The 113,683-nt window shown below is 35.5% G+C and carries 142 protein-coding genes, 1 pseudogene and 2 riboswitches (2 of these 145 cut by a window edge); of the genes and pseudogenes, 28 read left to right on the top strand and 115 right to left on the bottom strand.

Going from position 1 to position 113,683, the window contains the following annotated elements; translation table 11 throughout:
• Both I5435_RS06850 and rpoN read right to left on the bottom strand, forming a co-directional pair.
• Positions 1–360, bottom strand: the 5' end (the start) of a protein-coding gene (locus I5435_RS06850) for an amino acid permease (protein ID WP_024361413.1). It extends 1,056 nt beyond the left edge of the window; 360 of the gene's 1,416 nt are visible here — the first part of the coding sequence; the start codon lies at positions 358–360; the stop codon falls past the left edge of the window.
• Between the two features lie 278 nt (positions 361–638).
• On the bottom strand, positions 639–1,976 hold the full coding sequence (gene rpoN, locus I5435_RS06845) for an RNA polymerase factor sigma-54 (protein ID WP_025218956.1): 1,338 nt from the start codon (positions 1,974–1,976) through the stop codon (positions 639–641).
• A gap of 266 nt (positions 1,977–2,242) precedes the next feature.
• Here rpoN and I5435_RS06840 point away from each other — a divergent pair, with 266 nt between their 5' ends.
• From I5435_RS06840 to I5435_RS06820, 5 genes are all read left to right on the top strand, one after another.
• A complete protein-coding gene (locus tag I5435_RS06840) occupies positions 2,243–3,397 on the top strand; it encodes an acyl-CoA dehydrogenase family protein (RefSeq protein WP_024361415.1) in 1,155 nt (384 codons plus the stop codon).
• A gap of 5 nt (positions 3,398–3,402) precedes the next feature.
• Positions 3,403–4,470, top strand: coding sequence for an acyl-CoA dehydrogenase family protein (locus I5435_RS06835; protein WP_227665452.1), 1,068 nt, complete (start codon positions 3,403–3,405; stop codon positions 4,468–4,470).
• Positions 4,471–4,557: 87 nt separating this feature from the next.
• Entirely contained in the window at positions 4,558–5,364 is an 807-nt protein-coding gene (locus I5435_RS06830) for an enoyl-CoA hydratase/isomerase family protein (RefSeq protein ID WP_025218954.1), read from the top strand.
• Positions 5,365–5,384: 20 nt separating this feature from the next.
• Entirely contained in the window at positions 5,385–6,527 is a 1,143-nt protein-coding gene (locus I5435_RS06825; RefSeq protein ID WP_025218953.1) for a CaiB/BaiF CoA transferase family protein, read from the top strand.
• Positions 6,528–6,628: 101 nt separating this feature from the next.
• Positions 6,629–7,396, top strand: coding sequence for an IclR family transcriptional regulator (locus I5435_RS06820; protein ID WP_024361419.1), 768 nt, complete (start codon positions 6,629–6,631; stop codon positions 7,394–7,396).
• A 43-nt stretch (positions 7,397–7,439) separates the two neighbouring features.
• On the opposite strand, the gene I5435_RS06815 is transcribed toward I5435_RS06820, so the two are convergent.
• From I5435_RS06815 to I5435_RS06800, 4 genes are read right to left on the bottom strand one after another with little or no spacing between them, the layout of a single operon-like run.
• A complete protein-coding gene (locus I5435_RS06815) occupies positions 7,440–8,003 on the bottom strand; it encodes a 5' nucleotidase, NT5C type (protein WP_337983481.1) in 564 nt (187 codons plus the stop codon).
• Positions 8,004–8,019: 16 nt separating this feature from the next.
• Entirely contained in the window at positions 8,020–9,105 is a 1,086-nt protein-coding gene (locus I5435_RS06810; RefSeq protein WP_024361421.1) for an FAD-dependent monooxygenase, read from the bottom strand.
• Positions 9,102–10,211, bottom strand: a complete 1,110-nt coding sequence (gene ribD / locus I5435_RS06805; RefSeq protein ID WP_337983480.1) for a bifunctional diaminohydroxyphosphoribosylaminopyrimidine deaminase/5-amino-6-(5-phosphoribosylamino)uracil reductase RibD — start codon at positions 10,209–10,211, stop codon at positions 9,102–9,104. The genes I5435_RS06810 and ribD overlap by 4 nt, the downstream gene beginning before the upstream one ends.
• 15 nt (positions 10,212–10,226) lie before the next feature.
• A complete protein-coding gene (locus tag I5435_RS06800; protein ID WP_024361423.1) occupies positions 10,227–10,958 on the bottom strand; it encodes a GTP cyclohydrolase II in 732 nt (243 codons plus the stop codon).
• Between the two features lie 273 nt (positions 10,959–11,231).
• Here I5435_RS06800 and I5435_RS06795 point away from each other — a divergent pair, with 273 nt between their 5' ends.
• From I5435_RS06795 to I5435_RS06780, 4 genes are all read left to right on the top strand, one after another.
• A complete protein-coding gene (locus I5435_RS06795) occupies positions 11,232–11,867 on the top strand; it encodes a TrkA C-terminal domain-containing protein (RefSeq protein WP_069512026.1) in 636 nt (211 codons plus the stop codon).
• Between the two features lie 255 nt (positions 11,868–12,122).
• Positions 12,123–13,322: a quaternary amine ABC transporter ATP-binding protein gene (locus I5435_RS06790; RefSeq protein WP_024361425.1), complete on the top strand. Its 1,200-nt coding sequence runs from the start codon at positions 12,123–12,125 to the stop codon at positions 13,320–13,322.
• Positions 13,315–14,169, top strand: coding sequence for an ABC transporter permease (locus tag I5435_RS06785; RefSeq protein WP_024361426.1), 855 nt, complete (start codon positions 13,315–13,317; stop codon positions 14,167–14,169). The genes I5435_RS06790 and I5435_RS06785 overlap by 8 nt, the downstream gene beginning before the upstream one ends.
• Positions 14,170–14,255: 86 nt before the next feature.
• The gene (locus tag I5435_RS06780; protein ID WP_024361427.1) at positions 14,256–15,128 is read left to right on the top strand and encodes a glycine betaine ABC transporter substrate-binding protein; all 873 of its coding nucleotides are present in this window, start codon (positions 14,256–14,258) and stop codon (positions 15,126–15,128) included.
• A 138-nt stretch (positions 15,129–15,266) separates the two neighbouring features.
• Here the strand turns inward: I5435_RS06780 and I5435_RS06775 are convergent, their stop codons facing one another.
• The 6 genes from I5435_RS06775 to I5435_RS06750 form a co-directional block, all read right to left on the bottom strand.
• Positions 15,267–15,581 (bottom strand): DMT family transporter, encoded by a 315-nt coding sequence (locus I5435_RS06775; protein ID WP_024361428.1) that lies wholly within the window; start codon positions 15,579–15,581, stop codon positions 15,267–15,269.
• A complete protein-coding gene (locus I5435_RS06770) occupies positions 15,581–15,922 on the bottom strand; it encodes a DMT family transporter (RefSeq protein WP_025218951.1) in 342 nt (113 codons plus the stop codon). The genes I5435_RS06775 and I5435_RS06770 overlap by 1 nt, the downstream gene beginning before the upstream one ends.
• Positions 15,923–15,984: 62 nt before the next feature.
• Positions 15,985–16,082, bottom strand: a riboswitch (guanidine-I (ykkC/yxkD leader).
• A gap of 32 nt (positions 16,083–16,114) precedes the next feature.
• The gene (locus I5435_RS06765) at positions 16,115–17,260 is read right to left on the bottom strand and encodes a PstS family phosphate ABC transporter substrate-binding protein (RefSeq protein WP_337983479.1); all 1,146 of its coding nucleotides are present in this window, start codon (positions 17,258–17,260) and stop codon (positions 16,115–16,117) included.
• A 487-nt stretch (positions 17,261–17,747) separates the two neighbouring features.
• A complete protein-coding gene (locus I5435_RS06760) occupies positions 17,748–18,188 on the bottom strand; it encodes a cell wall hydrolase (protein WP_024361431.1) in 441 nt (146 codons plus the stop codon).
• A gap of 72 nt (positions 18,189–18,260) precedes the next feature.
• Positions 18,261–19,055 carry a GNAT family N-acetyltransferase gene (locus I5435_RS06755; RefSeq protein WP_025218949.1) on the bottom strand — a complete coding sequence of 265 codons (795 nt, stop codon included), beginning with the start codon at positions 19,053–19,055 and terminating at the stop codon, positions 18,261–18,263.
• Between the two features lie 85 nt (positions 19,056–19,140).
• Positions 19,141–20,004 (bottom strand): phosphotransferase family protein, encoded by an 864-nt coding sequence (locus I5435_RS06750; protein WP_337983478.1) that lies wholly within the window; start codon positions 20,002–20,004, stop codon positions 19,141–19,143.
• A gap of 473 nt (positions 20,005–20,477) precedes the next feature.
• Here I5435_RS06750 and I5435_RS06745 point away from each other — a divergent pair, with 473 nt between their 5' ends.
• Complete coding sequence (locus I5435_RS06745; protein ID WP_025218947.1) at positions 20,478–22,157, top strand: methyl-accepting chemotaxis protein; 1,680 nt, start codon at positions 20,478–20,480, stop codon at positions 22,155–22,157.
• A gap of 144 nt (positions 22,158–22,301) precedes the next feature.
• On the opposite strand, the gene I5435_RS06740 is transcribed toward I5435_RS06745, so the two are convergent.
• Positions 22,302–22,619: a hypothetical protein gene (locus I5435_RS06740; protein WP_108029632.1), complete on the bottom strand. Its 318-nt coding sequence runs from the start codon at positions 22,617–22,619 to the stop codon at positions 22,302–22,304.
• 363 nt (positions 22,620–22,982) lie between these two features.
• Between I5435_RS06740 and I5435_RS06735 the strand changes: the two genes are divergently transcribed.
• Positions 22,983–23,861 (top strand): DMT family transporter, encoded by an 879-nt coding sequence (locus I5435_RS06735; RefSeq protein ID WP_024361436.1) that lies wholly within the window; start codon positions 22,983–22,985, stop codon positions 23,859–23,861.
• A 65-nt stretch (positions 23,862–23,926) separates the two neighbouring features.
• Here the strand turns inward: I5435_RS06735 and I5435_RS06730 are convergent, their stop codons facing one another.
• The 7 genes from I5435_RS06730 to I5435_RS06700 all read right to left on the bottom strand — a co-directional run bounded on the left by I5435_RS06730 (position 23,927) and on the right by I5435_RS06700 (position 27,933).
• Positions 23,927–24,667: an alpha/beta hydrolase gene (locus I5435_RS06730; protein WP_337983477.1), complete on the bottom strand. Its 741-nt coding sequence runs from the start codon at positions 24,665–24,667 to the stop codon at positions 23,927–23,929.
• Positions 24,668–24,748: 81 nt separating this feature from the next.
• Positions 24,749–25,198, bottom strand: coding sequence for a hypothetical protein (locus I5435_RS06725; protein ID WP_025218943.1), 450 nt, complete (start codon positions 25,196–25,198; stop codon positions 24,749–24,751).
• A 72-nt stretch (positions 25,199–25,270) separates the two neighbouring features.
• Positions 25,271–25,720 carry a GNAT family N-acetyltransferase gene (locus I5435_RS06720; RefSeq protein WP_025218942.1) on the bottom strand — a complete coding sequence of 150 codons (450 nt, stop codon included), beginning with the start codon at positions 25,718–25,720 and terminating at the stop codon, positions 25,271–25,273.
• 206 nt (positions 25,721–25,926) lie between these two features.
• Complete coding sequence (locus tag I5435_RS06715) at positions 25,927–26,169, bottom strand: hypothetical protein (RefSeq protein WP_337983476.1); 243 nt, start codon at positions 26,167–26,169, stop codon at positions 25,927–25,929.
• Positions 26,166–26,345, bottom strand: a complete 180-nt coding sequence (locus I5435_RS06710) for a hypothetical protein (protein WP_024361441.1) — start codon at positions 26,343–26,345, stop codon at positions 26,166–26,168. The genes I5435_RS06715 and I5435_RS06710 overlap by 4 nt, the downstream gene beginning before the upstream one ends.
• Positions 26,346–26,377: 32 nt before the next feature.
• Positions 26,378–26,818: a hypothetical protein gene (locus I5435_RS06705; RefSeq protein ID WP_337983475.1), complete on the bottom strand. Its 441-nt coding sequence runs from the start codon at positions 26,816–26,818 to the stop codon at positions 26,378–26,380.
• 158 nt (positions 26,819–26,976) lie between these two features.
• The gene (locus I5435_RS06700; RefSeq protein WP_443136938.1) at positions 26,977–27,933 is read right to left on the bottom strand and encodes a DUF2268 domain-containing putative Zn-dependent protease; all 957 of its coding nucleotides are present in this window, start codon (positions 27,931–27,933) and stop codon (positions 26,977–26,979) included.
• Between the two features lie 188 nt (positions 27,934–28,121).
• On the opposite strand from I5435_RS06700, the gene I5435_RS06695 reads away from it, so the two are divergent.
• Positions 28,122–28,595 carry a YbaK/EbsC family protein gene (locus I5435_RS06695; RefSeq protein ID WP_108029629.1) on the top strand — a complete coding sequence of 158 codons (474 nt, stop codon included), beginning with the start codon at positions 28,122–28,124 and terminating at the stop codon, positions 28,593–28,595.
• A gap of 68 nt (positions 28,596–28,663) precedes the next feature.
• Here the strand turns inward: I5435_RS06695 and I5435_RS06690 are convergent, their stop codons facing one another.
• The 3 genes from I5435_RS06690 to I5435_RS06680 form a co-directional block, all read right to left on the bottom strand.
• Complete coding sequence (locus tag I5435_RS06690; protein WP_337983473.1) at positions 28,664–29,920, bottom strand: glutathionylspermidine synthase family protein; 1,257 nt, start codon at positions 29,918–29,920, stop codon at positions 28,664–28,666.
• A 24-nt stretch (positions 29,921–29,944) separates the two neighbouring features.
• A complete protein-coding gene (locus I5435_RS06685) occupies positions 29,945–30,673 on the bottom strand; it encodes a hypothetical protein (protein WP_025218938.1) in 729 nt (242 codons plus the stop codon).
• A gap of 155 nt (positions 30,674–30,828) precedes the next feature.
• Positions 30,829–31,875: a DUF418 domain-containing protein gene (locus I5435_RS06680; protein WP_337983472.1), complete on the bottom strand. Its 1,047-nt coding sequence runs from the start codon at positions 31,873–31,875 to the stop codon at positions 30,829–30,831.
• 186 nt (positions 31,876–32,061) lie between these two features.
• Between I5435_RS06680 and I5435_RS06675 the strand changes: the two genes are divergently transcribed.
• Both I5435_RS06675 and I5435_RS06670 read left to right on the top strand, forming a co-directional pair.
• Entirely contained in the window at positions 32,062–32,817 is a 756-nt protein-coding gene (locus tag I5435_RS06675) for an MBL fold metallo-hydrolase (RefSeq protein ID WP_337983471.1), read from the top strand.
• Between the two features lie 114 nt (positions 32,818–32,931).
• Positions 32,932–33,195 carry a Parvovirus coat protein VP1-like protein gene (locus tag I5435_RS06670; RefSeq protein ID WP_108029625.1) on the top strand — a complete coding sequence of 88 codons (264 nt, stop codon included), beginning with the start codon at positions 32,932–32,934 and terminating at the stop codon, positions 33,193–33,195.
• 126 nt (positions 33,196–33,321) lie between these two features.
• On the opposite strand, the gene I5435_RS06665 is transcribed toward I5435_RS06670, so the two are convergent.
• Entirely contained in the window at positions 33,322–34,185 is an 864-nt protein-coding gene (locus I5435_RS06665; RefSeq protein ID WP_258842549.1) for an AraC family transcriptional regulator, read from the bottom strand.
• A gap of 387 nt (positions 34,186–34,572) precedes the next feature.
• Here I5435_RS06665 and I5435_RS06660 point away from each other — a divergent pair, with 387 nt between their 5' ends.
• Positions 34,573–35,643 carry a branched-chain amino acid aminotransferase gene (locus I5435_RS06660; RefSeq protein ID WP_024361450.1) on the top strand — a complete coding sequence of 357 codons (1,071 nt, stop codon included), beginning with the start codon at positions 34,573–34,575 and terminating at the stop codon, positions 35,641–35,643.
• Between the two features lie 135 nt (positions 35,644–35,778).
• Here I5435_RS06660 and I5435_RS06655 read toward each other — a convergent pair whose 3' ends face one another.
• The 8 genes from I5435_RS06655 to I5435_RS06620 form a co-directional block, all read right to left on the bottom strand.
• Positions 35,779–36,135 carry a hypothetical protein gene (locus I5435_RS06655; protein WP_025218934.1) on the bottom strand — a complete coding sequence of 119 codons (357 nt, stop codon included), beginning with the start codon at positions 36,133–36,135 and terminating at the stop codon, positions 35,779–35,781.
• Positions 36,136–36,229: 94 nt separating this feature from the next.
• Positions 36,230–36,619, bottom strand: coding sequence for a tautomerase family protein (locus I5435_RS06650; protein ID WP_337983470.1), 390 nt, complete (start codon positions 36,617–36,619; stop codon positions 36,230–36,232).
• Between the two features lie 74 nt (positions 36,620–36,693).
• Positions 36,694–38,130 (bottom strand): phytoene desaturase family protein, encoded by a 1,437-nt coding sequence (locus tag I5435_RS06645; RefSeq protein WP_337983469.1) that lies wholly within the window; start codon positions 38,128–38,130, stop codon positions 36,694–36,696.
• The gene (locus I5435_RS06640) at positions 38,127–39,122 is read right to left on the bottom strand and encodes a glycosyltransferase family 2 protein (protein WP_258842552.1); all 996 of its coding nucleotides are present in this window, start codon (positions 39,120–39,122) and stop codon (positions 38,127–38,129) included. The genes I5435_RS06645 and I5435_RS06640 overlap by 4 nt, the downstream gene beginning before the upstream one ends.
• Before the next feature lie 114 nt (positions 39,123–39,236).
• On the bottom strand, positions 39,237–39,887 hold the full coding sequence (locus I5435_RS06635) for a lysophospholipid acyltransferase family protein (RefSeq protein WP_024361455.1): 651 nt from the start codon (positions 39,885–39,887) through the stop codon (positions 39,237–39,239).
• Positions 39,880–40,626 carry a carotenoid biosynthesis protein gene (locus I5435_RS06630; RefSeq protein ID WP_108029619.1) on the bottom strand — a complete coding sequence of 249 codons (747 nt, stop codon included), beginning with the start codon at positions 40,624–40,626 and terminating at the stop codon, positions 39,880–39,882. The genes I5435_RS06635 and I5435_RS06630 overlap by 8 nt, the downstream gene beginning before the upstream one ends.
• Before the next feature lie 120 nt (positions 40,627–40,746).
• Entirely contained in the window at positions 40,747–42,327 is a 1,581-nt protein-coding gene (locus I5435_RS06625; RefSeq protein WP_337983468.1) for a phytoene desaturase family protein, read from the bottom strand.
• A 229-nt stretch (positions 42,328–42,556) separates the two neighbouring features.
• A complete protein-coding gene (locus tag I5435_RS06620) occupies positions 42,557–43,546 on the bottom strand; it encodes an EAL domain-containing protein (RefSeq protein ID WP_024361458.1) in 990 nt (329 codons plus the stop codon).
• Between the two features lie 435 nt (positions 43,547–43,981).
• On the opposite strand from I5435_RS06620, the gene I5435_RS06615 reads away from it, so the two are divergent.
• The gene (locus I5435_RS06615; protein ID WP_162832709.1) at positions 43,982–44,149 is read left to right on the top strand and encodes a hypothetical protein; all 168 of its coding nucleotides are present in this window, start codon (positions 43,982–43,984) and stop codon (positions 44,147–44,149) included.
• A gap of 155 nt (positions 44,150–44,304) precedes the next feature.
• A complete protein-coding gene (locus tag I5435_RS06610; RefSeq protein WP_337983467.1) occupies positions 44,305–44,808 on the top strand; it encodes a DinB family protein in 504 nt (167 codons plus the stop codon).
• Between the two features lie 167 nt (positions 44,809–44,975).
• Here I5435_RS06610 and I5435_RS06605 read toward each other — a convergent pair whose 3' ends face one another.
• The 6 genes from I5435_RS06605 to I5435_RS06580 form a co-directional block, all read right to left on the bottom strand.
• Positions 44,976–45,833 (bottom strand): PhzF family phenazine biosynthesis protein, encoded by an 858-nt coding sequence (locus I5435_RS06605; RefSeq protein WP_337983466.1) that lies wholly within the window; start codon positions 45,831–45,833, stop codon positions 44,976–44,978.
• 65 nt (positions 45,834–45,898) lie between these two features.
• On the bottom strand, positions 45,899–46,504 hold the full coding sequence (locus I5435_RS06600; protein WP_025218928.1) for an ABC-2 transporter permease: 606 nt from the start codon (positions 46,502–46,504) through the stop codon (positions 45,899–45,901).
• A complete protein-coding gene (locus tag I5435_RS06595) occupies positions 46,497–47,363 on the bottom strand; it encodes an ABC transporter ATP-binding protein (RefSeq protein WP_108029618.1) in 867 nt (288 codons plus the stop codon). Before I5435_RS06595 ends, I5435_RS06600 begins: the two co-directional genes overlap by 8 nt.
• A 5-nt stretch (positions 47,364–47,368) precedes the next feature.
• A complete protein-coding gene (locus tag I5435_RS06590) occupies positions 47,369–47,740 on the bottom strand; it encodes a GntR family transcriptional regulator (protein ID WP_024361465.1) in 372 nt (123 codons plus the stop codon).
• Position 47,741: 1 nt separating this feature from the next.
• Positions 47,742–48,059 (bottom strand): YfzA family protein, encoded by a 318-nt coding sequence (locus tag I5435_RS06585; protein WP_024361466.1) that lies wholly within the window; start codon positions 48,057–48,059, stop codon positions 47,742–47,744.
• A 339-nt stretch (positions 48,060–48,398) separates the two neighbouring features.
• Positions 48,399–48,839 (bottom strand): VOC family protein, encoded by a 441-nt coding sequence (locus tag I5435_RS06580; protein WP_108029617.1) that lies wholly within the window; start codon positions 48,837–48,839, stop codon positions 48,399–48,401.
• A 314-nt stretch (positions 48,840–49,153) separates the two neighbouring features.
• Here I5435_RS06580 and I5435_RS06575 point away from each other — a divergent pair.
• Positions 49,154–49,482: pseudogene (locus I5435_RS06575) on the top strand (GrpB family protein).
• A gap of 320 nt (positions 49,483–49,802) precedes the next feature.
• On the opposite strand, the gene I5435_RS06570 reads toward I5435_RS06575, so the two are convergent.
• The 35 genes from I5435_RS06570 to I5435_RS06400 all read right to left on the bottom strand — a co-directional run bounded on the left by I5435_RS06570 (position 49,803) and on the right by I5435_RS06400 (position 75,200).
• Positions 49,803–50,384 carry a DUF4352 domain-containing protein gene (locus tag I5435_RS06570; RefSeq protein WP_167492670.1) on the bottom strand — a complete coding sequence of 194 codons (582 nt, stop codon included), beginning with the start codon at positions 50,382–50,384 and terminating at the stop codon, positions 49,803–49,805.
• 973 nt (positions 50,385–51,357) lie between these two features.
• Entirely contained in the window at positions 51,358–53,049 is a 1,692-nt protein-coding gene (locus I5435_RS06565; protein WP_337983464.1) for a hypothetical protein, read from the bottom strand.
• Between the two features lie 497 nt (positions 53,050–53,546).
• The gene (locus tag I5435_RS06560) at positions 53,547–54,230 is read right to left on the bottom strand and encodes a peptidoglycan recognition protein family protein (RefSeq protein ID WP_443136937.1); all 684 of its coding nucleotides are present in this window, start codon (positions 54,228–54,230) and stop codon (positions 53,547–53,549) included.
• A complete protein-coding gene (locus I5435_RS06555; protein ID WP_337983463.1) occupies positions 54,230–54,496 on the bottom strand; it encodes a holin in 267 nt (88 codons plus the stop codon). Before I5435_RS06555 ends, I5435_RS06560 begins: the two co-directional genes overlap by 1 nt.
• On the bottom strand, positions 54,496–54,795 hold the full coding sequence (locus I5435_RS06550; RefSeq protein ID WP_337983462.1) for a hypothetical protein: 300 nt from the start codon (positions 54,793–54,795) through the stop codon (positions 54,496–54,498). Before I5435_RS06550 ends, I5435_RS06555 begins: the two co-directional genes overlap by 1 nt.
• Positions 54,796–54,953: 158 nt before the next feature.
• Positions 54,954–55,670, bottom strand: coding sequence for a hypothetical protein (locus I5435_RS06545; RefSeq protein ID WP_337983461.1), 717 nt, complete (start codon positions 55,668–55,670; stop codon positions 54,954–54,956).
• Between the two features lie 83 nt (positions 55,671–55,753).
• Positions 55,754–55,936 (bottom strand): hypothetical protein, encoded by a 183-nt coding sequence (locus tag I5435_RS06540; protein ID WP_337983460.1) that lies wholly within the window; start codon positions 55,934–55,936, stop codon positions 55,754–55,756.
• A gap of 12 nt (positions 55,937–55,948) precedes the next feature.
• Positions 55,949–56,164, bottom strand: coding sequence for a hypothetical protein (locus I5435_RS06535; RefSeq protein WP_337983459.1), 216 nt, complete (start codon positions 56,162–56,164; stop codon positions 55,949–55,951).
• Positions 56,161–56,766, bottom strand: a complete 606-nt coding sequence (locus tag I5435_RS06530; RefSeq protein WP_337983458.1) for a hypothetical protein — start codon at positions 56,764–56,766, stop codon at positions 56,161–56,163. The genes I5435_RS06535 and I5435_RS06530 overlap by 4 nt, the downstream gene beginning before the upstream one ends.
• Positions 56,767–57,066 (bottom strand): hypothetical protein, encoded by a 300-nt coding sequence (locus I5435_RS06525; RefSeq protein WP_337983457.1) that lies wholly within the window; start codon positions 57,064–57,066, stop codon positions 56,767–56,769.
• Positions 57,066–57,614 carry a putative phage tail protein gene (locus tag I5435_RS06520; RefSeq protein WP_337983456.1) on the bottom strand — a complete coding sequence of 183 codons (549 nt, stop codon included), beginning with the start codon at positions 57,612–57,614 and terminating at the stop codon, positions 57,066–57,068. Before I5435_RS06520 ends, I5435_RS06525 begins: the two co-directional genes overlap by 1 nt.
• Positions 57,607–58,698 carry a baseplate J/gp47 family protein gene (locus I5435_RS06515; RefSeq protein WP_337983455.1) on the bottom strand — a complete coding sequence of 364 codons (1,092 nt, stop codon included), beginning with the start codon at positions 58,696–58,698 and terminating at the stop codon, positions 57,607–57,609. The genes I5435_RS06520 and I5435_RS06515 overlap by 8 nt, the downstream gene beginning before the upstream one ends.
• Positions 58,698–59,102 carry a DUF2634 domain-containing protein gene (locus tag I5435_RS06510; protein ID WP_337983454.1) on the bottom strand — a complete coding sequence of 135 codons (405 nt, stop codon included), beginning with the start codon at positions 59,100–59,102 and terminating at the stop codon, positions 58,698–58,700. The genes I5435_RS06515 and I5435_RS06510 overlap by 1 nt, the downstream gene beginning before the upstream one ends.
• Positions 59,102–59,428 (bottom strand): DUF2577 domain-containing protein, encoded by a 327-nt coding sequence (locus I5435_RS06505; protein ID WP_337983851.1) that lies wholly within the window; start codon positions 59,426–59,428, stop codon positions 59,102–59,104. Before I5435_RS06505 ends, I5435_RS06510 begins: the two co-directional genes overlap by 1 nt.
• Position 59,429: 1 nt before the next feature.
• Complete coding sequence (locus I5435_RS06500; protein WP_337983453.1) at positions 59,430–60,392, bottom strand: XkdQ/YqbQ family protein; 963 nt, start codon at positions 60,390–60,392, stop codon at positions 59,430–59,432.
• Complete coding sequence (locus I5435_RS06495; protein WP_337983452.1) at positions 60,385–61,065, bottom strand: LysM peptidoglycan-binding domain-containing protein; 681 nt, start codon at positions 61,063–61,065, stop codon at positions 60,385–60,387. Before I5435_RS06495 ends, I5435_RS06500 begins: the two co-directional genes overlap by 8 nt.
• Complete coding sequence (locus I5435_RS06490) at positions 61,058–63,241, bottom strand: tape measure protein (RefSeq protein WP_337983451.1); 2,184 nt, start codon at positions 63,239–63,241, stop codon at positions 61,058–61,060. Before I5435_RS06490 ends, I5435_RS06495 begins: the two co-directional genes overlap by 8 nt.
• A gap of 46 nt (positions 63,242–63,287) precedes the next feature.
• Positions 63,288–63,491: a hypothetical protein gene (locus I5435_RS06485; protein ID WP_337983450.1), complete on the bottom strand. Its 204-nt coding sequence runs from the start codon at positions 63,489–63,491 to the stop codon at positions 63,288–63,290.
• Between the two features lie 54 nt (positions 63,492–63,545).
• Complete coding sequence (locus I5435_RS06480) at positions 63,546–64,241, bottom strand: hypothetical protein (RefSeq protein ID WP_337983449.1); 696 nt, start codon at positions 64,239–64,241, stop codon at positions 63,546–63,548.
• Between the two features lie 258 nt (positions 64,242–64,499).
• Positions 64,500–64,934, bottom strand: coding sequence for a phage tail assembly chaperone (locus tag I5435_RS06475; protein ID WP_337983448.1), 435 nt, complete (start codon positions 64,932–64,934; stop codon positions 64,500–64,502).
• Positions 64,935–64,997: 63 nt separating this feature from the next.
• Complete coding sequence (locus tag I5435_RS06470; protein ID WP_337983447.1) at positions 64,998–65,513, bottom strand: phage tail tube protein; 516 nt, start codon at positions 65,511–65,513, stop codon at positions 64,998–65,000.
• Positions 65,514–65,527: 14 nt separating this feature from the next.
• Entirely contained in the window at positions 65,528–66,856 is a 1,329-nt protein-coding gene (locus I5435_RS06465; protein ID WP_337983446.1) for a phage tail sheath subtilisin-like domain-containing protein, read from the bottom strand.
• A gap of 1 nt (position 66,857) precedes the next feature.
• Positions 66,858–67,085 carry a hypothetical protein gene (locus tag I5435_RS06460; protein ID WP_337983445.1) on the bottom strand — a complete coding sequence of 76 codons (228 nt, stop codon included), beginning with the start codon at positions 67,083–67,085 and terminating at the stop codon, positions 66,858–66,860.
• On the bottom strand, positions 67,078–67,515 hold the full coding sequence (locus I5435_RS06455) for a phage tail terminator family protein (protein ID WP_337983444.1): 438 nt from the start codon (positions 67,513–67,515) through the stop codon (positions 67,078–67,080). Before I5435_RS06455 ends, I5435_RS06460 begins: the two co-directional genes overlap by 8 nt.
• On the bottom strand, positions 67,505–67,987 hold the full coding sequence (locus I5435_RS06450; protein ID WP_258842582.1) for an HK97 gp10 family phage protein: 483 nt from the start codon (positions 67,985–67,987) through the stop codon (positions 67,505–67,507). The genes I5435_RS06455 and I5435_RS06450 overlap by 11 nt, the downstream gene beginning before the upstream one ends.
• Positions 67,987–68,349: a hypothetical protein gene (locus I5435_RS06445; RefSeq protein WP_337983443.1), complete on the bottom strand. Its 363-nt coding sequence runs from the start codon at positions 68,347–68,349 to the stop codon at positions 67,987–67,989. The genes I5435_RS06450 and I5435_RS06445 overlap by 1 nt, the downstream gene beginning before the upstream one ends.
• Positions 68,343–68,738: a hypothetical protein gene (locus I5435_RS06440; RefSeq protein WP_337983442.1), complete on the bottom strand. Its 396-nt coding sequence runs from the start codon at positions 68,736–68,738 to the stop codon at positions 68,343–68,345. The genes I5435_RS06445 and I5435_RS06440 overlap by 7 nt, the downstream gene beginning before the upstream one ends.
• 5 nt (positions 68,739–68,743) lie before the next feature.
• Positions 68,744–69,103: a Rho termination factor N-terminal domain-containing protein gene (locus I5435_RS06435; RefSeq protein ID WP_337983441.1), complete on the bottom strand. Its 360-nt coding sequence runs from the start codon at positions 69,101–69,103 to the stop codon at positions 68,744–68,746.
• A gap of 13 nt (positions 69,104–69,116) precedes the next feature.
• A complete protein-coding gene (locus I5435_RS06430; RefSeq protein ID WP_258842586.1) occupies positions 69,117–70,070 on the bottom strand; it encodes a major capsid protein in 954 nt (317 codons plus the stop codon).
• Between the two features lie 26 nt (positions 70,071–70,096).
• Positions 70,097–70,675, bottom strand: coding sequence for a phage scaffolding protein (locus tag I5435_RS06425; protein WP_337983440.1), 579 nt, complete (start codon positions 70,673–70,675; stop codon positions 70,097–70,099).
• Positions 70,676–70,768: 93 nt separating this feature from the next.
• Entirely contained in the window at positions 70,769–70,930 is a 162-nt protein-coding gene (locus I5435_RS06420; protein ID WP_337983439.1) for a hypothetical protein, read from the bottom strand.
• Between the two features lie 45 nt (positions 70,931–70,975).
• Positions 70,976–72,025 (bottom strand): minor capsid protein, encoded by a 1,050-nt coding sequence (locus I5435_RS06415; protein ID WP_337983438.1) that lies wholly within the window; start codon positions 72,023–72,025, stop codon positions 70,976–70,978.
• The gene (locus tag I5435_RS06410; RefSeq protein ID WP_337983437.1) at positions 72,012–73,514 is read right to left on the bottom strand and encodes a phage portal protein; all 1,503 of its coding nucleotides are present in this window, start codon (positions 73,512–73,514) and stop codon (positions 72,012–72,014) included. Before I5435_RS06410 ends, I5435_RS06415 begins: the two co-directional genes overlap by 14 nt.
• Before the next feature lie 11 nt (positions 73,515–73,525).
• Positions 73,526–74,776: a PBSX family phage terminase large subunit gene (locus tag I5435_RS06405; RefSeq protein ID WP_337983436.1), complete on the bottom strand. Its 1,251-nt coding sequence runs from the start codon at positions 74,774–74,776 to the stop codon at positions 73,526–73,528.
• Positions 74,769–75,200 (bottom strand): terminase small subunit, encoded by a 432-nt coding sequence (locus tag I5435_RS06400; RefSeq protein WP_258842592.1) that lies wholly within the window; start codon positions 75,198–75,200, stop codon positions 74,769–74,771. The genes I5435_RS06405 and I5435_RS06400 overlap by 8 nt, the downstream gene beginning before the upstream one ends.
• A gap of 470 nt (positions 75,201–75,670) precedes the next feature.
• Here I5435_RS06400 and I5435_RS06395 point away from each other — a divergent pair, with 470 nt between their 5' ends.
• Positions 75,671–76,411 (top strand): hypothetical protein, encoded by a 741-nt coding sequence (locus I5435_RS06395; RefSeq protein ID WP_337983435.1) that lies wholly within the window; start codon positions 75,671–75,673, stop codon positions 76,409–76,411.
• Between the two features lie 223 nt (positions 76,412–76,634).
• On the opposite strand, the gene I5435_RS06390 is transcribed toward I5435_RS06395, so the two are convergent.
• The 25 genes from I5435_RS06390 to I5435_RS06270 form a co-directional block, all read right to left on the bottom strand.
• Positions 76,635–77,042, bottom strand: coding sequence for a sigma factor-like helix-turn-helix DNA-binding protein (locus tag I5435_RS06390; RefSeq protein ID WP_337983434.1), 408 nt, complete (start codon positions 77,040–77,042; stop codon positions 76,635–76,637).
• Positions 77,043–77,187: 145 nt separating this feature from the next.
• The gene (locus tag I5435_RS06385) at positions 77,188–77,733 is read right to left on the bottom strand and encodes a site-specific integrase (protein ID WP_337983433.1); all 546 of its coding nucleotides are present in this window, start codon (positions 77,731–77,733) and stop codon (positions 77,188–77,190) included.
• A gap of 6 nt (positions 77,734–77,739) precedes the next feature.
• Positions 77,740–77,916, bottom strand: coding sequence for a hypothetical protein (locus I5435_RS06380; RefSeq protein WP_337983432.1), 177 nt, complete (start codon positions 77,914–77,916; stop codon positions 77,740–77,742).
• Positions 77,917–78,012: 96 nt separating this feature from the next.
• Positions 78,013–79,086: a hypothetical protein gene (locus I5435_RS06375; protein ID WP_337983431.1), complete on the bottom strand. Its 1,074-nt coding sequence runs from the start codon at positions 79,084–79,086 to the stop codon at positions 78,013–78,015.
• A 159-nt stretch (positions 79,087–79,245) separates the two neighbouring features.
• On the bottom strand, positions 79,246–79,785 hold the full coding sequence (locus I5435_RS06370; protein ID WP_337983430.1) for a hypothetical protein: 540 nt from the start codon (positions 79,783–79,785) through the stop codon (positions 79,246–79,248).
• 51 nt (positions 79,786–79,836) lie between these two features.
• Positions 79,837–80,034, bottom strand: a complete 198-nt coding sequence (locus tag I5435_RS06365) for a hypothetical protein (protein WP_337983429.1) — start codon at positions 80,032–80,034, stop codon at positions 79,837–79,839.
• Positions 80,035–80,072: 38 nt separating this feature from the next.
• The gene (locus I5435_RS06360) at positions 80,073–80,276 is read right to left on the bottom strand and encodes a hypothetical protein (RefSeq protein ID WP_337983428.1); all 204 of its coding nucleotides are present in this window, start codon (positions 80,274–80,276) and stop codon (positions 80,073–80,075) included.
• Between the two features lie 42 nt (positions 80,277–80,318).
• On the bottom strand, positions 80,319–80,624 hold the full coding sequence (locus tag I5435_RS06355) for a hypothetical protein (RefSeq protein ID WP_337983427.1): 306 nt from the start codon (positions 80,622–80,624) through the stop codon (positions 80,319–80,321).
• 105 nt (positions 80,625–80,729) lie between these two features.
• A complete protein-coding gene (locus I5435_RS06350) occupies positions 80,730–80,954 on the bottom strand; it encodes a hypothetical protein (RefSeq protein ID WP_337983426.1) in 225 nt (74 codons plus the stop codon).
• A 62-nt stretch (positions 80,955–81,016) separates the two neighbouring features.
• A complete protein-coding gene (locus tag I5435_RS06345; RefSeq protein WP_337983425.1) occupies positions 81,017–81,406 on the bottom strand; it encodes a hypothetical protein in 390 nt (129 codons plus the stop codon).
• Between the two features lie 26 nt (positions 81,407–81,432).
• Positions 81,433–81,612: a hypothetical protein gene (locus tag I5435_RS06340; protein ID WP_337983424.1), complete on the bottom strand. Its 180-nt coding sequence runs from the start codon at positions 81,610–81,612 to the stop codon at positions 81,433–81,435.
• Between the two features lie 80 nt (positions 81,613–81,692).
• On the bottom strand, positions 81,693–81,941 hold the full coding sequence (locus I5435_RS06335) for a hypothetical protein (RefSeq protein ID WP_337983423.1): 249 nt from the start codon (positions 81,939–81,941) through the stop codon (positions 81,693–81,695).
• Positions 81,929–82,336, bottom strand: a complete 408-nt coding sequence (locus I5435_RS06330; RefSeq protein WP_337983422.1) for a hypothetical protein — start codon at positions 82,334–82,336, stop codon at positions 81,929–81,931. Before I5435_RS06330 ends, I5435_RS06335 begins: the two co-directional genes overlap by 13 nt.
• On the bottom strand, positions 82,333–82,935 hold the full coding sequence (locus tag I5435_RS06325) for a phiTE_072 family protein (protein WP_337983421.1): 603 nt from the start codon (positions 82,933–82,935) through the stop codon (positions 82,333–82,335). Before I5435_RS06325 ends, I5435_RS06330 begins: the two co-directional genes overlap by 4 nt.
• Positions 82,928–83,479: a hypothetical protein gene (locus tag I5435_RS06320; RefSeq protein WP_337983420.1), complete on the bottom strand. Its 552-nt coding sequence runs from the start codon at positions 83,477–83,479 to the stop codon at positions 82,928–82,930. The genes I5435_RS06325 and I5435_RS06320 overlap by 8 nt, the downstream gene beginning before the upstream one ends.
• Positions 83,479–83,655, bottom strand: coding sequence for a hypothetical protein (locus I5435_RS06315; protein WP_337983419.1), 177 nt, complete (start codon positions 83,653–83,655; stop codon positions 83,479–83,481). The genes I5435_RS06320 and I5435_RS06315 overlap by 1 nt, the downstream gene beginning before the upstream one ends.
• A gap of 3 nt (positions 83,656–83,658) precedes the next feature.
• Complete coding sequence (locus I5435_RS06310) at positions 83,659–83,796, bottom strand: hypothetical protein (protein WP_258842605.1); 138 nt, start codon at positions 83,794–83,796, stop codon at positions 83,659–83,661.
• Positions 83,786–84,757 (bottom strand): DnaD domain-containing protein, encoded by a 972-nt coding sequence (locus I5435_RS06305; RefSeq protein ID WP_337983418.1) that lies wholly within the window; start codon positions 84,755–84,757, stop codon positions 83,786–83,788. The genes I5435_RS06310 and I5435_RS06305 overlap by 11 nt, the downstream gene beginning before the upstream one ends.
• 21 nt (positions 84,758–84,778) lie before the next feature.
• On the bottom strand, positions 84,779–84,934 hold the full coding sequence (locus tag I5435_RS06300) for a DUF6906 family protein (RefSeq protein ID WP_337983417.1): 156 nt from the start codon (positions 84,932–84,934) through the stop codon (positions 84,779–84,781).
• Positions 84,931–85,587, bottom strand: a complete 657-nt coding sequence (locus I5435_RS06295) for an ORF6N domain-containing protein (protein ID WP_337983416.1) — start codon at positions 85,585–85,587, stop codon at positions 84,931–84,933. The genes I5435_RS06300 and I5435_RS06295 overlap by 4 nt, the downstream gene beginning before the upstream one ends.
• A gap of 67 nt (positions 85,588–85,654) precedes the next feature.
• Complete coding sequence (locus tag I5435_RS06290; RefSeq protein ID WP_337983415.1) at positions 85,655–85,789, bottom strand: hypothetical protein; 135 nt, start codon at positions 85,787–85,789, stop codon at positions 85,655–85,657.
• A gap of 76 nt (positions 85,790–85,865) precedes the next feature.
• Positions 85,866–86,093: a hypothetical protein gene (locus I5435_RS06285; RefSeq protein WP_069511174.1), complete on the bottom strand. Its 228-nt coding sequence runs from the start codon at positions 86,091–86,093 to the stop codon at positions 85,866–85,868.
• A gap of 192 nt (positions 86,094–86,285) precedes the next feature.
• Positions 86,286–86,567: a helix-turn-helix domain-containing protein gene (locus I5435_RS06280; protein WP_069511172.1), complete on the bottom strand. Its 282-nt coding sequence runs from the start codon at positions 86,565–86,567 to the stop codon at positions 86,286–86,288.
• Positions 86,568–86,733: 166 nt separating this feature from the next.
• Positions 86,734–87,003 carry a group-specific protein gene (locus I5435_RS06275; RefSeq protein ID WP_069511170.1) on the bottom strand — a complete coding sequence of 90 codons (270 nt, stop codon included), beginning with the start codon at positions 87,001–87,003 and terminating at the stop codon, positions 86,734–86,736.
• Between the two features lie 13 nt (positions 87,004–87,016).
• Positions 87,017–87,241: a helix-turn-helix domain-containing protein gene (locus tag I5435_RS06270; RefSeq protein ID WP_069511168.1), complete on the bottom strand. Its 225-nt coding sequence runs from the start codon at positions 87,239–87,241 to the stop codon at positions 87,017–87,019.
• 166 nt (positions 87,242–87,407) lie between these two features.
• Here I5435_RS06270 and I5435_RS06265 point away from each other — a divergent pair, with 166 nt between their 5' ends.
• From I5435_RS06265 to I5435_RS06250, 4 genes are all read left to right on the top strand, one after another.
• Positions 87,408–87,767, top strand: coding sequence for a helix-turn-helix domain-containing protein (locus I5435_RS06265; protein WP_069511166.1), 360 nt, complete (start codon positions 87,408–87,410; stop codon positions 87,765–87,767).
• A gap of 102 nt (positions 87,768–87,869) precedes the next feature.
• Complete coding sequence (locus I5435_RS06260; protein ID WP_337983414.1) at positions 87,870–88,655, top strand: hypothetical protein; 786 nt, start codon at positions 87,870–87,872, stop codon at positions 88,653–88,655.
• Between the two features lie 77 nt (positions 88,656–88,732).
• Complete coding sequence (locus I5435_RS06255) at positions 88,733–89,236, top strand: ImmA/IrrE family metallo-endopeptidase (protein ID WP_337983413.1); 504 nt, start codon at positions 88,733–88,735, stop codon at positions 89,234–89,236.
• Positions 89,237–89,271: 35 nt separating this feature from the next.
• The gene (locus I5435_RS06250; RefSeq protein ID WP_337983412.1) at positions 89,272–90,399 is read left to right on the top strand and encodes a tyrosine-type recombinase/integrase; all 1,128 of its coding nucleotides are present in this window, start codon (positions 89,272–89,274) and stop codon (positions 90,397–90,399) included.
• Between the two features lie 97 nt (positions 90,400–90,496).
• Here the strand turns inward: I5435_RS06250 and glnA are convergent, their stop codons facing one another.
• A complete protein-coding gene (glnA, locus tag I5435_RS06245) occupies positions 90,497–91,831 on the bottom strand; it encodes a type I glutamate--ammonia ligase (RefSeq protein ID WP_337983411.1) in 1,335 nt (444 codons plus the stop codon).
• Positions 91,832–92,831: 1,000 nt separating this feature from the next.
• Between glnA and I5435_RS06240 the strand changes: the two genes are divergently transcribed.
• The 4 genes from I5435_RS06240 to I5435_RS06225 all read left to right on the top strand — a co-directional run bounded on the left by I5435_RS06240 (position 92,832) and on the right by I5435_RS06225 (position 96,119).
• Positions 92,832–93,254: an ATP-binding protein gene (locus I5435_RS06240; protein ID WP_024361471.1), complete on the top strand. Its 423-nt coding sequence runs from the start codon at positions 92,832–92,834 to the stop codon at positions 93,252–93,254.
• A 28-nt stretch (positions 93,255–93,282) separates the two neighbouring features.
• On the top strand, positions 93,283–94,980 hold the full coding sequence (locus tag I5435_RS06235; RefSeq protein ID WP_337983410.1) for a methyl-accepting chemotaxis protein: 1,698 nt from the start codon (positions 93,283–93,285) through the stop codon (positions 94,978–94,980).
• A gap of 27 nt (positions 94,981–95,007) precedes the next feature.
• Entirely contained in the window at positions 95,008–95,394 is a 387-nt protein-coding gene (locus tag I5435_RS06230; RefSeq protein ID WP_025218918.1) for an STAS domain-containing protein, read from the top strand.
• 170 nt (positions 95,395–95,564) lie between these two features.
• On the top strand, positions 95,565–96,119 hold the full coding sequence (locus I5435_RS06225) for a hypothetical protein (RefSeq protein WP_025218917.1): 555 nt from the start codon (positions 95,565–95,567) through the stop codon (positions 96,117–96,119).
• Between the two features lie 152 nt (positions 96,120–96,271).
• Here the strand turns inward: I5435_RS06225 and I5435_RS06220 are convergent, their stop codons facing one another.
• The 10 genes from I5435_RS06220 to I5435_RS06175 all read right to left on the bottom strand — a co-directional run bounded on the left by I5435_RS06220 (position 96,272) and on the right by I5435_RS06175 (position 106,276).
• Positions 96,272–97,618 carry a sodium-dependent transporter gene (locus I5435_RS06220; RefSeq protein WP_025218916.1) on the bottom strand — a complete coding sequence of 449 codons (1,347 nt, stop codon included), beginning with the start codon at positions 97,616–97,618 and terminating at the stop codon, positions 96,272–96,274.
• A 146-nt stretch (positions 97,619–97,764) separates the two neighbouring features.
• Positions 97,765–97,926 (bottom strand): hypothetical protein, encoded by a 162-nt coding sequence (locus I5435_RS06215; protein ID WP_337983409.1) that lies wholly within the window; start codon positions 97,924–97,926, stop codon positions 97,765–97,767.
• Between the two features lie 529 nt (positions 97,927–98,455).
• Positions 98,456–98,725: a hypothetical protein gene (locus tag I5435_RS06210; protein WP_337983408.1), complete on the bottom strand. Its 270-nt coding sequence runs from the start codon at positions 98,723–98,725 to the stop codon at positions 98,456–98,458.
• Between the two features lie 636 nt (positions 98,726–99,361).
• Positions 99,362–100,093: a LytR/AlgR family response regulator transcription factor gene (locus I5435_RS06205; protein WP_024361477.1), complete on the bottom strand. Its 732-nt coding sequence runs from the start codon at positions 100,091–100,093 to the stop codon at positions 99,362–99,364.
• A gap of 4 nt (positions 100,094–100,097) precedes the next feature.
• On the bottom strand, positions 100,098–101,291 hold the full coding sequence (locus I5435_RS06200) for a GHKL domain-containing protein (protein ID WP_337983407.1): 1,194 nt from the start codon (positions 101,289–101,291) through the stop codon (positions 100,098–100,100).
• A gap of 109 nt (positions 101,292–101,400) precedes the next feature.
• Positions 101,401–101,541, bottom strand: coding sequence for a cyclic lactone autoinducer peptide (locus I5435_RS06195; protein WP_080653286.1), 141 nt, complete (start codon positions 101,539–101,541; stop codon positions 101,401–101,403).
• Positions 101,531–102,109 (bottom strand): accessory gene regulator ArgB-like protein, encoded by a 579-nt coding sequence (locus tag I5435_RS06190; protein WP_108029609.1) that lies wholly within the window; start codon positions 102,107–102,109, stop codon positions 101,531–101,533. The genes I5435_RS06195 and I5435_RS06190 overlap by 11 nt, the downstream gene beginning before the upstream one ends.
• A 673-nt stretch (positions 102,110–102,782) precedes the next feature.
• The gene (locus I5435_RS23140; protein ID WP_024361480.1) at positions 102,783–103,013 is read right to left on the bottom strand and encodes a hypothetical protein; all 231 of its coding nucleotides are present in this window, start codon (positions 103,011–103,013) and stop codon (positions 102,783–102,785) included.
• Positions 103,014–103,079: 66 nt separating this feature from the next.
• Positions 103,080–105,281 carry a non-ribosomal peptide synthetase gene (locus I5435_RS06180; protein ID WP_108029608.1) on the bottom strand — a complete coding sequence of 734 codons (2,202 nt, stop codon included), beginning with the start codon at positions 105,279–105,281 and terminating at the stop codon, positions 103,080–103,082.
• A gap of 74 nt (positions 105,282–105,355) precedes the next feature.
• Complete coding sequence (locus I5435_RS06175) at positions 105,356–106,276, bottom strand: DMT family transporter (RefSeq protein WP_108029607.1); 921 nt, start codon at positions 106,274–106,276, stop codon at positions 105,356–105,358.
• 696 nt (positions 106,277–106,972) lie between these two features.
• Here I5435_RS06175 and I5435_RS06170 point away from each other — a divergent pair.
• Positions 106,973–107,560, top strand: coding sequence for a C39 family peptidase (locus I5435_RS06170; RefSeq protein WP_108029606.1), 588 nt, complete (start codon positions 106,973–106,975; stop codon positions 107,558–107,560).
• A gap of 340 nt (positions 107,561–107,900) precedes the next feature.
• Here I5435_RS06170 and I5435_RS06165 read toward each other — a convergent pair whose 3' ends face one another.
• The 6 genes from I5435_RS06165 to I5435_RS06140 form a co-directional block, all read right to left on the bottom strand.
• Entirely contained in the window at positions 107,901–108,059 is a 159-nt protein-coding gene (locus I5435_RS06165; protein WP_193768770.1) for a hypothetical protein, read from the bottom strand.
• A gap of 79 nt (positions 108,060–108,138) precedes the next feature.
• Positions 108,139–108,726 carry an ECF transporter S component gene (locus tag I5435_RS06160; RefSeq protein ID WP_024361484.1) on the bottom strand — a complete coding sequence of 196 codons (588 nt, stop codon included), beginning with the start codon at positions 108,724–108,726 and terminating at the stop codon, positions 108,139–108,141.
• 224 nt (positions 108,727–108,950) lie between these two features.
• A riboswitch (FMN riboswitch) is annotated at positions 108,951–109,147 on the bottom strand.
• Positions 109,148–109,397: 250 nt separating this feature from the next.
• Positions 109,398–110,684, bottom strand: a complete 1,287-nt coding sequence (locus tag I5435_RS06155; RefSeq protein WP_337983406.1) for an RNA polymerase subunit sigma — start codon at positions 110,682–110,684, stop codon at positions 109,398–109,400.
• Positions 110,681–111,214 (bottom strand): RNA polymerase sigma factor SigX, encoded by a 534-nt coding sequence (gene sigX / locus I5435_RS06150; RefSeq protein ID WP_024361486.1) that lies wholly within the window; start codon positions 111,212–111,214, stop codon positions 110,681–110,683. The genes I5435_RS06155 and sigX overlap by 4 nt, the downstream gene beginning before the upstream one ends.
• Before the next feature lie 240 nt (positions 111,215–111,454).
• Complete coding sequence (locus I5435_RS06145; RefSeq protein WP_024361487.1) at positions 111,455–113,230, bottom strand: ATP-binding protein; 1,776 nt, start codon at positions 113,228–113,230, stop codon at positions 111,455–111,457.
• Positions 113,223–113,683, bottom strand: the 3' portion of a protein-coding gene (locus tag I5435_RS06140; RefSeq protein WP_024361488.1) for a response regulator transcription factor. Its footprint extends 256 nt past the window's final position; the window shows 461 of its 717 coding nt (coding positions 257–717); its start codon lies beyond the right edge, outside the window; it ends in the stop codon at positions 113,223–113,225. Before I5435_RS06140 ends, I5435_RS06145 begins: the two co-directional genes overlap by 8 nt.

Below are 113,683 nucleotides of genomic sequence, written 5' to 3'. Positions count from 1 at the left end.
CATACCCCCGATTAATGCAGCTTCTAGTCCAACAATGAATACCCAGCTAGCCCAATAAAGCCAGCCAACTGTAAAACCTGCCCATGGCCCAATATACTTTCCTGCATAAGATGCAAATGAGCCTAACTCCCCCGATTGACCAGACTTCTCTCCTAATGCGATTTCCCCAGCCGCCATTTCACCAACCATTTGCATAATTAAGACAATGAGCAAACACGCAATTGCATAGGATATGACTGCTGCTGGACCGGTACTTAAAATGTTTTTTCCGGTTCCGACAAAAAGCCCGGTTCCAATTACCCCACCAATGGAAATCATTGTAATATGTCGTGTTTTCAGTGATTTTTGCAAAGCTCCCATTAAACCACCCCTTAGTGTTTTGATATAGACATTTACTAGCCCCTTTCTCTAATGCATGTCTTCTGTTTAATGAGCAAGTTCTATGCCAAACACTACAAAAAACTTAAAATTTATAAAATTCTGTTAAATAAGCTTGTAGTTTACTAGCTTCTTATCTCGCTTCATCCTTTTATGGTGGGCACAGCTTATCAAGATGACGCGGTACGAATCGCTTTTGCACAATGCACAATTAAAATTTTGATGCACATTTGCATCATCGATTTATTTTTTACATCACATTACCCATACGCTCGATTATATGAACTTAAAATATTTAATTCCTCTCGATACTTTGCAACAGTTCTTCTTGAAATTTGAATTCCTTCTTCACATAAAATATTTGTCAATTGCTGGTCTGCTAAAGGATTTCGTTTATCCTCGGTTTCAATCAACTTTTGTAAGCGCTTTTTAATGTACATAATCGAATCCATTTTTCCGGAAGAATTCAGCAAGCCCTTTGTAAACAAAGATTGTAATGCATAAATGCCTTTTGGCGTTTGAATATACTTCCCTCGAATAGCACGACTAATGGTCGATTCATGTACAGCTAACAAGTCAGCAAGATCTTTTAAACGCATAGGTTTTATCGCTTCTAACCCCTTCGTAAAGAAATTTTCCTGCTGTTGCAATAATAATCTAGTTAACTCATAAAGCGTCTTATCTCGCTGTTCAATTCCTTGCAATAAAGCTAATGCATCTTTCATGGAATCTCGGTAGTACGTTTGATAATTTGGATCATTTTTTAACAGCGCAACATAACTTTCATCAATCGATACGATAGGTAAGTGGTGACGAGTTAACTGAATCACCCATTCTCCAGCAATTGCTTTCACTTCGATATCTGGCATCACATAGGGAATCGATTCTAATTTATCCCCCATCATAATCGGTTTCAATTTTTTTATATAGTGAACCGTTTCGATGACATCTTGTAAAGGCATCTTATATTTTTTGCTCAACTGTTTAATCGCCTGCGTTGCAACTAACTCTAAATCCGAACGAATAAAGGTCGAAGCCTTTTTGGGCGCAAACTGATCATTATCCAATTGGATAAGTAAAAATTCTTGGTAACTTCGTGCGCCTACGCCAATCGGCTCAAAAGTTTGTAATAAATCTAAAATTGCCTCTACATGCGAATAACTAGTTTGAAACTTGTCTGCTACAATCTCTAACTCTACGTCCAAAAATAAGCGATTATCCAACGATTGGATTAAAAATTTTAAAATTCGTAAATCAATAGAAGATAAATTTTGATGCATCGGCACTTGCTCTAAAAGGAATTGCTCATAATTTTCTTTTTCAGCAAGCTTCATCTCAATCATATTAAATTGGTTACTGCTAGACCTATCATAGGATGATGAAAAATGATGAACAGAACAATTTGCTAATTGCATAATCTCCTCATATTGCGTTTTTTCTTTTGCGTCGTTGACTACTAATAATGGATTTTCTGTTGCTCTTTCATAAATGTATTGCTCTAGCTCAGTCGCCGAATATTGCAATATTTCTAAATGCTGGACTAACTGTGCTGATAATATTTGTGTGACCTTTTGAGAAGTTTTAATCGTCATTTGCATCTTCTCACACCCCCAAAACGTAATTTTTCTACATAGTAACATGTTTTTTCTGTTTTTTTACACTTTTTCGTAAATTAAATACTTTTTACTATTTGTAAGGCTTATCGCTAAAAGCTATCTACTAATTTATATATGCTGTAGCCAGTTTTCACTTACGGAATTTTCTAATTATTCTAAAAAACATTTGACTTATTTACATAACGAATCATAAAATACACATATAATGTAATTGTTATCACAATGCGGTAAAAAGGAGGAGTTATTATATGTTTCAATTACCAACAGTGCAATTTACAGAAGCGCAAGAACAATTCCGTTTAGAAGTTCGAGCATTTCTACACGAAGAACTAGCAAAAGGAACCTTCGTGCCGAAATGTGATTCTTGGTTAAGTGGAGATAACCCTGAATTTTCTAAATTGATAGGGCAAAAAGGCTGGATTGGCATCACCTGGCCCAAAAAATATGGCGGTCAAGAGCGCAGTACTATTGATCGTTATATTTTAACGGAGGAATTTTTAGCTATAGGTGCGCCGGTTGCAGCACATTGGTTTGCTGATCGACAAACAGGACCACTACTTTTGCGTTATGGCACAGAACAACAGCGTGCATTTTTCCTACCGCAAATTGTGAAAGGTGAATGCTACTTCGGCATTGGGTTAAGTGAACCAAATAGTGGTTCAGACTTGGCTTCTGTCAGTACACGTGCTGAAAAAGTAGAAGGCGGCTGGATCGTAAACGGTCAAAAAATATGGACGAGTAATGCGCATCTATGCCACTACATGGTGACTTTAGTTCGAACGAGCCCATATGATGGCAAACATAAACATGCGGGATTAAGCCAACTAATCGTCGATTTACAAGCGGATGGAATTACAGTAGTCCCAATCAAATTTTTAACAGGTGAACATCATTACAATGAAGTATTCTTTGATAATGTCTTTGTTCCTGACAATATGGTTGTCGGTGAAATTGGCAATGGTTGGGTTCAAGGTTTAGCAGAGCTAGCATTTGAACGCAGTGGCCCAGAGCGTATTTTAAGCACGTTCCCTTTAATCGATGAACTCATTCAAGAATTAAAAAGACAAAATAACATTGAAGGGTTAAAACAAGCATCTAAGGTTGTCGCACGCCTCTGGAGCTTACGCAATTTATCAATTGGTGTAGCCCAGCTTTTAGCAACTGGAAACGGCGATGAAGTCTCTATTCCCGCTGCTCTTGTAAAAGCGCTTGGCACCAAATTTGAACAAAGCATACCAGAAATTACTCGTTTATTAGTGCAAACCTACCCTACACTTGACGCGCAACGTAAAATCGACCGTTTAATGGCAGAGTCTATTTTACATGCACCAGGTTTTACAATTCGAGGAGGCACTTCAGAAGTACTTTATGGCATAGTAGCGAAAGGAGTTGTCGCACAGTGAGTGAAATGAAAGAAATGATTCTTGAAGTAGTAGAACGAATGCTAAAAGAAAATGTTAGTAAAGATTTAGTTGATATTGTCGAGCAAGGCAAGTGGGCATCGGATATATGGAATTTGTTCGTGGAAAACGGTATGACGGCTGTCGCCATTTGTGAAGAAAGTGGCGGTGCGGGTGGCGATTTAGAAGATTTATTAAATATTGTTCGTTTAACAGGAAAATATGCAGCTCCGATCCCATTTACAGAAACAACATTAGCAAACTACTTATTAGCATATACTAACCTACAAGTAATGGATGATTTGGCAACCTATGCGCTAGCTGAAACGCCGAGCTTTACACTTGAAAACGACAAACTAACGGGCACAGCACAACATATTCCTTGGGCGCGCCATACAAAGCATTTAGTAACACTTGCACACAGCACAAAAGGTATCCATTTAGTTGCAATTGACTTAAACCAAGCGGCTATTTCAACGGATAAAAACTTAGCTGGTGAGCCACGTGATACGGTAACATTCCAAAACGCCAATGTTTGCCAACAATCTACTGTCTTAACTTCTAAACAAATTCAGACTATGACAGCCATTGCAACAGCCTTTCAACTAGCAATGATGACGGGCGCTATTGAAAAAATAAATGACTTAACCGTGCACTATACAAAAGAGCGTGAGCAATTTGGTCGTCCTCTCCATCGCTTCCAGCTTGTTCAGCAACATATTGTGAACTTAGCAGGTGAAACAGCGTTAGCTTTAGCAGCATTTAATAATGTGACTGTTGCCCTCGATGCACAAAGCCCTCTGAGTGAAGTGGCCTATGCACGAATTCGTTTTGAAGAAATGATTCAAACGGTAGCGACCATTTCCCACCAAGTGCATGCTGCAATTGGTACGACACACGAACATAGCTTACAACAGTATACACGTAGGCTTTGGTCATGGCGTGATGAAGGCGCAAGCACTTTTTATTGGACTGATTTGGTGGCAACTCAATTACTAGAACATAGCGGTGACAGCTTATGGGCTTATATGACGTCATTCACTAACAATTCACTACTGCTCAAAGCTCAGAGCTAAAAACTATACTTTGTTAGTTGAAGTAAGCAGTGCAATTCTACAGCACAAGCCAGACAAAATACCAATTATGTAAAGGGAGAGATGAACATGGCAGATTTATTATTTGATGTTAAAGACCATATTGCCACAATTACGTTAAATCGACCGGAGGCGTATAATGCGTTTAGCGAGGAAATGATTGCAGAATGGATTACAGCGCTTGAAACCGTACGTGATTCAGATGATATTCGTGTGGTTATCGTGAAAGGAAATGGCAAATCATTCTGTGCAGGTGGCGATATTAAGGCGATGCAAGCTGGAGAAGGTTTTTTCAAAAGTGAGGATGATATTTCTTCGACTGGCTTAGCACGAAAAAATTCGCTATGGAAAAAGATTCAACGTATTCCATTGCTGCTTGAAGAAATTGATAAGCCAGTAATTGCACAAGTGCACGGTTTCGCAATGGGTGCCGGTCTTGATATGGCTTTAATGTGTGATATTCGGATAACGGCAAAATCAACAAAAATCTCAGAGAGCTACATAAACGTAGCAATCGTTCCTGGTGATGGTGGCGCCTACTATTTACCAAAGCTTATCGGCATCGATCAGGCACTGGACATGTTTTGGACTGCGCGTGTTTTAACAGCTGAAGAAGCGAAAGCGAAAGGCATCGTTACCTTTGTCGTAGAAGACGAGGCACTCGAAGAATACACATTACAGTATGCACAAGAACTAGCAAGTCGCCCAACAACAACAGTACAATTCATTAAACGTGCGGTCTATCAAAGCCAACGCATGGATTTACGCACAGCACTCGATTACATTTCTTCTCAAATGGCGATTGTAACAGAACTAGAAGATTTTAAAGAAGGTGTAACAGCCGTCGTAGAAAAACGTAAAGCAGTATACAAATAACGTTTGTGGGAGGAAACCATATGCAACCTCTTAATAATATTCGGGTGTTAGATTTATCACGTGTCTATGCCGCTCCTGCCGGCTCCATGTTGCTAGCTGATTTAGGTGCTGAAGTTATACGTGTAGAGCATCCCGATGGCTCTGATAGTATGCGTGACTGGGGTCCATTTTTAAATGAACAAAGCACCTATTATTTATGTGCCAATCGCAATAAAAAATCGATAACATTAGATTTAAAAACAGATGAGGACAAAGAAAAATTTAAAGAGCTAGTAAAGGATGCAGATATTATTCTTGAAAACTTTAAAACTGGTGATATGGAGCGGATGGGGCTAAGCTATGAGGAATTAAAAAAAATAAATCCGCAACTCATCTATTGCGCGGTGACCGGCTTTGGTCAAACAGGTCCCCTCGCCTACGAACCAGGGTTTGATCCGGTCATACAGGCGATGAGTGGATTAATGCATGTAACAGGTGCAACGGATGGTGAGGCGACAAGAGTCGGTGTCCCAATTGCAGATATTTTAACTTCCCATTATGTCGTCATCAGTATTTTATCTGCATTACGAATGCGAGATATAACGAATAACGGGCAGTTTATTGATTTAGCATTATTGGATGTTCAAATGAGTAGCTTAGCAAATGTTGCGAGTGCCTATTTAAATACAGGATTTGCTTCTGAACGTTTAGGCAATCGGCATAATAACGTAGCGCCCTATCAAGTATTTAACTGCGCAGACGGTCCTTTAATGATATGTGTTGGTACTGATGGGCAGTTTCAAAAATTTTGCACAATGCTTGAACGTCAAGAGTGGGCAACCGAAGCACGTTTTAAAACAAACACGATGCGAAAGCAACATGAAGTAGAACTGGTACAACTCATTTCGGACATTACAATAACTAAAACGCGTGATGAATGGATTGCGTTATTACAACAATATAAAATACCCGGAGGTCGTGTGAATTCCATTGCGGAAGCACTTGAACAACCACAAGTTATGGCACGTGACATGATTGGGGAAATCGAACACAAAAAATATGGCAAAATAAAATTCGTCAAAAACCCGTTGCAGTTTTCAAATTTAAATATTCAATATAAATTAGCCCCACCTATACTTGGGGAACATACAAATGAATTCCAAAAATCGTCTCTACCGAAATAAATTTACGCTATAATAGTAATAATTTTATCATCATACAACCCTCATGAAGATAAAGGTTATAGCCGATAAGCGAAAGTAAATTTATGTAAGTAGGTGACGAGATGAATCAAGAAACTTTCGAAAAAAACTATACAATGTCATCGTTGCACAAAGCGATTAAAGTATTAAAAGCATTTACAAAAGAAGAACCTAACCTCTCTTTAACAGAGTTGAGTAAAAAAACAGGTATTAGCATCTCCAGTTTACAACGTTTTGTTTCTACCTTTGTGTATGAAGGATTTCTTCATAAAGATGAGGGAACAAAACGCTACCAATTAGGTCATTCACTGCTCTATTTAGGAAACCTAGTCAAACAAGAGTCCAGTCTAATTATTGTTGCAGAGCCTATTTTAAAAAAGCTCAATGAAGATATGGGTGAAAGTGTCTCGATGAATATTATCGACGGCTTAGAAAGGCGCTGTATAGTAAACTATGATTCTACCTACCCTCTATCAACGAAAATGTATGTAGGTGACACCTCCCCACTTTATGCAGGTGCATCTTCTAAAACATTACTCGCATTTATGCCAAATGTTGAAGATTATGTAGAACATATCACACTTGAACCAATTACAGATAAGACGATTTGTTCCAAAGAACAGCTATTAAACGAATTACAGCAAATTCGCGCGCAACGTTTTGCCATAAGTAATAGTGAGCGGGTGCGCGGCGCCTGTTCTGTATCAGCCCCAATATTAAATGCTTCGCATCAAATTATTGCTTCCGTCACACTCGTTATACCGGAAGTCCGTTACAATGATTACGATGAAAATCATTTAATTGCAACGATTCTAAAAGTCGCTGCAAATATTGAAAAACAACTGTTTTAAAACAAAAAGGAATGGTACAACGAAACCCGTTATACCATTCCTTTTAATCAGTCATTTTGCTTAAAAACTCATGCCAATGATGCATTCGAGGTAAATTCACATACTGGTTGTAAGATTGGTTTTTTAATATCACTTTTGTGTGGATGTCTTGTAGTGTTTCTAATACAGCTGGTTTATCATCTACATAAACATCTAATACAAGTTTTTTAATAATGTTCACTTTCTCCGCGTCTTGCATACCACAATAGAAATGCCCCTCTTCCACAGGAAAACCTTGAGCCTTCATCCATTGTTGCGTTTGCTGACAATATTGCTTCGGACGTGACGTAATATAATAAATTTCATGCCCCTCTTGATGTAATGTTTGTAGCGTTTCAAGGGCCATTTCAAAAATTGGACAATCCGTAAAGTATATTTCCTCTAAAGAACTATTCCACATTGCGGCGCCTTCTGCATCTGTTAAGCCAAAGGGCTCATGAATCTCCACTCTTTCTAAAGCATGAAAGGCTTCCAGTGTGATATCTTTACCTAGTTTTTTATTATAAAGTGAAAAAGCATGTGCCCGTAAATTGATCAATGTGTCATCTATATCAAAACCAAATTTCATCTATGTTTTCTTCCTCTCAAGATGCCCTATCGATGAAGTGAAAGGCAAAAGTCTGTTCTTTTTCAATTTGCTGCGCTAATACTTCTTCAATCGCCTGTGCTCGCATTTGTTGAAAATCTTGCACATTAAATTGACTAATTGTCTCTTTGTTTAGTAAGGATGCAAGACAATCTGCATCTTTTAGCGCGCTATTTAAGCCGAATGCGCCAGTAGGTGTCATGGTATGGACAGCATCACCTAACAGAACAAGTCCTGCTGTACCCCAACAATCGCAATGACTACTAAATACATCGAGTAACACAAAGTCCTGCCATGATTGAATATAGTGTGTAACAATATCATCTAGCTGTGGAAAGGCCTCAATTAGCTTGTGAACAAACGGTGTAAATGGCTGCTTTCTCAGCTGCGCAAAATTTCCTTGTTCAATATTCCAACCAATTTGAATAAAGCCCCCAGTCTGGGAGAATAGCGACAATTGTTTTTCATCAATTAATGCCATTTTAATAGCTGGCTCCCAATCTTGAGGAGCTGGAATTTTCGCCCACAGTAAATCAAAACCATGTTTCTGTTTTTGGCTGGCAATATGGGCTCGCTTTCGAATAGTCGAGTATCGACCATCCGCTCCTATAATAAGCTGACTTTTGATTTCAATTGTTTCATCGTCTTTCCTAGCCACAACACCGATATATCGCCCGGAAGTATCCATCAAAAGTGTTGTCACTTTAGTATGCAAGAAACACTTAAAGTTTTGAAAGTGAACTGTTTGTTGAAGTATTCCCTTAAGCAAATGAGCTTGAGGCACATGAATACCTAAATGCCCTATAATGGCATCTGGAACAATCGTTTTAATGACTTCGCCCTTCGCATAATATTCTAATTTCTCCATTCGTAATAAACCAAGTGCTTCAACCGCTTCAAAAAGAAAATGCTTTTTGAGAACCGCCTCACCTTCTTCGTTTAAATGCTCACCACGAAATGCCTGCCCAAGCGTTGCGTTTTGTTCCAATAGTATGACGGATAGCCCCTTTTTAACTAGCAAATGCGCAAGAAGTGCACCAGCTGGTCCAGCTCCGACAATACAAACATCCGCATGATAATTCACTTTCCTTCACCTTTTTTCGGATAAGCAATAATGCGTAAATCTTGCCCTAACTTATTAAATGAATCAAATTCAACATCCCATGCTTCATCCATCGTTGCTGCATTGTAACCAGCGATTGGTGTTAATGATAGACGACCACCTAAAACTTTAGGCGCTACATAGATGATATATTTATTGATGACAGCACTTTGTAAAAATGAGGCATTAATTGCGCTACCACCCTCCACTAAAATATCTGTAATACCAAGTACATAAAGTTTCTCTAACATATCATCAATATGCAATCCTTCATTATCTCTTCGCACAGGGAGGACCGTAACACCTTTTGCCTCAAAAGTGCTAATTTGCTCTTGTTTGACTTCCTCACTGCAGACAATAATCGTTTGCGTTTCTTCTACATTTAATACATTTGCATGTGCTGGTGTACGAAGATAGCTATCCATAATAATTCGTATAGGATTCTTGCCTTGTCGATTATTTAATCGCGTCGTTAAAGATGGATTATCAGCAATCACTGTTCCAACGCCGACTAATATGGCGTCTACTTCATGACGAATATGGTGCACATCTTCCCGAGCTTCTGCACCCGTTACCCATTTGGAATGCCCTGTATGCGCTGCAATTTTGCCATCCAATGTCATAGCATATTTTGAAATAACGAATGGACGTTTAGTAAGCATATTGTGTATAAAACGTTCGTTTAAACGTCGAGATTGTTCTTCTAGTACACCTACCTCCACCTCAATGCCTGCATCACGTAGCAATTGTATACCTTTGCCCGCTACAGCTGGATTCGGGTCCTGCATCGCTACTACAACTCGACTCACTTCAGATTCTTTAACTAAATTCGCACAAGGTGGCGTTTTACCAAAATGTGAGCAAGGCTCAAGCGTAACATAAAGAGTAGCACCTTTAGCGTGCTCTCCCGCCATACGAAAGGCATGCACTTCCGCATGAGGCTCCCCTGCTTTACGATGCAAACCAGTGCCTACAATAACACCATCTTTTACAATAACAGCACCCACAAGAGGATTCGGGTTCGTATTCCCTCTTGCACTCGCCGCCAAATCTAATGCCAATTGCATATATTTTTCATCTGTCGTCATCTTTACACCCTCCACTTACTTCATGTCACGGATATGACCAGATTTTTCAACTTTTGTATCTAAATAAAAGCGGTTTGTCTCTGTTACCCCACCCCATAACGGGATATGTCCATTTGCTGTTAAACCGTGCATCTGTAAAGCGGCTAGCTTTTTCGGATTGTTCGTAATTAGTGTTACAGGTTTTGAACGAAGAGCCGTTAAAACCGTAATCGCCTCTTCATAAGAGCGCGTATCATCCTGGAAGCCAAGTGCATGATTCGCTTCTACTGTATCTAAACCTTCTTCTTGTAGTAAATACGCAAGCGATTTTGAGAATAATCCGATGCCACGCCCTTCATGGTCTGCTAAATAGAAAATCGCACCGCAACCATGCTCTACAATCATTTTCATCGATTCATGCAACTGGTAGCCACAGTCACAGCGTTGGCTTCCAAAGATATCACCTGTATGACAGATGCTGTGCATACGAATTAAAACATCTTCCTCATTTGCAAAATCCCCATAAACAAGTACAGATGATTGCTGAGAAAATGCTAAATTTGCTGTTGCTAGCCCATCAATTATTTCTTCTTTTGATAGATTACTATCAATTTTTAACCAGTTATACCATTGGAATGTCGCTGAAAATTCACCTTGCTTAACAGGTAATTTCACAGGACCTACAAGACAAATATTTTCAGTTTCTGAATGCTTTACAATTGTCATTTTGTCCTTCACTATATCCACTACTTTAGTAGTAATTGTCATATTTATCGCCAACTTTCTATGTTAAACATTTAGGTTATATTTACCAACTGAACATTTCATTATATTTAACTTACTTAACGTAACTTAGTTTATAATAATAACTTAAAACTGTCAAACAACAGCTCTTTTCTACTAAAATATCATATTTGAATAGAAAGCTGTTAAATGATGCTTAGAACCTATACTAATAGCTTATGGAGATGCTATTTTTTCTGTGCAGGCTAGTCTATAATAAGCGAAGGTAGGTTTGTTATGACGAAAGGAAGTTTAAGCATGAACTTAGAAAAAAATGTTCAAGTAAAGCAACCAAAATACCAGCAAATAGCGGTAGACCTTGCTTCAAAAATTGTAGAAAAAAAATATCAAATTGGCGATAAAATTTATGCAAGATCTTCATTGGCTAGCCAATACAATGTATCGGCTGAAACGGCAAGAAGAGCGATAGCCGTGTTGCAAGATTTAGAAATTGTCGAAGCATCCAAAGGTAGCGGTGTCATTATTAAATCGTATGAAATGGCGGCGCGCTTTGTCCGACAGTTCCAAGATGTTCAATCTGTTCATGAACTACAAAATGAGCTGTTGATCAGTATTCAAAAACAACAACAGGAATTGTTGCATTTACAAGAAAAAACAAAACAACTAATTAGTCGCACTGAACATTTCCGTTCCGTTAATCCTTTTATTCCATATCAAATTGAAATGACAGCTGATAGCCCGTGTATTCATCACACATTGCAAGAATTAAATTTTTGGCAAAATACATCTAGCACGATTGTTGGTATCCGTCGTGGCAATGAATTATTACTTTCACCAGGACCATATGCTTCAATTGAAGAAGGAGATATTATTTACTTTATCGGCAATGATGAAAGCTTAGGCCGCGTGCAGAGCTTTTTATATCCAAATTAAAATCCGCATAAGCGCTGATATAACAGCGTTTATGCGGATTTTTTCTCATTTATCGATTTGACAAAAGTAACAACTCTTTGTTAACGTTAAGTTGTTACTTGTTCATTTTTGGTTTTCATTATCCTCAAATAGTTTCAAATAAAACAATTCGCCCACAGATTTGTTTTTAAAGTAACTACATTCTCCCTCTACTAATTGAGGTTGTATCTCACTGTATATTTGTAAGTGGGATTAGTTTTTGAAAGGAGCGGTTCTATGGAAAAAATAAAAGTAGAACATGTTTCTAAAGTTTTTGGTAAGCATATTCCTCAAGCTTTAGAACTCGTCAAACAACAAAAAAGCAAGACAGATATTTTAAAAGAAACAGGTGCAACGGTTGGTGTTTATGATGCTAGCTTTACCGTCAATGAAGGAGAAATTTTCGTCATTATGGGCTTATCTGGTAGCGGGAAATCAACACTTATTCGACTGTTGAATCGTCTTATCGAACCAACGAGTGGCAATATTTATATTGATGGCGAAAATATTTCTAAAATGGGAAAAGAAAGCTTACGAACCGCTAGAAGAAGCAAAATGAGTATGGTTTTTCAAAACTTCGGTTTATTCCCTCACCGTACACTTCTACAAAATACCGAGTATGGTCTTGAAATACGAGGTATCTCTAAAGAAGAGCGCAAAGCTAAAGCAGAACAAGCTTTAGCAAACGCAGGCTTACTTGCCTATAAAGATCAATATCCAAACCAACTATCTGGCGGGATGCAACAACGTGTTGGCTTAGCACGCGCACTCGCAAACGATCCAGAAATTTTATTAATGGATGAAGCATTTTCTGCTCTCGATCCTTTGATTCGGAAAGAAATGCAGGATGAATTACTCGATTTACAACGAACATTGAAAAAAACAATTTTATTTATTACTCATGATTTAAATGAGGCACTACGCATTGGTGACCGTATAGCCATAATGAAGGACGGTTCTATTATTCAAATTGGGACTGGTGAAGAAATTTTAACGAATCCAGCAAATGAATATGTAAAAACATTTGTTGAAGATGTCGATCGCTCTAAAGTATTAACAGCTGAAAACGTAATGGTTCGACCAGTATATGTCAACGTTGACCTTGATGGACCTACAGTTGCACTGAAAAGAATGCGTCAAGAAGCTGTTAGTTTACTAATTGCTGTTGACAAAAACAGACATTTGAAAGGATTTATTACTGCTGATGATGCACTAGCGGCTGCTAAAAAACAGGAACAAACAGTACATTCGATTGTTCAATCCGAAATGTTAACCGTTCCTCCAGATATGCTTTTACAGGATATTTTAGGCATGATTCATAACTCCCCTACTCCTATTGCAGTTGTGAAAGACGAACGTTTACTTGGTGTTCTTATCCGTGGCGTGGTTATCGAAGCACTTTCAACATGCACTGAGGAGGACGTAACACATGAATAATTTTTTAGACAATATTCCAACCTTACCACTTGCCCCATGGGTAGAATCAGCCATGGACTGGTTGACGAGTAATTTTTCAGCATTCTTCGATGTGATACAAAAATACGGAAAACTACTCATGAACCAGGTCACGGATTTATTAATTAGCATTCCCGCTATTATTCTTATTTTACTTGTCGTTATTTTAGCATTTTTCGCTGTAGGCAAAAAATTGGGGCTTGCAAGCTTTACACTAATAGGTCTGTTATTTATTTACAATCAAGGTTTATGGGATCACTTGATGGAAACGACAACACTCGTATTATTCTCTAGTATCATTTCTATCATCATCGGTATCCCACTTGGTATTTTAATGTCCAAGTCAAGCGTTGCTGAAAATATTATTAAACCAATTCTTGACTTTATGCAAACGATGCCTGGCTTCGTATATTTAATCCCCGCAGTTGCCTTTTTCGGCATTGGCATTGTACCTGGTGTATTTGCATCCGTTATTTTTGCATTGCCCCCTACTGTACGTATGACAAATTTAGGAATTAGACAAGTACCAAAAGAATTAGTAGAAGCTGCTGATTCATACGGCAGTACCGCAGCACAAAAATTATTTAAAGTAGAAATTCCACTTGCCAAATCAACCATTATGGCCGGTATTAACCAAACGGTTATGTTATCTCTATCAATGGTTGTTATCGCGTCGATGATTGGGGCACCAGGACTTGGTCGTGAAGTATTAACAGCATTGCAACGTACACAAGTCGGTAATGGATTTGTTGCTGGTTTAGGACTCGTGATTTTCGCGATTATTATCGATCGCTTAACTCAAAGCTTTAATCGAAAAAAAGAGCTGTAATAGCGCATTTTAGCATTATATCAGCAAGTTACAATCGCATTATGTCACTAAAATGCTAAATACGTAGAGAAGAAAGGAAGATTTGAATGAAACTAAAAACATTATCAAAATTAGGGATGGCTCTAGGGCTAAGCTTTTTACTAGCCGCTTGTAACGAAGGTGATACCACTAAAAAAGAAGATGCAAAAGATGTTAATTTAGCCTACGTTGAATGGGATACTGAAATCGCTTCGACAAACGTTGTCGGTCAAGTTTTAGAAGATTTAGGGTATGATGTTACTTTAACTCCGCTTGATAACGCTATTATGTGGGAAGCTGTTTCTAAAGGGGAAGCAGATGGCATGGTCGCTGCATGGTTGCCACATACACATGGATCACAATATGAAAAATATAAAAGTGACTTAGATGAACTTGGCGAAAACTTAGCAGGTGCGAAAATTGGTTTAGTCGTACCAAGTTACATGGATGCTAATTCTATTGAAGATTTAACAAATGAAGCAGACCATACAATTACAGGCATCGAGCCAGGTGCTGGAATTACGGCAGCAACTGAAAAAGCGTTAGAAGAATATGATAATCTTTCTGATTGGAACTTCTTAACTTCATCTTCAGGAGCGATGACAACAGCACTGTCGAAAGCAATTAAAAATAAAGAAGAAATTATCGTTACAGGTTGGTCTCCTCACTGGAAATTTGCCAAATATGATCTGAAGTATTTAGAAGATCCAAAAGGTGTTTATGGCGGAGAAGAAACGATTAATACATTTGTTCGCAAAGGTTTAAAAGAAGACCACCCCGATGTTTATACTGTTTTAGATAACTTCCACTGGACATCAGAAGATTTAGAATCTGTTATGCTAAATATTTTAAATGGCGATGACCCAAAAGATGCAGCAAAACAATGGATTAAAGATAACCCAGAAAAAGTTGCTGAATGGACGAAAGATATAAAAAAATAACGAAAAAGAACGCTGCATACAGTCCTTTAAGGGCTAAAAAACCCACCTTACTCTCTGCTGGCACATTCCAGCAAGAGTCTAGGTGGATTTTTACTTTACAATGAAATTGTTTAAAATTGTTTGGGTGACTGGCACTGCTTAAGATAACAATTTTAAACAAATCGCAGCTCCTAAAACGAGCACAATACAGACGATTCTTCGCCAATCTTTCGATTCATTAAAGAACAACATGCCTAGTATAGCTCCCCCTGCTGCCCCAATTCCCGTCCAAATGGCATAGGTTGTTCCCATCGGCAAGGTTTCCATGGCATAGGCAAGGCCTAAAAAACTAACCGTAAATACGGCAATTAATAAGACTAGGTTTTTTATATTTTTCACTTCATTGTACTTACTAATCATAAAAACACCCATCATTTCACAAAGTCCAGCGATGACTAATGCTACCCACGCCATTATCCCTTCACCTCTTTCTCTTTTGGCTCACCCGTCACAAGCTTCAAGCCTACAACACCTGCGAGTAAAACGACAATACACAAAATTTTTGCTAGTTTCCACGGCTCTCCAAACAGCAGACTATCAGCACATACCGTACCTGCCGTCCCCAAACCTACAAACACTGCATAAACCGTGCCAACAGGTAAACGCTCTCCAGCCTTAATTAATAAATAGAAACTAATAAAAATAGCAATTGCTGTTCCTAGCCATTCTAGTGTACTATTAGCATGCTTTAAGCCAATAACCCAGCCAACTTCAAAAAAAGCCGCTACAAAGACACTAATCCATTGTTTGTTCATTTTAAATCCCTCCATTTTCGACAAATAAAAAAAAGCCTACAGAAACACTGTTTTTCAACAGTATCTCCCAGGCTTTTATCCTTCCGTGTCACAAAATATATTTTGTGGTTTTCTCTCGGACCAGACTAGCTAGCGCTACGGAACCCTAGAAAACTATCATATCGAATTGTTACCATCATTATAGCCAATAAGCTAATCATTTTCAACTGGCACATAACCAACCTTTTCAACTAATGCCTGTCCTTCAGGCGACACAATCCAATCAATAAACTTTTTAACATTTGGATTATCCGTCCCAGCAGTTACTGCGTAAAATTCGGATATTAGTGGATATGTACCATTACGAATATTTTCCTTTGTCGGCTCAATACCATCAATGGATAATAATTGTATTTCATTATTCCCAACCATTTCTGTCGAGTAATATCTAAACGTATAACCAATTGCATTTTTATAATTGCGATATTGAGAAACTTCATGGATTATGCCACCCATGCCAGTTGCTACATTTTCTGCAGGTGCTTCCATTATAGGTGTATCGCCCATAATTTTTTCTAACGTCGTCTGACTACCACTATCAGCTGGTCGTTGGAATGCGCGAATAGAGTCATTATCGCCACCAACTTCGTGCCAATTTGTAATTTGACCTGCATAAATTTGCTTCAGCTGTTCAAGTGAAAGATTTTCAACGCGGTTTTTATGATGCACAAAAAAAACAAAAGCCTCACGCCCAATCGGGGTCATAGCAAATGTCAGCCCATTTATTTCCGCGACTTTTACTTGTGAATCTGATGGGGCTGCTGCAAAAATCACATCTACATCACCAGCAATTAAATTTTGATAAGCTTCAGGCGTTCGACTTACTTTCACCTCGCTATCATAGTATGGATAGCTTTTGTTCGGATAGGTCGCCTCTACAAAGGCCGCATATAACGGGTACATCGCCGTTGCTCCATCTATACGAGGAAGTGGCTCTTCCAAGTGTAAGGACGCGTCTTGACTATTTTTCACAACCTTATTGTGTACTGTAAAAGGTTCATAGGCAGATACATCGATTTCAGCATCAACAGTAGCCATATTCATTTTATAATAGTACTGAGTCGGTGCTACAGAAGCAATAAGCAGAGCTACACCAATAATCGTGGAGAACAATGTTTTGCGCTTTTTTGTCGTAAACCAGTCAAAAATCATACACGTAATAAATAAAAAGAGGCTAATTGATAACACAAAAAGAAGATTTAAAAAATGGATATCTCCATTTAGTACTAAAGTCAAAGCAATTATTCCTGTGAAAAATAACAAAACTATAAACACTAGTATCGATTGTATAACCCTCATTGCCGTTACCTCCTTATTCTTAAAAGTGTAAATTTACACTATTATTATTTACCTTATAAGATTTCCTTTTAAAACGCAACCATTAGTTATGAAAATATTGGTAACAGACCATAAAAATTGAAGCATATAAAAAAGGATGGGACATAACTAAAAAAATTTAAGGAACAGAACAAAGGTGTTCATAAATTTTTGCTATATGGAAAACTAGCACACTTAGCTATTCTTGCTTTTGCAATAAATAAAAAATTAGAAGGGTTCGCTAGTTGTTGGTAGCGGAGGCGGTGACTCCTGCTCAGAACGCACACATCGTAAGACGCTGGCATTTTGCGCGTTAGCGAAGGTTTTCGGCTTACGTGTGTGCCCTCGGAAAGCACCGCCGAAGCGGACAATAATGGCGCAGCAAAAAAGTGTTAGATTGACTGCCATCAATCTAACACTTTTTCTCTTTTGTCCCAGCCTCTAATCGTTACTATAGCAACTGTACTGCCTATCCAATATAAACCCCATCACATGTGTCAGGTGCTGGTTCATAAAAACAATGGTTTTTAAACTGTCCTGCAAATGGTTGACCGTACCATGTTGGTGGGCACGGCGCGTACGGATTAAAGTACCAGAGTGCATATTTCCCTGGGTGCTCTCGCCAATAATCTAAATTTTGTTTAGCTAATCTTTTCTCCGTTTCTCTTGCTCTTTGATAGAACATATTTCCTTTTTGAACTGCTTCAAATGAATAATTTCCGCCTTGGACTTGATAAATAACATCTTCAATTGATCTTAAATCTTTAAAGTCTAAACAATTGGAAACTAGCCGATTGACAATCACATTGCCAACATACAACATCCCTTGTTTCCCTTCACCTACAGCTTCTGCTCTCATCATCCTCGCCATTAAGTCAATGTCTGCATCACGATATTTTACTCTTGGCAATTCATTCACCCCAAAGTTAGTGTATGACTACAAAACGATAAATGTGTCATATGAAGACGAAGAAAAATACTTTTAACACGGACCATTAGCATCGTGTCTAATTTTAAAGTAAACGTTATAGGGCCGCGGATTTATAAAACCCAATTTAGTCCCTAAATTAATTGAAGCTTGATTATCAATATCACAGTCCCAACGAGGTTGAATATGAGCGGCTAGGCAATCATCGATAAATTGTTCCGCAACGATACTTGCTAATCCTTTTCCTCTATAATGGGAATCTGTCACAATATCTATTTCAGCAAATTTTGTAGATTTAAAAATTGATACGCTTGCGCTAATAATTTGCTCATTATCCTTGACACAAAATCCTATTCCATTTTGGATAAAATTATCCGTTGAATCCCAATATGTATCGTAATATTTGTGGTCAAACTCCAAACAATGTTGGATATCCGCCTGCCCAATTTTAGCTACGTCATATTCGCTTTTATCACTGTTTTTTCTTTTTTTATACGTCTGTGCGTCAAATGAAAAAGCATAACGCTGGACTTTGCCTACCTGCTGCTTCAGATATTTTTCAATTTCACGATCCCACGCTGCACTAGGTGAAAATAATGTAAAGCGCTTTCCTTGCTCTACAGATGCATCAAAAATTTTTACGAGGTGCTGAAGGAATCGTTCATCTAATACCTGTCCAGCAACATAATTTAATCCTGAATCCGTTGCGATTAGCAATGTCTTGTAATCAACAGCATCTGCATAAACCGTTCCTTTAATCATCGAATCCAATATGCTAAATACAAACGTTGGTGCTTCATTAAGTTTCGTTTTAATCAACTGAAAATGGTCTTTTGATACTATAATCATATGACTATACCTCTTTATTTTATCTTCTTTTCGAGTCCTAAAGTAAATAAGACATATTTGTTCCGTTATTTTACGTGACTACCCATTATTTTAGCAATTTTTCCAAAATAACTAAATTCCGTTCCAAAAACACAGCATTTTTCTCAAGTCCACGGCGTTTACACCATCCGATACTATTGAAAGCATCTGTAAATCGATAAAAAGGCAATACCACATCTAAATCGCTTAATGGCCTAATACTGTTGTATCCTTCTTGATAAGCTTGAAATAATGTAATATCCCGACTTAAAAAATCTCGATATAGCTTTGTAAAATCTATTTCGGTGGAACCAAATCGGACAGATTCAAAATCGATTGTACCTAATACTTTATTAGCATCCACAATAATATTCGCTGGCCGAAAATCCATATGTATCAAACTTGGTCCATCAGGTGATGGGAGCTGTTGTTTCATTTTTTCAAAATGAGCCATGGCTTGATTGTATAAACAAACATCTACCACATCTTTAACATCTTCTGCAAAACTATAAAACTGGCGTTCCACAAAATTAGACCAACTAGCAAACTCATTATCAATGCCGATTAATTTGTGCAAAACAGGAGGTTGGACGGAATGGATGGATGCGTGCAAGACCCCTACTTGATAAGCTACTGTTGGTGGAGCTTCAAATGTTAACGGTTTACCTTTTAATTCGGATAATAAAAATGCTCCTGTACAGGCTTCATCACCAGCCCAACAATCCAGCATGTCTGGTATAGCTACCCTTCCTTTTAATAGCTCATACGCTTCTAACTCTCGTTGATATTTTAATTTTGAAAAAGGTATCTTCACTAAAACATTTTCCTTATTACGTAGTGCACATTTAACAACTGTTGAACTATTGGAATCTTCCACCTCACTGACTAATACAGCATCTAATCCAAAATGTTTAAGAACACGATCTACCATCTATATGAACCTCCATTTTATAAATTTCATTGTTGAATCGTTCATCACTTGCATAAATGAAAATTTTTACCATTTTCTATTATCTAGAATATTTGATGATTATGCAAATGCCTTAAAGATGAGAACATAAACTGCAATATTCCTACAAAAAAAACATTGCGTAGAATAGTTTTAAGTTAAAGGAATTTCTTTATTTCCATATTGCATTTCAACTAAAAATGTCTTGATTATTTTTAACGTACGTAAACAAACAATTGTATGCTCCTACAGTACAAAGAGCCTAACGTTATATCTATTGTTATAATAAAAAAATTTATTTAGGTAGTTAATGTTTTCTTAATCATCTTATTGACGAATTAATAACTATTCTATAAAATTAATTTCGTGGCAAAAATTACCTAATAAAAGACCTGACTCAGCCATTAGTATTACATTCTTAAAAAGATTTTTTTTCAAGAAAAGAGGAAACCTTAGTGAAAAGCATCAAACATAAATTATTAGGCGTATTTTTAATTATCATCCTATTAATTACAGCTTTATGCGTATATAACTTCAAGTCCGTTGTGAAATTCAATCATGATACCGACGCTATAATAAAAGAAGATTTACCATTGTTAATCGCTGATGAAGAATTAGCCTTTAATATTGCCCAACGAATCGCGTTAGCACGTGGATACATATTGTATAATGACCCTTCCTATAAAGAGGCATTTCTTCAATATACGGAGGAAAGTAAAGCATTACAAAATCAAGTCCTTCAAGAAACAAATTCTGAAGAAGCAAAGCAACTTATTGATAAAAGTATAGAATGGCGTAAAACAATTACTGAAGAAGTGTTTGTAGCGTTTGATAAAGGGAATAAGGAACAAGCACTTGCCATTATGGCCAACAAAGTGCAGCCCCTAGGTAGGGACTTGATGTCTGGTTTTAAAGACATTGCTGATAAAAGAAAAGACATCATTCTTAACGAAGGTAATGATGTAATGGATACAGGAACAAGCATTAAAAAAGCCAGTTTAATGATGTCTATTATTATCATTATGGTTGCCATTATTTTAGCAATAGTAACAGCGAGAATTATTTCAACGCCAATTAAAAAGGTTGTTGACCGTATGTTACAAATTGCGGATGGAAACTTACAATCTACCAATCTTGTCACGAAGGCAAAAGACGAAACAGCCCAATTAATTGAAGCTACGAATACAATGAATAGTAATTTGAAAAATGTTATTACCAATATTATTAACGCAAGTGACAATGTAAAAGAGCAAAGTAAAGGGCTTTCCGCTTCTGCAAATGAAGTGAAGGAAGGTAGCTTACAAATTGCGATCACTATGGAGGCATTAGCTTCAGGTTCTCAAGAACAAGCGCAAAACTGTGCCAATCTCGGTGAAACACTTTCCGACTTTATAGAAAAAATTAAATTATCAAATGAAGAAGGGATACAAGTAAGAACCCTTACTGAAAAAGTAAAAACAGCTACAATCAGTGGCAATAAACTGATGTCAATATCCGAGAGCAATATGCATAATATAGAAGATTTAGTGGAAGATTCCGTTACGAAGGTGAAAGAATTAGATCAAAAAACTGCCAAAATTAATGACATCATCTCTGTTATTACGAGTATTTCAGAACAAACCAATTTATTAGCGCTAAATGCCGCAATCGAAGCTGCAAGAGCAGGTGAACATGGAAAAGGCTTTGCTGTAGTTGCAGACGAAGTAAGAAAGCTTGCTGAAGAAGTAAAATTTAGTGTTAATGACATTACAAGTATTGTTAACGATGTGCAGCTAGAATCTGCCGAAGTTGCATCATCATTAGAATTCGGCTATAAAACGATCCAAAACGGAACATCCCAAATAAAAGAAACCGCAAAAACGTTTAATTTAATTGCGGAGCTGATTGAAAACATGTCAACAAAAGTTGGTTTTATTTCGAATGAACTTGAAAGTTTTGTAGATAAAGGACAAATACTTAACATGTCAGTTACTTCAATCGCAAGCGTGTCAGAAGAATCTGCTGCTGGTGTAGAAGAAACAACTGCTTCGACTGAAGAAATAGCCACTCTAATGGAACAAATATTAGCCAGCGCTCAAATGCTAGCTGACCAATCTGAACAATTAAACAACATCACCAAAAAATTTACAGTCTAATGAGGATAAGATGTGTACTGAAGTCATTACAGTACACATCTTTTTTTATTTTAGTATGAACGTATGGCAATTCTCATGGTTTTTGTGGCGATTTCTTATGACTTAGTGGCGATTCCCCCATTTTAGTGGCGTTTCGCAGTTTCATTATTGACCCCAAGGCTGCTCACCATATCTTTTAAGCGCCACAACTTCACCGTCATTATTTTTCAATCGATTATAAACATACTTAATTTTGTATTCGTTGTATTTTTCTAATTCCAGTTTTTCATAATAGCTCTTCGATAAAGACAACTCGCGATTATCTATGAGTAAATAGTGCTCACCATTTCTTTCAATAATACTTTGCTCATCAAGTTTATAGATACTTTCGATTTGTACATCATTCATAGTATAAAAACCCGCTATAATCAGTCCACCAAAGATGACTAACAAAAAGATAGCGAAGATTTTACTTCTGCTCATGTGTATCCACCTCCCATTAACTTTTGTATTTAACATCTATACGTTTCTCCATATTACAAAGGTAAGGAATATCATTATACATCGCTTCAAAAGTATCTTATTTTCTTAACTTCGTTACTTGCACTCTAAATGTTTTATTTTTTTCTGGAATCTTTTCGAAGATTTCTAATGGTATAATAAGTAAAATATAATTTTTTATGAAACAGGAGGAACTTTTCATGTCATTATCCGATATAAATATTTGCGTTTGGAAGCCACTTTCAACATCACCGCCACCACCGTATACTCCGAATAAGCTTATATACAAAACAGATTAAGAATCTGCGAGATATAAGCTGTTTCGCAGATTCGAAGGAGTATACAATGAAATCAAACATTCAGTTTATTTTATCCATGGTCATTTTCGGTACAATTGGTTTAGTAGTACGAAATATTGACCTATCTTCGAGCGAAAGAGCTTTGCTAAGCAGTTTTATTGGATGCTTGTTTTTAACAATCGTCTTTTTTATTTTGAAGAAAACAATAGCATGGCAGTTGGTAAAAGCGAATGCTGTCATTTTGGTGTTTTCTAGTATTGCCTTGGGGGGAAATTGGATTTTCCTTTACCAATCCTACGACTATACGACAATTGCCAATGCAACACTTGGCTATTATTTTGCGCCCGTGTTTGTCATGCTTCTTTCTCCATACGTTCTGAAAGAACCATTGTCTTGGAAAAAAATTGTTTGCGTTCTGGTTGCGATTACCGGTTTAGTATGTATTGTCGGTGAAGGTCTAAGTGCATCAAAAACTGATGATCTTCTTGGACTTTTTTATGGATTAATTGCCGCCGCTTTTTACGCTATATTATTGTTATTAAATAAATTCATTCACGATATAGAAAAACTGGAACTGACGATTATTCAGCTTGGAACTACCGCTGTACTTCTCTTGCCTTACGTTTTGTTAACGTCCGGTTTTGATATCGTAAAAGTATCTGGTTCATCCATTCCTTTTATTTTAATTTTAGGGATTTTTAATACGGGGATTGGATTTTGGCTATTCTTCTCGGGTATGGAGAAATTAAAGGGGCAAAGTATTGCCATGCTCAGCTATGTTGATCCCTTTGTAGCCATCTTGATTTCCGCTTTTATTCTACAAGAGCACATGACAATGCTTCAAATACTTGGGGGTATATTACTACTAGCCTCAACTTTTGTTAGTGAAATAAAAACGAAATCACTGAAATTTATAAAACACTAAATGAAGGAAGACACAGTGGGAAGTATTGATTTCCCACTGTTTTGATGGAAATAACTTGATTGAAACTACCACGTTAAATCATGTAAAAAAGCAAGTATATCCTGGTTTATGTCATGCAGATCTAACCCTAATGTCATCAAATGTTTAGAGTTTGGATACCCTTTTATTATTTTATGCTGCGACACAACGTTGTGAAAAATAACTTCGGCACTTTCTTTATACAACGGATCATCCAATGCACCATACATTATTCGAATAGGTTCTGTAATCAATGCCAACTTATCCATTGTTACATCAATTAACTGTTGAAATTCCACCAATGTATGATTAGGCAAATTTTGTAGAAGGGCCATTTCCATATTTATTTGGTTCTCGTTTTTTCCTTCGAGTCGTTTGTATTCCTTTGCATAATAAAAGGCGCGCTTTTGAAGAAATAAAGCTTCCCTATGTCTTGGTACAGACATTGTCACAACACCATTTACCTCTAATTCTTGAGCAATTTTTAAGGCAAACACGCCACCAAGAGAAAGGCCGATTACCGCTATTTTTTCATACCCTTCATCCTTCAACAACTGGTAAGCTTGTCGTACATCCTCCCACCAATCACTCGGTCCAAACGTCAGCAATTCTTCTGCTGGTAAACCATGTCCTTTGTACAAAGGTGCATAACAAGTATAATTGTGCTGTTGCAAATACTTTCCTAGCTTTTTCATATCCATCGTATTGCTTGTAAAAGAATGTAATAATAAAACCGCTTGCTTTCCACCTTTATAGAAAAAAGGCTTAGGTGGTACAATGTTCATCATAATAATTGAATCCCTCGCTAAAATATACTTTGACGTTCACATAAAATATACCATCCAAAATAGTCGCAAATTACCACGAACTCAGCTTCTTAGAACTGCGGAAAAATTATCAAATGCATGTAATACATCATCACATAATGGATGACCAAATTCTTGTTCTTTTAAAGGTAATATCCCTTCCTTTTCAAGTTGCTGTAGATAGCTTAAAAATGCGCAAGAAATAGCTTCCATATAAACCTTTAGCTTAAATTGATATGTATCTGTACGTTGTGGATAATGGCCTACATGTTCAATAAAAAGATTTTGACCATCACTTGAAAATAAATAATAATCAGCATTCCCGTGACAATCTAGCTGTGCCTCGCTGATTTCACCTTTATAAAGTGCCGATAACGTTATAAAAAAATGCGGAATTGCTACAAAGCCTATACCTGATTGAAAACGAAATAGCTGCATATCATCAGAAACGTCGAATTGTATATCTCCACCGCTCAGTCGAATATCGATACAACATTTATAATTACCATTCATAAATCCTACCTCCAAAAAAGAAAAGGACCAAAGAATGGCCCTATTCCTTATTCAACTACTCTATCAAACTTGTTACTCTACTATCTTGATTACTGCCATTTCCTTACCGAATCTATCCCCTTCATCCATAAATCCTAAACTTGTATATAAATGATGGGCTTCTAAATTTTCTGGATGGTAACCTACAATTATTTTCTTTGCATTCGGTAATTTAGCCATCTCTGAAAGCATTAACGTAGTTGCAACTTTTCCAATACCCTTACCTTGGAAGGTCTTATCGACCATTATTCGATATATCCAATAGCCATCAAGTTCTTCTTGAACGGAATTGTACATTAAAAAGCCAACCACTTTTTCATTATCATAAATAGCATATGGCTTTAAAGTCGGCTCAAACTTTGATTGGGCAATTGAGATTGCATTGGATTCCATGAATTTTTTTTGCTCTGGTGATACTTCTAATTCACAACAGTCATACCAGTTTTCTGCATTTAATTCGACAATTTGGACATTTTGTTCCATCTTCATTTTCCCCTTTCATTTTTCGGGGAAACGCTAAATAACTTTGTTAGTAAGGCGTTATCCCCTTGTAACCATTCACATTCAATCTCGTATTTTCCATACTGAACGCCTCCTTTAACAATTGCTGTTCTTCACACTTTTTAATTATACCTTTTTTCCACTAAAAACCTTTTATATCAAATTTCCATTCCTAGTCAGCTCGAACATTAGTAAACATCAATTTCAATGGAATCCCACAATTCCTTGATTAATTGACCATCCAGTTTAATCTTTCGAAGTAAATCTTCAGCGTCTTCGCCAATTATTTCACTCGCTGAATCATAGAATTTCCAAAACATAAACTGACCAGTTCCACTACCTATATAGTAATTTTCTTTTTTATAAATGAAATGAATTTCTCTCCCCATCGTTAGATCATGCTGCAAATCTGTATAATTGTAATCTTTCATAAATCTTCATTCTTTAAATGTTTGGCATTTATAAAAAAGGCTGTGCCAATTAAAAATAATCCTAGACAAATGAACATAGCTATCCCCGAATATTGATCTTGCAATATAGTTGTGCTTATTAACATAACGACCATCATTAGTACAAGTGCTCCATATAAGCCTTTAATATACTTCATTAGTTATTCCTCCTTATCCAACATATGGATTGCTAAAGTTTCTTGCGAGTTTGAGAAAAGATAAAGAATACGACAAATAAAAACGCTAAAATCCCCAAACCTTTAAAGATATAGTGTATATAGCTTTTTTTGTAAGTATAGGGGCCTTCTCGGAAGGCTTTAATATACTGATTGTCTCCCACTTGGACGGCAATTGTAGCATCCGTATTAATACCAACAATTGAATAATATTTCGTCCCTTTTGGATATACATTTGAAAAGTTCCCTCCATATTGTTCCATATCGGAATACTTCGTGACTTCTCCAATTTCTTTATCAATATTATTTACATTTTCATCGCTCATCACATAAATATAATTGTTCCAAACCACGAAAGGATATGCCCAACTTGTTGCGTTTGCTTTGCATGGAAAAATGGCTATAACTAGCATACTTACAATAACTACAAAAGAAATAATTCTTCTATAACTCAAGTGCTCCACTTCCTCACTCAAACGTTTGCCTAATTTGACGTTGCCAACAGAAAGAAAGTTACAAAATATTCCACATTAAAACTTATTGTGCACCCTAGTTAAGAACTGACTGCCTTGGCAACTCCATAGAACACCATTGTTATGTACCATTTATTGCGCTATTGATAATGTTTAATATAATTTCCCTTTTCAAAAATTTCTTTCGCACTTAGAGCAATCCATTCCTTTGGCGTTATATTTGGGTGTAAATCAAGATAGGATTTAACCATTTTATAGCCTTCACTGTAACCATAATTTATAGGAAGCTCATTTCCCCCAAAAAGAATTTCTGATGACCTATTTATGTCTTCACTATCGAGATCTCCTGCAATTTTCGACCAATTTTCTTTATTATATGTTAAAGATAAATCAAATAAGGGTAAATGAATATCAGGATACACTAGATTTGCGAACATAACCGCCTTCCCTTCAAATGTTAGATTATCCAGTACAGTAATAGCTTTATCTCCACTTAGGTACTTCTCAGCCCAAATACTATGGTGATATTCATGTGCTATTCCTATTCTTAAATAGTCATCCGTAAAACTTTCATGGAATTGGACCAATATTTTATTTGCCCCTACGGTTAGCAAACTTGTATTTTCATTTGTAGAAGGGAGGACACATATCGTTGTTACCTTCTGAGAAGGAATAAGATTTGAAGATTTAAAAAGTGCTTCACTTATAATCTTTTCTGTAGCTTTACTGTCAATTTTTTCGTTTATTTTTTCAATTTCTTCAAAGCGATCAGGGGCAGCATTTAGAACTTGATCAGCCATATAAAGATATTCTGCATTGGCAAAACAATCACTATAGATTGGATTAATAACCTCTTCTTTATAAATTTCCAATTTTGATTGCTCTGGGTTACCTTCAACTTTATCTTTATAGTTGTCATAAAGTTTATAGGCATTGACGATTTTAAACTTTTGCTTAGTTTCGGGATGTTCGAATGTGGTAATGATACTTTCAATATTTTGTTTTATATAGGACTTTTCTGTTTGTGTACACGATGCAAGCAGTAAAATGATGTTTATTAGAATAAATGCAGTAAATATTCCCCTAAATTTCTTCAATAACATTTCACCCTTTTTAGAAATTAGATAACAAATAAATTTTACCATATTTTACATTTATATTTTAGTTTCTTAATCAATCTATTATTATACGGCTATCAGCAATTACATAGTGCTACACCATTCCTATCTTTAAATTCTGAAAATTATGTTAAAATAGATAAAGAACACAGCAAGGAGGGTTTTAAATGGCAATTGAAAAAGTACGTGAGCATTTTGCACAGTGGAATTTACAACACAAAATACAGGAACTAAGTGAAAGCTCAGCAACCGTTGAAATGGCTGCAAAAGCACTTGGCTGTGAACCAGAGCGTATCGCTAAAACACTATCATTTCTTGTAAATGATGGGGCGATTTTAATTGTAGCAGCGGGTGATGCCAAAATTGACAATGCTAAATATAAAGCGATTTTTGGCACGAAGGCTAAAATGCTTGCCAAGGAAGAAGTCAATGCACGTATTGGACATGATATCGGGGGTGTTTGCCCATTCGGTATTCATGATGGAGTTGCCGTTTACTTAGATGAATCGCTTAAACGTTTTGCAACGGTATTTCCTGCCTGTGGCAGTAGCAATTCCGCTATTGAACTTAGCATTCACGAACTAGAAGCATATACACCTTATCAACAATGGATTGATGTCTGTAAAGGTTGGAACGATTAATAAACTAAAATGGAAAGTAAAAATCCACTGAGCCTCCTGCATAGACAGAAAGCAAAGTGGGTTTTACCTTATTTATAGCCTATAGCTAACCAATGGGAATCCCATTCGGTAATTTGATTGCCTACGCGACAAGACAAACCACACGCGCGATTATCAGCGATAAAAGAGCCGATGAGCCATTTCTTAGAATGGAAGCCATCCGTCTGTTGAATATTGATGGAAGGCATTTCAACGTACTGCTGGTAAATAAACAAATTATCATCATAATGTGTGTAGGCAGATGCATTTGTTTTAGAGCCGTCTCCGGCATAAATTTCTACTGTATTGCCTTCACGAGAATAGACAGGTTTTTTCACAAAAGGCACTCCATCTGCTACAAATGGCTCTGCGGACAAATAAGTTGGTAACATGTACTTATTAATTGCAGACCGCTCCTCCGCATTAAATAATAGTGGATCATTTTTCCGCTCCCAAATTAGCCATAATAAAATTTTGGACTGAAGAACATAGGCCGCTGGCGCATTAATAATGGCAAGCTTACGATCTTTTACAAGTTCTAGTAATTGCAGACCAATTCTTTCACCATCAGATGCTATATCGTCAATTAAAAACTCCACTGGATGTGCGGGGCGATATAAAATATCGATTTTTTCCATAGAAGGTGTATAAAGCCCTCTCTTTACGCTAGGCGTATCTTTAGAAAAAATAATTAGCTTTTGGATAGGTACATATTCAATATCAAATGGGACACAAGTTTTTAAAAAATTCACCTGGCAATATTCCTCAAAATCCTCTTCAGCCGTTTTTCCTGTTATAACTATTTTAGGTTTTTTAACATCATGTAAATAATGCATTGCGGCAAAAAGTGCACCAGATAGCGTTTTTTGCAATGCTGCTACATCATTAGGATTTTCTAGTTGGAAATGCTGACAGAGCTGTTCATTCATTTCAAACGTTTCTTGGACAAGAAATGGTGTTTCTCCATTCAGTTCTAGACATTTTATATCGCCTTCCTCCGTACAAATAAAATCAAAACGAGCAAGGATGGACTGTTGCTGTAAATAATCCAATTCGATATAAGGCATCATTTCCGACCGAATGCCAAGGGCAAAAAGCTGTTCGTCTGTTAAATGCTTAAATTGTTTTCCAACTTTTAAAAAGATTTGCCAAAGCATCTTCGTGGCGTAATAAATCTCGTCTATCTTCTCTTTTTGCAGTTCCATCACATCGTATAAAGCATATTCTAGATCTTCAAAATCAGAAAAGAAATTAGGAAATTGCGAATAGAATTTTAGCCGTTGCTTACTATATGTAGCGTGTTCCATCGTGCTTCCTCCTTCTCCAGTCGGTTAGGACGAAGACGAGCCTCCTCTAGAAGCCCCTCCAGAGCCGAAACCTGATTTCCCAGCGTTTGATGAAGAGCTATTATACGAACTACCACTTGAAGAGGAACTAGAACCATTGGAATATGAACGCTGACCGCTCGAATAAGAATTCGTGTTAGTCGAATTTGTGTTTGAACCACTAGATGTTGAAGCATTCGAATTCGTATTATTTGATGTAGAACTATTTACATTTGAGCTTGAACCACTTGTTGAGGTACCAGATGACGTCGAAGAAGAACCTCCCGTTGTGATGCCATTTTTCGAGTTTGTAGCATTCGACTTATTCGTAGTCGTTGTCGATCCTGCCGCGCCGCCACTGTGATTGTTACGCTCCGTGCCATTTTTTAAATTACGACTTTTGTAAATGGCACTACCAATCATTGCACCCGCAGTAGCATACATTAACCCATTAAAGAAATGCTGTGCGTAATATGAAGAATTTTCGTCTAAACATTCATAGGAACCATCATCACTTTCTTGCCACTCATCACAAGCATCAGCCATCTCACTGTTATGTACATTTAGCAATTCATCTTCATTCGTCGTTTGGGAATTATTTTCAACCGTATCCGTCGTATTAACGGGGTCAGACTCCTTCACTACCTCCGTTTCAGCATTACCGCATCCTGCTAGTTGCATCACCATAAACGACGCTGTAGTCACTGCCATATATTTTTTTAATTGTTTCGTCATATTTGTACTCCCCTTATTCTTGTTATCTATTTTACGGATAACTTGTCATTTAGTTTCATTAATTTTACAAATTTATACTTTCAATAGTAACAGTATATGATTGTTATTTCAAAAAACGCCAGTGCAATAATGCCCTGACGTTAATTTTTTGCTATTTATGATTTTACCGATACTTTTTTTCCATAAGTCATCCATCTCCACACTTTTTCTAACGGACCCATTTTAAAGAATTTAAACCATATAACACTAAAGATAATTTGAATGACAAAAATGATAATGGCAATTATCACTATATAGGAAGTTGATAGGACTTCAAGTCCCATTAACTTTATTATAGCTAGCCCTATAAAGCTCTGAGCTAAGTAGTTTGTAAAAGCCATTTGTCCAACACGTCCAAGAGGCTTTAATATTTTTACAATTGGCTCATGTTCTAAAATAAGCAATAAGCAAGCTACATAAAAATAGGTCGTCGGGATTACACCTAAACCAAGTAGTAAATGAAGATGCGCATCTTGATTTTGAGAGGCAAACCCAATCCAACTAGATAAGCCTATAAACAATGGACATGTTACATAAATCACCCATTGAATTTGCTTGGTATGTTGTCTTACGTTGCCTATCCAATTAGCTTTTGCAACGAGAAAACCAGTTAAAAACATAATAAAAATCGTCATGATATCATTGCCTAAGAAATCAAAAATTGTAGATAAGAAACTTATATTTGGCATAAACATTTGGCCCAATATGCTCACAATATAAACCGCAATCAAGCTAAATAGCCATTTGCTCATTGTAGAAACTTTTGCATGATAAAATGGCAACAAAAAAAGACCGATTACTGCATAAGCAGATAAAATGGAGCCCCAGAAAAAAATTAAATGGACAATCCCTATAAGAAATAATGCTAGTAATCTTCTTGCAAAGCGCCATCTCGGCTTATCCCCCCGAGCTTCAGCACGTGAAGTAAAAATATAATAACCTACACCGAAGAGTAATGAAAAAATCGAAAAAAATTTCTTCTCGATAAATATATCAATTACCGTATCTAGTATGCTATTGAATTTGCTATAAACAGGCAATGGTTGTCCTTCAACTACCAACTGATAAGCCCCCACATTTATAAATAATATGCCAAATAGCGCTAAACCACGAATAATATCTAAGGAAACAATCCTTTCCTTTTGTGTAACGGTTGGATTCATTCTCCATAACTCCTTTCATCAATACTGTATTTTTTGCTCCTTCGCAAGTATAACTACGCAACCTTACAGCAGTTTTTTAATTAGCTTACAAAAACCTTAACTGTTCTCCACCTTCTACTAATTAGTAGAAACAAACTTCATAATATGATAGCGTATGTAAAAAATAAATCACTTGAAGGAGTTCATATGACCATTCGCCTCCAACATATTCGACACGCAACGTCGATTTTATTTATCAACGAAAAACGCATACTAATTGATCCAATGTTAAGTGATGTCAGTAAACTTGCACCCGTGCCATTTACCCGAAATTATCGTAGAAATCCATTAACTCCATTACCTGTTCCACTAAACATTTTTGAAGATATGGATGCCATCTTATTAACGCATCGTCACTTTGACCACTGGGATAAAAGAGCGATGGCTATCCTGAACAAACAGATTCCTGTCTTTTGTCAGCCACAAGATGCCACAGCAATACGGTCTGCGGGTTTTAAAAAGGTAATAGCTATCAATGATTGTTATGAATGGGAAGGAATTCACTTGAAACGACTAGCAGGACGACATGCACCTGGTATTACTGGCAAATTACTAGGACCTGTTTCTAGCTTTTTCTTAAATACGACGGAAGAAGGTTCCATTTATATCGTCAGTGATTGTATTTTGACACCAGCTATAGACAGAGCTTTCAGAGAGTTGCAGCCGGATATCGCCATTTTAAATGCATCAGAGGCACAGATGATATGGGGAACTGTAATAACAATGACGCGCGAAGATGTTGCACGTATTGCTCGCTTATCCCCAAACACAAAGCTTGTGATTGTCCATCTTGAAACCATCAATCATTGCAAATTAAGCCGAGCGCAGTTAACTAATTTTCTAGACGAGCAGCGACTAGCACACGTATCAGTGCCGAATGATGGTGATATTTTGTCGCTTTAATTTTCACTACTTCATCCATTCTTTTTTGAGTTATCACTAGTTTTTCATCTCTTTTCAAATGTGAACGCTACATAATGTATAGTATGAAAACTTTTTTGAAAAGAGGTTATCACTGTGAATAGGAATAGAAAAATAGGATTTTGTTTTCCAGGCTATAGATATTGTGGACCAGGATGTTCAGGCCCAGGCGCACCAACAAATGCAGTTGATTCTTGCTGTAAGAAGCATGACGAATGTTATGCCAAATACGGTAGAACAAAATACTGTGATGATAGGTTTCAAAAATGTTTATTGCCACAAATGAACACCAACAGCAAAATGAGCAGGGACGCTAAATTGTTCTATAAAGTATTTCATTTGCGCCATAACTTCTTTTAGAACAAAATTTTAAGTCTGCTCGACAAACAAGTCAAAAAGCCAAGAATAAATTACATTCTTGGCTTCACTACTCTTTACGAAGTTACAAATTGTTTGAGAATTGTTTGCGTGCCTGGCACCGCCTTACTACTTAATCGGTATCCAAATTTCCGAATATAAATTTTCACTTGTAGGATCTTCATCCGTATAAACTTCTAATTCAGCTGTTCCAGCAGGTTCATATGGGTTGGATGGGAACCATTCCGAGAAAATTTTCTTCCAAGCATTTTGCATCGCATCAGGCATCGGGCCTCGCACTTCAAATACAACCCATTTGGATGCCGGTACTTCCATTGCTAACATATTTTCAGGTACTTCTCCTACGTGATTTGTTGCAATCCAATAGTCTATTAAACTGTTATCCTTATAGTTTTCATCTGGTACACACACACCAAGTACCCCTTTGATTTGCCCGTTGTTTAATGTAAATAATTGCTCGTCCATACCTTGCCCATTTAGTTCATTCCAAAATTGAGGTATGCCTTGTAAATTCTCACCTGTTTGGCAATTATACGTTCTTTTGACACCCACGACTTGAAACTTCTCTTTCTCTACAATGTTATATTTCATTGGTTCTGCTCCCTTCAAAGTCACCTGGATTATCAGGCGATTGTATGATTGTAATGGTCCTTGCTGTTTACGTACTTCACTTGGCGTTACGTTATGCTGCTTTCGAAATGCTTTGGTAAAAGCTTCAGGAGAGTCGTAGCCATATTTGTAGGCGATGTCGATTACTTTACTATCTGTATTGATTAACTCTTGGGCAGCCAACGTTAATCTTCTTCGTCTAATATAATCTGCGATAGACATATCTGTTAAAATAGAAAATGTCCGTTGAAAATGAAAAACAGAGGCATTTACTTCTTGTGCTATTTGTTCCATCGTAATGGTTTCATGTAAATGCTCTTCTATATAATTTATTGCCTTTTGAATCGACTCAATCCAACTCAAATGCCCTCACTCCTTACTTCAAGATTATCGTATTCAATTAATTTCATCCTGTCTTTTTATGCTATCTTTGGACAGGTACCCCCACTTTAATTTCCAAACCTTTACTTCAATCATAATCGTTTCGACGTGCTAATTACATACATAGTTAGCATTTGAAAGTTGAAGACTCTAATTATGCCTATCTTGGACGTCACAACTAAAGCACATGATGCTCACCTTATGAAAAAACATTTCTTTATCTATGTAATGTTGGAATTTGTTGAATTAAATAAATATTTCAGCAATTTTATTAATTATTAGTAGATTCTTAGTATTTCATTAATTTAAAATAAACAGTATTATTAAGTATTATAGATAAATCACCTAATGACATAAGACGCGGAGGATATGACGATGTTAGAAATTAAAAAAGAATTAACAACACAACCAAAAGAAAAACCTGCAGTAGACCAATTAGGGTTCGGACAATTTTTTACAGATCACATGTTTATAGTCGATTATACTGAAGGAATGGGATGGCATGATCCACGCATTATCCCGTATCAGCCACTTTCTATCGATCCATCAGCAATGGTCTTCCATTATGGACAAGCTGTATTTGAAGGCTTAAAAGCTTATGCAACAGTAGATAACGGCGTGCTATTATTCCGTCCAGACCGTAATTTCAACCGTTTAAATCATTCAAATGAGCGTATCGTCATTCCAGCAATTGATGAAGAACTTGCGTTAGAGGCGTTAAAGCAATTAGTAACATTGGATCGTGAATGGGTTCCAACCGCACCAGGAACATCTCTTTATATCCGTCCATTTATTATTGCAACCGAGCCTCACTTGGGCGTACACCCTTCGAATAGTTATCAATTTATTATTATTATGTCACCGTCGGGTTCTTACTACAAAGAAGGCATTAATCCAGTCAAAATTATGGTGGAACAGCACTTTGTACGAGCTGTTGTGGGGGGAACTGGCGAAGCAAAAACCGCTGGTAACTATGCAAGTGCCCTGAAAGGACAAGAAATTGCGCACAAGGAAGGCTACTCTCAAACATTATGGCTTGACGGCAAGGAACACCGTTATATTGAAGAAGTAGGGAGCATGAATATTTTCTTCAAAATAAATGGTACTGTCATTACGCCAGCATTAAACGGAAGCATCTTACCAGGTATTACGCGTGATTCGATGCTGCACGTATTAAAAGCAAAAAACATCCCAGTCGAAGAACGTCGCATTTCAATTGATGAAGTGGTTGAAGCCTATCATAACGGCACATTGGAAGAAGCATTTGGTACGGGCACGGCAGCAGTTATTTCACCTGTCGGAGAGTTGAAATGGCGCGACGAAAAAATCCTAATTAATAACGGTGAAATTGGTGAAATTTCACAAATGCTTTACGATACATTAACAGGCATCCAAAATGGCACGCTTGAAGATTCATTCGGTTGGACAATTAAATTATAGAAATAACAAATAAAAAATAGCTAGAAAAAGCAAAAGTGTTAGATTGACCACAATCAATCTAACACTTTTTTGTTGTCTACTTTGGAAGAAGCTTTTCCCCTCCTCTGCTAAAATATTTTTACTAATGGATGATTTTTAATGACATTGGAATAACACTAAAATAGTAGTACCTTTAGCGCTTTTCCAAAGCTCTACAAAAAAGCAATAGCCATTAGGAAAATCATTTAAGCAAGCTTCATCATCAAGGCTAATATTATTTTTATACTTTGTACGCCATTCAGACTTAACATCATGCGTTACTAAACGCTTTAACGTACTTATTCGTTCCGTTTGATAGTGACAGATAAAAATTTCTTCTAATTCGCCACTAAAAATCATTTGTTCAAGTTCCCGTAACGTAACATTATTAGCGTAAATTTTATTTGATACGCATACTTCATCGTGAAACATCTGATTGTTTTCTTTGTCTATGAAGTAGCCTTTTCTTATCACGTTGTTCAACCCTTTTTGTTTAGTACTTGCCTAAGTAAATTTCGATAACCGTTTGTTACAAAGGTCTGTCATTTCAATCTACCTATACAAAAACTCATACATTTACGTTATAAGTTAATGTTAACTCATCTCCAGGCAGTCCCCGTATTCCCCAATTATGTTTTGGCGTTTCAAAAATCGTAATTTCGATATCTTGAGGCGCTATACGCAGTTCACTATGAATCTTGTCAAACATCAATGTAAATAATTGCTTTTTCGTTTCCACTGTTCGACCTTCAAACATGCTTATTTCAATAATGGTATAGGCATCACTTCTATCACTGGGAAAGCAAAAATCTTCTTTATCCATCGGAAAAATACGATGAAATTTCTTATCTGAAGGCAATGCAAGTGCCTCTACCATACATGCATGAATAATCGTCGATAATGTTGCCTTAATAGGATTTAAGCTATCTTTCACACCATATATTTTAACTTGCCCCATATTATCTCACCCTTCTGGTTACCCCACTTATAATAATTCTATAAAAACTGCGAATGTCCTTTCAATCACTGTCGCTAATGTTGATTGACAATTGCATCGGCTACATGCATGCCACCTAATGTCACAAGAGGTGATCCCCCTCCTGGATGCGTACTGCCACCTACAAAGTATAAGTTTGATGCAATCGAACTCTTATTGGGATGACGAAAAAAAGCACTGCGAAAACTATTGGATGCATACCCATATAAAGCACCCTTATAGCTATTGAAATCTTGTTCAATCGTTTGTGGCGTAATAATTTGCTTTTGTACAATGGCGTCTTTTATATAAATGCTATATCGCTCAAGTTGTTTCATTATTATTTCATCATATTGGTCAGGTGGTGTTTGCCCAGCGGGTGCATTCACTAAAATAAGCAAATTATCACCTTTAGGAGAACGAGTCACATCTGTTTTAGATGAATTGCAAATGTAAATTGTCGGCTCGTTCGCATAAACCTTTTGCTCAAATAGTTGCTCAAACTCGTTAAAATAGTTTGGTGAGAAAAAGACATTATGGTGTTCCAAAGATGCTATCTTTTTATTTAAGCCTGCTAGAATAACGAAAACCGAGGACGATGGCGTAATCTGCCTCTTTTTTGCGAGAAAGCTACTGTCCATTAACGTTGGCATTGCCTGTAAAATATCTGCATTTACTACCAATAAGTCACTAGAAATTTTCTCATCCTGTTTGAGTTCAATATTTTTTGCTACACCATTGTCTATATCAATATTTGTTACTTCACTGTTCGTATAAATTTTCACCCCAAGCTCGCGTGCACGCCTTTCAAAACCTTTGGCAATTGAAGCTGTCCCACCAGGTACATAATAAACGCCTTCCACAAGTTCTAAATAGGCAATCATCGCAAATGTGGCAGGTGTCTTATACGGAGACGACCCAATATACGTTGCATACCGCAAAAAACATTGCAAAACAAAAGGATTCGTAAAATAACGTTGCAAAAACTTTTCCAATGTTTCAAAGGGGCGAACTGCTAAAAGCGCGTTGGCTAGTTTCGGTGATATAAAATCCTTTTTTGATAGAAAAGCTTTATTTAAAAAATGCTGTCTTGCTAAAAAGTATAGTCGAGATATTTCTGTAATAAAGGCTGGATAATTTTTTGCCCCATGTGGATCTAAATGCTGTAACTGACGAATCATAAACGCTCGATTATTTGACAAATAAAATGTTTCGCCATTTACTCCTACATTTTTCATATGTGGTTGTACCTCAACAAAGCGAAAATAAGGGGCTGCATCAACACCTGTTTGTTCAATTACTTGATTAAAGACATAAGGCATCGTTATCGTATTCGGTCCAAAATCAAAATAGTAGTCACCTAACGTAACTGGACGCATTTTACCGCCCAGCGTACTATTTTTCTCAAATAAATGCACATCGTATCCTTTATGTGCAAGTGAAATGGCACAGGCAAGCCCGCCTAACCCACCACCAATAATACTAACCTTCATTTATAAGACCTGCCTTTCCAAGTATAAGCTCCCCCTGTTTTCGATAACACAACTGAACGCCATAAAATACATAACAACGCCACAACAGACCCTGAAATACCCAAACTATAAACGATTGGTGTTTTACTTGCGATATCACAAATCATTCTGTGTATAACTGTGATAATAAAAGGAAGTATGAAAAGTGGTTGCCACGTCGTCACACCATACACACCAAAGATCAATGGCACGATATACAATAGCGAATAAAATAATGTTAAACCAATTGCCATTGGGATTGATCGACCAATTCCTACAAAAATATTTTTAGAAAAACCTTCCCACGTCTCTTTACTCGTTTCATACATATGACAATGCACACAATCCGTAACATTGGTCAGTAATACACGATGGCCATTCCGCTTCAGTATTTGTGCAATATGTATATCTTCTACTAAAGAGCTTTTTACTGCCTCATGTCCGCCTATTTGGTCATAACTTGCCGTTTCAAAAAACATAAATGCGCCATTTGCAGCCGTGGTAGCCGGAATTTTGGTAAAGTTTGCAAGCGCAATTGGTAAATGGAAATAGACAATAAAATGCATCATTGGAATAAGCATTTTATCAAGCCAATTTGTATAATGGAATTTAGGAAACCCTGTAACTAGTGACGCATTGTATTGTTTAGCTCTTGCTATTGCATAGGTAAGCGTATGTTGATGTAGTGTCACATCTGCATCAATAAAAGCTAAGAAACGACCATGTGCATGTTGACGGAGCTGATAACAGGCGTGTACTTTTCCAATCCAGCCTTCCTTTAATGATTGGCCACGAATAACTTGAAATCTAGTATCATCCCCAATTTCTTGAAGTAATAATGAATATGTGCTATCAGTCGATTGATCTTCATAAATTATTATTTCTATATTTTCATAGCGAATATTTTTCAGCATTGCAATGCAATTTTGCACATTTCTTGCTTCATTTCTCATCGGCACTAATACTGAAATCAAGGGATACTCATGCAAGGTGAAGTGGCTTTTTAAGTTAGGTAAGAAAGTGAGATTTAAAATCGTCCATATGCAAAAACCTAGTAAGATGCTCATTAAAATAATCAAATTCACACCTCATAATATATTGATATATTTTTCATAATGATTTGTAACTACATCTTGCTTCAACGAATTCAATTGGGCTGTCATAATTTCCTCAAAATGCTGTGTAAGAATTTCATTGTTTCTTCCTTCTGTCTCGATGGGACCTCCAATAGAAATCCATACTTCCCCTTTTATCATATGGCGAAAAGTATAGTATATCGTAACTGGAATAACAGGAATTCGAGGAGATTTTCCCGCTAAAAAAGCGGCCCCCTTTTGAAATTGTAATGGTCGTGCTTCTAAATGAACCTCTGCCCCTTGTGGAAACAAGGCAACACTTTTTTCTTCATATAATAACTTTTGTGCATAACGGAGCGATTGCACCACATGCTTTGTACTTTGAGAATTGACAGAAAAAGCACCGATCCATTTAAAAATCGGTACTTGTTTTATGCCATCTTCATGCGTCATCATATAAATTGGTGGTACTTTCTGTCGCTTTTCCAGTTGAAAAAATATAAGTCCATCCCACCAGCTACTATGATTGGCAATAAAAAGGGCATTTTTTGGCAAGGGCTCCTCTATAGCAAGCCAAATTTTATGAAAATAGCGATTTAATAACCTTTGTTGCACGAGGTGAAACATCCAAGCAGCAACTTTACTTTTTTTTGCCTCAAACATAATGTTCATCTCGCTTCATAGTTACAAATAGGATAGCTAAAACGATTACTGGAATGATTGCTGCTAAATAGAGTTTGTTTAACAGGGCGATAAATGCAAACATACAAATCATTAAGCTATATAAAAGAACCATACGTCGTTGCCACTGCTTATCTACGTTTAGCAAGTTGCCAAAGAGCCCTATGACAATATGTAAAACCAAAGCAGTTAAAAACCAGCCAAGAAAATTCGTCAGTGGAATGTCATAATAATACCCGCTCTGTTCCCATATCCAATATTCTTTGACTTTAAAGGAAACAGGATCAAGCACTAAATCAAACACCACTGCTAATAGACTAGCAATGATAGAGCGAATCCACCTATTTGGTAGACGAACAATATGCACTATCGCATGGGAAGTGGCAATCACCATAATCCAAGCGAAACCAATTGCAATAGGCACGCCAAAAAGATTAGGTGCGAAATATTGCGTATAATGATAAGAACCAAAAAGTATGGAATGAGTAGATCCTAAATATTCGACAATAAACGTTGTGATAAAAATGAGTGTACTAATACTCACACCATAAATTGCGCCAAATCCCCTAACAAAATAAATTACCCCAAGCACACCCGCTGTGATAATAAAAACACTGTTTGCCCATTCAAGCCATGTTGGCAATAGATTAAACCCTACTAAAATCACACCGAAGCTATACCAAATAAGAAAAAAATAAAAAATATAATGTTGCCACCTCATAAAGTTGTGCTACCCCACCTTTTTGTATTTTTAAAAAGATTCATACTAACCTTATGAACTTAATCCTTAGACATTGCTCCGGTGCGATGAAAGGAAAACGCTAGATTACTAGATTTATCATTAAATTTGTACCGCATCAATGCCGTTACCATGCCCTTTTGGCATTTTAGGGTCAAAGAGTTCTACTTTTGGTAATGGCTTGACAGCAAATTCAGTCATCTTCTCTTTTCTTAAAATACCATTTGCCGTAATACGTGCCGACTCTAAAATAATAGGTAATCCACTTCCTGGATGCGTACCTCCTCCTACTAGCCAGCAATGATCTAACTCTTCAAATTTATTATGAGGACGGAATGTTAGCATTTGTGTTAACTGATGTCCTAGATTAAAGGTCGCCCCTTTATATACATCCATTTCCTCTTCCCAACCTCTTGGTGAAATCATTTTTTCTTCCTCAATATATTGCGCAAGATTGTCAACCCCAAGTTTCTGTTCAAGCATTCCTATTAACATATCACGATAGTCTTTTTCACATTTCTCCCATTCGATATTACTAAAGTTATTCGGTACAGGTGCAAGAATATAGAGCGTTGATTTCCCTTGTGGTGCAACTGTTGGATCAGTCACAACAGCATTTTGGATATAAATGGAAGGGTCATCTGATAATATTTTGGCATTCGTAATATCTTCCACATTTTGACGATAGTCCTCAGCAAACCAAATTGTATGGTGTGGCAAATCAAATGTTTTATTGACACCTAGATATAACATAAATGTTGAACAAGAGTATTTTTTCTTGTCTAACTTTTCCTTCGAATATTTTTTTAGTACACCTGGTTCTACTAGATTCGTCATGGCATGGGCAAAGTCTCCGTTAATAATGACATCATCAGCCGCAACTTTTTCACCATTTTCTAAAATAACACCTCTTACTTTACGTCCATCTAACCATAATTTTGATACACCAGTGCCTGTAAATATTTCTCCATTATTTTCAAGTACAACTTTAGCCATCGCTTGTGTCAACTTGTTCAAGCCACCTTTAACATGATAAACCCCATAGGCATGCTCAATATAAGAGAGAATCGAAAAGGCACCTGGACTTTCCCAAGGAGACATACCAAGATATTTCGCTTGGAAAGTAAATGCAAGCTGTAATTCTTCTTGTTTATAATAACGCGATAATGTATCAATTAAAGATTTACCGACTTCTAGCTCTCCTAATGCTTTTAAAACCTTTGGTTGAAGTAAATCTGTAAAGCGATTCATACTCGTTTGTAGAACAGGGGCTAATTTTTCTAATTTGCGATTTGTTTCCTTCATATATCGCTCATAGCTTCCTTCATTTCCCGGGAAAAGCTCATTCATTTGGCGAATCATTTCGTTTCTGTCACGTGTCATTTTAATTTTTTTATCACTAAAAATCAGCTCATACATAGGATTCAAGTCAATTAGCTCTATGTAATCATGAATATTTCTTCCAGTAAGTTCAAAAATCTCTTCTACAATATATAGCATATTTAAAAATGTAGGACCCATATCAAACTTGTATTCGCCTAGCTGTATTTCGCTCGTTCTCCCACCAATATAATTCTTTTTCTCAAATACTTTTACATTGAAACCCTTTGCAGTTAGCAACATCGCTGATGCTAACCCACCCGGGCCAGCTCCGATAATAATGATTTCTTTGTTCTTTTTCATCATAAAACCTCCCTATATCCTTAGTTAGCTAGTATTTGCAAAGTTGTTTTAAATGGTCATGTTCTTGTATAAGTAATCCAGTTTTATATTATACAAGAATTCTACAACAAGTATACAACTGCTGTACAAAAATTTGCAAATAATAAAGAAGCTAAAAAATGCAAAAAAAATATCCTGAACAAAAGCTTGTACAACACAAGCTTCATTCAAGATATTATTGTTTATGATTTTACAGTTTCCGTTGAGGATGCATGCTCGGTTTTCCAAAGAGGTAACCTTGAAAAAGTTGATAACCATTTTCCTTTAACCATTCAAAATCTGCTCTGCTCTCAATACCTTCTGCTAACGAAATCGCATTCACTTCAAAGGCCTTCGCTAAAAACTGCTTGGCTACTGCTTGCTTTTCACTATTTCCGCTAACACCTTGAACATATTTGATGTCCAATTTCATATATTGAGGCTTTAAGTCTGCAAGCATTTCCAGCGTGTTGTACCCTTCACCAACATCATCCAAGGCATATTGAAAGCCCTTTTGCTTATAGTAATTGAGAATGGATTTTAAATGCTCAATGTCATCGACTTTGTCTGATTCGACTACTTCAAAAACAAATTGATTCGGATCAATGCCTAATTGATTTGCTAATTGTACCGTTGTTTGCAAACAAAACTCTGGGGAATAAATAGACGTGGGAATAAAGTTTATAAACGTCTTTTTCTTCAATACTGCTGAATAGCTCACTGCCGCCATTCTACATATGCGATCTAGAGCATATAACCGTCCTCGACTTCTCGCTGCAGTAAAAATTTCATTAGGATAGATGAGAGAACCATCCTCTCTCGGAAACCTAGATAATATTTCATAAGCATAAATTTCTTCATTTGCATCGACAATCGGTTGAGAGTAGCTAATAACAGATTTCTTCCTGATTACTTCATCAATCCACTTCATCTCTAAAATCGGCTCGATTTCTGTAATAGGTTGCCACGTTCTATTGTCAAAACGAAAATAAACTTGCGCTAAATCCATAAAATCATGGCAAAAATCAACAAATTCCCTAACGCCTGACTCTTGAATCATGAAGTAATCATCCTTCACTGAAAGCAAAAAGCCTCTTCTTTTAAAATGATTAACTACCTTTTCCATTAGTGATAGATTTCGATGTCCCTTTAACTGTATGTCAAACTGTAACTCTAAAACTAAACAGCTTTTACAAGGCATATTTATTCCCCCAGTATAGTAACGAAATGACGAATTTTTATTCTTCCCTGTCGAACTCGATTAGTCTAATGAACGAACAAAATAACGACTCTCCTCTTATTTTCGTTAAATTATACAATTATGGATTTTCATTATCAATTAATCACTACGCATTATTACTAGTTCTTGCGTTTTTCTACGCCATACACTTAGCTTAGAAGGATTTCAGATGGCTACAAACTGTTAGTTGTCAAATGCCTATTTTCGTCAAACTCACTTTAAAATTCAACTTCTTTCTTTAACAGTTTTCTGTTACTAAAACTTTGAATAATATTTCCCCTGACAAACCATCAATATACACAATAGAAGCTCGATAATCTTTTTGCAAAGCAACGATGTATGAAGTAAAAAAATAGGGCAAGAATAAAAGTATAAATTTCATTATGAGGTGAATGAATGAAAAAATTATTTATCGGTACATTTACAGCAATTCTAGCAACAGGGCTATTATTTGGATGTGGTACATCAAAAGATAAAACAGAGCCCAATGATACGGAAGCACCATCTACACACAAAGAACATATGGAAGATTCCAATAAAACAGAAGACACATCAAAAGAATAACTTCTCCTATAATGCAAGAACAGTAACCAAAAAACCAGCTCAAATCATCAATCGAGCTGGTTTTTAATTATTTACAAAAACATAATGTTATTTCATGCAATCGAGGATAAAATTGTATATGTATAGAAAGAAAACTATATTTTAGGAGGGTTTTAATGTTCCAAACTGTAGACCATTTTATACACTCTTGGGCATTTGAAGCGAGTGCCACACAAAATTACCTCAACACGTTGACAGATCAATCACTTACGCAAGCCATCACAGCAGAAAATTGGACTTTAGGACGCATTGCTTGGCATACTGTAACTGCTATTCATATTATTACATCCAATACAAACTTAACGTTCGAAGCTCCAACAGTTGATGTTCCTGTCCCTACCTCGGCTCAATATATAGCAGACCATTATCACCAAGCTAGCAGTGCATTTGTCCATGCACTAAAAACGCAATGGAATGACAAGACCATGACGGAATATATACAATTTCTAGGCCAAGAAATACCGAATGGGTCACTATTATTGTTTTTAATGCAACATCAGAGCCACCACCGTGGGCAAATGAGCGTTCTTATGCGACAGGCAGGATTAACCGTTCCAGGTATTTATGGTCCTTCAAAAGAGGAATGGGCAAAATTTGGTATGGATGCCCCACATATGTAGCACAATTTAAAAATGATGAAAAGTGTTAGAATGCCTGCCGGCAATTCTAACACTTTTTTGCTACGACAGGGACTTATCGAAAGTACACGCTAATTTGCAACTTCTACCGAGATTCACCCTTATTAACAAAATGAAGGATTTGCCCAGCCAAGGATACTATTTTTAGTCTAGTATAATTCGCCTTTTGTCAAGATTATGGCATTTCCTCCCACCATCACTCTTGGATCATTGTTATGTATTAATTTAGTGATAATGGTAGAAGGTCTGCCCATGCTATAGCCTTGCAAAAACGTGAATTCTTCATTAAATTTCGTTAACACGTGATTATGAAAAAGATAATACGTTAACGCACCATTGGAAGTCCCTGTTGCTGCTTCTTCATCAATCCCATAGAGCGGGCAAAAGTTTCTACTCTCTGCTATTCCCTTGTCTGTGTCCAGTGTAAATGCATGAACGCCTCCTATATTATGGCGTTTGGCATATTGTGTAAGGGCATTAAAATCAGGGTTTAACGCGTATAATGCATCTTTTGTTTTGATTGGAAGCATCATATCCCAAAGCCCAGTGCTTACAGCTTGAGGCACTAGTTTAAAGTGATTATCGCCAATCTGCTCTTTATCCATATTAAAAAGAGTAGACAGCTTATCATAATCATCAAAGATTTTCCCAAGTCTTGGTTCAGCTTGCTCCATCATGACAAATGATTGATTCACTTCAACAGCCAGTGTGCCCGCCAGTGTTTTCATATAGTAAGTATGGTTATCTTCAATCGCTTGACAGTCCAATAGCGCTTTAAAGGAGGCTATTGTAGCATGGCCACACAGTGCTACTTGGGAAGTTGGTGTGAAAAATTTTATATCAAAATGATTATTGTCTATTTTTTTAATAAAGGCTGTTTCTGAAAAACGAACTTCCGCAGCAAACTTTTGCATAAATTCTTCGTTTAATTGTTCATAAATCACTACGCCTGCCGGATTTCCGCCAAACTTTGTCTCTGTAAAAGCATCAATTACATAATAGTACAAAGCTAATTCCCCTTTATGTTGTATAATTTGCCATGCTGAAATCGGTGAACGAAGCAGGACATCATTTAAAATGCTTTTCGTTGGTAAATTGCTGTAGTAATACCCCACGAAAGTAAAAATACTAGCAAAATCACCACTGTTGCAGCTATATAAATTGTTGTAATGGATAAGTGGATAATAAAATCCGTTATGGCTGTTAAATGTTCAGCTAAAAAGATCACAATAGACGGTCCTATACCTGCTAAAAGGATGAAACTAATCATGATAACCATTGTGATATACCCTGGTTTAAATATATAAAACATTGGCAAAGTAAGGGAAACAAATAATATAAATAACCCTACAGAAATTGCGATATCTGTTAGTGAAAACGTTTTATTAAAGACCATTAATGCTAAGCTTGTCACGGCAATGGATAAAATCATATAAACTAATGCTCCAAGATAGCGTGAAGCAATAATTTCCTTGCGTGTGTATGGTAAAGAATTTAATAAAATATTCGTTTCTGCTTTTTCATCGTAAGCATAAGCATTAAAAGGAATAAAAATACTAGCTACTAAAAAGATAAGAGCAGGATGCGAATCCATAAAAATAAAGAATGCTATAAAAGGAATAAACGTTAAGAGTAGCTTTTTTTGCATGATTACATCGCGCCAGATTAAATTAAACATAGCTTCCTCTCCCTTTCATGTAATACATAATATCTTCCAATGATGCTGGGTCAATGATAACGGACTCCCCGAAAATATTTTTCACTGCGCTAATATTATCCGTTAATGCTTCAAAACCTGTAGATGCACGATGAATGTGTACAAAGGCTTGTTCTGTATCTCGATCCAGCAGATCCACTCTTCCTTTCACAATAGCATAGTTTTCTGTAACATCATGAATGGACTTATTAAACACTAATTGTCCTTTTTGTATAAAAGCTATATAATCTGCAATTCGATTTAAGTCTGTGGTAATATGCGTGGAAAAGAAAATAGTACGATTCCCATCAATCATTAACTCTTGTAAGAGATTCAACAGTTCTCGTCTAAAAATTGGATCTAAACCTGCAGTTGGCTCATCCATGAGTATTAGCTCGGCATGATGTGATAACGCTATCGCCAACGAAGCCTTCATTTGCATTCCTTTTGAGAAAGTTTTCACTGCTTTATTCATCGGTAATTCGAATTGTTCCACATATTGATAAAATAATGTATCATCCCAATTTTTATAAGCTGGTGCAACAATACGCTTGATATCTTTTAAGTTGAGCCCTTCAAAAAATACATTGCCATCATATACAAACCCAATGCGTTCCTTGATTGCCTTCTCATGGGTCTTGTAGTCTAACCCAAAAACCCTCACTTCCCCTGCATCTGCCTTTAATAAATTCATCATCATCTTTATCGTTGTCGATTTACCAGCCCCATTTGCCCCTATAAATCCTGTTACAAACCCTTGCTTTACTTGTAAATCAATATTTTTCACTGAAAAATCTTTAAAATGTTTTGTTACGTTTTTTAACTCAATTACATTTTCCACTTCTCTCACTCCTCAGACAAAATATCCAATAATTGATGCAATTCATCGAGTGACAGGCCAATTTCTTTACTATTCGTTATAACGGCACTCAACTGCTCCTCAATGACCTTCTGTTTTTTCTCTCTAATTACTTCAAGATTTTGCTCTGCGACAAAAGAACCCTTTCCAACAATAGAATAGATAAAGCCTGCTTTCTCTAATTCCTCATAAGCACGTTTAGTCGTGATCACACTAATTTGTAAATCCTGTGCGAGTTTGCGCATCGAAGGTATGGCTGCACCTTCTTGTAGCTCCCCAGCTAAAATAGACGATTTCATTTGATTTGTAATTTGTTCATAAATCGGCTCCTTTGAACTATTGGAAATAATTATTTGCATGCTAATCCCTCTTCTTCCTATTTTCAAAACCTCTTTGTATGATGTCATGTATTGCTTGAATGAGAATGGCAATCACGTGAACTGTTGTGACCAAATTAAAAAATGGAAAGGAATAAGGAGCAATCCATTTAGTAAAGAGCTTCAAATCGAGTATCCATCTTGCAATTCTGGCAAATAAGTTGCCACTATCGTTGATATTTGGCTCCAGTAAAGTGCCATCAATAGCGATAAAAATCAATTGAACAATCAAAAAGACACCAATGGTAAGCACCCATCGTTTTCCAAGTTGATTGTTATATACTTTATCAGTTCCTATCATTTAATCTCCTCTCTATAGCTCACTTAGCACTCCAAATTCATTATAATGTATATATACTATATACACATTATATACAAAATTAAAATTTGTGCAACTTTTTCCAAAAAAAATTCCCGTGGCTATTCTTCACAGTTATGACCAAACCTATCAGTAGAATTAAAAAAAGACACGCACAAAGCAGGTTATGACCCTGTCTGTTCATGCCTTTGAATTTCATTGCTCCAATTTTTAGTTATCTCCAAATTTACCTCAATTCCTTCTAAAATGCTCTTAGCTTTAGTAACTACAGCATTCGTCATCAAGTAATCATCCTTTCGTGTAGCGTCATATAGCCCACCATTACTTTTTGATTTCTTCAGCTAACTCCAAAATAATGCCCTCTGGACCTCGCACGTAGCAAAGCTTATAGCGTTCTTCGTATTGCTGTATCTCACTAAAGATTTCCTTACCGTTCTTTTTTAGTTTGGCAACAATCGCTTCAATATTTTCAACAGCAAATGCGATATGTCGGATTCCCAGCGTATTAGCACAGGGTAGCTGAAAATCCCCTTTAGCTAACGGGGAATAAAATTTTATTAGTTCTATCCAAGTCTGACCGTCCGGCATGCCCAATCCCACACACGCTACTTTTGCGTCAGAAAGCCCAGCTGCATATCCCATCAACTCTCCTGCCATTTCCCATTCCCCTTTCACCTCAAGTCCAAAATCGAGAAAAAACGCTTTAGCGGCAGAGAGGTCATTGACAATTATCCCTATATGATCCATTCTTTTAATCTTCAATTTTTACCCCTCCTATATTCCCTTATTCTACCAGTATGTACAATGCAACTGCTAATAATAGCCTACCAGCATTGCCAGTAAAAATTTTATTTTATGTGCATTCTTCTCTATATATTTTTTTCTGATTGATTAGCTCTTGGGTTACTTAACTTAAAACTTCGTTTTGGAATTACTGTCTATATAATTTTCACCTCTCCTTACATAAGAACTCGACTTTCTTAAAGATTGTCGTTATCAACTTAAAAGCCATTTTCATCTAAAGAAGTTTTCACTTAAGTTTATCGAATTTGAATATGTGAAAAAAAGAATTGTTGATGTTATTAGGTGATAGAATTATTGGCATTGAACATATAGGAAGCACTTCTATAAAGGGATTGGAAGCGAAACCAATAATCGATATTATTGTGGGTGTCGAAGATTTAGATGAAGTTTCCAGCTTTTTACCCCTCTTAGTGAAATCGATTTTGAATATGTTCATAAACCTGAGTTTATATATAGATGTTTTTTTAGGAAAGGATTATGGGGACAGGGTACTTGTCATTTGCATATTTTTGAAATTAACAGCAGTGAGTGGATTGAAAAATTATTGTTTCGAGATTATCTTAGATTACCCCTCCATATAGCTAAAGAGTATGCTTCATAAAAAAAAGAACATGCTTCTAAATATAAGTTCGATAGACCAACATATACAAAGAAGAAAGATACGTTTATTAAAACCATTATTGAAAATAGCCAAGAAGGAAATTACTGAAAATAAACATCTTTTATTCATGTTACGGGGAGCTTTAGTGAAAACAGCGACAACCATTGCATCCATCTGGTTAACCATCATAAAACATCATTATTCACTGCTCGCACGGTTGACTCAAACGATTTTGTATTTGAATTGCTGTTAGGGTAGTCGCCATGAATGCACCTCTTTTTTTAAAAATAAAAAGCCACCCAAATGAGTGACTTAATAAGTTAATTTAAATTTATTATACCTGTTTCTGTTCCCCAAAAACCAGTTTGAACTTGTAAATCAAGTCCAGTTAAACCTGCTGGAACTTCAAATAAAACATTTCCTGTTAATGCAAGACCTGGATTTATACCTTCATATAAAAAATATTTATCATCTGCAACAATAATGGATGATGGTGAGTATTCTGCCCCATTAGATGCAATTAGTTTAAAGAAACTTGAATCTGTATTAATTGATTCTGTTCCATCATTTCTCACAGTTACGTTTACATTTAAGAAAACAGCACCTTCTGCTTCAGGTTTATAATTCATATAACCACCTGCAGCACTAATCTCATTAGTTTCACCTATAGAATTAGCTTTAAATGTCACTTTACCTACAGTAAGTTCTTGACCAATACTAACTTTTTTATTTTCATTAGTAGATTCCTCTTTTTTACCATCGTCTTTAGTTGTGGCTGAAACAGGCTCTTTTTCTTTTTCAGTTACTTTTTTACTATCATCACCAAGTAATGCACCGATAATGATTAATAATACGAATAAAGCAACAATACCACCACAACCAAATTTAAAAAATTTTTTCATAAATATATCCCTCCTATCCATAAATATACATGTATTTGAATTACAATTCTATTACTATTTTCATAAAATCACTTTTTTAATTCAAATTTCAACATTATTCTCGCCTCTTCCAATGAAAAAACACCCTTAATTGAGAGTGTCTATTATCTAAAATAGTTTTACTTTCTCTATTACCTTATTCAAAAAAGTATGTTCAGTAAGAATTAAATCGATTTCAAGGACATACCATTTGTCCCAGGAGAGTTTTTACATGGTGATATTTGTTCCACCGCACTTGGTATGTAGATTTAGTGTTCAACATGCTTATAATTGTATAACAAGTTACGATCAAAAATTTTGTGATAAGTATAAGGTTTTCAAGATAGGAACATTCCATTAAACCAATAAAAATTAATGGTATCTCCAATATTCATTTTTTCCAGATAAGGATTTATATATCCAATTTAAATACATACTGGATAAATCCTCTGGTATGATAAATAGACCATGAATTAACTCTTATATTATTGCGTGATAACAAATCGCCTCTACACTGGCAATTTGTGGACAGCAAAACAAACCCATGTGGGCAAAAAAATAAAGAAGTGTCGGCGCCTTACAGCCCCAACACTTCTTTGTTAGTACATCGTCAAATATTCATCACGTTCCCAGTCGTGGACGCGTGTGCGGTATTTGTCCCTATTAAATTCGAAGGATTTCTAAACACCACAAACATTGATTTAACAGTATTTCTTCGACTTTACACCGCTTAATAACAGATAGTTTTATTAGTTCTTGTGGACATTTTGTGGGCAAAAATAAAAGAATTTTGTGGGCAAATATTTATTAGGCACTATGCAATTTTATTGTATAAAATATTACTCCTACAATTTTCTAAAGTTGTACTGGTAATCGGGATGCAATCATTAAAACAATTTAATTATTCTTAATATTGTGTATAATAACCACAAAGAAAATAATAAAAATTTATTAATTAAATTTTTAAGTTTGATTGGTTCATTTTATCCAATATCGCTTTAGCGTGTTCTTCTAAACTTGTAAACATATCTTTAGCGTCTAATTCAATATTATTAAATACAATTTTTCTATACGATTCTAAAAATTTCTGTTCATAAATTGGTGATATAATACTAGAGTTATAGTTAAATTCATATTTTGCATAGCTAAATTTCATTTCATGTTGTTCCATTACTAAACTATTATAAATATCGTCAATAGACTTATTAGATAGGTACAATTCTTCAATTGTATTTGACTCTGCTAGACTTTCAAAAAAATTGGTTACATTTACTATTGGGGTTTCTTCATCGATTTCTACATCTTTACCTAGATAACTATGTGATAATACTATCCCTTTAATTGCTCTACATTGTGTTATAACACCATAATTTTTTTGTAAAATTCCCCAACCTTCTTTAATTGCCAACAATTGATCTGGCATTTTTTTCAAAGCCTTTTTTAACTCAATATCTACATTCTTTATTTCCGAAAAAGATACTGGTAAAAAAAAGTGTTTAACTTCTACATACAAAACAAATCCAGTTTCCTCATCTATAATTAGAACATCAAGTTCTCTTTTTTGCTTCTTATTATTAGGAATTGGCAAATTAAAATTCATAATAAATTTTGCTTTTGGATATTTTATTTTTATTAATGCTTCTATTAAAGGAATAATTCTTTCTTTAATTTTATCTTTTATTCGCATATATCTTGCTGTATCAGTCTTTCTTAAATTATTTAAATACATAGTTTCATTAGAAACATTTGATAATAAAACTATTGGGTTTAAAAATAAAATCCCATCTTTTGTTTTTATTATTGGCGCATCAGCAAAACTTGATTTTGGAAATAATTCATTTCCAACAGGCTTATAAATCAAATCATTCATAACTAACTCTAACCTAGTTCTATCTATAGGAAGAGTGCCATCACATAAAAAATCATATATCTTATTAGCTGATGTAATTTTAACCATTACTTGGTTGCTCGCTACTATATCTAGATTGAAATCATTTCTATAAAGTTTAACAAATCTTCTCATTGATGCTAAAACAAAAAAGTAATTCACTGCTCCCCATTCCATCATTGAATAAGGTTCGAAATCTCCACCTACTAAGTTTTCATTCCAAAAATTTAAATAACCATTGGCCAATTTCGAAGCAGCATCTTCTTGTTCTTCATTTTCAAGCATTCCTGCAGTAGTTTGCAATGTATAACTAAGAGACTTCTTCATTAAATAAATTGTTAAAAATTCATGTTTATCTCTTGGAAAACTTTCATATTCTAGTCTTACTATTCTATTTTTTTCGTCTATGGTATGCTTTATTTTCCCTGATCTTATTAATTGGAAAACATCACATAACATTGAATATTCCATACCAATAATCAAATTTCTATAACATTTTAAGTATAATTCTGAGTCGAAATTAAAACTAAAAACATCCTCTTCTTCTAATTTACAATACGCTAGATAAATATTATAGTTTAATGAAAATAGTAAATGTTTTTCCATTTGTGAAAACCATAGTTTATTTTCTATAACATAATCAATATAGACAAGATTAATATGATATATATATTTATATCTTGGTATTTCTCCATCAATAAAATTAAATAGGTATTTATCAACTTCCTCCTCTATTTGGAATATTCTATCGTTTATCATCTAGCTACTCCACATCCTTTTTAATTCTATCTATTTCATAGTAATATTTATGCTAATTGTTTTTTCCTTACATTACAATATTAACCTTAAAATAAATGCCTTGAATAATATGTACTAGCATCTAAATACATTATTTTCTTCATTATTAATAATTATTAACATCATTTATCTATTAGATTTTATAACTATGTAACCAATATCTAATTTATAAAGATAGATTTAGGAAAAAGAAAAACGACGCCCTCCCTAAAAAAGAAACGTCGCAAATAAAACATCTGAAGCCCAAAAACATGCTACACACGCCTACCGAGAAAACTAGAATGAATACACGTAAACAATCAATGAAAAGTTCACAGTAATATTTATTTAAATATACTGCAATTCGAATAATTTAGGTAAATAAATAAATTTTATGAGGTACGTGAAAAGGAATTGTAAAAATGAGTGTTGGAAAAATTACAAAGATAACACAGCAGTTATTTTGGTCTCTTTCTATCTCATATAGTTCTTTTTACTACTGAAATCAACAATCCTAAAGCTTCACCATCTGTCATTGAACCCACTTTTCCACTATGGTCCACCTTCAAGATTCCTTTTTGATAAGTCACTTTTAACAATCCTTTTAAATCCTCTTTAGCTGTTGATGTTAGTGTGTTAGTCACTTTCGTTTCCTCCTTTTGTTGAATAGTATTTTTTGGTTTCATAGCATCTTCGATTCGTTTCAAGAAGCTATTCCAGCGGTTTTCGCTTAGTAACCGATGTGGACAATATTTTCCGTTCCAATCTTGATGTTTTTTAACTCGCTCAATGCCCCAACCAAACTCTTTAAGTATTTTTGCGATATATTGTACTGCATTTTCTTCTGCCGCAGCATAACGGGCACCACCACTTTTGCTGTAACATATTTCAATACCGATTGATTTTCGATTACCATTTCCTTGACCATCACCACAATGCCAAGCATTACGGTTAAATAGAATGGCTTGAATCACTTCTTTATCATCAACAGCTACATGATAGGATACCTGATTGTTGTTAGTAATCATGTATTTTATTTCATTGCCTGCAGAAGCATCGTTTGCGGTATTGTGTACCGTAATATACCGGGGTGCCATAGAATAAGGCGCTTTGATTGGATACTTACTAGCAGGCAATAGGTTTTGTTTGAAAACATAAGCCATTATTGCTCACCTTCTTTTTTAGCAGCCTTTAATAAATCAAACGTACCAGAAGCTGTAAGCCCTGCAATAAATCCAGCCATCAACATCATATACGCTGGATACTCTGATAACGGCCAACAAACTAAGCCAACAAAAATACCAATCACTACCGATGTGATTGGCATGTATTGTGTATTAATTTTGAATGTCTTTTTCAAAATCTCTGATACGGCTAAAACGATAGCCACCATCACCATTGCGATCATAAAAATGTTTGTTAAATCCATCATTCATCATCCTTTTCTGTTTCTTTATTTTTGAGTGAGTGTTTTTCAATACGGTCCACTCGACCTTCCAGCACATTCAGCGATCGGTTCATTCCTTCCAGTGCGATTGCTGTTCTTTCTTGTGATTCATTTGACCGTTCTAAGTGGTCCATTAATTTGTTTTCGCGTTCTTCTGCTCGATTCATCAAATAATCATTTTTGCTCATTAAATAACGAAATGCTCCAAACGCAATAATTAAACAAGCTATCGCCCAAACTGCTTGGCTTGTAGCAATTTCATTTGCTGCAGCTACATCCATACCATCACCAATCCTTTGCCCTATTCAATTTAAAAAGCCATGAGAAGCATCGAGATTCAGTAACATGTACCATTGCCCATCTCAGATGCTCTCAGAGCGCATAAAAAAGCCCTCCACTTTTGCGGAGAGCAGAATAATGCTATATCAGTACACTTGTATTACGGAGTTGTATCATTTAAAGGATAGTGTTTCATTAATTCTTCATTATTTTTAACACAAATAACATAAATAAAGCCTAAGAAGCTTAGTACACCTACTATACATCCTATAATTTGAAGAATTATATTCTCAAAAATCAATAAAAACTCACAAATAATAATTATAAAAATAAATAAAGTTATAAAAAATTTAAATTTTTCGCTTAAATATTTATGACCCGGAAGATAAATTCTTTTTACTAGCTCCCTTTTCAGTTCCTTATCCATTACTACATTTACATCAAAATGTTTAAAATTAACATTTTTATTACTGGCCAATATCTTATGTTTACTAATTCTTCTTTCAATCTCCCAATCAGTATTATTTTCATCTTTAAAAGAAAATGTAAATTTTACACTTAGTAAATTTAATAAAGAGAAAACAAGTGTAAATATAATTATTGTACCAATTATTGTAAAAATGACGATTTTATATACATTTGACTCATTTAATTCTTGATTTGAAAAAAAATAAAAGGGTAAAAATATTGAAATAAAAAACAAAGAGTCAATTAATAACATTTGTGATAAAAATATTGATACACGTTTTGATGGGGAGAGAAATATTTTTTCTGCTGCTTTTAAATTAAATGAATCTACTCCCATTTTAATAAAAGGTAGTGCTATAGGAGTAATTGCTACAATGCTAATATCAGAGATAATTTCACTTAAATTCACTAGTACTATCACCCTTTCATCTACCTAATTCGACAAAAGGAAAGTATTTCCTCCTAAAATTAACAATAAAATTAATGTTAAGCCTATGCTTGCGTTCCATCCGATACTTTATTTTGCTGTTCGTTCATTAATGAACATAACTTCGAATACTCTTCTTGGCTAACTTGATTATTTAACATAAGTAAACTTAGATTTGTTGCCATTACATTGTAGTTACATCCCGCGCTAGTGATTAACAACTCTGCAGCACGATAAACAATATTCATCCCTATTCCTCCTTATACTCCGATATTTTTCATTGCAATCAATACTTCAGTGTTTAATAATGTTTGAGCCTGCATTTCTTCGAGTGTTGGCTGTGGTTCAATTGGTGTTGAATCGGGTACAACTTCATTTATTAACACATGAGCAATCGCTGACACCGTTGCGCCGTCTTTAGTGTATTCAATAACATGATACCCATCCTTATTGTATTCACGTAAAATATTACTCATACAAATATACCTCCCTGAATCCTGTAGCTGACTTGTTGGCCTGTTGCCCCAGTAACGAATATCTCCAATGAGTTTTTAAATTTTATTGGTCTGTTAATCCACAACATGCCTATTCCGCTTGACGTATCAGGAGCGTAAGTACCTACATTTGTTACTACAGTTGCCAAATTCGCACCACTTATATGTGTTGCCGTAGAAGTTCCAGATGGAGTCGAATATTCACCACTTGGTGATACACCTTGTACACTAGGCAATAGGGCTGGTGTTTTAACTAATGTAACCCCGTCTACCACTATACTTATACCAGAACCGTAACTCGTATGCGAGATTGCAAGATCCAACAGTCCAGCTCCAGTAACCCTATAAACAGAAATCCATTTTAAATCACCTATTCCTTGTACATTTTGTGCAATTTGAATTGGTAACAATTTTCCTACTTCGAATGGCGAGTCCATTCTTCCAACCTTCGCATTTACGTTTTCCACACTTTGCGCTAATTCACCTTGTTTTATGTTAATTCCATCCACAACACTACGGACACCCTCGACAGCAGTTTGTATCGCTAACTGTAATGTTTTTGTAGCTACTTTCAATACGTCCATCTACAAGACCTCCTCATAAATAAATTCAGGTTCTCCATTTACTGTTCGAAACCCCCATCGATACCACTTGCCATTGTCGAAAAATTTATGAGGCATAATTTCTTCCAAATGTGCAGTAACTTTGTTGTCTACAGCGGTAATGGCATGCGATAAAGTTGTTAAATCAATACCGCCTAAAGCATCAGATAGAGCTTTTAATGCAGCATCAATTTTATCCATATTGGCATTTGGTACACCTACATCGTAGAATTCTTCGTAACCTGGCTTTGTTAAATTGTAATTAGTTGTACTCGTTGGCATTATGGCATCACTTCCTCTCGTAATTGTTTATGTGTAAATGCTTTTAATTGAGCATGAGTGTATTTTTTTAGTAAGGCATGTTGGTTGTATCGTAATTCAACGGTTAAAATCATGTTTTGAGGTGTAATGCGTTCTAGCATGATGACCACTGCATCGAACATACCTTTCACTGTCAATTCAATTTTTACACTTAGTGTCTTAGCTGCTACATCCCGTTTCAATTCATATTTTCCCTCGCCTAATAGGCTATCAAGCAATTGTTTCAATACCCGATTTGTGTAAGGTGCTTGCTCTTGGTAACGAGCTAAAATACGGAATCGACGTGTCTCAATGGAATCAGTTGCAGGAACGCTTAGTTTAAGCATTTTCTCGTATCGACTAGCACCTTTCTCATCTGCTGTTACGACAAATTGATTATTTAATGTGTTTTCAATTTCTTGCCATAACGCTTCTAATACAGGCTTTTCAACGTTTGCTATTCCAACAATTTCTTTAATTTCATGTAGAACAGATGGTAAATAGTCGATGATGTCTACCTCTCTAGCCATTTACAACACCTCGTTTCGGAATAGACTCAACATCTAGTGCGATATTGGATTGACTACCATTTAATTGCGTATTAGCAATATCAAGCACACCTGTTACCCCTAACAAGCGATACTCAATTTGCGAGACACGAACTACTACACCAGCGTTATCTTCTTCAAAACTGTTTGCTTTTGCCCATTCTTCTGCTAACTCTTTGAAATAATCATCAATCACCTTCTGCACTTGACTCTCAATGTCAGCCCAAGTCCAACCTGCTTGATACGTGATATTCAATGTAATATTAACGAACGTTTCACTCACGCCAAACACGGTTACTATGTGGTCTATCGGAGCTGTTCCTACTCCTTCTCCCTGATTTTCCAAAGGATCAACAGCCTTTTGCACTTCATCAATTAATGTTTGTGTTGGCTTTTCGTATTGAGAGTTGATAATGACTAACTTAACTGTCCCTCCGCCATTCCATGCACGATAAACACGTACACCACCGACACCAGGTAATTGACCTACCTTTTCTTTGTAGTCAGCTCGATTGCCTCCAAATGCGGTAGATTCAAAGCTATTGAAGTAGCGCGTACGGAATGCTTCTGTTTCTTCTTCATCGTCTCCTGGTACCAAAACATCGGTTAATACGGCCGTCTCCAAATTGTTAATATAGTTAATTGGTATAAGTTGACCCGAAAACAAATTACCGACATTACCTGCAGTTTCACATCGTAATATGAATTGCCCCTGTGTAATGCGCTCAATAACTTCATAATTCAAATCATCCAAACTAAAACGACTACCGATTGGGACATCAATATTAAATACACCTTTTCGTTTTGCATAAGTAGCTTCAAGAGGCTTTAAACCTCGTTCTGCAGCACGTCGAATTAAATACTCACGCGGTGAAGTATCAGCAAATACCATGTCAATAAAATTCTTCAATGTGAATAGCATTTGAATAGTTTCAACACTATTAGCTGCGGTTGCGTTATATACTAAAGACGTGACTTCGCGCTTATCAAGAGAGTCATCGATGCCTGCCAATTTTCTAGCCATCAGTTCTTCAAATGTCGTATCTAAATTGAATGGTTCGGCCATCAGTATTCCACCTCTTTCTTAAGTGTTAACTCACCGAAAATAGTGTGTACTGTGTAAGCAACATGCACTTTATTTTTCTTTGTTGTTACAACAAATGAATCCACTTTATTAATGCGATCATCTTGTAGCAAACACTCCTGTATACGTCGTGGTACTTCACTCGCTACATAAGCAGTGGGTTTACCGAATAAATCTTTGGATTCAAACCCTGCATTCCATGTATAGATAATGTGATCGTAACGCTCAACAGAAAGCATTAAAAAAATCGCCTGTTTCATGGCTTCTAAATCATCAATAAAGCCAACGCAGCGATTCTTGTCATGCAGTAATTTATAGTTCTTCGATGGTTCAATGACTTCCTCGAAGTCGAGTGTCAGCCCATCATTTTCAACCTGCGGAATCATCAAACCACCTCTTTATCGATAATTAAGTATTGTTGTCCGCCATGCGCTCGTATCATAGTTACTTTGTCGCCATCAATTAAACCGTTATGAATTTGGAACTTTTTACGGCCTCCGATTTCTGTTTCATGTTCAACTGTCATGTCTACATCGTAATCCATAACGGCACGTGTAAGCTTTAATTGTTCCTTTTTAAGTGTTAGTTTTTGGTCAACATACACTTCTAATGGCTCTACACTAACAACGGTTCCGTATACAATCGTACAAAGCTTTTGAGCATTTAATACTCCTTGTACTATCTTTTGAAACTCAATTAAAATATCTTCCATACTACGCAACGAAATCACCGCCAATCAGTTTTAAGTCCATACGATGATCTGATTCTTTGAAGGTGTGTTTGACCGTTTCAACCAACATAAAATGAGCTACCGTTATGTCCCCTAAATACATTTGAACACCTAATGTTGTGCCACCACGTACATTTGGATCACCAAACACTTTATTAATGTGTAGCTTTCTTGATTTGCGATTGTAGAGAGCCAACATGCCGTCAGCTTTCGCTTTACCATTTTCTTTTTCATCGAGTTTATCTGTCATCTGCAACACGCCCCATTCGTTCATTTTGGAGCTGTCTTGCGCGATATAGATTTCACGTTTGCCCGTTTTTTTGTTTTCTCGTACAAGCTTGATTTTGTTGTAGGTGTTCTCATCAATTGAAGTTGTGTATTCAAACGATTCGCCGGATTCTTCATCGATAAGTAAATCTGATTTCAGCATCTTGATATTACGAAGATTTAACGCACCATAATCGTCATATAGTACATATAAATCACCTGTGTTAAGCGTCGTTTCAGATAGGGCATTATCCATGATGGTAAATAACTCTTGGTTATCCTCTACTCTTGAAGCAATGACATGTTTAGTATTCGCGACAATGCCTGTCTTTAGCCTAAAGTCCTCTGCAATCATTTGAAGCACTTGAGCAGCCGTTTTATTGGCGTATACGTATGTGTCCTTGTTTTTAAAGTAACGTAGTTGGTCATAGCAAGTAACGCTGATAAGACGGTTGTTATTCCGTTTTTTAGTGAATACAAAGCCGAAAAATATCTTGTGGCCATCGTAATCAAAACGCACTGCATCACCTTCATGGAAGCCTAACACTTCATCTTTCATGATGTTAAATGTTAGCTTACCTGGTGTGCCTTTACGATGTGTTTCCCACTCGACACCCTCTTCTATAGCGCATTCGAAAATACGTCCTTTACTCATGATATATAGCTGTGATTTAGCCAAGTTTTATCACCTGCCCAACTTTAATTTCATTTGGATTTTTTATGTTATTAAGCTTTGCAAGTTCGGGAAACTTTGAGCCGTCGCCTAAGTACTTCTTAGCAATGGCCCACAACGTATCACCTTTGATGACAGTATGTGTTTTAGGTGTTTCCTTGCCTGTTGTGGGACGTTTCTGTTCAACAACCGCCTTTTGTGTAGTCGGTGCACTTGTAGCGTTATTGGGTGCAGTAGCTGGCTTAGTAACAAGTCGTTTATTACCGTATGCTCTGAATTGCTTCAAACGGATACTTACCATAACATCAAAGCCATTTTCAGCAGATTCTTTGATCTCGTAATCCTCTATCGAAACTGTCATGTTCGTGTCAAAGAGTAAGTTGCCATTCGGCATCATACGGTTGACGATGAATTGAAACGGCTTGTCAGATACCATTAATTTTTCAAGCTTATCGAGATAATAAGTAGCTGGTTGAAAACCATTCGGATAAACAGAAAACGGATATTTGACGTTTGGGAGTAATACCTCAAACTCAATATCCGTTAAACCTGTTTTCTTTATGATATTTACTTCTCCATCGTTCATTAGCACGATGGTTTCATTACGGCCATTAATTTTCGTAATCAATTCAGAAGGAGGGACAGGGAACTGTACACCATCTATAAAAAAGTTATACATGATCTGTCGGCCCTCCTTCCGCTAACATCGCAACTGTTTCCTCTACTTTTTCACCAAATTTATCAACAATCCCGTCGATGTCCATTTCGTTATTAATATAGTTTTCATTTTTCATATCGACTGTGATTTCTGCGGTAGTGTATCGGTTGATTGCTTCACGTTCAGCAAGGTCACGAAGGTATTTTAAATCTTCGTTTAACATTTTTATTCCATCGGCAGCTTTCTTCGTATTGTCAGCCGTTTTCTTCCCAGCATCGTTACCTTTGTCAAGTTTGTCACCTAAAGCTAAGGCATCATCAATGGCTTTTTTTATTTTATCATCACTATCATCCTCTTTTTCCTCTTTTTTAAATAGATTAGCACCCCAGTTATAGCCTTTATCCCAAGCATCACCTAAAGATTTCATTTCCATTTTTGGTGCTACCCAGTAATCATCTGGGGCTTCTCCTACCCAATCTTTTAATCCTGCTTTGATACCTTGCAAGTCACTTGTAATAGATTCTCTGTGAGAATACTCTGATTTTTTCTCTAATCCTATCTTTGTGGCAATGTCAGATGGCAATAAATCAACAAACCAATTCCAAGCTTCGATGGCACGGTTAACACCATCGATAATAGCATTTGCAAAGTTCGTAGCAAACTTGTCCCATCCACTTGTCATAGCAATAGCCTGGTCTAAAACATTACTAGCGAGGTTGTAGAATAATTTTTTAACTGCATATGTCTTATCTTTAGAAATGTTTGCGAAAAACTCCCAAAACGAGGCGAAAATATTCCATAGGAATGCAATCTTATTATAGATATAAGTAACTAACACCATAAATGCTCCAGCTATTATTCCTGTTGCACTTATAGATTCTCCTGTAAAGTGATTGATAGCTGCTACAGCTAGATAAATTACTGCAATAAAAGCTATTATTCCTATTAATATCCATACTATAGGATTAGCCAATTGGGCCACATTCCATAGCCATTGAGCTACTGTTATAGCAATAATTGCCGCTCTAGCGAGAGTTAGATAGGATATTAGGACACCGATAATACCTGCAACTGCTAATATTACTGGACCTATAAATGACCAATTATCATAAATGAAGCCACCAACCGAAGCGATTGCGCTAAGTGCATAACTGGCGAGTGTTGCAACTATCTGTAACGACTGACTAGCACTTTCCCTAAACTCTGCAAATCTATCACTATTAAAAATATTATTTATTTGTTGTAACACACCTTTAAATGCCCAAAGTGCGTTATTTTGAAATTCAGTCCATATTTGTCCAAAAGTTAGAGGCATATCATTAAATTTCTTATTAATGTCGTCGGCTGCCGCAAACATTGCATTTTTAACTACACTTGCGGTTAGTTCACCATCGGCTGCCATTTCCCTAATTTTACCAATCGACACTCCTAAATGATCAGCAATATTTTGGATAATGGTTGGAGCTGATTCAAAAACAGAATTTAATTCTTCGCCACGTAAAACTCCAGATCCTAGAGCTTGAGTTAATTGTAAAGTAGCAGCCGTTACTCCCTCTGCATTCGTACCAGCAATACCAAATTGTTTATTAAGTAACTCGGCAAATGCTACAACCTCTGTAGTGTTACCAAAGGCATCTTTCGCATTCATACTTAGTTTACCAACTAAATCAGCGGTTTGAGTATACGGAGCATAGGAACGTTGGGCGGCATCAAAAATTTGTTGCTGTAATTGTTGCACTTCGGTTAATCCTTTTGTATCAACTTCTAAACTGGTTGAAATAGGTTCTAACTTAGGCATACTTTCTACAGCTAAGTTTAACCGTGCATCGATATTAGTCATTTCATCAGATAATTTAACAACATCACCAATTGATTGGAGAGTCAAGTAAGCTGCAACAATACCCGCAATTTTCCCTAATAGTCCATCGGCGGCATCTGTACCATCCCTTATATGATTAGTAAATCTTTGTTGAGCGTTATCAGATTCGCGAATTTCATTTTCAATTCTATTAAATTGATCAGCGGCTCTAGCTAACTCTCGTCTAGCTATTTCGATACTAGATGTATCCATCATGTGACCAGAAGCTGCATTCATTGCTTCCATCTGGTTAACCATCATAGATACAGCATTATGCATAGCTCTCATTGGTTGGCTTAAACGGTCTTGGATTTGTATCGCTGTACGAATAGTTGCCATAACCTCACCTCTTTTTGGCATAATAAAAAGCACCCATAATTGAGTGCTATTCTTTGATTCGATATGTACCATCTGCATGTTTAAAATATTTGGTTTTGCAAAATGGACATTTCACAATGTTTGTTACCATTTTTATTTTCCTGCCGCATGTTGTACATTCTTGTGATTTTGACAATGCAACCTTTATAAAGGCAAACGGTAAGATTAAAACAAATGCAATTGCAAATAATACAACAATTATCGTTAACATAAATCACCCTCCTCGTACACAAATATACATAAATAAACATATTTTTACTACAACCTATTTGTATGAATGAGAGAGTTGATTTATTTCTTGTCTAACTACATGAATAATATTTTCATAATTTTCACTTATATCTAAATCATATTCATGTTTTTCTAGTAATTCTAGATATTTTTGAAACCTTCCCATTCTGCCTTTTTCTGTTTTTAGTTTAAAAGCGTCTTGTTTCATTTTTGAATATGAATCATCCAGTAATTTAGGTAGTAATGCTGTTTTTAGGCTTAGAATATCTTTTGATGAAGTAAATATTTCTTTGACGTGGATACCAGCCGTTATTGCTTGTTCTATTGTAAGTGATGTCCTTTGAGCTAAGTCAGAACGACTTATGAATGTTTCAATATTATTAGTAGATTTCATAAGATCTATAGATTCTTGTAAAATTCTTAAATCATCTTGCAACTGTATTGTCGTGTAATATTTTCTCATTTGTTCTAAAGTTTCTATAGGTACATCAGTCTCTTTTACGTTAATAGAGTCATCGATTGATTGCTCTACATATATCTCTTTTTCATTAGATTTTTTGTATTTTCTAATCAGAAATACCTCTAATAATAAAATCAATATCAGCAAAGTTATTACTATTAAAAAATCTCCAATGCCATAATTCTTTACACTAGATATTACTGTCACGAATCCATAAATGAAGTAGGCTCCAACAGCAATGATAACAAATAACAACGGTATTTTGTTCATAGTGTCCCTCCTCATTCCTAATATACATGGATAATAGAGGGAATTCTAATACTATTTCATTTCTCTACCTTTTTCTTCTTCCTTTGGCTCCTCGTTTCGCCTCACGTTCTTGCTTTTTATCCTCTTCAATCTTGACTTGGACAGAAGCAATGATACATGCTTTGTCGGTAATAGGCAGATATATATACTCTGACGGCAGGCGACGCATCTTTTGCACCCACCAGTGCATTATATTTGCGTCACCATCACCGTCCTCAATTAGTTTTTTACTTCTTCCACCAAGTCCTCAAGTTCTGCTTCATAGCCGTTGACTTCTTGCGCTGCCGCCGAGGCATCTGCCATTTCACCAATTGTTAGCATTTTTCCTAGTAATGCATCAGCACCCATTACGCCATATGAATCCTGCAGCTCTTTATCTTTTAAATTTGGAAAAACAATAGATTCAACTGTTAACAGACGTTGGTATTTAAAATGGTCAAAATCAGTATTATATTGCCCTTTACGTTTCCCTTGTGTAATCATAGAACGTTTTGTTGATTCAGACTTTAATTCAGTATCACGTTCTGGTGAAACAGGTGCAAACTCCCACTCAATAGGATTACCTTGCTCATCTATGAATTTCTTTGAAATAGCGCGTTTAATATTTTCATTTCCTTTTTTGTTATGTGCGAAGAAAGCTGTTAAATTTGACATATATAATCACCTTTTCTTTGTTATTTTTGTAATAAAAAAGAGCCCACATTGTGAGCTCTAGCCCTAAAGCATTTCTGGCAACATTGTAAATTCCTGCGGCATTTCGAATCGTTCGAAAGTGAAGTCGAAAGAATCCTCTAAATATTCGGCATCAGCATCCAATGCTGCAACAATGCCTCCATCTATATTACAATCAATCAAAATGGTTGTTTGTCGCCCAGCTTGAGAGGAACGATCTTCATTTGTTAATTGGATATCAAAATAAGTGTCTTCTCCAGTATCTTGATAATGTTTCAGCATTTTTCTAAAAATAGATGTGTTGAAGTAAAATGTTGCACTACCTGTATTTTCAATACCAGTAGCCTTATTCCCCTTTGCCACTTGTCCCATAATAGGAATTTGAGTTTTCGTTTTGTCTGACCTAGCCTCTATATTGATTAATTGAGCGAATTTATAACGATTCCCATCAATTGTCACCCATGCTACACCTTGAGCACCATGAATAGCATCACGAGCATGCATGGTAGCATCTGCAAAATACTGCAAATCTAGTGGAATTAAGATTTGATTTAAATCCAATGTAATTACCTCCCTTATGCTACTGTCGTTGTCACATAAAGCTGTGACATTGTTAGTGTATTGATTACTTCTTCTTGTATAACTACAGCTCGTTTCGATTCGCCTTGACCTACGAATAGCTTATCTTTATCGTAGTTTTGGATAGCTCGAATACGTTGCATTTCCCCGCGATGTTTACCAATATCATTCCACAGAGAAATACGGCCATCGTCATCATTCGGAACCTTCCCTAAGTAACGCGTATTAAATAAATGTGCTGTATCAATTGCCAGTTGATCTAGAACTCGTATCGTCTGATTAAATGAAAAATCTTCGTTTTTATCAACTCTGAACGATGTAAATGTATTAACATCTTCTAACACATTGAAGTCATCACCCACACGATGGAACACGTATTTACCTGTGTTTAGTAATATTGTTAATTGAGGTTGCGTTTTAGTTTCGGACATATCCAGTTTATGTTCACCATCGTAAGTACGGTTTGTATTAGATTGGTTAACAGCAACACCTGCTTGTACCCCTGTAACCCAATAAACAGCACCGAATACTTCTTCACCATCTCCAATAGCATCATTTTGAACATCAATGATACCTTCATGGTCAGCGTTTCCTAGCTTGTGACCAACTAATTGAAATTTACCGCCTACCTCATCACGAATACGTTTTGTGTATTCCATATATAGCGATTTAATAATGGGTTCTTCTGATAAACAGCCCAACGTATTAAATCCATATGCCTCTAATTCATCTAAAGCTAATTGATGAGGTGTTCCAGCCGTTAATGCTGTTGCTCCATTGTTACCGCCTGCTAATGGTGTACCTGCAGTTGCAGCTAAGGTTGCGTCTTTTTTGAAATCAACAAAATCATTTGGTTTTAAATCAGCAGCAGTTGAAATCGCATTCTGTTCATCAATTAAAGTGCCAGCAATAAGCGTTTTTACGTCCCATTTTGTCGGTTCATCTACATTTGATTGAATAACGATAGTAATATCATTACCTCGTAATCCTTTATATTTAGCTGTAGCAAATTCATTTGTAGCCTTGGCGCCACCTAGATTCAATTTGCTAAAGAATACTGTTAGAGCACCTTTAAATAAATCTCGAATCCCTTTTAACTTTGGGTGTGTATATTCATAACCAAAAATTTTCAATGAGTCTTTCTGCAAATCCTCTTTCGATACGGTCATTACTTCATCATCAATTCCCCAATCTAGAGCAATGGGCAATGCTGCATAGCCACGATCAGATAAATTTACGAATGCTCGTGGTTTACTAATAAAGTTATGATACGTACCAGGTAAGACTTTATTTTGTGTTAACCAAAATCCTCCACCTAATGCCATGTTACTTACCCCCTTTGTCGAATTTCTTTAGAATGCCATCCACTTCGGTGAATGCGTATGTTTTGTTGTCCTCTAGCAACGCATTTAAAGCATCACGACGATGGACATATCTTTGGCTTTGGACTAATTGAACCTTTGTGAACGTTGGAAGGTTAGATGTTACAGCATCACGTACAGCTTCACTTGTCACAGGCTCAACTTTGTCTAGAATATGGTTATTTTTAGCCACTAGGAATCACCCTTTGCTTGTTAATGTATTGTTCTAATGAGCCCATAAAAATCTTTTCTTCTACTTCTTGCAAGAAGAAATTGAAACGAATGAAATTATGTCCGATGCCATCTACTACCTCACTGTTAGCGCCAGTACCTAGCATCAGTGAGCCATTTAACAGCGTTATTTCTTTTAGTGCTTGTTGTACCTTCAATGTCATATTTGACGCCTCGGATAAGCCGTTTTTAGGGAAATACTGGACGTTAAACAATGTTGTTACTTTCCATCGACCACCGATTTGTCTAATATGCTCAAGGTTCAAAAATTGAATTAAAAAAGCAGGCGTCTTAAACCCCTGCGGTACTTCATCAATATATTTTTTATAAGCCTCTCCGAAAGCCTTATGAAGCTTAACGGATATAGCATTTTGAATATCATTAATCTCCATTGAAAGCCTCCTTTAGCATTGTATATAGCTTTTTTTGAAGTATTGTTGGTGCTTGTTGTTCAAGTTCATCCGCACTAATAGTCATCATGAAACGACCTGTTACCCATCCAACATTACCACGGGACCTATGGCCGAACTCCACATAACTTGAGTAATCAACTGGATTAATAATTTCTATTTCATATATATCACCCGTCACCTTGACATTTAATTCTTTTGCAAAAGTAATTGAGCCCGTTCCACCACCTAATGCAGCCGTCAATTCAGCTTCACGGTGACTTTTCGCTGTCCAACCTCGCCTTAACACACCATCATTAACAGGTGTACGTTTTATTACTTTAGCTAATAGGCGTGCTGCAAGCTCTTTTGCACAAGCTTCGCAAAACTTTTCATAATCAGCCTTTGCTAGCTTTTCTAATCTTTTCTCAAATGCCTTTAGTTCCCGATAATCAACACGGCCACCTCTACCCATTACGCATAGCTCTCAAATAATTCAAGTTGTATCTCTTGGTGATCCATATAAACAGCAGGCTCGCCACTTCTTGTATATTCAGTTGTTTTACCATGCTGCGTCACAATTATTTTTGAGCCTGCAGGTATGTCCAACTCTGGAGCTATAAATAATTTGGTAGCCTGTGCAATCACTGCAGGACCACCAGTAGGTGTTGCTGACGTTTGCTTTTCGTATGAGAGTTTACACTTTTGATTAGAAAGCAATGTAATTTCACTGTGTTTAGTCACATGAGTAATGGAATCTTCAACCTCTTGCCATACCTTTACTGTACATAACCCTTTATACAACAACTCAATAGCTTTTCTTCGTGCACTTACCATGTAAGCACCCGATATTTTACGAAATCTATTTCATTATGTTGAAGATAGTTGATAAAGGCATTAAATCGAGCTTCTGGCGTAGTGCTTTCACTAACTGCAAATACCGTATTCGTATCGCCATCTTGTACTTGTTTTGCTACTACATCAAAATCTAATGAGCTCACATCTAGCAAGCCCATCGATTTTTTAGTAAACAAAAATTCCCCTACGGTCATATCCACAGCAATTTCATGGAGACCTTGAGGAATTTCAGATAAATTTGTTTGATTGTTAATGTGACTGGTTACTTTATCGGTGCAAAAGGATAGCATCATATTATCTGTGCTTTCTGGCTCATTTGAAATTGCAATACCTAGTGATTTTAATCGTGTTTTAACATTCTCAAGCAACTAAATCACTCACCTTTTTTAGCCATCAAAGCTTTAATTAAATCTGGGCGCAACATTGAACTGTAACCTTTAATCTTCATGCTTTTAGCTAATTCTTTTAATTCCTCAACATTCATTTTTTCATAATCATTTATTGCTGAAGTATCGTTATTTTGCTCTACCACGTTTTCATCTGAAACTTGGACAGATTCATCTACTTTCTTTTCATCTGTCAGAATGTGCGATTGTTCTTTTACAACACGGTAGCCTTTCTTTTCAAACCATTTCAGTAGCTTTGGATTGTCTGTTTCTCCTTCTCCTTGAAGAAAACGCACAGTTGCAGTAATACCGTTGTACGCTTTGTTTGGAGCGTAAACCTTTGCCATGAAAACCCTCCTCTTATTGCACTTTAATTTTTCGCATTACACCTGCTGCTTTTGTAGCCTTTAAAGCTACACCTGCAACCATTTCCACTTCACCTGTTTTCACTGCACCTGCAGTTTTATAGTCTGGGAGCCACGTATTGACTGGTGATTGTCCTGCCATTGAGATAGCATGGAAGCCATCTAATCCTAAACGAGCTACATATAACGATGTTGTACCATCTACCTCAATATCTACAACACTCTGATTGGAGCCTGGCTTTGCACCGAAGTCCACTAATGGAATGCCGTTATAAGTTTCAACATTTTGTCCAAATTCATTTTGAGACATTTGATACATCCCAGCACGTCGAGCCGCTGCACGAATCTTAGCAATCAGTTTTAAATTACCACCAATGAAATCAGGCTTACCGTCTAAGCCCATTAAGAACTCATCCAGCTCATCTAAGAATTTCGCATAGTTCGTCGTCACTAAATCAGAAGTTGATAGATCGATAACTGCAGAAGGTTCATATTCAGTGGATGAGCCCGTCAATGCTTTTTCTAATCCATCGAAACCATTTGCTTCAACACCTGTATCACCATTGATAACAGTGTCATTAAATAGTGCGGATGCTGCTTTAATCTTTTGTTGCATTTGTAACGTCACTTCATCCACAATGCCACCCATATTAGCGATAATACGGTCAATTTTGAAAGCACCACCGAATACAGCTAAATCTGTAGTAATACGCTCTTTCTCTACTTCACTTGAAGTGTACTCGCTGTTTACTGCACGAAACGCAGCCGTTGGTTGTGTTTTCAATCGTGTATAACCATATGTGAGTGTTGCACCGCCACCAGTAGGAGAAACAACATCATCGAATGTAAGAGCATTGAACAGGAAATTTGATTTTGCGAATTCATCAATAACGCCTACCTGTAAATCATCTTGTACGTTTAATTTAGCTTGTGCTAATGTTACTGCCATTTTAAAAAACCACCTTTTATTATTTATTAGTTTTTAGAGAAGTGAGATTGCACTGCATCCGATAATGAAGTTGGTGCAGTTTCATTCCCTCCCATTTCACCTTTTTCGGCTGGCTTAAAGCCTCTCCATTGTTGCTGTCTATTCGTTTCTGTAGTGCTTTCAAAAAGGAATTTGGAATCCTCTCCTTCTTGTAAAGCTTTAATCTGATCAGTTAGCCCCTTAACATCATCACCATCTAACTCCGCATCATCTAAATTTAATAACGCTTTAACGGCTTTAATATTTTTGGCTTTAGCACCAAGCAATGCACGTTCTACAGCTCCATCTAACTTTAATTGTTTCACTTCTGCCTCATATTGCTCCTTAGCAGTTGTATTTTCACCTTGTAGTTTTTCAATTTGGGCTTTAAGGTCATCAGTTGCACTAGCTGACTTCTTTAATCCTTCAAGTTGTTCATCACGATCTGCTACATCCTTTTCTAGTTGCTTCTTAGCATCTTTTACCTCATCAAAACGACTTTTAGGAATCATTGTGCCAAAACCGTCGATAATTTTTGTCGCTTGTTCCTCACTTAATCCTAAAGCCATCAGTTGTTCCTTTGTCATTGTTATAGCCTCCTAATTCGTGTTTTACGTGCAACGGCACGATAGGTTAAGAAACTTGTTCTTTTACGTCTACAAGCTCGAAAAAGACGAATGTTATTCTTTAGAAACTAAGTAAAAAGCCAAATTAGCATAAGGAATGAAAAGTTCTTCATTTTGTTCTTTAATAATCAATACGCCATATTCTTCTTTTGTGACTTCCTTTACATTTTCCAAAGTCTCAATTGAACCATTTGTTCGACCGATTTTTACTTTCATTGTTCTCACCTCTTTCATTTATCCCTCTCTTTTCATCTTCTAAATTCACGTTTGCTTAACACCGTATAAACGGAACCACTCGTTATAAGTCATATTTGAAGGAATGTAATACACATCATCTGGATCACTACTATTCCCTTTACTTGCAGCACGTTCACCATAGTTGTCATCAAAATAAGGTATGGTAACTGTTCGACACCAAGCATGAAATGGTGGTGCTGTAATACCTGGTGCATAATCACTCATTGGTAGTACTTTGCCGTCTAGCTCTCTACATATAGCACTTGTACGATTGTCTAATGCAGATACTATTTCATAGCGCTCTACATCTAAATCTTTATAAGCCTGTTGTTGACCAGCAGACGCAAAAAAAGCAGATTCCGTCATTACAAGACGACCTGCCTTTTTCGTACAAACATCAAACTGTTTGGCTATTTTTGCAATAACATTATTTAGTGACTCACCACGTATTGTAGCTTGTGTTAGTTCTCTATGCAGTACACTAACTAACTCATCCTTAGCCCGCCATATACGTGTACTAAAGGTTGCTCCATCTGTAGTCCACGGCTTAGAAACCATCATCTTTAATTGATTTGCGTCAATAGAATGTAAACTATAACCGACTCCATAACCAGCCTGTACTTCATAAGCTGTGTGGTAATACGCTGACTGGTATACTTCCTTTGCAAGACGTTCAACACCTTCAATTTGTGTTCCATACAGTGCTTCTACGTGCTGTTGTGTTTGTAACTTAATAGATTCTAACCTTGAAATATGAACACGTGCAGATGCATTCTCAAGCTCTTTTGCCCATGCTGCATTAATGCCGTATTCCTCACCACGTCGAATGTACTCATGAACATCCCACTTGAACTCTTCTAAATCAGCGCCTTTAATCCACTTCTTGGCTTCCGCAAAGGTAATCTCATTATTATCTGCAAAGCGTAAATACCAATAGGTAATGTCCTTTTCAATTGCCTTTAGCGTGTCACGGTATATTTGCTCTAAATCCTTGTAATAAGCCTCGCCCTTACTCATTTCCGCATTTGCTAGCATCTCAAAGCGTTTCTGCCAATAGGTTCTACTCTTGGCCATTTGTATTACCACCTACTAATTTGTTTGGAAAGTTATTTCGGTAATCATCATATTCCTGCTGTTCATTTTGGCGTTCTTTTTCTTTACGATCTAACTCCAGTTGCGCGTTCTTTGTCCAAGGGTGTTGTGCAATGATACTTTCCATCGATAAGATTGGCATAGAATCAACAGCATTCTTTATGGATTCACTTTCATTAATTAAAATGTCTTTATTAAAAATGACGTTGACTGGCTCCCCTTCAAAGTCACCTTTTTGGTTATTAGCTAGATGAACATTCACAAACCAAAGTAAATCCTCAAAGCTTGCTTGATACTCTGTTTCAGTACCATTTGCATCTAAATCAATATCACTGTACATGCTTTGAATATTCATCTGATTTGGGTTATTACTCATTCGCTCGTCCTTGGCATCATATCCACGACCATTTTCAATCATTGCCTTTTTGAATAAAGATAAAATGGATTTATAGTTGTCAGCGTTCACTGTAATAGTTAGTGTTCGTACGTCCCCTCTGGAACCTTCATCACTACGAACCTTTACTGCGCCAAATTGAGCTAGATTACGTCTGAATTCACCTAAATTTTGCCCATCATAATTTTCTAATACAAGAAGTGTATTATGAGCATCTTCCTGCATATTGTTTTCAAAGTCCGAAAGCATAATATTAATGCCATCTTGTAGTGATTTCACACGTTTAATAAGTGGTAGTTCCTTATTGTTGTACTTAAACGCAATTAAAGGAATACGTTCCCAATTGAAACCTAATGGATTGCCCGTTTCATCAATTGTACTTATATAAGTGGTTTTCTCCTGTTTTACATCAGGTATTAGGCTATTATTACGCCAAACGTAATGCTCAATGCCATCTGTTGAGTATTTCTCAACTTTATGGATAACGACTTCCTTATCGCCTTCATAAGCTGAAACAGGGTAAAAGCGAATAGCAAACTCTAATTCCGTATGATCTGCATCCTTCCAAAATGGCAGTATTTCATAAGGTGGGAAACGCTTAAACGCCAAATTACCTTGTTCATCGTAATAAACGTACAACCACGCTATGCCTCCATTTAAAGAATCCTCTCCTAAATTACGAAAGGTTCTATGGAACTTCGCATTAAATATCAATTGTAGTTGCTCTAAGTAGTTCTTATCCTTTGTTTCAAACGTTAAAGGCTTTGCTAACAAGTAATTTACCTTTTGATCTACAAGCTTTGCATATTGATTATCGACAATTCTATTATTTGGTAAATTTTCAACTTCCATTAGTTGTCCATCTACCCCTATAACTTCACGCTTACGCTTCAAAATCTCATGCTCACCTATATAATAGGATTCACCTAACAGCATCATTTTACGTGGTGTTGATTCTAGCCATTTCTTTATTTCCTTCTCTAGCACCTTTTTATTTGATATAGCTGTCTTAGCACCAGCCTCAATTATCTTCTTAAACCGCATACGCTCTGTTACTTCCCCTAGAAATTCAAACATTTACTCACATCCTATTCAAAGCTAAATAAATCGCCTTTTAAATCTTCTAAGGCATAACGCATTGCATCCATTAAGTGGTTAAAATCATCTACTGGCTTATTAAGCTTCTTACCGAATTTGTCTTGATTCCATGTGTAATTGGTGATTTCAGTTAAGAAATTAACACAGGATGGATGAATGATAAGCTTGTAGTCTTGAATCGTTTGAATACCGTTGTTAATACTATCAGGACCTTTACGAGCCTTTTTAATGTTATACATCCCTAAGTTGTATAAATCATCTATAGACTTAGGCTCCGCACTATCAGCACGTATACGCTCCTTAATGTAGCCTTTACGTTTTACTTCATCAAAAATCATGCTGTTACTCATACCTGTCTGATAAATTTCATCAAAGACATAAATCTCTTTAGCACCTTCATCTACTAAACCGGCAAAGAAAGCAGTAGGGTCATTGGTGTAACCAAAGTCTAGTCCAAACATTGCTTTAATCCTTGGACGTTCCTTGATAATCTTATCCTTATCAAAGGTGCGCTCTTCCCAATTCTCAAACACAAGACCGTCAACAATACCCCAGTTGCCTAAACCTGCTACTTGATAACGACGCGGATTATCACGTTTCATTCGTTCAAACACTCTCCTATCTGCTTCATCTAAGAACTCGTTACATAAGTAATTTGTAGACTTCGCTAAAATATCACCATCATTTTCGGCATCAAAAAAACGCTTCTTTATCCAATGGCGTTCATTCCATGGATTGAGCGTTAGTGTAATTTGTTTAAATAGGTTGTCTGGTGCTGAACCACGAATTGATTCGTCCAACATATTAAAATCATCTTCATTCAGTAATTCGTATGCTTCCTCTACCCACATCCAGCATAAGACGCCTGTTTTAACAGTAATAGATGTTACTTTCAATGGATCATCAAGACCACGGAAATAAATCTTCTGTCCAGTAGGCATATATGTTAGCTCTAAAGGTGATTCTTTCACTTGCCAATACTGTTCAACACCTAATTGCGTAATTGCCCATTGCAATTCAGCAAAGCATGAATCTTTTAATGTACGATATGTTTTACGAATAACTAGTAGATTTGCTGCTGGATACTTCATTATTTGAGTAATGAAATAGATAGCAGTCGTTTTGGATTTTTTAGAGGCTCGCGAACCCTTACAGACTCTATAACGCCCTTTAAAGCTCCAGTAATCTGCATAACCTTTGCCAATTAGCTTTTGGATAGATATACGCTTTGCTTTACTCACTTACATCATCCTCAATAATAATTGGAATAGCACCCTCATGCTTTAATTTATCTGTCCACATGCCGTAGCGTCTCCCTAGAAGTTCAGCAGCCTTTATCCTGTCTTTAGCACTTACATCAATATCATCAATCGTTTGAGCACCTTCTCCAATACCACGAAGTACTTCTTCTTGCTGTTCACCACGCATAATTGATGATAAATACTCTAATACTTCTTGCTGATTTGCAACACGTTCTGATTTCAGTTCTTCCATGCGATTTTCTATATATGTTTTTATGCCGACATTTGCCAACAATTTATAAGATTGACCTCTGGCATACGTTTTACTGTAACCTGCTTTTAATGCAGCTTCTTCTGCGTTACCTAGTTCGATATAATAATCTGCAAACTCTTGTTGTTTTGGATTTAATTTTCTTACTTTCAATGGCATCACCTCATTATGCTAATTGCTCGAAATAATAAAAAGCCCTCACTCCGTTCAAGTGAAGGCTCGCATTCGCGTTATTCAGTTGTAATTGCCTTTTGCTTCATCTATGAATATATCTCAACCTGTCAATAAATAATGTGGCTTGACTGTGGCTTTTTAGTTTGGTTGTTTTTTTCTAAAAGATTGTTGTTATCCAACAAATGGAGCAGATATAAGATTATGTTTCGAGAATGAATATTTTAAGGAAGAAAAGCAAATTTTTAACAATAATTAGATATAATATTAATAAATCGATTTCTCACTTATTAGCCATAAAAAGAAGAATAGAATTCCATGTTATTATTTTATTCCTTTATTTTTTGAAAATGAATTAGTATCAGTCATTTCATATAATTATTCCGCCTATACAGTACAAATTTGGAAGCATATCATGCAGGAAAATGACTAAAAAGGAGAATGAAAAAGAGATGTATTATCTTAATCAGAATCCGAATTTTTATTTCAATCCGTATAATAGACAGTATTATTATTCTTATGAATCAGTAACTCCACAATATTATGCCTTAAGGCAGATTGCAATGCTAGTAACACCAGACGAACTCACAAAGCTACAAGGTAAAAAAATTAGAACAACAGTACCCAATTTAGGTTCTATAACAGCAACGGTTGGACCGTATAATTCAAGCACAAATCGCGTTGAATTACAAAATATTGTATCTGTTCAAGACGGGGTTAACCATGGGAATTTGAGTTATTTGCCGAGTGATTTAGGTGGACTTGAAATCCTAGATGACGGTAGAACTAGTCCAGGTGCTGGTGAAAATGGTATACCGCCAAATCAATTACAACAAACATCAGTATTAAAAAAAACAATAACCAAATTTGGTGTCCCATTTGCCGGATCAATCACATTGAAAAACCCTACTGGATTGAAGCAATATAGAGTATGGTTAGAAGTAACTGTTCCAACTATTATTGCTAAACAAGGGCAAGCTATTTTAGATAATTGCATGGAAGTTGCAAAATCAAGATTACTTACAGTTTTAGCTCCCTTCTTAACACCAGCTACATATGGAGGTTTGCCAGCAGCAATTCCAGGAGCTACAACAGCTGCATTGCAAGCATTCACAGTTTGTGTAGGTGCTAACCCGATAATTTATCCGTATATGAATTATATAAAACTGAATATTAAATCTGGGTGGGATTGATTACAATTTATCAAAATATAAGTAGGATATCTTTCACTTTTTATAACATTTGCTAATAATATGAATCTGAAAATAGTAGTTAAGTCAAAGGAAAATAGGATATATAATAATTAACTTTCTAAGATGATAAACCGTAATAGAAAAAAACAGAGTTTATTCTTTATATCTGTAAAGATTAACTCTGTAATTTCTCTAAACAGTAATAGTCTATTGGATAACATCCTTATATCAATTCTGTTTCTTTCTTCTTACTCTTACTAGCAACACGACGAATGTGGTCATGTGTATATCCAAGCTCATCTGCAATTTCTTGATAAGTCATACCATCGATGAATCTTAGTTTAGCAATTTTGTATTCTAACCCTTCTAACTTCTCAACATTTTCGCGAATTTCCTTTTCTATCGCTTGGTAATGGTCTAGCTTAGTTTCTAGTGAAACAATGCGGTCATTTAAACGATCTGTTCGTTGTGAAGCTATATCAAGCCCATACTTTTCAGCACCAATTGATGCAAATGGTAGTTGTTCATTCTTCCCTAACCAATATTCTTTATCCACTTCTAACATTTCAATCTCTGCTTTTAAAATATCTATGATGCGTAATAAATCCGCATAATTTTTCATGATTTCCATCTCTCTTTATGCCCCTTCCAGTTCACTTCAATGTGTATTCTGTTGAACTCAACAATTTATATTTAGCCCAGTAATTACAATACTTTGCGCCTTATCCTTAAAATCAGTTCACCACTATCTTTTTAAAGAGAACTGAATACAAAAGTTATATTCTAAAGTCCTTCATTGCTTTATCCATTTGATCTTGATTAATGCCGATATAACGTAATGTTATTTTTGGTGATGAATGATTTAATATTTCTTGTAATAAAGCTACGTCCTTTGTCTGTTTATAAAAATGGTACCCAAACGTTTTACGTAATGTATGTGTACCAATATTCTCTTCAAGTCCAACTGCCAACGCTGCCTTATTTAATATCTTGTAAGCAGAGCTTCGACTAATGGATTTGTTAACCCCTTCACGACTTTTGAACAAATATTCATATTCTTCTTTCCCTTCGATATATTGCTTTAGTTCACGTTTTAATTGCGGTGTCATTTCAATACGCCTAGCTTTTTTTGTTTTCTTTTCTATTACACTGAAATAATCACGCTTAGTGTCAGATACTTTAAGTTGCAGAATATCTGATATACGAAGTCCACTGTTAATTCCAAGAACAAACAACATGTAATTACGATAATTCCAATCAAATAAATACTTCTTAATTGCGCGGATATATTCTGGATTGCGGATAGGTTGAACAAAATTCACCAGCTATCATCCTTTCTGTCTAAATGAACCTTTTACACGTTTATAAGTGCTGCGTCTAACACCCATTAACTCTTCAACTTCTCTTTGGCTCATTTGCGTTTTAGGTTGACGTCTTTTTGACGTTTGCTTGTTTTCTTCCTTACTTAACCCCTTTTGTGTTAACTCTGTTTGTAACGTTCGCATATATTTCACCCCTTAATTAAAATAGAAAGAGGCACCAACAAAACAGGTAATTCACCTGTCTGTTAGTGCCTCCGGTATTTTCCGTAAAGGTAAGTACTATATTCTATTGTTTATTTCTAGTACCTCAATTGGTTTTAATTTTGGTTTTTTAGTTAACCAATCCATGATGTTTTTTGGGAATGTCTTTTTATCTGCTTCATGACTTACATCTAATCCGCAAAATTCTAAGATTTGTTGTACATCTTTTTGATATTTTAAAGCGCTATTATCATTTACTAACGGACATAGCCAAAGCTCTCTACCTTGCTGATCACTTAATACAACCTGATAAACAATATCTTTTCCGAAAAAGTCTTTAGTAAAATATCCATGCTCTATTGCAGACTCTCTACTGTTAAATAAAATAATTTCACTTGGATTTGGCACAACAGATGAATATTCATATAAAAACTTTTCTTTGTCATCCATATAACTCAAATAATTTTTTTTATCTTGCAAACAAACAATTTTTCCTTTGTAATAATAAAGAGTAGCTTTACTCTCAGTTACTCTTTCAAAATCACTACTATTTTTATGCACCTCAAATTGTCCTTCTTCATTCTTAAAATATTTAACAATATCATAATCATGATCTTTTACATTCATTGATAAAGTTTCTGGTATACCCAGTTTTTCAAGTACTTCTTTAGAACCAGACGGTCCCTCACCACCATAACCGCAATTTAAATTATAAAACCAAGCTTCATTACCATTTATATCTCGTATTATAAATCTCGCTGATTTCAAACTCTTTAAATCTGATAAATCATTTTCTGATACAATATAAAAACCATCTAAAATTGCATCGAAACTATCAAAATAAACAAAAATATGTGTTATTTCATCTAAAATATTTAAAACTTCTTCAATCTTTCCTTTAGCTTCGCTTGTTGACCCATCATTAATTATTACAGGCATTTTTTTCTTTACTTCAATTGTTCCATTTCTTAGTTTTACAATATCACTTCTCATAAATAAATTACCTTGACTAGATTGATGTATTGGATAAATACCATTACTCTTAACCATAGCCAATAACCTTTGTTTTGATATCTCAAGCATTTCAGCAGCCTTAGCTGATGTAATCATCTGATGTTCAAGTATAGTTTTTAGTTGTTTTTTATTCTCCATAAGACCCTCCTGTTTTTACGAACGTAAACACGAACACTATACGTGTTTACGTTTAATTTACTCCCTCTACCTAATAAAGTCAAGTATTTCCATCCAAAAATTTCTAAAATAACCTTTCCACCCCTGATTAATGCTCAATTATTACTTTTCTCAAAATGTTCAGCAATTATAAAAAGCATGGTAATGTAATGCTTCTACTGCACCTTCTGCATCTTCGTCACTCATTGAAATTACTTCTTCTACTGACATTCCATGAAAAATTAGAATGCCTTTTGTTCTGCCATATTTACTTGTAAGATCATTAAATTCTCGTTCTACTTCTGGTGGTAAAATATCAATTACAACAGGTTTATCGCAAAGCCAGTAATCTGTGGCATATCCAGTTGAAAATGCTGCGTCTAAATAGCTTTGGAACTCTTCCACTAACCCACGCTTATTAATGCATTCCCATGCTCTGTCATCCCAATCTTCATACATATCACAAGATTCATTTTCAATATAACTATCTAACATTCTTTCCGCACAAGGCGTCCACTTTTGACGAATAATCGTACACCAATTACTTCTTTCGTGATGTGGCTCATCTAGCTCTATAATTTCACGTTTCAATTCTGCAACTGTATAAACCGTGCTAGATTCCTCAATTGACACCTCTACATCATCTGCTAATTCCGATAATTTCAATGTTTCTGTTGTCATTTTCTTTTCCTCCAAATGTTTAATTGTTTTTTGCTGTACAATACCTTTCAATTAAAGATTAGACATATCATCTTTTAGCCACTCTTCATTTTTTCCATCATCGTAACCATAGTCTGTTACAGTTCCTTTTGTGCCTTCTGGACACCATTTATTGCATGTGTCATCTACTTTAACTGTATTTTTGTATTCACCTGTTACAAAGCAACCAAAAGCATAATGTCCGCATGTCCAGCAAACTATTTCACACATGATTTGACACCACCTCTATGTTTCCTCACTGACACCATTTACTCGTTACATTCACAACACATAGCAATCGTTCGTAAATGTTCTACTTCTATTTCTAACGCTTTGTATTTATCAATCACGTTTTTTAAATTGATTATGTCAGATTGATTGTGTACTGCTGTTTGTTCATCTTCACGTCCAACTGCATGAGTTATATCTTCCAATAAATCCTTTAGATAACTTAAAGGCTCTCTAGGATCCATCAATTTCCTATCCTTTCCTTTACAAAATCTTTCATTTCTGTTTTAAACAACTCTTTCAACAAGATTGATCTTGTTCTTTAGTAATGTTTCAATATTTGAATTATCAACTAATTCTCCTAATCTGCATTTAAGTCTCGTTTTTTCAGATATTAATTTAACTTCCTGCAACGTATTCAAAATTTCGAATGTGTTCGTATTGAAATAAATGCAGAAAGATTTTGTATTAATGAAAACCTTTTGTTCATCTTTAGATATTTTGACTTCTACCTCAATCGACTCCTTTTCAAATTTGAGAACTCTGACGTTTTCGAAAGTCGTACATTCATCTGCATAAGGTTTAAAAATCATAGCGCCACTCCTTTATGTGATTTAGTTCTAATGTGATATATTACTCGTCCATAAATTCACCAGTATTTCCAAGTGTTTTAATTGAACAAAATCTATCTATAATCCTCATTTTGTGTTTTTATATCCCTTTGCCACATTCCGCATTTCCCTATCTAACTTGCCTTCAAATGCAACTACGGTTTCACTTGTAAGATGTACTTTATAATCCGATACAAGGTCAACAACCGTCACTATATCATCAACTTTTTCCGCATCTTCTAGCGCCAAGTAAACCTTAAATGGCCCTACGCTATGTCTATCTGTATATAGTGCACCTTCACAAATAAGCAATGTACAACACTCCCTTTACTCAGTAATTTGTTTATATACAGCACATTTTCTTTCCGATTGGCCTATTTAGAATACGAGACCTTCAACTCTTCTAAGACCTCTACGAATTTTTTGGCAATATGCCACGAACCTGATGATTCGTATTCATCGTTCTCCCAATCATGCTTAAATTCCTCATATTCACCAACATAGCTACCAAACATAGGATCTTGCTCAATTGAGTAGACAAATTCACGAAACTTTTGATCATCTTTTTCATCCCAGAAGCCAATTGAATAAGTATCTGGTGAAAAATTGAATTCGAAGCCGATAAACTCAACACCATGTAAATCGTGATGTGTCTTTAATTGAGCTGCTATTACTTCATCTGGCGGTGGCGAAAAATCATATTCACCCCGAATATCTTCTAGTGTCATTTCTGCTGTATTGAACTTTAATTTGAACGGTTTCATCCTTCATCCCCCTGTACAAAATATTTTTATCTTTTTATATTTCCAACGCGTCTACGCTTACTCTCGCTTACCTCAAATACTTTGCCATGTTGCCACTGAATTGAATCTTGTCCGTACTCCTTTGGCTCTAGCACTTCTACAACTGTCCCTTGTTGTACGATATACACGCCGTCCCCTAAATCCCCTAACTGCTTCATGTTGCCCATGTGTATGCCTCCCTGCTATAATTGCTTTAGTTCTATTAAGCGAGAGGCTTAATTGTAGGGCTACGGTTGCACCCGTAGCTCTACGCTATCCACACTAACTCACATTCCTCACATAAAATAATTTCCTCTAAAAATTGAACCACCACAGTATTTTTCTTTATCTCTAACACCGTCCCTATTTTTCCAATCAGATGACCAAAATAATATTTTCGATAATTATGGATTTCCCAATGAATTGATTCGTCTACTAACAAAAGCTTCACTCTGTCATGAATTTGAAAATGATGTTTTGGTTTAACAGGGTAATCAAAGATACTTAACTGCTGCATGCTAAATCCTTTTTAGATTCTGGTCCTCGTTTTCCAGTTAGCCCCTGCCATACCTTCCATTCATTGAGTTCCTGTATCGTGATGTCGTAATATTCTGCTATTTGATAATTTTTTAAGCCCATTTCTTGTAAATCTAAATACCGATCTATTGTTAGAACCATACCGTGTGTTGTCATAGATTCTTTTAAAATATCATTCTTATTTTTTTTACAAGGTGCTTGTACATTTTGACGCTTATTTAGGTTTAATAGACTTTTACCTATTTCGTTAAACTGCAAGAAGATGTCGCATTTTTTACAGCTTTTCGCATTACGATCATTACGATTTGGACAAGTAACACAGTACTGATTGTGTAAAGTTTTTTGTTGCTTTAATAGTTCAATTCTGTTTCTCATTTGCTTTCCCCCCTTCCATACTCAACCTTCAATACCTCTGCTAGAATAGGAGCCACTTTTTCACAAAACACCCTACAGCGCCAATCCTCTTTATATGAAATAAACTCTTCAAACCAAGGTTCATTTGAGAAAATATCTTCTTTAATTGCACACTCAAACAAATGTGACCATTCGCTATAGAGATGGTTTTGTGTAATATCATCATTTCCTCTGAAATATTCAATTTCTTCCCAAATTTCACGTGCTTGCTCTTCGTCGATTTGGTTATACCGACGAGCTTGTAATGCCATGACCTTCATCGCTTTTGCTGTTTTCTCGGTATCCACAAAATCACGTTTGGAGAAATCCTCTAGCTTTCCAAATAAATAATCGTTATGTTTGCTAAATGTATCGATTAAGAACTGAATAAAATCATTACCTGGTGCACCCCAACTGAATGAATACGTTTCATTACACAAACGAGCTGTAAATCCATTTCTTGATTCATCTACTATCAATTCACAAAAATCATGGCCGTTTGTATATTTTGGCTCTAATTTAACCATTAAACTTTTAATAGTTTTTACTTCAACTGATGTACATCCTTGAATATCACCCAACTGACTCACCCTCCTTCACTTGCACCGAATCCCAATTGAACGACATCAGAATATTAAGTAATCGTTCTACTTTCGGTGCTCGCCATGCTGTCATGGCATATGTGTGAGCTTTTTTCGAATAATGATAGTGATTTAATTCAAGATGGCGTTTAGCATCTTCTTTTGTAAGAAACATCGTATTTGGTGCAATGAAACTAGCTTCTCTTTGAGGTACTAAATACGCATCTCCATCAATGAATTTTTGGAACCATTCCAATACATTGTCATCATCCATAATGCTGAAATCCAATAAAATCTCTGCTGCATCACCGTTTAGATCATGGTTGTCGATTAAATCCTTAATTTTTTCTTCTTCGAGTGAATAATCCTCGCAATTACTTGGAGAATAAATTACCCAGTGCTCAGCATGTTCATCCCAACATGGTTCGTTCTTATAATCCATGATCGTCCAAAATCTAGGAGAAGCTTGTGAATCATAATCATGTTCATCCTCCCATTTCATTTGAGCTTGTAGGTCCTTCAAAAACTGAATATCTGCATTCATTAATACCCCTCCTTCGATTTTCTCTCCATCACACAGCACCAATGACCACTGTAGTGATGCCGTGTGAATTTTCCTACTTTCCGCCAGTCACGTTTTTCGCTGTCTGCAACTTTCTTTTGCAAATCATGTTGCGTAACGACTTTAACAACTTTGCGTCCATAAAAATGATTGCTCATTGACTACACCACTCTTTCGTTCATACCTTTGTCCATTTGAGCATCGTACATACAATTCAGTTCTTCGTCAGACAATTTCTCAAGATATTGCTCTGAATAACCAGTCATTAAGTGAAGAATAAAAACTAATTCATTTCGCATCGTTAGACCCCTTTCCTAGCATTTCTAATACCTTTTGACGTTCTGCTTCAAAGTCGATAGTTTGACCAGTAGATAGGCTTTCACCATTATCCTCATTACGTTTACTAAACCATTCAGGTACAAGCTCTTGACGACCTAGTGATTTACTTCGATTAGAATTTTTTTGTCGTTGATTTTTTTGTGCTTCAAATCGAAGTTGGTCTGCTTCTACATCTGCAATTGTTTTGAATTTCTTGTTGCTCCAGTCCAGTAGTATCTTTTCAACGTAATTCCACCGAAGTACATTGTTTTCTACTGCTAGTTTCATAGCATGGATTACAAGGTCTTCCGAAAGATCATCAATCCAATTACCGACTTTGTAAGCTACATGAGAAGCAAGTGCTCCAAATCCATTCTGTTCGTAAAACTGAAAAGCTGTTTGCTGTTTTTGATTTAAGCTTGTGCAAGCAGAGGCATTTACCTTCTCATCAACATTTTTAAAATCTCTTGTAGTAATCTCTGTAGTAATCTCTGGTAATGGTACAGACAGTTTGTCCGACTGGTTTAGACACTTTGTCTGCATGGTATGGTCAACATGTCCTGTCGATAGGTCACTTTGTCCTGTCGACCTCCCTTTTTGTCTTTCGATACTTTTCTGATACTCTATCTCGCTTAATTTTTCATAACTAATGCGATACCATTTTGTTTTATCAATCACCAAAGAATTAAAATTATCACAAATGACAAGCCCACTATCTTCAAGTTTTTTCACTATACGACTAATGGTCTTTTCACTCCAAAATGGAAATTGTTTCTGCCACTCCTTGTAAGAGTTATAAACCCACTTATGACCATCCTTTTCGTGATTGCTACGATTCAACCAATAATGCAGTTGCTGTAGAAATATCGATTCTTGTAAGCCAATATGCGCTGCCAAAGATGGCAATACGATTAATGGTTCTTCGTTCAGTAATAACTTCATACAAAATCCCCCTGTTGATCGCTATGGTGCTAAAATAATGCGCGTTTTACCTGTTAAACGATGTACGATAGTCCACTCATCTAAAAGTTTTTTGCTGATTAACCAATTAGCAGGATTTAAACGAAAGCTTTTAACATGATTACTTTCACTGACAGTCAATTTACGTCCTCGTTTCACGAAGCATCACCTCCCCATTGCGCTACAAATCGTAATGCATCCTGTAGCTCATGTTGTTTGACGTCACGATAGGAGCCGACTTGGTAGCGTTCTTTGATGGCGGAATATATTGCGCGGAATAGCGCACCCCTAGCATCTTTTTTATTACCAACTAGCTGATTGACTCGTTTAGTTACTTCAATCCGTAGTCGCGTTTGTTCACCTGAATGTAATGTTGACTCTCGTAATTGTTTTTCCACAACTTCCAACCTGCTTTCAATTTGCTGAATGTGCTCATAAGTAATAGCTAATGGTTGCGCTTGTTTCAGCACAATGTGTTGAGGTTGTTCTAAAATGTTGTAGTAGCCGTCTATTAGTGTATGGAGTGCTTCTTTTGCACGACTGCCTTTTAAGTAACTGGCGTGAAGCCATGCTCCCTTTTCAGTCCAAAGATTCAAGGATGCTGTGAATTTAAGGCTAGCGTCATTTGGACGTTCAGCCTTGAAAGCCTTTAGTACATCTCCTGTTAACTGGAAATAATGCTCGCCCTCAACAAATTGATTCTGATTACGACTAAAATTCCGATTAATAACTTTTGCATTTGTGCCAAATGGTTCTGCAAGTTGTACACTTGTTAAAACTCGCTTGCCACCATGCACGATAAGTTCTGACATATAATGCCCTCCCTTGCTGTTAGCTTGGATATTTGCTATAATCTAATTAATGTATTTTGATAGTTGCTTACTCGCATGCCAGTGCTTGTAAGCTTTTTTTATGCCTTCTAAAGCGAGCGTCCCAAAGACTCTTAGCTTCTTCAATACGGGCCATCCGTTCAGCCGACTTCAAAGCAAGCCACTCACCAGTAACGACTTTCATCAGTTTCACCTGCCTTTCAGATGCATTCGCATCATCGGACTCACAAACAATTTGTGAATCCTGTGATAAGAACAAATCAAATTACTTTTAATGTTTTTGTTGCTGACATTACTTTTTCGATATGGCGAATAACATCTTCAACACCATTGGTGCGACCTTTTTGAAGATTGTAGGCAATTAACTTTTCAATGTGCTCCTCATGGTTTTGTCCTGTACTATAATCAGCTACTGCCATTGCACGATCTGATAAAGTTTCCTTCTCTTGATTTAAAAACATGTAAAGTTGCTCTAAAATTTGATTCATAACAAAATCCCCCTGATGTTGACTTATTTAGTAAGTTTGTCCATAATTAAAGGACAAGGTTTGTAATATATTATTTGAACTGTTCACCGACCAAAGTTTCAGTTCAATCAGATGCAGGTGCATATGCGCTTGCATTTTTCCTTTTTATTACAAATGCAAATACTTATATTTCCTCTCATACAACCAACTCCTTTAAAAAATACTTAGCCATGCAAACCCACCTACTATCGGCAGTAACGTTTGTATAACTGTTGCAATGTCTAATCCACTCATTAATCCTTGTGAGAGAGTTATACCAACTTCCTGCGTGTTTGTTTGTTTAAACCAATCCATAAAAGTAAAAACATCAGGAACTTTACGCTCATTTTCATACCGTGAGATACATGTTTGACTCCGGTTCATCCGAGCTGCCAATTCTTCTTGAGAGAGGCCTGCAAATTCTCGACAAGTCTTTAATATCACGCCTAACTTCATTGTCACACCACCTTTTATGCCGAATCAGCATACTCTATATAGTTGTTTTCGGTTAAAATTATTTATAAGAAGAAAACAATGTAAATGAAAACCCTCGTCCTATTCCTCAAACAACTTTCTTAAAAATTTGAATGTTTAAGGGTAGCGACAAGAAGACGTTACCCCCTCAATTCCTTGGTTGTTGTGCAATCCATGCCAACAAAAACTCTTCCGTTTGCTTAGCAGGCATAAGCCATTTCTTGCCTACTCTGAATTTTGGAAAGTCAGGGTTATAAAAAAATTGCTCCTTAACAAACGTCTCGCTCATTTGCACCTGTCTACAAAGTTCTTTCATATCCCAAAACAACGTCTTGATGCTTACTTGTTCAATGTTCTTTTGAATTTCTTCACGTAGTATTGTTTCAGCAAATGATGGATCAATTTGCACTTGTAACATTTAGCTCACCTCTTTAAATTGCTGTTTTAGCAATTATTTTGATAAAAAAATTTTCAGTACTGCATTTCAACATTTTTGCTAGCAAAGGCAGTTGCTCGGCTTTGAATGAATATGTGCCATTTTCATACTTCAAATAAGTAGAAGCATTCTTCATATTCATTGAATCAGCTGCCTCTTGAAGTGTCATTTTCAACTCCTGTCTACGTTGCTTAACAAATGCCAAATTAAATATTTTCACTTGAATTTCACCTCTTACTAATTTCTGTTTTAGCAACCCATTGGTAACAATATACCATTGCTAAAATAGAAATTCAAGTATTAAATTTCTATTTTAGCAATTTATTTATTTCTAAAACGGAAACATGATATATTTAACATATGATCTCACTGAAAGCGGTGAAAACATGGATATAGGAAAAAAGATAATCTCATTACGAGAAAAAAGAGGATGGACGCAACGTGAATTAGCCAATCGAGTTAATTTAAATGTTAGCGTTATGAATCGAATTGAATCTAACGAGAGACCCGTTAAAGATAGTGAGCTCCTTAATTTAGCAAACGTACTCGAAGTGAGCACAGACTACCTTCTTGGTCGAATAGACACCCCAGCACTTACACCACGTGAAAATGACGAAGAAGAATTTCAAGCTTTCGTTAACAATCCAGACTTACAATTATGGTACAAAGAACTTCCGAATTCGAGTGAAGAAGAACTACGTAAACTACGAAAAATGTGGGATATTATCAAAAATGATTTAAATTAAAAAGGACGTGTAATAATTACATGTCCTTTTTACTATCTGTTGTTTATAAAAATATATAACTATAATTTTTATTACATATGTTATGAAGGAGAATCAATTGTCATGACTATAGAATTTATTAAGCTATTTTTAAAAAGTATACAATATGAGAAAATTAACATTTCACCTTATTATTTAATTTGTACTATACCTGTTATCGTATTTATGATTTTAATTCCTAAACTTTTTACTTCTTTATCGTATGATTCATTTGATATTAAGTTAATGCATAAACGGAGCCACAGCCCTATTCAAATTACAAAAACAATTTTCATTTTTTTAGTTTTGTACATAATGTTCACAGGATTTACTTTTTTAAATGCATATATTATGGTAAAAGCCCCACTCATATTTGTTATTTTTTTATTTTTATCTATAGTGTTTGTTGTTTTATCCGTTCTCTTCTTATTATTCTATGTTTTTGCTCGTCTGAAGAAAATACAAATTTATGTGAATAAAAAACACCTTCTCCATTCAATATTTTATATAATTATTTTAATCTTTACTTTTATTTCAAGTGTAATTTTCGCTGTTTCACTCTTACTCCCGTTCTATATTACTTCAATCAGTGAAATATCCCAGCAAAATAATTTAGAATCTATTTTAATTTTTCTTTTTTTCTCATTAATGCAAGTTGTACTACTCGTAGTCTATAAACCAATTGAGAAAAAAGAATATATCTTGATTTCTATTCTAGAAAATAGATTACCTATAGAATTTAAATTAGAATTAGATTATTCAATCAGTGAAAATACATCAGTTTTATTTAATAAAGCAAAAAAAATTAAAGCTGTTAAACGAAATAATGGAGAAAAATATATAATTGAAATATACAAATTAAAAAACTAGACTTCCCCCCTACCAAATAGTGGGGATTTATTGTACACTTAAAAAGAACACTTGTTCTATTTTAAGGAGTCGATTTCATGTATTCTAGTCACTTAGATGATTTCATCAAACAGTTTTATATCAAAATGGATATTCTTAAGCCAAAACAAATAAATTTTTTTAAAATAGCAGATTGTTTAGATATCAAGATACATTACTGGGACGAAAGTAGCCAAGCTGCTTTTTTAAAAAACTCGAATTTTATTTTTTTAAATGAGCATTTGTCTTTCCAGCAACAATGGCAAGATTTTTGTCATGAGCTAGCACATGTCCTTTTTCACACGGGTCATCAAGGTCGTATGGCCCATACTTGGATAGAGTACCAAGAGAACAAGGCAAATAACTTCATGTATCATGCCTGTATCCCTTCTTTCATGTTGGACGAGCTAAATCTATACGACAACAATGCAATAACAGCAATCCAAATACAAGAGCTATTTAATGTCGAATACGATTTTGCTGTAAAACGACTGACACAATACATAAGCAATAAAAGAGTTTATGCCGAATTGGCATATCGAAAAAGTTTACAGGAACTGTGATTACTCACTAGTGTGCTAATTAAGGAGGGATTAGTATGGCTTCATTTCGTAGGAGAGGTAAGTATTGGTCATACCGGATTCGTGTGAAGGATAATCAAGACGAGTGGCGTGAGTATGGTGAAAGTGGTTTTGTAACAAAGAAGGAAGCGCAGCTTGCTGCACGACAAAAGGAACTGGAGTTTAGTTCTCATGAGTCGTATGCTGGTATGGCTACATTTGAAGAATTTTCTTTATCTTGGCTTGAACACTATATAAAAGGAAAAGTAAAAACCAGCACGTACCGCACTTATAAACATGCTATTACAAAACATGGAATTCTAAATTTCGGCAACTATAAATTGTGCGATATAAAACCGATGATGTATCAGAAATTTATCGATTCTCTAATGGAGAAAGGACTTGCTTTAAATAGTGCTAAACGTATTCACAGTGCTATTAATCAATGTATGAAAAGAGCTGTGATTAATGGTTACATCATTAAAAATCCATGTGAACATGTAGTTATGAAGAAATTGCCGACCAAAAAACTAAAATTTGTTGAGCCAAAGTATGTACAAGAAATACTAGCTTACATTTACAAACGAGATTATACCTATGGCTTATTTTTTGAAACGCTTTTTGAAAGTGGGATGCGAAAAGGTGAATGTGCTGCACTTCGATTGGATGATATAGATTGGCGAAATAGTTCATTAAAAGTAGATCAGACTCTTAACTTTCATCCAGAGGATGAAGATGAGATATTAGGTTCGCCCAAAACAGCTGCATCTAATCGGGATATTCAAATGCGAACAAAGTACATGCAAAAATTGAAAACGTATATAAAGTATCGTACAGAACAAAAAATGTTAGTTGGTGCTTTATACAACCATGAATTGAATCTTATTTTTGCTCGTGATGATGGCTCGCCACTTCCCCGTTCTACCCTATACAATATATTCAAATCAGCTCTTGAACATGTTGGTATAGAAAAACTTCCAATTCACTCTACCCGTCATACTCACACTGTTATGTTGATGGAGGCTGGATGGGATATGAAGTCGATTTCTGAAAGATTAGGTCATGAGTCCATTATGACAACAATGAATATTTATGCACATTTATCAGATAATATTAAACAAAAATCAATTGATAGTTTTGATAAATATATGGAGCAACAAAAATAAAAATAATTCTTGTGGGCAATTTGTGGACAGCAAAACAAACCCATGTGGGCAAAAAAACAAAGAAGTGTCGGAGCCTTACAGCCCCAACACTTCTTTGTTAGTACATTGTTATATATTCATCGCGTTCCCAGTCGTGGACGCGTGTGCGGTATTTGTTCCATTCAATTTCTTTCGCTGCGGTGAACTTTTCAAAAATATGAATGCCTAGTGCGTCACGAACGGTATGGTCCATTTCTAGTTCTATCAGTGCATATTCTAATGAAGATGGTAAACTATCGATGCCATTCATTTCACGTTCTACACGATTCATTTTATAAATATTTCGGTCCACAGCGTCTGGCGGTGTTAAGCCTTTGCGAATCCCATCGAGCCCAGAGGCTAAAATAACTGCCATTGCTAAGTATGGGTTGGCTGCTGGATCAACAGAACGCAATTCAATACGTGTGGAAAGTCCTCGTGCCGCAGGGATACGAATAAGCGGTGAGCGATTTTGTGCTGACCAAGCTACGTAACATGGCGCCTCATAGCCAGGCACTAAACGTTTGTAGGAATTGACTAATGGATTCGTTACTGCTGTAAAGCCGTGCACATGCTTCATAATCCCTGCCATAAAACTACGTGCCGTTTGACTTAATTGCAATTCTGCATGTTCATCATAGAAGGCATTATTTTCTCCTTCAAATAATGACAGATTAAAGTGCATCCCTGAACCATTCACTCCAAATAAAGGTTTCGGCATAAAAGTTGCATGCAAGCCGTGTTGAGCTGCTACCGTTTTAACAACCAGTTTAAACGTTTGAATGTTATCACATGCTTCAATGGCACTGGCATATTTAAAGTCAATTTCATGCTGACCCGGTGCCACTTCATGATGGGACGCTTCAATTTCAAAACCCATGCCCTCTAGCTCCAGCACAATATCCCGTCGACAGTTTTCACCTAAATCCGTCGGTGCTAAATCGAAATACCCACCGCTATCATTTAATTCCAGTGTTGGATGACCTTTTTCATCTAGTTTAAATAAGAAAAATTCCGGTTCTGGTCCAAGGTTAAAAGAAGTAAAGCCCAATTCTTCCATTTCTTTTAAGACGCGCTTCAAGTTAGAGCGTGGATCGCCCTCAAATGCTGTACCGTCTGGCCGTGCAATATCACATATAAAGCGTGCTACCTTGCCTCTTTCAGCCGTCCACGGGAAGATTACGAATGTATCAAGATCCGGGCGTAAATACATATCGGATTCCTCAATACGAACAAATCCTTCAATCGAGGAACCATCAAACATCACTTTATTGTCTAATGCCTTAGCTAACTGACTAACTGGTATTTCTACATTCTTGATTGAGCCCAATATATCAGTAAATTGTAGGCGAATAAATTTCACATTTTCCTCTTTCACCATGCGGATAATATCATCTCTAGTATGATGTTTCATTCTTCACCACTCCAATTTGTCATTTTTCTTAACATCCGTTTTTTAGAACTGCTTTTAAATTACACTAAAACAACTAGTGAGCGCAATGGGCATGTAAGGTTTTATTACATAGAATTTTTAGAATATTCTTATCTTCTTTTTAGATGTATAGAAGCCTACTTGTTGCCTTTCATTGTCCACCCTAAATAAAAGGCTAGTGAAATAGTCTATAAGTATCAATATCAGAGCAAAAAATAAAACTTAAATATTAATTAAAATATATTTTATATAGAACATTAGTCTTGCTTTTTTTATATTTTACTGGTACATTAAAAGCGAATTTATTTTTATAGAGTTTATTGGATACTTTGAACTATTCAATAAATGGATATTTACCATTGTCTATTAAAGTAATTGTATAATTCGAAAGTACCTTTTATAATTATGACGTTGGTGGATAAAGACCTTTAATTCCATCTAGTTCTATACTCCCTTTAAACGGTCTTAAACTACCAAGTTAAAGCCCAACTTCGCAAGCTCCAAGTAAAAGATTAGTCATCGCCAAAATTTCCTTAACAATGCATGGTCACCAACTAAAATATATAGACTTCCTAGTATTTTTCACTGCTATAGGTGTGACATGTACTACGAGGGTGATAACAGCAATATTTAAAACTATACGTTGCGAGTAAACTCGTTCTCTACTTGTGAATACACACTACCGTTAAATAACGAACTTGTTTCAAACATTACGGATTGTGATTAAATCGTTAGCTACATAATCTAGCGTTTAGAAGGTTACACAGAGCCTAACAAGGTATATTTATGACGATAATGACAGCTTTTGTATGAAAAGAAACATTTTTTATGCGCTAAAAGCCTTTCCCTTTATGGCGTCAGGCACTTCCATTTATTATTTTCTCACTATAATGGCGATGACCTATTTTATTTGCTTACATTTTTTACTGAAATGCTAGCGAAAATGTAATTGTTATTTCAAGTACAAGATAGGTGATTGGTATTGGAATTTACACTGCGAGTTCAAGCGAATATGCAAGCAGTTCATTTTATAGATAAGACAATGGAAAATTATACAACGCTTTATAATGTACCTTTTAGTAGAGAATTACGTTTTGTCTTACACGAATTAGTTATTAATGCAGTTGAAGCAACGGAAAAATCATTACATCCCCTCTCCCACAACACAATTCAAGTGCAAGTAACACACAACGACGAGGAAATTAAGTTAACCGTTATCGATGAAGCACAAGGGATTACCGAAAATAATTTGGAAAAGGCTTTGCAATTTGATCTTAACGAACATAATTATACAGATCGAGGTCGCGGGTTATTTTTTGTCAAACAAATGGTGGATTCTATTTGGTTCAAACATATTTCGAAAACAAAATTTTTAGTCGGTGTTTCTAAGAAAATCCATGGATAGGTACATCTGAGATTAGGAGGGACTTTTTATGAAATGGACAATCCGCAAAAAAATTAACTTACTACTCATTACTTGCATTTTACTTATGATTACGGTAATAACGATTGTCAGTTATACCGACGCAAAAAATAATCTAATCGAAACTGTCAATGCAAAACTACTATCGGATATAGATTCAAGTTACGAGTATTTAGATGCCAAAATTCCCGGTGACTGGCACATCAAAAATAATGAATTGCATAAAGGAGATGTGAAAATTGTTGGTAATTTTGATATTGTTGACAAACTCAGTAATCTAACACATGGTGATGCCATCACAATCTTTCAATATGATACTCGGGTTAGTACAAATATTATTGAAAATGGTGAGAGAGCTATTAATACAAAGGCTCCTAGTGAACTAATCACGACCGTTTTAGAGCAAAAAGAGCAGCGCTATATCGGTTCAGCAGATGTGCTAGGGGAGCCATACGAAGTCGTTACAGGACCTATTACAAATAATTTGAACGAAATTATAGGCATGTTGTCAATTGCCTTACCATTAGCGACCTATACGAATGCCGCTACTGAAAGTGTTATGAAAAATGTTATCGTGTTATTAATTATTTCAGCTTTACTGTTTGTCATCATCAGTTGGTTTTTACAACGCCAAATTATTGCGCCTATCAATCAATTAAGCGCCAATGCCAAAGAACTAGCAGATTTAAATTTAAATGTGAAAATATTACATCCTAAAGGACAAGATGAAATTGCTAATTTAGCACAAGCTTTCAATGCGATGAAGACCCGTATAACTGAAACAATCAACGTTGTCGCCAATAGCGCCAATCAAATCGCAAGTACTTCGCTAGTTTTAGCAGAATCTTCTCGCCAAACTAGCGAAGCCTCAAACCAAGTGGCATTAACAATGAATGATATTGCAAGCGGCACTAGCACGCAATCCGATCAGGCGGAGCATATTGTGAAAATGATGCAAAAAACGAATGATGAAGTAGCCAATAGCTTACAAAAGGCAGAAGCTACTTTAGAGAGAGCCATTCAATCGACCCACATCGCACGAAAAGGCGAGGATGCGATTAACGAAGCCATAAAACATTTAAACTCTGTCACGCAAACCGTTTCCTATGCTACCGATTCTATTCAAAAACTAGGCAAACGTTCCGAAGAAATCGGCGGTATTATAACTGTTATTACAGGGATTGCAGAACAAACAAATTTATTGGCATTAAACGCCGCTATCGAAGCAGCTCGAGCGGGTGAGCAAGGAAAAGGCTTCGCCGTAGTAGCTTCCGAAGTACGCCAGCTAGCCGAACAATCAAGTTTAGCTTCTGGGCAAATTACGAGTTTAATTAAAGATATACAAGCCGAAACCGCTGTAACCGTTCGGACAATGGAAAGTAATTTACTCGCTGTCGAAGAGCAGGTACACATCATTAGTAAAGGAGGCAATGCTTTACAAGAGATTGTCGAACAAGTTGTGGAAACAGAGCAAGGTGTGAAGGAAATGAAATCAGCATTCACCCATGTCAATGACAATTCATTAGATGTCCAACAAGCTATACATGATATCTCACGTATCATTGAAGATTCTGCAGCAGCGACCGAAGAAATTGCAGCAACTTCCGAAGAACAGCACGCAACCGTTGCGGAAATCTCACAAAACTCAGAGGAATTAGCCGAAATTTCGACTAACTTACAAAACGAAGTAAATAAATTTACAATCTAACTTTAAACATATAAGGAGGCGTAATTTATGAATCAGAAAAATATGATTAATATTGATACTAAGGCTGATTATATTTTAATCGCCTTTACTGGTAAATTAGAATATGGATTGATTGGGGATTTAAAAGAGGAGCTTCACGCGATTAGTTTTGACACAAAACACGGCTATATTATCGATATGCAAAAGGTGACGAATATTGATAGTACTGGTTTTGGTATGATTATCAATTTTGCAAAGAAAGTCACAACGCTCGATAAGAAAATAGCGATTATTGTGACAGATGATTTTATTCGTAAATTATTTGCCATCTCACAATGCGATAAAGTTTTCCCTATTGCCAAAAGTGAACTCCAAGCGAAGCAGTTCATTAAAGAAGAAAAATGGTTCGGCGAACTCGCACTAAGTGAATATTAAATGGTGACAGGCACGCAAACAATTCTGACAATAGTTTAAACAGCGGAGCAGACATATATTCGTCTGCTCTTTTTTGTCTAAGGCTATAGAGAAATAAGTTAAATGCACACACAGGCAAAAAAAGATAAATTAAATAAACTAGTAGAAAAATGTATTAGGAGGTACAGTCTTTGAATCGTTGTCCAAAAAATTGTTCATGCGAACGTTGCCAATCTAGTTTGCCTGTTATTAAAGCCATCGATATTTGTCACATCAATCCAAACGCACAACCGCCAGCAGTATCCCCTTCCACATACGGGAACTTTTTTCAAACAAATTTTATCACGCTTGCTACCAATCAAGCTATGCCTTGGAACGGTATGGGGGAAACAGCTGGTATCACGTTAGACCCCGATACAGTGACTATCAGAGTGTCCCAAGGAGGGGCGTACTATATTGATTATCATGTAAATGGAAACTTCTCCCCATTCGGGACAGGTAACGTTACAATCGTTACAGCTCTTTTTGTTAATAATGCCGAAGTGAATCCAATCCAAACGAGATATGGAGCATTAAATACAGAAGTCGATAGATATGAATGCGTACCAATTACTGGAGGAACAATTGTGTTTATCCCAGATAATGGAACAGTTCAATTAAGAAATATCGGGCCAGACTTCCGTACTTGCGATGGCGGAATTGTACTCGCCGCTTCAATAAATTTGATAAAAGTTAGCTCATCTTAATGTCTTGAAGTGCCAAAAACATAGTACCTGTAGTTAAAACACTTGCAAAGAGTGCTTTAATGGCAGGTATTTTTTTCACTACCACTTGGTGCTTAATCGAAAAAAAGATGGTTCCTGTACAATACAAGAACCATCTCTAAGCTGCTTTACAATTATTTTTGTAGAAGCATATTTAATAAAACAACGATAATTACAATTGGGACGACCACTAACATAAGTAGCCGATACGTGTTATAAAACCCTTGCCCCACTTGACTTCCCATAAGCAATTCTTTTTTCACAAAGTCTTTATCTACTACATAGGCAATAAAAATGGCTATCAATAAATTGCCCAATGGTAGCATTAAATTAGACACTAAATAATCAGTAGCATCAAAGATTGACTTGCCAAATATGGAAACATCCGCTAATAAACTTGACGATAATGCCGATGGAATTGCCGCAACAAAAACAATGACTCCAAGTAATAACGTTAAGACTGAACGCGAAATATGCCATTTTTCAATAAATGCTGCCACGATGATTTCATATAAACTAAACGACGAAGTTAATGTCGCAAATAAAAATAGTAATAAAAACAGGGCTAAAAACACTTCCCCAAAAGGCATTTGACTAAATGCTGTCGGTAGCACCATAAATAATAAGCCAGGCCCAGCTTGTGGTTCTAAATCAAAGGCAAATACAACTGGGAAAATAGCTAGTCCTGCTAATAACGACACAAGTACCGTCAAGATAACAACGGAACCTGCTGAGTTTGGTAAACTAACATCTTTTTTCAAATACGAACTATATGTAACCAAACAAGAGAACCCTACTGCCAAACCAAAGAATGACTGCCCTAGCGCCTCTAGTAACGCTTTACCTGTTATATTAGAAAAATCAGGCCATAAGAAGAATTTCACACCTTCCATTGCCCCATCTAAAGTTAATGCACGAATAACAAGAATGATAAACATCACAAATAATAATGGCATCATCCACTTATTTGCTTTTTCAATACCATTTTGTACACCTAGCGAAATAACAAGTACGTTGGTTAGTGTAAATAACGCTAAACCTAGTAATGTAATCCACGGTGTGCTAATAATCTTTCCAAATAAATCGCCTGGATTAACTGAAGAATCAATAACTGCACCTGATACACCAAGGCCGCTGTAAATAAAAATCCATCCTCCTACAACACTGTAAAAGGTTAATAACAGAAAACATCCCAGTACACCCATACGTCCAATCCAAGCCCAAGCTGGTTTCGTTGGCACAATTTTTTTATAGGCAGTGACAGCTTCCGATTGCGTACCCCGCCCTAAAATATACTCGGATAATAACATCGGTAGGCCAATCAATAATGTAAAAAGCACAAAAATTAGGAAAAATGCGCCTCCACCACTTTGCCCTGTGACATAGGGTAACTTCCAAATAGCCCCTAGCCCAATTGCCGCACCCGCTGATGCTAAAATAAACCCTAATTTACTGGACCACTGTCCTTTATTCTCACTCATCTCTTCAATCTCCTCAAAACTAACTAATCTCTTATTAATTGTACATTAAAATAGTAAATTAGACTAGACAGTTCCTAAATTTCCCAGTACGCTATTGGCTCTATATAAAAAAACCTCGAACATAAATATGTTCGAGGTGAAATGAATTATTTCGATAAATACATTGTGCGTTGTTGGTTGATCCATTTGCGCATCGTTGTGAATAACAATGCCATAATCGCCGTTAATAACACACCTTTCACGATATTAAATGGTAAAATGCCTGCAACAATCATTGTGTATAATGAATCGCCAACGACTGGCTCCATACCTAAGAAATAAGCTAAATGAGGGAATTAGCGTAAAAAGTATAAGTATCAATAGTTTATAAGTAATGAACACTAATTTATTCAATGTTAATATCGATTGTAATGGAGTTATTACTGAATTACAAGTATGTTCTTAACTGCAAGATAATCTCACTACCGAAAAGTTAGGAGTGAAAGTTAGGAACTTGAAATCCTATTGCTACACTCTGCACTCAACCAGCTTAGGAAGCATCCATAGATACCATCAAAGAATGAATCAACTTTCACACTCACAGGAGGTTCACAGACGTTCCTACAACTCCATAGATAACTTTGTACTTTACATGATACAATTTAATACTGTTATAAATCTTATGCCGAGAATAATCTCAAATTAAAAAACGAGATAAACACTTAATTATCTCGCTTCTTTGCTTCCATTTGGCTTCATAGGAACGCTATCAAGCCATTCTGTAACCTTGAAATACCCCTCAGACATGCCCATTTTGAACACTCTGTTTTGTAGAAGAAAATTTCCTAATAACTAGTCCTATTCGCCATTAAAGAATCTTTCAAGTTCTGCTCTCTTTTCTTCCTCCGTCATATCTTCTATTGGCTTGTATTCTCCATCTACATTATAATCAGCAGGATTGTCGCTAGGACCATTTTCAGGGACATATTCACCGTTTGAATTGTAATCATTCGGATTCGTAGACGGAGCTAAAGGGTCATTTATTAGTTCATCTTCCGTATAAGGTGAACTCGTATTACCTGTGTCATTTGTATCTTCATAATGAATCAATATCACTTGAATCAACATCGCTTGAATCACTGCAAGCCGATAAAACTAGTAATACAAGCATGGAAAATAAGAGTACCAACCTTTTTCTTTTCAAAATTCACCAATCCTCCAATTTTGTAAATCATAGGGATTATATCATAAATGGTTCTTGTTATACTTACTATCTTTCAAGTATTTTCAGGACAACTGTACTTTCCATAAATTAAAAATATAATGGTTTATTAAAGGTGAGGAATCACATTTTATCAAAAGCAGACAAGTTTCTTAACATAGCATATCCCCCTTGAGTAGTAAGCTCTTTGGTTGACAGTGAAAAGTCTACATCAAATAATCCTGTCTTATTGGTCATAAAAAAAATCCTCCATACAATTGAATTGGAAGATAATTTCGGTACAATATTTACGTAATTTTCAAGGTAATAAAAAAGGGATTCTGAATCAGTGACCGAAGACCTAGTTTCTCTCAAATCCAATTGTATCAATGGTTTGCTACTGTTTTTTTAGACGTCCCCAGGAGGGGCAGCCTCTGTTTAGCCAACTTTTTTGGGCTTTAATTATCTGGTCTGTGCTACCTCGTCAATCGAGTGGCAGATAGGGCTTAAAGATGAACTGGCATTTAACGTAAATTATGCTAATAAAAACTGGATGAATTTATTTAATTAACACGTGTGATATTTTTTGTGTAACGAAATGAAACCAAACATTTATGTCCATTACTCATGGTAAGCATTCTTTCTTTAGGAGAAAACTCTATCATGTAATCTATATTTATTAAATAACTATTATGACAACGTCGGAATCTGCTATCTAATTTTTCATAGTCTTTGAGTTTCCCATAAAATTCGTATGTTCCATCTTTGGTATGTAATCTCAGCTTATGAGCCACTGTTGCTGTTTCTAAGTAATAAATATTTGCGTATTTAATATTTTTAATGTTTTCTCCAACCTTTATCTGTAACATATTAACTCTATCACTTTGTTGACCAATAGAAACATATCGTTGGTATGCAGTATTTAAAGCAAGTGTTAGGTTTTCTTGAAAAATTTCTTTATCAGGATCTTTTACAATATAATCCATCGCAGCAATTTTATATTTAAAAGTTAACCTTAGCTTATCAGCAAACATTGTAACAAAAATAATATTTGCTAATGAATCCTTTTCTCTAATTAAGCTTGCCAATTCTAATCCACACATAATGCCTTCTAAATCAATATCTAAAAAGTAACAATCGGCTGGATATTGATTTATATAACTTAATACTTCGGCACCACTTGAAGCACATAAAACAACCTCAGTGCCGGGTAAATGAAAGTTAGCATATTGAACAATCTCATTTAAAATAAATTGCCGTTGTGAAATGTCGTCTTCACATATAATAACTCTCAAAATATCACTTCCTATAGTTTAATTCTAATTCTTGAATAAATATTTGATTCTCAATTCGAGTATTTAATAGAACATTTGGATATTTTTTAATAATTTCAGTAACATTTGCAAGACCATTTCCACGATTATTTCCTTTTTTCGTTGAATAGTTTTTATTGAAAATTTGATTAATGTCTAGAGTATCTTCAAATGAGTTTTCGATTACAAAGAGTATTGATCCATTCGCTGTTTTTAATATAGCAAGATTTATTACTCCGTTCTTAGATTCTTCATTTGCTTCAATTGCGTTATCGATTAATATCCCTAAAATTCTCGAAAAATCAATTATATCGATAGGAATACTACTGATTTTTTGCGGGAGTTCAATATGAAATTTTATATTTTTTTCTAGTATTAATAATAATTTTGTTAAAAGGAGACCCTTTAATTCAATAATAGCTAAGTTACTAATATTCTTCATAAATTGATTTTTTAATAAAGTATCGCTCTCTACTTTTAGGATTTTTTTGTTAAAGTAGGTTTTCAAACCTTCTATATCCCCTTGTGAAATATATCCATCCATAGTCAATAAAATATTCATATAATCATGCTGGAATTTTTGTATATCTTGATTAACAGCTTCTAAAGAAATTAAATATTGATTGTATTGAGACTGTTGCAGTTGCTTATATTTAAGAGCATTCTCTTTTTTTATAATTTTTATTAGAAACATAATTAATGTAGAGATTAGAACTAAATATACAAGCTGTATGGTTAAATTAATTTTAGTCAGCTGCATTTCTTCATATGTTGAAGGAATAAAAATATTTAAGTATAGTACAATGACAGTTACACTGAAAAGCAATACAAAGATTATTTTGGTTATTAAAGGAAAATCAATGATGCTAATATCTTTCTTCAATTTGTGTATAATGAGATTTAATAGGCTGAACAAAGATACATAAATTAAACTAAATAAAATGAGCTGAGAATTAGTCGATTTACTAGATTCTAACATAATTTGTGATAATGACTCAGACAGAATTCCAATAAAAATGATAGTAGTTAAATCAATACATATTTTTAAAAAATTGGATTTAAAGCTTAAAAAAATAAATATAGTTATAAAAAGAAAAGAAATCACTTTCCAAGACTCAACGTATAAAAATGCTGTTGCTGCTAATATCCAAATTAGTACAGTTGAACTTATAGTAACCAAATTAAATTTTAAATTCTGTAAGTAATATATAGAACCCGTTATAATAAAAAATTCAATAATTACTAATATTAAGAAATTACTTTCTATTTGAGTATCCTCCAATACTTAATTAAAATTTACTTTCTTTTTTTAAACTTTCTGGTATTTTTACTTCGTGAAAAACTAAGTTACATGCATATGTAGTCGCAGAAGTTGCGAATAAAATAACCAAGTTCGATACCTTATTTAATAATTGTTTTCTAATTTTCATAATTACTTCCTCCAAATATTTTTTGAATTAATACTGATATTGCTAATAAATTTATTGCATACAAAATAAATAATTGATAATCGCCTTTTAAAACGAAAATAATAGTCCATAGAATTGATAATCTAATGAACAATTGTTTTCTTAAATAGTTTCGGTGATTTTGATTAAAAACGGGTCTTTTTGTAGTTCCAACAGGAGCTATTAATAGTAAAAAAAGAGTCGATAATATACCAATTAAAAATATAAAATGGTCAGCATTTATATGGTTGCTATCGATTATGTATAAACCGATTGGCAAAGAAACTATACTTGCAACTAAGCAAATAATGCTACTTTGAAAATGAAAACCAAAAGATACTTGTCGTAATACAATAAATGTAATATGTGTTATTAGTGTGGCCATAAAGCAATTCAAAATGAATGCCACTATATAAATAAACAGTATTTTCCAAATATCATTTACAATTAGTTGTATACCGAATCTAATTTTCTCCTTTTCTATCTCATTGTGGTTTTCTTGAATCAGAGCCTTCGTAATGATATTTTCAAGCTTTAATAAAGCCTCCATATACTCCCCCCTCCTCTTTTTATATTACTAAATTATTTAATAATTTAGTATTGTAAATCTTAAGTGTTACAAAAAGCTTCTTAAATGTATTAAATTGGGTATTAATCGCTGTAATGTTTCTTTTTTGTTTATAAAAAAATAAGATTGTTAAAATATTCCACTTACCCTATATTAATTCTTAAATTTTCTTAATAGATTAGCTATAGAATCACTCCATTCATCAGATTTTAAAGGTGAAAATAAGTTAATCAACATATGTAATTATTCGTAAATATATTTGAGTATCAAAATTTCCAGTCATATAAGTGGTTATTCGTTTTTACACTTAGGTGTATACCCGAAATTTGTGATGGTTATTCTACCTAAGGTGACTTCCTAAAATGTCACATTCGCTAACTGTTAGACAGATTTGTGACATGATTTCCTGAAATTCGATCGTAACGAGGGAATATGGACTTCGATTATTGTGATTAATTGAATCGCTTAGAATGTCAATTTAAACATCTTTCACCAGTAAAACGTTGAAAAGTTCGTCAAAAATAATCGAAGCCCATTGTGGAGAAATTCTTGAAAGGGGTAAAGGACTTATCTTTTTTTGGAAAAACGTGCTCGCAAAAGCAGCAGATACAAATTAAATCGTGTACAAGGGTTAAAGGGCTTTTCTATTTGACGATTAGATTGAAATCGATAATCGTCCAGCCGAAAATGCAATTCGCCCAATCGTAATCGGTCGAAGAAAATTGGCTTTCTCTGTAAGTGAAGTTGGTGCGAAAGCCAATGCAATCTGTTTAAGATTACCAGAGACGGTCAAAGCAAATGGCATCAACTCGTCTTTGTCAAAAAACATCCCAGACACATGCACAAAATAGCCAGCTAGCCGAAAAAATTTCGGATAGCTGGCCATTCGTTGTGCTTGCCATAAAGGTGCGCTATTTTATATTTCTGACTTACTCTAGATAAATAAGTAAATTTAATTTAGAATAATAGCTAAATTATTTTTATCAATTTTTCCATTTATATTTATTGGTAATTTATCTAATACAACATAATAGGATGGTACCATAAAGTCTGGTAAAAATTTATATAAATATTCTTTCAAATCTGTAGCAGAAATAGTTTCATTTATTACTATATAAGCAGTTAAATATTTATTTTTATCTTTGTTTTCTCTAGCTATAACACACGCTTCTGTAACATTTGGATGCTCTAGAAGTTTTTCTTCCACTTCACCTGGTTCAGTTCTTCGTCCACAAATTTTTATTTGATTATCAATCCTACCTAAAAACTCAATATTCCCATCTGGTGACCACCTTGCTAAATCTCCAGAAATATACATTTTTTCATTCGGTATGAATGGATTTTTTAAAAAGCGCTCACTTGTTAAATCAGGGCGATTCAAATATCCGCGGGAAACACCAACACCTGAAATACACACTTCTCCTGGAACTCCAATAGGAACTGGTTTTCGATTTTTATCTAAAATATATACTTTATAGTTAGCGATAGGTTTACCGGTTGGAATGCCACTTTGTATTCTCTCACTTGTTACTTCATAATACGAGATACAAACAGTTGTCTCTGACGGACCATAAGTATTATATATCTTAACTTTATCAATTAAATTGTTTATATATTCTTTTCTTAGTACGTCTCCACCACTAATCATTGTGTGAACCGATTCTACAGGAGGATATTTGTTTAATTCATTCAATAATAAAGGGAATCCGCTAATCATGGTAACTTTATTATTTCTCATTACAATTAAAAGCTTTTCTATAGAGGCTACTTCATCTTTACATGCTATAACCAAAGTTCCGCCAGTTAGTAAAATAGGAAAAATTTCTTCTACAGAAATATCAAATGATACTGTTGATTGCTGCAACATAATATCATTTTCAGTTAATTTAAATTCATCTATAAAACTATGATAGTATCCTACAACATTTCTATGCTCAACAGTAACTCCTTTTGGTTGCCCTGTTGAACCAGAAGTATATAACGTATAGATTAGATTTTCTGCATTATGTAATCTATCTAAATTGTCAGTTGGATATTGATTTAAAGGATAATTATCTAGATATATTTTTTCACAAGGAAATGACAAATCTATATTTAAATGACTATGTGTTAATAGTAAATCAATTTCCGCTTGTTCATACATATAATTAATACGTTGTAATGGGTAAGCTGGATCGACAGGAAGATAAGCTCCGCCAGCTTTAAGAATCGCCAATATACCAATAATTAAATCTTCGGATCGATCTACTACTAATCCTACTAATTTTTCTGGTTTAACGCCTTTTTGACGTAGTAAAAAAGCTAATTGATTGGATTTCTTATTAAGTTCATCGTATGTAAAACTTTTATCCTTACAAATTAAAGCTACTTTATTGGGATTTTTTTTAACCTGCATTTCAAAAAAGTCATCGACAGTTTTAGTAATATCATAATTAATCGATTTATTATTAAATTCATACAATACTTGATTTTTTTCTTTTTTTGAAAGAATAGCAATATCCTCTAATTTAGTATGTGAATTTAAGGTAAGTTCAGATACTAAATTAAAAAAATGTTCTTTCAATTTCGATATTGCGTAATTATCAAATAAATTATCGTTGTAGGAAATACTACATTTTAACGAAAAATCTATTTCAAAACACATCTCAATCTCATTTTCTTCTAAATATTCTGACAAAACCGCTTTTGATTCACCACTCGAAAATATTGAACCAAATAAACCACTTTTTAAACCCAGTTGATTATAAGAAAAAATTTCTTCTTCTGTTACATTTTTGTATAATTTTATCAATTCTAATTCATTCTCAATTTGTCTAATATATTTTATAGATGTAATATCAAAATCAGTTTTAACACAAAACGGTAGCACTTTACCTTCTGTTGTACTTGTACCAAATACAACATAATCTGTATCATTATAGTTGTGAAGTAATAATCCCCAGGCTGAATATAAAATAGAATTTACATTGACATTATAAGTATCAGCAAATTGTGAAAGTGATTGCATAATTTTTTTATCTAAAAAAAATGTATCGTTTACTAACTTAAATCCATTATTTTTAAAAGTACCTAAAGTTACTTTTGATTTAAGTTCAAATTCTTTTAAAGCAGCACTCCAATAACTTTCCTTTGTATCTAACTCTAATGTGTTCATTTATATCTCTCCTTTTAATCATGGGTTTTGTATCATCATCACTAAAAGATGATGGAGTTGCAGTCGCTTTTGATTTATATATGTTCGTTTTGAATTAGGGTCCGATTTATTGCTGGTTTTTTTATGCTCTTATTTTGAGAATAAACTAAAACGACTAAACTAATTAAAACGAACATTCCTCCAGTAAGTTGTGAAAATTGTAATCGTTCATTTAAAAAAACAAGAGCAAATAAAGTAGTAAATACAGGTTCTACCATGCTAATCATCGAAACGTTAGAAGAACTCAACAATTCCAGCGACTTAAAAAATGTAATTTCAGCAAAAATAGTTGAAAAAATCACAATACTAACAATGTGTATCCATGCTTGGTTATTAAAATTTAAAGAGATATCTTGCTTCACTACACCAATTATGAAAACGCCAAAAGTTGCAAATAGTGCTGTATAGGCACTTATTATTACTGGTGAATTATTAATAGTTACTCTTTTCCCCACAATCATATATATTGCAAAGATCAAAGCTGCAAGAAGGGATAAGACTATTCCATAGACATTCATTTTATCTAATGAAACTCCAAGTAAATAAATCATGCTAATGAAAGTTGCTACTAAAGCTAGTATTGATCCTATACTTAATTTTTCTTTATATAAAAAATAAGAGATGATACAAACTAGTAAAGGAAAACAATATAAGAGCAAGACTGCCATAGATGATGATATATATTTTAATGATTCAAAATGGAAAATAGATAAAAGTGTGAATAGTATACCACCTAGTATAAAAAGATTTTTCACCTCATGTTTACCAATTCTTATATTTGTACCTTTCACAAGGAAGAAAAGGAAAAAGATGATAGAACTTAATCCGAATCTTAAAAAAAGTAAAGTATACACTGTCACACCATATTCATAGGCTTTAACTGTAAAAATTGGCATAATCCCATATCCTATGCTCGAAAGAACTGCATAAATAGCTCCCTTGATAAAATTATTCATAAATCTCCTCCTTTCACTTCACTTACAATAAAATTTAATGGCATTTTTACTATATAGTTATTCCCTTTTAAAACAATTACTACCACATTTCATTTAGAATTTATTATATCTAAATTTTGAAAACGAGTTCTTTAAATTTCGTAACAAATCGCATCTTAATTATTCTATTCAAGAATGTAAAAATTTGTATGAAATATCAGTACTGATAAAAAGATTATAGTATAAAAGTAAATTTAAATAGATACATTTCCTAACATATAACGTTTTAGTCTTTAGCGTCGAATTTAAGCGAACATTATAATTAAACAGAAGAAATGTAACACAAAGTTATGACATTAACTTCATATACAAGTGTTGATTTACTATGATGTCTAGAATCTTATGGCATCACACCTTCATACGCTCATTAACAGTTTTCTAGGAGTGTTTTTTGTTTTATTCTTAATTGAAGATTTATCCTTGAAAACCATTTCCAGATGGAGTTTTTCGTATAAACTTAACCATAATTTTGGTCCTTTATTAGTGGATTTGGACAGGTTACCACCTGATTTTATCCATTATAAAGGACCTTTTTTATACATAATAAAATGATTGAATATTTTTTTTCTTTAAAGTATAGTTAATTTAATGTAACGCTAGTAATATCTTTTAATTTATTTGAGATATAACAAGAAAATTATTGGACGTGAATAAAATATGGAACTAAACATACAATCACATAATAACGATTGTGAAAATAATTTAATGAATTATTCTCTTTATATACCTCGTTATAGTCAAAAGTTTTGTATGAATGACTGGCCAAAGGGATTACTTATTGAAGAAAGAAGTCATGACTATTGGAGCGATAGATGTTGTGGGTTGGCGTGTTTACGAATGGTTATATCTCATTATAAAATACCTATACCAACCCAATTAGAATTACTTAAAGAAGGTTTAAAAAGAAAGTATTATATTTCGAAGGGATGGTTACACCAAGGTTTAGCCGATTTAGGAGAAATGTATGGGGTGAAGGGTAAGCCTATAGTTGTTAAAAGCGGTAAACAACTTGAAAACTTGCTTGTAACAAAGGGCCCAGTAATATGTTCTATTGCTCCAAAGTTCCCTAAAAACGGAAGCAAAGGGGGACATTTGGTAGTAGTATGTGGTCGAATTCATACCTCTAAAGGAAGACTAATTTGTTTTAGAGATCCCTCTCTTTGGGGAGAAACAAATAGTATAGTATTTGAAGACAGGTTCTTTAGCAGTTTTAGTGGTAGAGCAATTGTTTTTTCTTTGGATTAATAGAAGATATGATATTTTCATTAGAACTGTACGCCTGTAATCGAATAAAGCATATAACTGACCTGGTACCTCCGAGATGCGAATAAAGTAGTATACTTATTTAAAAGAAATCTCCCACGAAAATCAAAGGTATTGTCGAAATTTGCGGGAGATTGAACAAATTTATTATCTAAACTTGACTAATTTAAGTAGCAATTCGCTTCAAGTTATTGCGTTGACAATTATCCCAATAACAGCTTCAATACCTAAACCAATGGTAAATATCATACATTTTTTCATTCCCCTCATAATTTTTTTGTTATTTTAACCTAATGACCTTGGATAATAACTTTTACTTCCCTCATACTAAATTCACCTGTAAAAAGTCAATATGGTTTGCTGGTACTTTCTTTCGATATTCTTCCATGTGAGTCGATATTGCATAACCTTTTAATGTATTTCTACTTAAATTTTGTAGTTCTTTTTTGGAAAGTAAATCTGAAATTGCAAATTTAAGCAACAAAAAAACACCTCCTAGACATAACAGTCTAATAAGGTGTCATTACTTGAACACTATCCTAAATCATACTTTTTTACGCTTATTTCGATAAATACATTGTGCGTTGTTGGTTGATCCATTTGCGCATCGTTGTGAATAACAATGCCATAATCGCCGTTAATAACACACCTTTCACGATATTAAATGGTAAAATGCCTGCAACAATCATTGTGTATAATGAATCACCAACGACTGGCTCCATACCTAAGAAATAAGTGTACATCGGTAAAAATACTGCGATATTTAACAAGCTCATGCCAACCGCCATCACAATCGTTCCTGTTGCTAATCCTCCAACAAGACCTCCAATCGTTTTAAAACGGTTAAAAATAAATGATACTGGCAAAATAAATAATATGCCTGTTACAAAGTTTGCAATATGACCAACTGGCACTCCCGTTGGCGTACCAGAGAAAATCCAATCTAAAACATTTTTAAATAGCTCTACTAAAATACCTGCTACTGGGCCCATCGTGATGGCTGCAAGTAAGGCAGGCATATCACTGAAATCCACTTCCAAAAAGGCTGGGAACGGTGGAATCGGGAAATTAAATAACATTAATAAAAACGAAATACTACTCAGCATACCAATCGTAATAAACGATTGCAGTTTGACATTTTTCTTCATTGAAAACTCTCTCCTCTTTGCTGATTCAATCTTGCAAGAAGAAAGGTTACGACGTAATCGATTGTTTTTCACGAAAAAACCCTTATGCAAATCAGCATAAGGGAGAAAAGGCATGAGTAAATAACGCCATTACTAGCTATTTTTTGTGCATAGCGTGCATTTAAAGACACACTAAAAAAACGTTCGCACATAGCTTAATTCGTAACAACGAATGACGATCGTACCTCCATCTTCTCCCATCCAGACTATACTGTCGGCCTTGGAATTACACCAAGTCAGCCATGCAAAAAAATCTTTGCACAGGTCGCGGGCTGAAGAGCCATCTAGTAAATCATGCGAGCTACTGTAGCTTACTACTACACTAGCGATTTACAACTCTATTACCGCCGGTCGGGATTTTCACCCTGCCCCGAAGATGAATCAATATTATTTTATAAACTAACTATAATGTTTTATCACATAAAAGTAAATACTTCTGCTTAAAATAATCCGATTAAATTTGTATGGTTTAATAAATCAAGCACTTTGTGAGAAATAATGGAGTAGCTTATCCGCGGAACAAAGTCACTTACCCGCGATTTATTATCATTTACCCGCGAATCAAGGTGCTTTACCCGCGGTATTTCCATTAAAAAAAACAGCTATCTACTATCTGATAGCTGTTTTCTATATTATGGCATCATTTGTTTATTGGCACCTACAGGCATGGGTAAAAACTTTGTTAAATCAAAGCCTTCCCAACTTTCCTGGACAATGTTATCTAAACGTATCTTTTTATCAAAGCTTGACGCAGTCAACATCATCGCCTCGATTAATTGTGTTGCTCGTACGGCATCCATTGTCGTTAAATCAAGTGGTGCGTCAAATGTGACCACAACCCCATCTTCTTCTTCTTTTACAGTGTATGTGACATTTTCCGGAACAACTGGCACATAAACATCATCCTTTTTGTCTCGCATCGCCAGTAGAGCCTCTGTCACAGTAGGATACGTTTGATGGAAATCAGGCGATAAATATTCAGTCCCGTTTCCCTCTGTATATAAATAATAATTGTAATGATTATCTTTTGTTAGCGCTATAGGCTCACTCGGCTCTTCTGCTTGCGAAAACTCGTAATCAGAACCATCTGCCTGTTTAATGGCAATGGCTTTATATTCGGACTCGGAAAAAGTATCTTTTAACGAGTTTAAATATTTCGTGACAGAAGCCGAAGCTACATCATAATCATTTTCTTCTGGTAATACGTGCACAAGCGTTTTACCTTCTTCTTTTAACTCACCTTTGTACGGATGATAGTCTGTTAAACCCATTGCTTCTTCATCAATTTGAGGTGCGTATTTTTCATACATTTGTAAAGTTGTTGGCTTCTTCTTCCCAAAATCAGCAATTATTTTTTTGTTCGGAATAATATAGGTCATTGGTATGCTATCAGCCTTACCACCAGGTAATCCAATTCTGAAAACGACTGCATCGACTAAATCATCTTCGTAAACAGATGTCCGCAACGATAGGATACGAGCATGCTCAGCACCAATATTCGCTTTCATTACACTATCTGCATCTGCATTTTCACTTTCTGTGACCGACCGATCCTCCTGCACAGAAGAATAATTTTCGATTGGGGCGTTTGCTTCATCCTTTACGGAAGAATTGTTCGATACATAGATGTACCCTGCTAGTGATAGGACAAAAATTGCAGCAACACTACTTAAAATAGGCCACCTACTCTTGCGTCGTTTTATAGGTTTAGTATTTTCTTGAGCAGGCAATGATTGCGCTTGTTGTTCTTTTGCCTCAGCTACTGGTTGTATCGCCTCTTGAAGATGTATGTTGTCTTGTAAACGTGCATCAGCAAGCAATCTTTTTAACACTTCGTCTTTCGAGCGGTGGTCAGTAAGCTTCGGGGCATTGTTCAACATTTGTTCAAGTTGTTCATCGTCAAATTGTTTATGCGTCATTGCCTTTTCGCCTCCTGTTCCCTAACCTGTTGTAGATGTTGCCTTAAAAACTTAATGGCTCGATGTTGCGTCGTTTTAACCTTTGCCTCTGTCCAATCAAGTATTTGCGCAGTTTCAGTAATCGACAAATCTTGGAAATAGCGCATAATAATAACCATTTTTTGATCCCCTGTACAATTTTCAAGTGCAAACTCTATCTGCTTTAATTCATCACTGGCCTGTAGCACATCTTCCGGTGATGGTGTGGTTGAATGTAATTGTTCCGTTTCCCAGTCAAAAAAATCGAGTGAATGTTTTTGGCGCACAGCCTGCTTTCGAAAATGATCAATTGCGACATTTTTAGCAATAGCAAAAAGCCAAGTTTTTTCACTGCTATTCCCTGCAAATTGTTCATAAGATCGCAGCACACGGACATAAACCTCATGTGCAAGGTCCTCAGCAAGTGTGCGATTTTTTACTAGATAAATAAGAAACTGGAACACGTCTTGATGGTATGCATCGTATAGTCGATGGAACACGGAGTCATTCAAAGCACTCCACCCCCGTTCTCATAGTATTTGTCGTCTAACACTCGCACAAGTTACATTTAAATAATATTTTGGTCTTAATTTTGCTATGTGTCTAAACCCGAGCACAAGCCGACGTATAGCCCCTAACAGGTATTGGTATTGTTGCCAACTAGTTCAGCTAGTTCTAACTATACCAATGACCCGTGGAAGCATGAAAGAGCATTGTCAGATGGCATCAGCTACAAGGACTTCTTCATGAACTTATTCGAATGGTAAATAGAAAGTAAAAGTTGTGCCCTCTTTTAACACACTATCGACCATAATATTGCCAGAGTGTGCCTTGACAATATTTCGAGCAATTGCAAGCCCTAAACCCGTTCCGCCTTTAGAACGTGTCCGTGCTTTATCCGCTTTATAAAAACGTTCAAAGACATATGGTAAATCTTCCTGTGGAATCCCATGTCCTGTATCCTGAACAGATATTTTGGCAAAGGTTGGCTCTTGCTCTATCTTGACAATGACAGAACCTTCGTCTGTATGACGCAGTGCATTATCTACTAAATTTGTTAACACTTGTTCGATACGATCCTCATCCATACTGATGCGGGCATCATTATCAAACTCACTATTAAATAAAAGTTGCACGTGTTTTTCTTTTGCTACTTGAGCAAATTTTTGCGTAATACGTTCAAATGTCGAATTAATCGGTACTTCATCTTTGTACAGTGTCATATGTCCTGATTCCATTCGCGCTAAATCCAATAAATCGGTTACTAAACGTCCCATACGCTTCGATTCATCATAAATAATTTTCGTGATTTCATTACGTTCTTCTTGATCTTGAATAAAATCATCATCCATTAATGCCTCAGAATAGCCTTGTAGCATGGAAATCGGTGTACGTAGTTCATGTGATACATTGGCAATAAAATCAGAACGTAGCTTTTCTAAACGATGCTGCTCTGTCATATCACGGATTACAGCAACTGCTCCACGAATTAATTCCCCACTATAGAGCGGGCTAATCGTAAATGTATAATAATTTCCATCCATTTCTATTTCTTCTTCTAACTTATCTTCAAACATTAGTACATGATCGAGCATATGATAGAGTTCAGGTGGAATAGGCTTTGCGCTTTGCGAGCCTTTATTAACAAACCATTTTTGCATTAAACGTTCCGCTGGCGGGTTGCTCAGTAAAATTGTTCGATCACGGTTAAACGTTATAACGGCATCTGTCATGGATGTTAAAATATTGGACAATTGCTCATTTTCTTGATTAATTACTTCTAAGTTATGCTTTAGCTGACGCCCCATTTGATTGAACGCAACAGCTAGCTGGCCGATTTCATCATTTTGCGTTGTCGGCATTTTTGCCTCGAAATTCCCTTTTGCAATTTCAAAAGCTAGCTCACGCATTTTACGTAATGGGGATGTAATACGGGATGATAAGAAAAATGCAAAAAATGTCGTTAACACAAACGCAATAAATGCCGCTAAAAAGACAATTTTGGTCGTCTCTTTCGATGTTTTATGTAACGCATCTGGACTTTGATAAATAAATACAGCGCCATGCACTTCATTTTCCACATTTAGTGGAAACCCTAGCACGACATAGGATTCCATTTTTCCTTGATCTGTTGAAGATGGCATCATCATTTCCTTTATAATGGGTTCATCTGATTGGAAAATTTCATGGAAGGATTTATTCGCTAAAATTTCATCTTGAATTTCTTTCTTGTTGACCCCTTCTTGCAGCGCAAATGAGACTTCTAAATGATTTATGGCGATAAGTGCATTTGTACCCTCAGGTAAAATATCTGTCAGGAGTTGCGAAGTCGATTCTGCCGTCTCATTGTCATCCACTATACTCGCTATTGTTGCAGCCGTTTGACGCAGCGAAATCTCTGCTTGCTGCATATGATAGTTTTGAAGAAATTCGAGCATTAAAACCGTGAAAACAAATAATACAAATGAAACGAGAAGCAATATGGTTACCCATAGCTTCCCGACAACACTGTTCCATATTCTATTCATTGACAACCTCAAATTTGTAGCCAACGCCCCAAACAGTGACAATCATTTTCGCTGCGTTCTCTGATACACGATTCAGCTTCTCACGTAGACGCTTCACATGGGTATCGACTGTTCGTAGGTCTCCAAAGAAATCATAATGCCAAACCTCTTTTAGTAATTGTTCACGGTCAAATACTTTGTCTGGAGATTTTGCAAGGAAGTACAATAATTCATACTCTTTTGGTGTTAAATTCACTTCGATACCTTCCGCTGTTACACGGTGCGCATCATGGTCAATCATCAAATGTTGGAATACAACTAAATCTTTTGATGACGATGCATTTGTCGTAGGTGAAAATGCTTGTGAACGACGTAAAATAGCTTTTACGCGTAGAACCACCTCACGAGGGCTAAATGGCTTTACAATATAATCATCTGCTCCAAGCTCGAAGCCTTGTACACGGTTTGCTTCCT

It is taken from the genome of Lysinibacillus sp. C5.1 (assembly GCF_016350185.1).
Lineage (GTDB): Bacteria > Bacillota > Bacilli > Bacillales_A > Planococcaceae > Lysinibacillus > Lysinibacillus sphaericus.
This window is presented reverse-complemented; position numbering and strand designations above follow the sequence as displayed.

What these genes read in the sequence shown, in the direction of transcription:
- ribD (WP_337983480.1), bottom strand. Translation starts at nt 10,211, where the DNA reads ATGACGACAGATGAAAAATATATGCAATTGGCATTAGATTTGGCGGCG.
- I5435_RS06775 (WP_024361428.1), bottom strand. Translation starts at nt 15,581, where the DNA reads ATGGCGTGGGTAGCATTAGTCATCGCTGGACTTTGTGAAATGATGGGT.
- I5435_RS06740 (WP_108029632.1), bottom strand. Translation starts at nt 22,619, where the DNA reads ATGAGCAGAAGTAAAATCTTCGCTATCTTTTTGTTAGTCATCTTTGGT.
- I5435_RS06445 (WP_337983443.1), bottom strand. Translation starts at nt 68,349, where the DNA reads ATGGTAAGTGCACGAAGAAAAGCTATTGAGTTGTTGTATAAAGGGTTA.
- I5435_RS06560 (WP_443136937.1), bottom strand. Translation starts at nt 54,230, where the DNA reads ATGGCTTATGTTTTCAAACAAAACCTATTGCCTGCTAGTAAGTATCCA.
- I5435_RS06830 (WP_025218954.1), top strand. Translation starts at nt 4,558, where the DNA reads ATGGCAGATTTATTATTTGATGTTAAAGACCATATTGCCACAATTACG.
- I5435_RS06820 (WP_024361419.1), top strand. Translation starts at nt 6,629, where the DNA reads ATGAATCAAGAAACTTTCGAAAAAAACTATACAATGTCATCGTTGCAC.
- I5435_RS06730 (WP_337983477.1), bottom strand. Translation starts at nt 24,667, where the DNA reads ATGATGAACATTGTACCACCTAAGCCTTTTTTCTATAAAGGTGGAAAG.
- I5435_RS06570 (WP_167492670.1), bottom strand. Translation starts at nt 50,384, where the DNA reads ATGAAAAAATTTTTTAAATTTGGTTGTGGTGGTATTGTTGCTTTATTC.
- I5435_RS06680 (WP_337983472.1), bottom strand. Translation starts at nt 31,875, where the DNA reads ATGAATCCAACCGTTACACAAAAGGAAAGGATTGTTTCCTTAGATATT.
- I5435_RS06235 (WP_337983410.1), top strand. Translation starts at nt 93,283, where the DNA reads ATGAAATGGACAATCCGCAAAAAAATTAACTTACTACTCATTACTTGC.
- I5435_RS06345 (WP_337983425.1), bottom strand. Translation starts at nt 81,406, where the DNA reads ATGAAACCGTTCAAATTAAAGTTCAATACAGCAGAAATGACACTAGAA.
- I5435_RS06625 (WP_337983468.1), bottom strand. Translation starts at nt 42,327, where the DNA reads ATGAAAAAGAACAAAGAAATCATTATTATCGGAGCTGGCCCGGGTGGG.
- I5435_RS06620 (WP_024361458.1), bottom strand. Translation starts at nt 43,546, where the DNA reads ATGCCTTGTAAAAGCTGTTTAGTTTTAGAGTTACAGTTTGACATACAG.
- I5435_RS06475 (WP_337983448.1), bottom strand. Translation starts at nt 64,934, where the DNA reads ATGTCAAATTTAACAGCTTTCTTCGCACATAACAAAAAAGGAAATGAA.
- I5435_RS06450 (WP_258842582.1), bottom strand. Translation starts at nt 67,987, where the DNA reads ATGGGTAGAGGTGGCCGTGTTGATTATCGGGAACTAAAGGCATTTGAG.
- I5435_RS06550 (WP_337983462.1), bottom strand. Translation starts at nt 54,795, where the DNA reads ATGGATGTAGCTGCAGCAAATGAAATTGCTACAAGCCAAGCAGTTTGG.
- I5435_RS06455 (WP_337983444.1), bottom strand. Translation starts at nt 67,515, where the DNA reads ATGGAGATTAATGATATTCAAAATGCTATATCCGTTAAGCTTCATAAG.
- I5435_RS06430 (WP_258842586.1), bottom strand. Translation starts at nt 70,070, where the DNA reads ATGGCAGTAACATTAGCACAAGCTAAATTAAACGTACAAGATGATTTA.
- I5435_RS06260 (WP_337983414.1), top strand. Translation starts at nt 87,870, where the DNA reads ATGACTATAGAATTTATTAAGCTATTTTTAAAAAGTATACAATATGAG.
- I5435_RS06480 (WP_337983449.1), bottom strand. Translation starts at nt 64,241, where the DNA reads ATGAACAAAATACCGTTGTTATTTGTTATCATTGCTGTTGGAGCCTAC.
- I5435_RS06390 (WP_337983434.1), bottom strand. Translation starts at nt 77,042, where the DNA reads ATGGAAATCATGAAAAATTATGCGGATTTATTACGCATCATAGATATT.
- I5435_RS23140 (WP_024361480.1), bottom strand. Translation starts at nt 103,013, where the DNA reads ATGGCCAGCTATCCGAAATTTTTTCGGCTAGCTGGCTATTTTGTGCAT.
- I5435_RS06395 (WP_337983435.1), top strand. Translation starts at nt 75,671, where the DNA reads ATGTATTATCTTAATCAGAATCCGAATTTTTATTTCAATCCGTATAAT.
- I5435_RS06210 (WP_337983408.1), bottom strand. Translation starts at nt 98,725, where the DNA reads ATGTTGATTCAAGTGATATTGATTCATTATGAAGATACAAATGACACA.
- I5435_RS06360 (WP_337983428.1), bottom strand. Translation starts at nt 80,276, where the DNA reads ATGGATCCTAGAGAGCCTTTAAGTTATCTAAAGGATTTATTGGAAGAT.
- I5435_RS06280 (WP_069511172.1), bottom strand. Translation starts at nt 86,567, where the DNA reads ATGAAGTTAGGCGTGATATTAAAGACTTGTCGAGAATTTGCAGGCCTC.
- I5435_RS06600 (WP_025218928.1), bottom strand. Translation starts at nt 46,504, where the DNA reads ATGTTTAATTTAATCTGGCGCGATGTAATCATGCAAAAAAAGCTACTC.
- I5435_RS06275 (WP_069511170.1), bottom strand. Translation starts at nt 87,003, where the DNA reads ATGTTACAAGTGCAAATTGATCCATCATTTGCTGAAACAATACTACGT.
- I5435_RS06635 (WP_024361455.1), bottom strand. Translation starts at nt 39,887, where the DNA reads ATGTTTGAGGCAAAAAAAAGTAAAGTTGCTGCTTGGATGTTTCACCTC.
- I5435_RS06485 (WP_337983450.1), bottom strand. Translation starts at nt 63,491, where the DNA reads ATGTTAACGATAATTGTTGTATTATTTGCAATTGCATTTGTTTTAATC.
- I5435_RS06825 (WP_025218953.1), top strand. Translation starts at nt 5,385, where the DNA reads ATGCAACCTCTTAATAATATTCGGGTGTTAGATTTATCACGTGTCTAT.
- I5435_RS06725 (WP_025218943.1), bottom strand. Translation starts at nt 25,198, where the DNA reads ATGAATGGTAATTATAAATGTTGTATCGATATTCGACTGAGCGGTGGA.
- I5435_RS06525 (WP_337983457.1), bottom strand. Translation starts at nt 57,066, where the DNA reads ATGCCAACGAGTACAACTAATTACAATTTAACAAAGCCAGGTTACGAA.
- I5435_RS06285 (WP_069511174.1), bottom strand. Translation starts at nt 86,093, where the DNA reads ATGAATCAAATTTTAGAGCAACTTTACATGTTTTTAAATCAAGAGAAG.
- rpoN (WP_025218956.1), bottom strand. Translation starts at nt 1,976, where the DNA reads ATGCAAATGACGATTAAAACTTCTCAAAAGGTCACACAAATATTATCA.
- I5435_RS06255 (WP_337983413.1), top strand. Translation starts at nt 88,733, where the DNA reads ATGTATTCTAGTCACTTAGATGATTTCATCAAACAGTTTTATATCAAA.
- I5435_RS06155 (WP_337983406.1), bottom strand. Translation starts at nt 110,684, where the DNA reads ATGACGCATAAACAATTTGACGATGAACAACTTGAACAAATGTTGAAC.
- I5435_RS06515 (WP_337983455.1), bottom strand. Translation starts at nt 58,698, where the DNA reads ATGGCCGAACCATTCAATTTAGATACGACATTTGAAGAACTGATGGCT.
- I5435_RS06675 (WP_337983471.1), top strand. Translation starts at nt 32,062, where the DNA reads ATGACCATTCGCCTCCAACATATTCGACACGCAACGTCGATTTTATTT.
- I5435_RS06815 (WP_337983481.1), bottom strand. Translation starts at nt 8,003, where the DNA reads ATGAAATTTGGTTTTGATATAGATGACACATTGATCAATTTACGGGCA.
- I5435_RS06490 (WP_337983451.1), bottom strand. Translation starts at nt 63,241, where the DNA reads ATGGCAACTATTCGTACAGCGATACAAATCCAAGACCGTTTAAGCCAA.
- I5435_RS06520 (WP_337983456.1), bottom strand. Translation starts at nt 57,614, where the DNA reads ATGGCTAGAGAGGTAGACATCATCGACTATTTACCATCTGTTCTACAT.
- I5435_RS06335 (WP_337983423.1), bottom strand. Translation starts at nt 81,941, where the DNA reads ATGCAGCAGTTAAGTATCTTTGATTACCCTGTTAAACCAAAACATCAT.
- I5435_RS06425 (WP_337983440.1), bottom strand. Translation starts at nt 70,675, where the DNA reads ATGACAAAGGAACAACTGATGGCTTTAGGATTAAGTGAGGAACAAGCG.
- I5435_RS06320 (WP_337983420.1), bottom strand. Translation starts at nt 83,479, where the DNA reads ATGAATGCAGATATTCAGTTTTTGAAGGACCTACAAGCTCAAATGAAA.
- I5435_RS06305 (WP_337983418.1), bottom strand. Translation starts at nt 84,757, where the DNA reads ATGAAGTTATTACTGAACGAAGAACCATTAATCGTATTGCCATCTTTG.
- I5435_RS06380 (WP_337983432.1), bottom strand. Translation starts at nt 77,916, where the DNA reads ATGCGAACGTTACAAACAGAGTTAACACAAAAGGGGTTAAGTAAGGAA.
- I5435_RS06645 (WP_337983469.1), bottom strand. Translation starts at nt 38,130, where the DNA reads ATGAAGGTTAGTATTATTGGTGGTGGGTTAGGCGGGCTTGCCTGTGCC.
- I5435_RS06710 (WP_024361441.1), bottom strand. Translation starts at nt 26,345, where the DNA reads ATGAAGTATATTAAAGGCTTATATGGAGCACTTGTACTAATGATGGTC.
- I5435_RS06310 (WP_258842605.1), bottom strand. Translation starts at nt 83,796, where the DNA reads ATGCGAAATGAATTAGTTTTTATTCTTCACTTAATGACTGGTTATTCA.
- I5435_RS06790 (WP_024361425.1), top strand. Translation starts at nt 12,123, where the DNA reads ATGGAAAAAATAAAAGTAGAACATGTTTCTAAAGTTTTTGGTAAGCAT.
- I5435_RS06690 (WP_337983473.1), bottom strand. Translation starts at nt 29,920, where the DNA reads ATGGAACACGCTACATATAGTAAGCAACGGCTAAAATTCTATTCGCAA.
- I5435_RS06835 (WP_227665452.1), top strand. Translation starts at nt 3,403, where the DNA reads ATGAAAGAAATGATTCTTGAAGTAGTAGAACGAATGCTAAAAGAAAAT.
- I5435_RS06370 (WP_337983430.1), bottom strand. Translation starts at nt 79,785, where the DNA reads ATGACAACAGAAACATTGAAATTATCGGAATTAGCAGATGATGTAGAG.
- I5435_RS06720 (WP_025218942.1), bottom strand. Translation starts at nt 25,720, where the DNA reads ATGGAACAAAATGTCCAAATTGTCGAATTAAATGCAGAAAACTGGTAT.
- I5435_RS06735 (WP_024361436.1), top strand. Translation starts at nt 22,983, where the DNA reads ATGAAATCAAACATTCAGTTTATTTTATCCATGGTCATTTTCGGTACA.
- I5435_RS06615 (WP_162832709.1), top strand. Translation starts at nt 43,982, where the DNA reads ATGAAAAAATTATTTATCGGTACATTTACAGCAATTCTAGCAACAGGG.
- I5435_RS06220 (WP_025218916.1), bottom strand. Translation starts at nt 97,618, where the DNA reads ATGAGTGAGAATAAAGGACAGTGGTCCAGTAAATTAGGGTTTATTTTA.
- I5435_RS06290 (WP_337983415.1), bottom strand. Translation starts at nt 85,789, where the DNA reads ATGAAAGTCGTTACTGGTGAGTGGCTTGCTTTGAAGTCGGCTGAACGG.
- I5435_RS06265 (WP_069511166.1), top strand. Translation starts at nt 87,408, where the DNA reads ATGGATATAGGAAAAAAGATAATCTCATTACGAGAAAAAAGAGGATGG.
- I5435_RS06495 (WP_337983452.1), bottom strand. Translation starts at nt 61,065, where the DNA reads ATGTATAACTTTTTTATAGATGGTGTACAGTTCCCTGTCCCTCCTTCT.
- I5435_RS06160 (WP_024361484.1), bottom strand. Translation starts at nt 108,726, where the DNA reads ATGAAGAAAAATGTCAAACTGCAATCGTTTATTACGATTGGTATGCTG.
- I5435_RS06585 (WP_024361466.1), bottom strand. Translation starts at nt 48,059, where the DNA reads ATGATAGGAACTGATAAAGTATATAACAATCAACTTGGAAAACGATGG.
- I5435_RS06800 (WP_024361423.1), bottom strand. Translation starts at nt 10,958, where the DNA reads ATGACAATTACTACTAAAGTAGTGGATATAGTGAAGGACAAAATGACA.
- I5435_RS06420 (WP_337983439.1), bottom strand. Translation starts at nt 70,930, where the DNA reads ATGAAAGTAAAAATCGGTCGAACAAATGGTTCAATTGAGACTTTGGAA.
- I5435_RS06145 (WP_024361487.1), bottom strand. Translation starts at nt 113,230, where the DNA reads ATGAATAGAATATGGAACAGTGTTGTCGGGAAGCTATGGGTAACCATA.
- I5435_RS06375 (WP_337983431.1), bottom strand. Translation starts at nt 79,086, where the DNA reads ATGGAGAATAAAAAACAACTAAAAACTATACTTGAACATCAGATGATT.
- I5435_RS06195 (WP_080653286.1), bottom strand. Translation starts at nt 101,541, where the DNA reads ATGAAAATTAGAAAACAATTATTAAATAAGGTATCGAACTTGGTTATT.
- I5435_RS06295 (WP_337983416.1), bottom strand. Translation starts at nt 85,587, where the DNA reads ATGTCAGAACTTATCGTGCATGGTGGCAAGCGAGTTTTAACAAGTGTA.
- I5435_RS06230 (WP_025218918.1), top strand. Translation starts at nt 95,008, where the DNA reads ATGAATCAGAAAAATATGATTAATATTGATACTAAGGCTGATTATATT.
- I5435_RS06755 (WP_025218949.1), bottom strand. Translation starts at nt 19,055, where the DNA reads ATGATTATAGTATCAAAAGACCATTTTCAGTTGATTAAAACGAAACTT.
- I5435_RS06785 (WP_024361426.1), top strand. Translation starts at nt 13,315, where the DNA reads ATGAATAATTTTTTAGACAATATTCCAACCTTACCACTTGCCCCATGG.
- I5435_RS06250 (WP_337983412.1), top strand. Translation starts at nt 89,272, where the DNA reads ATGGCTTCATTTCGTAGGAGAGGTAAGTATTGGTCATACCGGATTCGT.
- I5435_RS06530 (WP_337983458.1), bottom strand. Translation starts at nt 56,766, where the DNA reads ATGGACGTATTGAAAGTAGCTACAAAAACATTACAGTTAGCGATACAA.
- I5435_RS06695 (WP_108029629.1), top strand. Translation starts at nt 28,122, where the DNA reads ATGGCAATTGAAAAAGTACGTGAGCATTTTGCACAGTGGAATTTACAA.
- I5435_RS06555 (WP_337983463.1), bottom strand. Translation starts at nt 54,496, where the DNA reads ATGGATTTAACAAACATTTTTATGATCGCAATGGTGATGGTGGCTATC.
- I5435_RS06685 (WP_025218938.1), bottom strand. Translation starts at nt 30,673, where the DNA reads ATGACGAAACAATTAAAAAAATATATGGCAGTGACTACAGCGTCGTTT.
- I5435_RS06660 (WP_024361450.1), top strand. Translation starts at nt 34,573, where the DNA reads ATGACGATGTTAGAAATTAAAAAAGAATTAACAACACAACCAAAAGAA.
- I5435_RS06610 (WP_337983467.1), top strand. Translation starts at nt 44,305, where the DNA reads ATGTTCCAAACTGTAGACCATTTTATACACTCTTGGGCATTTGAAGCG.
- I5435_RS06180 (WP_108029608.1), bottom strand. Translation starts at nt 105,281, where the DNA reads ATGAACACATTAGAGTTAGATACAAAGGAAAGTTATTGGAGTGCTGCT.
- glnA (WP_337983411.1), bottom strand. Translation starts at nt 91,831, where the DNA reads ATGAAACATCATACTAGAGATGATATTATCCGCATGGTGAAAGAGGAA.
- I5435_RS06750 (WP_337983478.1), bottom strand. Translation starts at nt 20,004, where the DNA reads ATGGTAGATCGTGTTCTTAAACATTTTGGATTAGATGCTGTATTAGTC.
- I5435_RS06330 (WP_337983422.1), bottom strand. Translation starts at nt 82,336, where the DNA reads ATGAGAAACAGAATTGAACTATTAAAGCAACAAAAAACTTTACACAAT.
- I5435_RS06365 (WP_337983429.1), bottom strand. Translation starts at nt 80,034, where the DNA reads ATGTGTGAAATAGTTTGCTGGACATGCGGACATTATGCTTTTGGTTGC.
- I5435_RS06465 (WP_337983446.1), bottom strand. Translation starts at nt 66,856, where the DNA reads ATGGCATTAGGTGGAGGATTTTGGTTAACACAAAATAAAGTCTTACCT.
- I5435_RS06410 (WP_337983437.1), bottom strand. Translation starts at nt 73,514, where the DNA reads ATGTTTGAATTTCTAGGGGAAGTAACAGAGCGTATGCGGTTTAAGAAG.
- I5435_RS06590 (WP_024361465.1), bottom strand. Translation starts at nt 47,740, where the DNA reads ATGCAAATAATTATTTCCAATAGTTCAAAGGAGCCGATTTATGAACAA.
- I5435_RS06540 (WP_337983460.1), bottom strand. Translation starts at nt 55,936, where the DNA reads ATGAATATTGTTTATCGTGCTGCAGAGTTGTTAATCACTAGCGCGGGA.
- I5435_RS06650 (WP_337983470.1), bottom strand. Translation starts at nt 36,619, where the DNA reads ATGGGGCAAGTTAAAATATATGGTGTGAAAGATAGCTTAAATCCTATT.
- I5435_RS06510 (WP_337983454.1), bottom strand. Translation starts at nt 59,102, where the DNA reads ATGATTCCGCAGGTTGAAAATGATGGGCTGACACTCGACTTCGAGGAA.
- I5435_RS06170 (WP_108029606.1), top strand. Translation starts at nt 106,973, where the DNA reads ATGGAACTAAACATACAATCACATAATAACGATTGTGAAAATAATTTA.
- I5435_RS06780 (WP_024361427.1), top strand. Translation starts at nt 14,256, where the DNA reads ATGAAACTAAAAACATTATCAAAATTAGGGATGGCTCTAGGGCTAAGC.
- I5435_RS06415 (WP_337983438.1), bottom strand. Translation starts at nt 72,025, where the DNA reads ATGGCCAAGAGTAGAACCTATTGGCAGAAACGCTTTGAGATGCTAGCA.
- I5435_RS06715 (WP_337983476.1), bottom strand. Translation starts at nt 26,169, where the DNA reads ATGAAAGATTACAATTATACAGATTTGCAGCATGATCTAACGATGGGG.
- I5435_RS06355 (WP_337983427.1), bottom strand. Translation starts at nt 80,624, where the DNA reads ATGATTTTTAAACCTTATGCAGATGAATGTACGACTTTCGAAAACGTC.
- I5435_RS06215 (WP_337983409.1), bottom strand. Translation starts at nt 97,926, where the DNA reads ATGGAGCCAGTCGTTGGCGATTCATTATACACAATGATTGTTGCAGGC.
- I5435_RS06340 (WP_337983424.1), bottom strand. Translation starts at nt 81,612, where the DNA reads ATGGGCAACATGAAGCAGTTAGGGGATTTAGGGGACGGCGTGTATATC.
- I5435_RS06795 (WP_069512026.1), top strand. Translation starts at nt 11,232, where the DNA reads ATGAACTTAGAAAAAAATGTTCAAGTAAAGCAACCAAAATACCAGCAA.
- I5435_RS06630 (WP_108029619.1), bottom strand. Translation starts at nt 40,626, where the DNA reads ATGAGGTGGCAACATTATATTTTTTATTTTTTTCTTATTTGGTATAGC.
- I5435_RS06435 (WP_337983441.1), bottom strand. Translation starts at nt 69,103, where the DNA reads ATGGCAAAGGTTTACGCTCCAAACAAAGCGTACAACGGTATTACTGCA.
- I5435_RS06505 (WP_337983851.1), bottom strand. Translation starts at nt 59,428, where the DNA reads ATGGAAGATATTTTAATTGAGTTTCAAAAGATAGTACAAGGAGTATTA.
- I5435_RS06770 (WP_025218951.1), bottom strand. Translation starts at nt 15,922, where the DNA reads ATGAACAAACAATGGATTAGTGTCTTTGTAGCGGCTTTTTTTGAAGTT.
- I5435_RS06175 (WP_108029607.1), bottom strand. Translation starts at nt 106,276, where the DNA reads ATGAATAATTTTATCAAGGGAGCTATTTATGCAGTTCTTTCGAGCATA.
- I5435_RS06565 (WP_337983464.1), bottom strand. Translation starts at nt 53,049, where the DNA reads ATGATAAACGATAGAATATTCCAAATAGAGGAGGAAGTTGATAAATAC.
- I5435_RS06535 (WP_337983459.1), bottom strand. Translation starts at nt 56,164, where the DNA reads ATGAGTAATATTTTACGTGAATACAATAAGGATGGGTATCATGTTATT.
- I5435_RS06840 (WP_024361415.1), top strand. Translation starts at nt 2,243, where the DNA reads ATGTTTCAATTACCAACAGTGCAATTTACAGAAGCGCAAGAACAATTC.
- I5435_RS06765 (WP_337983479.1), bottom strand. Translation starts at nt 17,260, where the DNA reads ATGAGGGTTATACAATCGATACTAGTGTTTATAGTTTTGTTATTTTTC.
- I5435_RS06315 (WP_337983419.1), bottom strand. Translation starts at nt 83,655, where the DNA reads ATGAGCAATCATTTTTATGGACGCAAAGTTGTTAAAGTCGTTACGCAA.
- I5435_RS06190 (WP_108029609.1), bottom strand. Translation starts at nt 102,109, where the DNA reads ATGGAGGCTTTATTAAAGCTTGAAAATATCATTACGAAGGCTCTGATT.